This window comes from Streptomyces sp. NPDC029044 (assembly GCF_040637495.1).
GTDB lineage: Bacteria > Actinomycetota > Actinomycetes > Streptomycetales > Streptomycetaceae > Streptomyces.
Window position 1 is genome coordinate 1 of sequence record NZ_JBEZWN010000028.1, and the last position, 93,741, is coordinate 93,741.

88 protein-coding genes and 2 pseudogenes are annotated in these 93,741 nt (G+C 72.1%); 41 read left to right on the forward strand and 49 right to left on the reverse strand.

All coding sequences use genetic code 11. The annotated features are described in order from the left end of the window. A partial coding sequence (locus tag AB0E85_RS22190) for a cbb3-type cytochrome c oxidase subunit I (RefSeq protein ID WP_361929775.1) occupies nt 1–212 on the reverse strand: 212 nt, incomplete at its 3' end. Nucleotides 213–317: 105 nt separating this feature from the next. Between AB0E85_RS22190 and AB0E85_RS22195 the strand changes: the two genes are divergently transcribed. Continuing rightward, complete coding sequence (locus AB0E85_RS22195; protein ID WP_361929778.1) at nt 318–878, forward strand: sigma-70 family RNA polymerase sigma factor; 561 nt, start codon at nt 318–320, stop codon at nt 876–878. Continuing rightward, nucleotides 871–1,944, forward strand: a complete 1,074-nt coding sequence (locus AB0E85_RS22200) for a CU044_5270 family protein (RefSeq protein WP_361929780.1) — start codon at nt 871–873, stop codon at nt 1,942–1,944. The genes AB0E85_RS22195 and AB0E85_RS22200 overlap by 8 nt, the downstream gene beginning before the upstream one ends. Nucleotides 1,945–2,073: 129 nt before the next feature. Here AB0E85_RS22200 and AB0E85_RS22205 read toward each other — a convergent pair whose 3' ends face one another. Beyond that, the gene (locus tag AB0E85_RS22205) at nt 2,074–2,436 is read right to left on the reverse strand and encodes a nuclear transport factor 2 family protein (protein WP_361929783.1); all 363 of its coding nucleotides are present in this window, start codon (nt 2,434–2,436) and stop codon (nt 2,074–2,076) included. A 173-nt stretch (nt 2,437–2,609) separates the two neighbouring features. Here AB0E85_RS22205 and AB0E85_RS22210 point away from each other — a divergent pair, with 173 nt between their 5' ends. After that, nucleotides 2,610–2,897 carry a hypothetical protein gene (locus AB0E85_RS22210; RefSeq protein WP_361929786.1) on the forward strand — a complete coding sequence of 96 codons (288 nt, stop codon included), beginning with the start codon at nt 2,610–2,612 and terminating at the stop codon, nt 2,895–2,897. Between the two features lie 55 nt (nt 2,898–2,952). Here the strand turns inward: AB0E85_RS22210 and AB0E85_RS22215 are convergent, their stop codons facing one another. Continuing rightward, a complete protein-coding gene (locus tag AB0E85_RS22215) occupies nt 2,953–4,707 on the reverse strand; it encodes an ABC transporter ATP-binding protein (RefSeq protein ID WP_361929788.1) in 1,755 nt (584 codons plus the stop codon). 170 nt (nt 4,708–4,877) lie between these two features. On the opposite strand from AB0E85_RS22215, the gene AB0E85_RS22220 reads away from it, so the two are divergent. From AB0E85_RS22220 to AB0E85_RS22230, 3 genes are all read left to right on the forward strand, one after another. Then, the gene (locus tag AB0E85_RS22220; protein ID WP_361929791.1) at nt 4,878–5,966 is read left to right on the forward strand and encodes an S-(hydroxymethyl)mycothiol dehydrogenase; all 1,089 of its coding nucleotides are present in this window, start codon (nt 4,878–4,880) and stop codon (nt 5,964–5,966) included. Beyond that, a complete protein-coding gene (locus AB0E85_RS22225; protein WP_361929794.1) occupies nt 5,966–6,595 on the forward strand; it encodes an MBL fold metallo-hydrolase in 630 nt (209 codons plus the stop codon). Before AB0E85_RS22220 ends, AB0E85_RS22225 begins: the two co-directional genes overlap by 1 nt. Nucleotides 6,596–6,685: 90 nt before the next feature. Further along, a complete protein-coding gene (locus tag AB0E85_RS22230) occupies nt 6,686–7,600 on the forward strand; it encodes an SDR family oxidoreductase (protein ID WP_361929797.1) in 915 nt (304 codons plus the stop codon). 21 nt (nt 7,601–7,621) lie between these two features. Here the strand turns inward: AB0E85_RS22230 and AB0E85_RS22235 are convergent, their stop codons facing one another. Genes AB0E85_RS22235 through AB0E85_RS22250 form a run of 4 tightly spaced genes read right to left on the reverse strand, consistent with a single transcriptional unit; the run spans nt 7,622 to nt 10,387 of the window. After that, nucleotides 7,622–8,344 (reverse strand): TetR/AcrR family transcriptional regulator, encoded by a 723-nt coding sequence (locus AB0E85_RS22235; protein ID WP_361929799.1) that lies wholly within the window; start codon nt 8,342–8,344, stop codon nt 7,622–7,624. A 33-nt stretch (nt 8,345–8,377) separates the two neighbouring features. Next, the gene (locus AB0E85_RS22240; protein WP_361929802.1) at nt 8,378–9,001 is read right to left on the reverse strand and encodes a class E sortase; all 624 of its coding nucleotides are present in this window, start codon (nt 8,999–9,001) and stop codon (nt 8,378–8,380) included. A gap of 57 nt (nt 9,002–9,058) precedes the next feature. Next, on the reverse strand, nt 9,059–9,232 hold the full coding sequence (locus tag AB0E85_RS22245; RefSeq protein WP_234850104.1) for a hypothetical protein: 174 nt from the start codon (nt 9,230–9,232) through the stop codon (nt 9,059–9,061). A gap of 57 nt (nt 9,233–9,289) precedes the next feature. Beyond that, complete coding sequence (locus AB0E85_RS22250; protein ID WP_361929805.1) at nt 9,290–10,387, reverse strand: glycosyltransferase family 2 protein; 1,098 nt, start codon at nt 10,385–10,387, stop codon at nt 9,290–9,292. A 239-nt stretch (nt 10,388–10,626) separates the two neighbouring features. On the opposite strand from AB0E85_RS22250, the gene AB0E85_RS22255 reads away from it, so the two are divergent. Continuing rightward, nucleotides 10,627–11,322: a L,D-transpeptidase gene (locus AB0E85_RS22255; protein WP_361929808.1), complete on the forward strand. Its 696-nt coding sequence runs from the start codon at nt 10,627–10,629 to the stop codon at nt 11,320–11,322. A gap of 34 nt (nt 11,323–11,356) precedes the next feature. Here the strand turns inward: AB0E85_RS22255 and AB0E85_RS22260 are convergent, their stop codons facing one another. The 4 genes from AB0E85_RS22260 to AB0E85_RS22275 are packed head-to-tail and all read right to left on the reverse strand — an operon-like array spanning nt 11,357 to nt 15,832. After that, a complete protein-coding gene (locus AB0E85_RS22260; RefSeq protein ID WP_361929811.1) occupies nt 11,357–12,556 on the reverse strand; it encodes a Gfo/Idh/MocA family oxidoreductase in 1,200 nt (399 codons plus the stop codon). Between the two features lie 14 nt (nt 12,557–12,570). Then, on the reverse strand, nt 12,571–13,920 hold the full coding sequence (locus AB0E85_RS22265; protein ID WP_361929814.1) for a sugar ABC transporter substrate-binding protein: 1,350 nt from the start codon (nt 13,918–13,920) through the stop codon (nt 12,571–12,573). Between the two features lie 10 nt (nt 13,921–13,930). After that, complete coding sequence (locus AB0E85_RS22270) at nt 13,931–14,848, reverse strand: carbohydrate ABC transporter permease (protein WP_361929816.1); 918 nt, start codon at nt 14,846–14,848, stop codon at nt 13,931–13,933. 18 nt (nt 14,849–14,866) lie between these two features. Beyond that, complete coding sequence (locus AB0E85_RS22275; RefSeq protein WP_361929819.1) at nt 14,867–15,832, reverse strand: sugar ABC transporter permease; 966 nt, start codon at nt 15,830–15,832, stop codon at nt 14,867–14,869. A 170-nt stretch (nt 15,833–16,002) separates the two neighbouring features. Here AB0E85_RS22275 and AB0E85_RS22280 point away from each other — a divergent pair, with 170 nt between their 5' ends. The 3 genes from AB0E85_RS22280 to AB0E85_RS22290 all read left to right on the forward strand — a co-directional run bounded on the left by AB0E85_RS22280 (nt 16,003) and on the right by AB0E85_RS22290 (nt 18,381). Next, on the forward strand, nt 16,003–17,163 hold the full coding sequence (locus AB0E85_RS22280) for an ROK family transcriptional regulator (RefSeq protein ID WP_361929822.1): 1,161 nt from the start codon (nt 16,003–16,005) through the stop codon (nt 17,161–17,163). Between the two features lie 151 nt (nt 17,164–17,314). Then, complete coding sequence (locus AB0E85_RS22285) at nt 17,315–17,500, forward strand: hypothetical protein (protein WP_184563058.1); 186 nt, start codon at nt 17,315–17,317, stop codon at nt 17,498–17,500. A gap of 56 nt (nt 17,501–17,556) precedes the next feature. Continuing rightward, on the forward strand, nt 17,557–18,381 hold the full coding sequence (locus AB0E85_RS22290) for a DMT family transporter (RefSeq protein WP_361929825.1): 825 nt from the start codon (nt 17,557–17,559) through the stop codon (nt 18,379–18,381). A gap of 32 nt (nt 18,382–18,413) precedes the next feature. On the opposite strand, the gene AB0E85_RS22295 is transcribed toward AB0E85_RS22290, so the two are convergent. Together AB0E85_RS22295 and AB0E85_RS22300 are read right to left on the reverse strand one after the other, a co-directional pair. Continuing rightward, the gene (locus AB0E85_RS22295) at nt 18,414–19,760 is read right to left on the reverse strand and encodes a S1 family peptidase (RefSeq protein WP_361929828.1); all 1,347 of its coding nucleotides are present in this window, start codon (nt 19,758–19,760) and stop codon (nt 18,414–18,416) included. A gap of 122 nt (nt 19,761–19,882) precedes the next feature. Continuing rightward, the gene (locus AB0E85_RS22300; RefSeq protein WP_361929831.1) at nt 19,883–20,872 is read right to left on the reverse strand and encodes a hypothetical protein; all 990 of its coding nucleotides are present in this window, start codon (nt 20,870–20,872) and stop codon (nt 19,883–19,885) included. Between the two features lie 24 nt (nt 20,873–20,896). Here AB0E85_RS22300 and AB0E85_RS22305 point away from each other — a divergent pair, with 24 nt between their 5' ends. The 3 genes from AB0E85_RS22305 (at nt 20,897) to AB0E85_RS22315 (ending at nt 23,888) form a co-directional block, all read left to right on the forward strand. Beyond that, on the forward strand, nt 20,897–22,075 hold the full coding sequence (locus AB0E85_RS22305) for an aminotransferase class I/II-fold pyridoxal phosphate-dependent enzyme (protein ID WP_361929834.1): 1,179 nt from the start codon (nt 20,897–20,899) through the stop codon (nt 22,073–22,075). A gap of 30 nt (nt 22,076–22,105) precedes the next feature. Beyond that, a complete protein-coding gene (locus AB0E85_RS22310; protein ID WP_361929837.1) occupies nt 22,106–22,486 on the forward strand; it encodes a PPOX class F420-dependent oxidoreductase in 381 nt (126 codons plus the stop codon). 64 nt (nt 22,487–22,550) lie between these two features. After that, entirely contained in the window at nt 22,551–23,888 is a 1,338-nt protein-coding gene (locus tag AB0E85_RS22315) for a Gfo/Idh/MocA family oxidoreductase (RefSeq protein ID WP_361929839.1), read from the forward strand. Nucleotides 23,889–23,895: 7 nt separating this feature from the next. Here the strand turns inward: AB0E85_RS22315 and AB0E85_RS22320 are convergent, their stop codons facing one another. Together AB0E85_RS22320 and AB0E85_RS22325 are read right to left on the reverse strand one after the other, a co-directional pair. Continuing rightward, nucleotides 23,896–24,306 carry a zinc ribbon domain-containing protein gene (locus tag AB0E85_RS22320; protein WP_361929842.1) on the reverse strand — a complete coding sequence of 137 codons (411 nt, stop codon included), beginning with the start codon at nt 24,304–24,306 and terminating at the stop codon, nt 23,896–23,898. Between the two features lie 151 nt (nt 24,307–24,457). Further along, complete coding sequence (locus AB0E85_RS22325; protein ID WP_361929980.1) at nt 24,458–25,126, reverse strand: TetR family transcriptional regulator; 669 nt, start codon at nt 25,124–25,126, stop codon at nt 24,458–24,460. A gap of 221 nt (nt 25,127–25,347) precedes the next feature. Between AB0E85_RS22325 and AB0E85_RS22330 the strand changes: the two genes are divergently transcribed. Together AB0E85_RS22330 and AB0E85_RS22335 are read left to right on the forward strand one after the other, a co-directional pair. Then, nucleotides 25,348–26,070 (forward strand): peptidoglycan-binding domain-containing protein, encoded by a 723-nt coding sequence (locus tag AB0E85_RS22330; RefSeq protein WP_361929845.1) that lies wholly within the window; start codon nt 25,348–25,350, stop codon nt 26,068–26,070. A gap of 9 nt (nt 26,071–26,079) precedes the next feature. Further along, on the forward strand, nt 26,080–26,568 hold the full coding sequence (locus AB0E85_RS22335; RefSeq protein ID WP_361929848.1) for a flavin reductase family protein: 489 nt from the start codon (nt 26,080–26,082) through the stop codon (nt 26,566–26,568). Between the two features lie 239 nt (nt 26,569–26,807). Here the strand turns inward: AB0E85_RS22335 and AB0E85_RS22340 are convergent, their stop codons facing one another. The 4 genes from AB0E85_RS22340 to AB0E85_RS22355 all read right to left on the reverse strand — a co-directional run bounded on the left by AB0E85_RS22340 (nt 26,808) and on the right by AB0E85_RS22355 (nt 31,492). After that, the gene (locus AB0E85_RS22340; RefSeq protein ID WP_361929851.1) at nt 26,808–29,222 is read right to left on the reverse strand and encodes a SpoIIE family protein phosphatase; all 2,415 of its coding nucleotides are present in this window, start codon (nt 29,220–29,222) and stop codon (nt 26,808–26,810) included. An 89-nt stretch (nt 29,223–29,311) separates the two neighbouring features. Next, complete coding sequence (locus AB0E85_RS22345; protein ID WP_361929854.1) at nt 29,312–29,878, reverse strand: antibiotic biosynthesis monooxygenase; 567 nt, start codon at nt 29,876–29,878, stop codon at nt 29,312–29,314. A 43-nt stretch (nt 29,879–29,921) separates the two neighbouring features. Beyond that, nucleotides 29,922–30,302, reverse strand: coding sequence for a hypothetical protein (locus AB0E85_RS22350; RefSeq protein WP_174569490.1), 381 nt, complete (start codon nt 30,300–30,302; stop codon nt 29,922–29,924). 272 nt (nt 30,303–30,574) lie between these two features. Then, complete coding sequence (locus tag AB0E85_RS22355; protein WP_361929857.1) at nt 30,575–31,492, reverse strand: MurR/RpiR family transcriptional regulator; 918 nt, start codon at nt 31,490–31,492, stop codon at nt 30,575–30,577. Between the two features lie 154 nt (nt 31,493–31,646). On the opposite strand from AB0E85_RS22355, the gene AB0E85_RS22360 reads away from it, so the two are divergent. Further along, on the forward strand, nt 31,647–31,808 hold the full coding sequence (locus AB0E85_RS22360) for a hypothetical protein (RefSeq protein ID WP_361929860.1): 162 nt from the start codon (nt 31,647–31,649) through the stop codon (nt 31,806–31,808). Between the two features lie 68 nt (nt 31,809–31,876). Beyond that, complete coding sequence (locus AB0E85_RS22365; RefSeq protein ID WP_361929863.1) at nt 31,877–32,278, forward strand: DUF3662 domain-containing protein; 402 nt, start codon at nt 31,877–31,879, stop codon at nt 32,276–32,278. 86 nt (nt 32,279–32,364) lie between these two features. Here the strand turns inward: AB0E85_RS22365 and AB0E85_RS22370 are convergent, their stop codons facing one another. The 3 genes from AB0E85_RS22370 to AB0E85_RS22380 form a co-directional block, all read right to left on the reverse strand. Then, nucleotides 32,365–33,897 (reverse strand): phospholipid carrier-dependent glycosyltransferase, encoded by a 1,533-nt coding sequence (locus AB0E85_RS22370; protein ID WP_361929981.1) that lies wholly within the window; start codon nt 33,895–33,897, stop codon nt 32,365–32,367. A 169-nt stretch (nt 33,898–34,066) separates the two neighbouring features. Further along, on the reverse strand, nt 34,067–35,977 hold the full coding sequence (locus AB0E85_RS22375; protein ID WP_361929866.1) for a phosphatase PAP2 family protein: 1,911 nt from the start codon (nt 35,975–35,977) through the stop codon (nt 34,067–34,069). 139 nt (nt 35,978–36,116) lie between these two features. Then, a complete protein-coding gene (locus AB0E85_RS22380; RefSeq protein ID WP_361929869.1) occupies nt 36,117–37,016 on the reverse strand; it encodes a BadF/BadG/BcrA/BcrD ATPase family protein in 900 nt (299 codons plus the stop codon). Nucleotides 37,017–37,309: 293 nt separating this feature from the next. Between AB0E85_RS22380 and AB0E85_RS22385 the strand changes: the two genes are divergently transcribed. From AB0E85_RS22385 to AB0E85_RS22405, 5 genes are all read left to right on the forward strand, one after another. Further along, on the forward strand, nt 37,310–38,443 hold the full coding sequence (locus AB0E85_RS22385; protein ID WP_361929871.1) for an ROK family protein: 1,134 nt from the start codon (nt 37,310–37,312) through the stop codon (nt 38,441–38,443). Nucleotides 38,444–38,717: 274 nt separating this feature from the next. Then, on the forward strand, nt 38,718–40,040 hold the full coding sequence (locus AB0E85_RS22390; protein WP_361929874.1) for an extracellular solute-binding protein: 1,323 nt from the start codon (nt 38,718–38,720) through the stop codon (nt 40,038–40,040). Nucleotides 40,041–40,158: 118 nt separating this feature from the next. Continuing rightward, on the forward strand, nt 40,159–41,070 hold the full coding sequence (locus AB0E85_RS22395) for a sugar ABC transporter permease (RefSeq protein ID WP_361929877.1): 912 nt from the start codon (nt 40,159–40,161) through the stop codon (nt 41,068–41,070). Then, nucleotides 41,067–41,969 (forward strand): carbohydrate ABC transporter permease, encoded by a 903-nt coding sequence (locus AB0E85_RS22400; RefSeq protein WP_361929880.1) that lies wholly within the window; start codon nt 41,067–41,069, stop codon nt 41,967–41,969. The genes AB0E85_RS22395 and AB0E85_RS22400 overlap by 4 nt, the downstream gene beginning before the upstream one ends. A gap of 2 nt (nt 41,970–41,971) precedes the next feature. Beyond that, on the forward strand, nt 41,972–43,690 hold the full coding sequence (locus AB0E85_RS22405; RefSeq protein ID WP_361929883.1) for a hypothetical protein: 1,719 nt from the start codon (nt 41,972–41,974) through the stop codon (nt 43,688–43,690). Nucleotides 43,691–43,747: 57 nt separating this feature from the next. Here the strand turns inward: AB0E85_RS22405 and AB0E85_RS22410 are convergent, their stop codons facing one another. Beyond that, the gene (locus AB0E85_RS22410) at nt 43,748–44,257 is read right to left on the reverse strand and encodes a GNAT family N-acetyltransferase (protein ID WP_361929885.1); all 510 of its coding nucleotides are present in this window, start codon (nt 44,255–44,257) and stop codon (nt 43,748–43,750) included. Nucleotides 44,258–44,264: 7 nt separating this feature from the next. Continuing rightward, a complete protein-coding gene (locus AB0E85_RS22415) occupies nt 44,265–44,900 on the reverse strand; it encodes a nucleoside/nucleotide kinase family protein (protein WP_361929887.1) in 636 nt (211 codons plus the stop codon). Nucleotides 44,901–45,009: 109 nt separating this feature from the next. Between AB0E85_RS22415 and AB0E85_RS22420 the strand changes: the two genes are divergently transcribed. The 5 genes from AB0E85_RS22420 (at nt 45,010) to AB0E85_RS22440 (ending at nt 51,907) form a co-directional block, all read left to right on the forward strand. Further along, nucleotides 45,010–45,747 carry a beta-phosphoglucomutase family hydrolase gene (locus AB0E85_RS22420; protein ID WP_361929889.1) on the forward strand — a complete coding sequence of 246 codons (738 nt, stop codon included), beginning with the start codon at nt 45,010–45,012 and terminating at the stop codon, nt 45,745–45,747. Continuing rightward, nucleotides 45,744–48,098 carry a glycosyl hydrolase family 65 protein gene (locus AB0E85_RS22425; RefSeq protein WP_361929891.1) on the forward strand — a complete coding sequence of 785 codons (2,355 nt, stop codon included), beginning with the start codon at nt 45,744–45,746 and terminating at the stop codon, nt 48,096–48,098. The genes AB0E85_RS22420 and AB0E85_RS22425 overlap by 4 nt, the downstream gene beginning before the upstream one ends. 104 nt (nt 48,099–48,202) lie before the next feature. After that, the gene (locus AB0E85_RS22430; RefSeq protein ID WP_361929894.1) at nt 48,203–49,681 is read left to right on the forward strand and encodes a hypothetical protein; all 1,479 of its coding nucleotides are present in this window, start codon (nt 48,203–48,205) and stop codon (nt 49,679–49,681) included. A 75-nt stretch (nt 49,682–49,756) separates the two neighbouring features. After that, complete coding sequence (gene prcB / locus AB0E85_RS22435) at nt 49,757–50,605, forward strand: proteasome subunit beta (protein WP_361929897.1); 849 nt, start codon at nt 49,757–49,759, stop codon at nt 50,603–50,605. Nucleotides 50,606–50,755: 150 nt separating this feature from the next. Beyond that, the gene (locus AB0E85_RS22440) at nt 50,756–51,907 is read left to right on the forward strand and encodes a HoxN/HupN/NixA family nickel/cobalt transporter (protein ID WP_361929900.1); all 1,152 of its coding nucleotides are present in this window, start codon (nt 50,756–50,758) and stop codon (nt 51,905–51,907) included. Between the two features lie 7 nt (nt 51,908–51,914). Here AB0E85_RS22440 and AB0E85_RS22445 read toward each other — a convergent pair whose 3' ends face one another. Beyond that, a complete protein-coding gene (locus AB0E85_RS22445) occupies nt 51,915–52,886 on the reverse strand; it encodes a hypothetical protein (RefSeq protein WP_361929903.1) in 972 nt (323 codons plus the stop codon). An 11-nt stretch (nt 52,887–52,897) separates the two neighbouring features. After that, complete coding sequence (locus AB0E85_RS22450) at nt 52,898–54,367, reverse strand: APC family permease (protein ID WP_361929906.1); 1,470 nt, start codon at nt 54,365–54,367, stop codon at nt 52,898–52,900. Nucleotides 54,368–54,773: 406 nt separating this feature from the next. Between AB0E85_RS22450 and AB0E85_RS22455 the strand changes: the two genes are divergently transcribed. Next, a complete protein-coding gene (locus tag AB0E85_RS22455; protein WP_361929983.1) occupies nt 54,774–55,301 on the forward strand; it encodes a DUF5709 domain-containing protein in 528 nt (175 codons plus the stop codon). A 125-nt stretch (nt 55,302–55,426) separates the two neighbouring features. On the opposite strand, the gene AB0E85_RS22460 is transcribed toward AB0E85_RS22455, so the two are convergent. Then, complete coding sequence (locus tag AB0E85_RS22460; RefSeq protein WP_107457994.1) at nt 55,427–55,633, reverse strand: hypothetical protein; 207 nt, start codon at nt 55,631–55,633, stop codon at nt 55,427–55,429. A 286-nt stretch (nt 55,634–55,919) separates the two neighbouring features. Between AB0E85_RS22460 and AB0E85_RS22465 the strand changes: the two are divergent. Then, nucleotides 55,920–56,345, forward strand: a pseudogene (locus AB0E85_RS22465) (ABC transporter permease subunit); the annotation flags it as partial. A 105-nt stretch (nt 56,346–56,450) separates the two neighbouring features. Here AB0E85_RS22465 and AB0E85_RS22470 read toward each other — a convergent pair. From AB0E85_RS22470 to AB0E85_RS22480, 3 genes are all read right to left on the reverse strand, one after another. After that, a complete protein-coding gene (locus AB0E85_RS22470) occupies nt 56,451–57,740 on the reverse strand; it encodes a ribonuclease D (protein WP_361929910.1) in 1,290 nt (429 codons plus the stop codon). 186 nt (nt 57,741–57,926) lie between these two features. Then, a complete protein-coding gene (locus tag AB0E85_RS22475) occupies nt 57,927–58,589 on the reverse strand; it encodes a response regulator transcription factor (protein WP_003993737.1) in 663 nt (220 codons plus the stop codon). 345 nt (nt 58,590–58,934) lie between these two features. After that, a complete protein-coding gene (locus tag AB0E85_RS22480) occupies nt 58,935–59,609 on the reverse strand; it encodes a DUF3000 domain-containing protein (RefSeq protein ID WP_361929913.1) in 675 nt (224 codons plus the stop codon). Nucleotides 59,610–59,711: 102 nt separating this feature from the next. Between AB0E85_RS22480 and hemE the strand changes: the two genes are divergently transcribed. Beyond that, nucleotides 59,712–60,779: a uroporphyrinogen decarboxylase gene (hemE, locus tag AB0E85_RS22485; protein ID WP_361929916.1), complete on the forward strand. Its 1,068-nt coding sequence runs from the start codon at nt 59,712–59,714 to the stop codon at nt 60,777–60,779. Between the two features lie 33 nt (nt 60,780–60,812). On the opposite strand, the gene AB0E85_RS22490 is transcribed toward hemE, so the two are convergent. The 7 genes from AB0E85_RS22490 to AB0E85_RS22520 form a co-directional block, all read right to left on the reverse strand. Then, a complete protein-coding gene (locus AB0E85_RS22490) occupies nt 60,813–61,778 on the reverse strand; it encodes an ornithine carbamoyltransferase (RefSeq protein ID WP_361929918.1) in 966 nt (321 codons plus the stop codon). Between the two features lie 64 nt (nt 61,779–61,842). Then, nucleotides 61,843–62,850, reverse strand: coding sequence for a 2,3-diaminopropionate biosynthesis protein SbnB (gene sbnB, locus AB0E85_RS22495; protein ID WP_361929921.1), 1,008 nt, complete (start codon nt 62,848–62,850; stop codon nt 61,843–61,845). Between the two features lie 37 nt (nt 62,851–62,887). Then, nucleotides 62,888–63,850, reverse strand: coding sequence for a 2,3-diaminopropionate biosynthesis protein SbnA (gene sbnA, locus AB0E85_RS22500; RefSeq protein WP_361929924.1), 963 nt, complete (start codon nt 63,848–63,850; stop codon nt 62,888–62,890). A gap of 30 nt (nt 63,851–63,880) precedes the next feature. Beyond that, nucleotides 63,881–65,101 (reverse strand): MFS transporter, encoded by a 1,221-nt coding sequence (locus AB0E85_RS22505; protein ID WP_361929926.1) that lies wholly within the window; start codon nt 65,099–65,101, stop codon nt 63,881–63,883. A gap of 49 nt (nt 65,102–65,150) precedes the next feature. Continuing rightward, a complete protein-coding gene (locus tag AB0E85_RS22510; RefSeq protein ID WP_361929929.1) occupies nt 65,151–66,224 on the reverse strand; it encodes a Gfo/Idh/MocA family oxidoreductase in 1,074 nt (357 codons plus the stop codon). A gap of 60 nt (nt 66,225–66,284) precedes the next feature. Further along, entirely contained in the window at nt 66,285–67,169 is an 885-nt protein-coding gene (locus tag AB0E85_RS22515; protein ID WP_361929931.1) for an HAD-IIB family hydrolase, read from the reverse strand. Between the two features lie 4 nt (nt 67,170–67,173). After that, the gene (locus AB0E85_RS22520; protein ID WP_361929935.1) at nt 67,174–68,544 is read right to left on the reverse strand and encodes a DegT/DnrJ/EryC1/StrS family aminotransferase; all 1,371 of its coding nucleotides are present in this window, start codon (nt 68,542–68,544) and stop codon (nt 67,174–67,176) included. A gap of 598 nt (nt 68,545–69,142) precedes the next feature. On the opposite strand from AB0E85_RS22520, the gene AB0E85_RS22525 reads away from it, so the two are divergent. The 3 genes from AB0E85_RS22525 (at nt 69,143) to AB0E85_RS22535 (ending at nt 71,005) form a co-directional block, all read left to right on the forward strand. Continuing rightward, on the forward strand, nt 69,143–69,907 hold the full coding sequence (locus AB0E85_RS22525) for a helix-turn-helix transcriptional regulator (protein ID WP_361929987.1): 765 nt from the start codon (nt 69,143–69,145) through the stop codon (nt 69,905–69,907). Further along, complete coding sequence (locus AB0E85_RS22530; protein WP_361929937.1) at nt 69,897–70,535, forward strand: LysE family translocator; 639 nt, start codon at nt 69,897–69,899, stop codon at nt 70,533–70,535. Before AB0E85_RS22525 ends, AB0E85_RS22530 begins: the two co-directional genes overlap by 11 nt. A gap of 137 nt (nt 70,536–70,672) precedes the next feature. Continuing rightward, nucleotides 70,673–71,005 carry a hypothetical protein gene (locus tag AB0E85_RS22535; RefSeq protein WP_078625166.1) on the forward strand — a complete coding sequence of 111 codons (333 nt, stop codon included), beginning with the start codon at nt 70,673–70,675 and terminating at the stop codon, nt 71,003–71,005. Between the two features lie 122 nt (nt 71,006–71,127). Here the strand turns inward: AB0E85_RS22535 and AB0E85_RS22540 are convergent, their stop codons facing one another. Together AB0E85_RS22540 and AB0E85_RS22545 are read right to left on the reverse strand one after the other, a co-directional pair. Then, on the reverse strand, nt 71,128–72,516 hold the full coding sequence (locus tag AB0E85_RS22540) for an FAD-dependent oxidoreductase (protein WP_361929940.1): 1,389 nt from the start codon (nt 72,514–72,516) through the stop codon (nt 71,128–71,130). Nucleotides 72,517–72,581: 65 nt separating this feature from the next. Further along, a complete protein-coding gene (locus AB0E85_RS22545) occupies nt 72,582–73,568 on the reverse strand; it encodes a DUF4349 domain-containing protein (RefSeq protein WP_361929942.1) in 987 nt (328 codons plus the stop codon). Nucleotides 73,569–73,726: 158 nt separating this feature from the next. On the opposite strand from AB0E85_RS22545, the gene hemG reads away from it, so the two are divergent. Both hemG and hemQ read left to right on the forward strand, forming a co-directional pair. Further along, a complete protein-coding gene (gene hemG, locus AB0E85_RS22550; RefSeq protein WP_361929944.1) occupies nt 73,727–75,172 on the forward strand; it encodes a protoporphyrinogen oxidase in 1,446 nt (481 codons plus the stop codon). Nucleotides 75,173–75,176: 4 nt separating this feature from the next. Then, nucleotides 75,177–75,908, forward strand: a complete 732-nt coding sequence (hemQ, locus tag AB0E85_RS22555; protein ID WP_184851104.1) for a hydrogen peroxide-dependent heme synthase — start codon at nt 75,177–75,179, stop codon at nt 75,906–75,908. Here hemQ and AB0E85_RS22560 read toward each other — a convergent pair whose 3' ends face one another. Continuing rightward, nucleotides 75,909–77,513 carry an alpha/beta hydrolase gene (locus tag AB0E85_RS22560; protein ID WP_361929948.1) on the reverse strand — a complete coding sequence of 535 codons (1,605 nt, stop codon included), beginning with the start codon at nt 77,511–77,513 and terminating at the stop codon, nt 75,909–75,911. 114 nt (nt 77,514–77,627) lie between these two features. Then, nucleotides 77,628–78,398: a TIGR04222 domain-containing membrane protein gene (locus AB0E85_RS22565; protein WP_361929950.1), complete on the reverse strand. Its 771-nt coding sequence runs from the start codon at nt 78,396–78,398 to the stop codon at nt 77,628–77,630. Between the two features lie 278 nt (nt 78,399–78,676). Between AB0E85_RS22565 and AB0E85_RS22570 the strand changes: the two genes are divergently transcribed. The 3 genes from AB0E85_RS22570 to AB0E85_RS22580 are packed head-to-tail and all read left to right on the forward strand — an operon-like array spanning nt 78,677 to nt 83,216. Next, a complete protein-coding gene (locus AB0E85_RS22570) occupies nt 78,677–80,143 on the forward strand; it encodes an aldehyde dehydrogenase family protein (protein ID WP_361929952.1) in 1,467 nt (488 codons plus the stop codon). 35 nt (nt 80,144–80,178) lie between these two features. Then, the gene (locus tag AB0E85_RS22575; RefSeq protein WP_361929955.1) at nt 80,179–81,735 is read left to right on the forward strand and encodes a GMC oxidoreductase; all 1,557 of its coding nucleotides are present in this window, start codon (nt 80,179–80,181) and stop codon (nt 81,733–81,735) included. Beyond that, on the forward strand, nt 81,732–83,216 hold the full coding sequence (locus AB0E85_RS22580; protein ID WP_361929957.1) for an APC family permease: 1,485 nt from the start codon (nt 81,732–81,734) through the stop codon (nt 83,214–83,216). Before AB0E85_RS22575 ends, AB0E85_RS22580 begins: the two co-directional genes overlap by 4 nt. A gap of 22 nt (nt 83,217–83,238) precedes the next feature. Here the strand turns inward: AB0E85_RS22580 and AB0E85_RS22585 are convergent, their stop codons facing one another. Beyond that, a complete protein-coding gene (locus tag AB0E85_RS22585; RefSeq protein WP_361929959.1) occupies nt 83,239–84,744 on the reverse strand; it encodes a DUF692 domain-containing protein in 1,506 nt (501 codons plus the stop codon). Between the two features lie 180 nt (nt 84,745–84,924). On the opposite strand from AB0E85_RS22585, the gene AB0E85_RS22590 reads away from it, so the two are divergent. Continuing rightward, nucleotides 84,925–85,497, forward strand: coding sequence for a potassium channel family protein (locus tag AB0E85_RS22590; RefSeq protein WP_361929961.1), 573 nt, complete (start codon nt 84,925–84,927; stop codon nt 85,495–85,497). Between the two features lie 15 nt (nt 85,498–85,512). On the opposite strand, the gene AB0E85_RS22595 is transcribed toward AB0E85_RS22590, so the two are convergent. Continuing rightward, nucleotides 85,513–85,974 carry a hypothetical protein gene (locus AB0E85_RS22595; protein ID WP_361929963.1) on the reverse strand — a complete coding sequence of 154 codons (462 nt, stop codon included), beginning with the start codon at nt 85,972–85,974 and terminating at the stop codon, nt 85,513–85,515. Nucleotides 85,975–86,044: 70 nt separating this feature from the next. Next, a complete protein-coding gene (locus AB0E85_RS22600; RefSeq protein ID WP_361929965.1) occupies nt 86,045–86,806 on the reverse strand; it encodes a peptidyl-tRNA hydrolase in 762 nt (253 codons plus the stop codon). 42 nt (nt 86,807–86,848) lie between these two features. Between AB0E85_RS22600 and AB0E85_RS22605 the strand changes: the two genes are divergently transcribed. Next, nucleotides 86,849–87,718, forward strand: a complete 870-nt coding sequence (locus AB0E85_RS22605; RefSeq protein WP_361929967.1) for an ATP-binding cassette domain-containing protein — start codon at nt 86,849–86,851, stop codon at nt 87,716–87,718. Beyond that, nucleotides 87,715–88,386 carry an ABC transporter gene (locus tag AB0E85_RS22610; protein ID WP_361929969.1) on the forward strand — a complete coding sequence of 224 codons (672 nt, stop codon included), beginning with the start codon at nt 87,715–87,717 and terminating at the stop codon, nt 88,384–88,386. The genes AB0E85_RS22605 and AB0E85_RS22610 overlap by 4 nt, the downstream gene beginning before the upstream one ends. Here the strand turns inward: AB0E85_RS22610 and AB0E85_RS22615 are convergent. The 5 genes and pseudogenes from AB0E85_RS22615 to AB0E85_RS22635 all read right to left on the reverse strand — a co-directional run bounded on the left by AB0E85_RS22615 (nt 88,378) and on the right by AB0E85_RS22635 (nt 93,534). Further along, entirely contained in the window at nt 88,378–88,557 is a 180-nt protein-coding gene (locus AB0E85_RS22615; RefSeq protein WP_062929707.1) for a hypothetical protein, read from the reverse strand. The two genes, AB0E85_RS22610 and AB0E85_RS22615, sit on opposite strands and share 9 nt — an antisense overlap. A gap of 28 nt (nt 88,558–88,585) precedes the next feature. After that, nucleotides 88,586–90,103, reverse strand: coding sequence for an FAD-dependent oxidoreductase (locus tag AB0E85_RS22620; RefSeq protein ID WP_361929973.1), 1,518 nt, complete (start codon nt 90,101–90,103; stop codon nt 88,586–88,588). A 68-nt stretch (nt 90,104–90,171) separates the two neighbouring features. Beyond that, nucleotides 90,172–91,065, reverse strand: a pseudogene (locus tag AB0E85_RS22625) (PPK2 family polyphosphate kinase). Between the two features lie 87 nt (nt 91,066–91,152). Continuing rightward, nucleotides 91,153–92,559, reverse strand: a complete 1,407-nt coding sequence (locus AB0E85_RS22630) for an alkaline phosphatase PhoX (RefSeq protein ID WP_361929976.1) — start codon at nt 92,557–92,559, stop codon at nt 91,153–91,155. Between the two features lie 90 nt (nt 92,560–92,649). After that, entirely contained in the window at nt 92,650–93,534 is an 885-nt protein-coding gene (locus AB0E85_RS22635; RefSeq protein WP_361929978.1) for a slipin family protein, read from the reverse strand. Nucleotides 93,535–93,741 lie beyond the last annotated feature (207 nt).

Sequence of the window (93,741 nt, forward strand, 5' to 3'; positions counted from 1 at the left end):
GTCGCGAACATCAGCAGCATGATCGTGCCGTGCATCGTGAACGCCTGGTTGAACTGCTCGTTCGACATGATCTGAAGACCGGGCCGGGCGAGCTCGGCGCGCATGAGCAGCGCCATGACGCCGCCGATGACGAAGAACGCGAACGACGTCACCAGATACAGCGTGCCGATCGTCTTGTGGTCGGTGGTCGTCAGCCACTTGAGGTGCCTCATGCCCCGCCTGTGTCCGAGCCCCGCCCGGACGTCACACTTCACCGACGCGACGAGAATCACGACAACGGGTGTGACGATCGAGAAGGTGCCGGACACGAACGGGACATGAGCAACGACGAGATCTTCGCCGCTGCCTACCGCGAGCACTACTGGGCGGTCAGCCGCTATGTCGCCCGGCGACTGGACGGGCGGACCGGCGACGTGGAAGAAGTGGTGGCGGAGGTGTTCACGGTGGCCTGGCGGCGCCGGGCCGACCTGCCGGCCGCCGCGCTGCCCTGGCTGTACGGCGTGGCACGCAACTGCCTGGCCAACGCGGTGCGCGGCCACGGCCGCCGCCGCAGGCTCGTCGACCGGCTCGGCAACGACGACACCGCGCACGGACGGCACATCGCGGCGGGCCCCGAGGCCGACACGCCCGGCGGCTGGGTGCACGAGGCACTCGCCCGGCTCTCCGGGGCCGACCAGGAGGTGCTGCGCCTGACGGCCTGGGAGGAACTCGGCATCGACGAGGTCGCCGTCGCCCTCGGCTGCGGCAGCCGGGCCGCGTCCATGCGACTGCACCGGGCCCGGCGCCGCCTCAGAGCCGAGATCGACCGCATGCGTCCCGAGCCCCCGAACGCCGAGCACTCCTGCATGACCGCCCCGAAGGAACACGGCCATGGCTGACGAACTCGAACTGCTGCGCAGCGCCGATCCCGTACCGGCCGACGGCCCCCACTTCGCCGACGGCCCTCTGGACCACAACGCCGAACGCCGGCTCGAACACCTGCTGCGCGACCCGGCGAACGGGCTCCCCGGTGGTCGACGCGACCGACGAGGCCTGGTCCGCGACCGTCGCGACCCCGAGGGCGGGCGCCCGGGCCACGTGCGCGACCTGCTGCTCCCGGGGCGCCGCCGGCTCCGCCTGGCCTGGGGTGTGGTCGCCACCGCCGTGGTCGCCGCCCTGACCCTCACCCTCCTGCTGAGCGGACCGAGCACCCCGCCCGCGGTCGCCGCGCCCCGACCGCTGGTGGTCGAGAGCGGCTCCACACCCGTGCCCCTGCACCGCATGGCCGAGCTGGCGTCGGCCGTGGCCGGGTCCGACGACGCGCCCCGCCTGCGCAAGGGCACGCACGTGCGGTCCTGGAGTCTCGGCATGTCCGAGGGCAAGCCCCCGATCACCCTGCCCGAGGAGCGCATCGTGCGCTGGCGGGCCGACGACAGCCACACCGAACTCGTCGTGGCCACGGACCCCGGGCACCCGGGCCGCCCGGTCCTCTCGGACGAGGGCGGCGAACCGCACCTCGTCGACGACGGTCACGTCCTCCTCGACCGGACCTACCCGCCGAGCTGGAGTGACGCCCCGCCCAAGTCGCCCCCGCCCCGCGACCCGGCCCGGCTGCGCGCCTACCTGATGGAGGCTCAGTACACCGACACCCCGCTGACCACGCCCGAGCTGCTCGACGCCATGGCGACGCTGCTCGACAACTGGACCCTCGGCGCACGCGAGAGTGCGGCGCTCACCCGGCTCCTCGCCGGTGCCGGGGGACTGCGGCCGGTCGGCCGGGTCACCGACCGGCTGGGCCGGGACGGCCAGGCCTACGTGAACGACAGCCGCGGAGTCCGCCGCATGCTGATCATGGACCCGGCCACCGGCGCCGTCCTCGGGCTGGAGAGCACCCTCACCGCACCGGATCCCGTGTACGGAGTCGAGGAGGGCGACGTCATGTCGTACAGCGCCTGGATGCGCTGATCACTCCTCGGCGACACCGAGTTGCCGGCCGGCGGCCACCACGGTCCGTTCCGGCAGCGTGGCGATGGCGATGGTCATCGGACCGACGCCGCGCGGCTTGAGGTCCTGGCCGGGGATGAGGGGCTCCTGCTACTCGTCCCAGGCCTGGACCAGCGTCTGCTCGGCGATCTTGCCGTCGCGCAGCCCGATCATGGACTCGGACAGTACGCGCACCCCGTCCGCGTACTGGCAGCTCTCGCTGTAGGCGGCCTCGTCACCCTCGATCACGCACCGCTCCAGCTTGTGCGACATGTCGCGGCTGTAGACATCGTCCAGCATCCGGCCGATCTCCTCCCGGCCGTGCAGGACCTTGGGGTGACTGGGCTGGGTCGTGCGGTCCACGATGCGCAGCTCCGCATCGTCGGCGTACAGGGAGAGCAGGATGTCCGGATCCCCTTCCACGCCTTGGCGCAGGGTGTCCCGGTCGAAGGCGGGGTCTGCCGCGGTTCCCATGATGACCTCCTTCGAAGGGCCGCGGCCCGGCGGACGCGGGCCGCGAAAGGCCTCTCCTGTCGAGCGTCCTCCCGCCCGGCGGGCTCGGCAAGCGCAGCCGGAACACTGGGCCTGACGGGTGAGCGATGCCGCCCGCCCGTGTCCGCCGGGGACCCGTTCGCGTTGCGACAGGCATGATCTCAACACGACGTATCGTCGCCGCCGTTGGTCTCGCCGCTGGGGTCACCGGCCTCGCCGCGCCGATGGCGACCGCGGCCGACGCGGAAGCGAAGAGCCCGCTCAGCCCGATGGCCACGCTCGACTCGCTGACCGTGAGCGACATTCCCGCCGCGCACAAGGACGAGATCCCGCGGCCCTCCTCGCAGCTGGCCGGGCTCAACCGCCTCAACGACCTCGACCAGCTGAACCAGGTCGTCGGTCTGGTCTCCCCGGTCTTCGGTTTCGTGCCGAACGTCCGCTGACCCCGAGCACGCCGAGGGCCGCCCGGAACCGGGCGGCCCTCACGCATGCCCGGGCTCAGCCCGCGGTGGCCAGGAACTGCGTCGCCGCCAGCTCCGCGTAGAGCGGATCGGCCCTCACGAGCTCTCGGTGCGTGCCGACGGCCCGCACCCGGCCCGCGTCCATCACCACGATCCGGTCGGCCATCGTCACCGTCGACAGCCGGTGCGCCACCACGAGGACCGTGGTCGTACGGGCCACGTCCGCGACGGTGTCGCGCAAGGCCGCCTCGTTCACCGCGTCCAGCTGTGAGGTCGCCTCGTCGAGCAGCAGCAGCCGCGGCCGGCGCAGCAGCGCGCGGGCGATGGCGACGCGCTGGCGCTCGCCGCCGGACAGCTTGGTGCCGCGGTGCCCGACCAGCGTGTCGAGGCCGCCGGGCAGCCGGGACACCAGGCCGTCGAGCCGGGTCGTCTTGAGCACCCGCGCGACGGCGTCCTCGTCGGCGTCCGGATTGCCCAGCAGCAGGTTGTCCCGCAGGGAGCCCGACAGGATCGGCGCGTCCTGCTCCACGTAGCCGATGGCGGCACGCAGCCGGGGCAGCTCCCACTCGTTCAGGTCCCGCCCGTCCACGGTGATCACACCGGACTCGGGGTCGTAGAACCGCTCGATCAGCGAGAACACGGTGGTCTTCCCGGCGCCGGACGGGCCGACGAACGCCGTCATGCCCTGGGCGGGCACCGTGAACGTCACTCCGTGGTGGACGTAGGGCAGGTCGTCGGCGTAGCGGAAGCGGACGTCGTCGAAGGCGAGAGCGGCGGGCTGCGCGCCGGGGGAGGGCAGCGGCGCGGCGTCGGCGGCCGGCTCGGCCGGCATGCGCAGCGCCTCCTCGATGCGGGTCAGGGCGGCGGCGCCCGTCTGGTACTGGGTGATGGCGCCGACGACCTGCTGGATCGGTGACATCAGGTAGAAGACGAACAGCAGGAACGCCACCAGGGTGCCCACGTCGATCGCGCCGGTCGCGACCCGTGCGCCGCCCACCGCGAGCACCGTGATGAAGGCGACCTGCATGGACAGTCCCGCCGTGTTGCCCGCGGCCGCCGACCACTTGGCGGCCCGTACGCTCTGCCGCCACGACTCCTGCGCCGCCTCGTGCAGCGTCCGCTCCTCCCGGTGCTCCGCGCCGGACGCCTTCACGGTGCGCAGGGCGCCGAGGATCCGCTCCAGCGAGGCACCCATGACCCCCACCGCGTCCTGCGCCTGCCGGCTCGCCTTGTTGATGCGCGGCACGATCACCCCGAGGATCACGCCCGCGCCCAGGATCACGGCCAGGGTGACGCCCAGCAGCACGGCGTCCACCAGTCCCATCATCACCACCGTGGCCATGAGCGTGAGCCCGCCGGTGCCCAGGCCGACCAGGGAGTCGGTGGTGACCGCGCGCAGCAGGGTGGTGTCGGAGGTGATGCGGGCCATCAGGTCCCCGGGTTCGCTGCGGTCCACGGCCGTGATCCGCAGCCGCAGCAGATACGACGACAGGGCGCGCCGCGCGCCGAGCACCACCGACTCGGCGGTGCGGGTCAGCACGTACGAACCCAGGGCGCCGACCGCCGCGTTGGCCACCACCAGGGCCGACATCGCCAGCAGGGCGCCGGTGATGGCCCGGTCGTGCGACAGGTCGTCGATCAGCTCCCGCGCGACCAGCGGCAGCAGTAGTCCGGTCGCCCCGGTGACCAGGGACAGCAGCGCGCCGGCGAACAGGGACCAGCGGTGCGGCCGTACGTATCCGAGGAGCTGACGCCACGCGGGGGCGACGGTCTCGGTCTCTGCGATGCTCACGGGGCTCCCTCGGCCTCGGCGGAGCGTTCAGGCTACGTCGCCGCCGACCCGCGCGGCCTGCCCTTTCGCGCCTTTGCGCGCGGTGCGGGGTGGCCGATCCGCGTCCCTTACCGATCAGTCGCGCGTAGGGTCGGAAGGGAACGGACCCGGCCGACGAAGGAGTCAGCACCATGGCGCAGGAAGTACGCGGCGTGATCGCCCCCGGCAAGGACGAGCCGGTGCGGATCGAGACGGTCCTGGTGCCCGACCCCGGCCCGGGCGAGGCGGTGGTACGGGTCCAGGCCTGCGGGGTGTGCCACACCGACCTGCACTACAAGCAGGGCGGCATCAACGACGAGTTCCCGTTCCTGCTGGGTCACGAGGCCGCCGGCGTGGTCGAGACGGTCGGCGCCGGCGTCACCGACGTCGAGCCCGGTGATTTCGTGATCCTCAACTGGCGTGCGGTGTGCGGGAAGTGCCGGGCCTGTCTGCGCGGGCGGCCCTGGTACTGCTTCGACACCCACAACGCGCAGCAGAGGATGACCCTCGCGTCGACCGGCCAGGAGCTCTCCCCGGCCCTCGGCATCGGCGCCTTCGCCGAGAAGACGCTGGTCGCGGCCGGCCAGTGCACCAAGGTCGACCCGCGGGTGGCCCCGCAGGTGGCCGGGCTGCTGGGCTGCGGTGTGATGGCCGGCATCGGCGCCGCGATCAACACCGGGAACGTAGGCCGGGGCGACTCGGTCGCCGTGATCGGCTGCGGCGGAGTCGGCGACGCGGCGATCGCCGGATCGCACCTGGCCGGAGCGGCGACGATCATCGCCGTCGACATCGACGACCGCAAGCTGGAGACCGCCCGCTCCATGGGTGCCACCCACACCGTCAACTCGCGCGAGAGCGACCCGGTCGAGGCGATCCGCGAGCTCACCGGCGGCTTCGGCGCCGACGTCGTCATCGAGGCCGTCGGCCGCCCCGAGACGTACAAGCAGGCCTTCTACGCCCGTGACCTCGCCGGCACGGTCGTCCTCGTCGGTGTCCCCACCCCCGAGATGAAGCTCGACCTGCCGCTGCTCGACGTCTTCGGCCGCGGCGGCGTGCTGAAGTCGAGCTGGTACGGCGACTGCCTGCCCTCCCGTGACTTCCCCATGCTGATCGACCTGCATCTTCAGGGCCGTCTGGACCTCGGCGCGTTCGTCACGGAGACGATTCAACTCGACGAGGTGGAGAAGGCGTTCGAGCGGATGCACCACGGCGACGTGCTGCGCTCGGTGGTGGTGCTGTGATGACGACCCGCATCGAACACCTCGTCACCTCCGGGCAGTTCAGCCTCGACGGCGGCACCTGGGACGTCGACAACAACGTGTGGATCGTCGGCGACGACCACGAGGCGATCGTCATCGACGCCGCCCACGACGCCGACGCCATCGCCGAAGCCGTCGGGGACCGCAGGCTCACGGCCATCGTGTGCACCCACGCCCACAACGACCACATCGACGCCGCCCCCGCCCTCGCCGAGCGCACCGGCGCCACCATCTGGCTGCACCACGACGACCTGCCGCTGTGGAAGCAGACCCACCCGGACCGCGAGCCGGACGCCTGGCTCGTCGACGGCCAGACGATCGAGGCCGGCGGCGCCGACCTCAGGGTCCTGCACACCCCGGGGCACGCGCCCGGCGCGGTCTGCCTCTACGACCCGGGACTCGGCACCGTCTTCACCGGCGACACCCTCTTCCAGGGCGGCCCCGGCGCCACCGGCCGCTCCTTCTCGCACTTCCCGACGATCATCGACTCGATCCGCGACCGGCTGCTCACCCTGCCGCCCGGGACGACGGTCCGCACCGGCCACGGTGACTCCACGACCATCGGCGCGGAGGCCCCGCACCTGGCCGAATGGATCGCCCGGGGCCACTGATCGCGTGTCGCCCGTAAAAGGCGACAGAAGATGTCCGGCTTACCCGCCACCCTGGAGACGACAAGCAGCCACGGTCACAGGAGGTCGGACATGTCAGCTCCGTTGCAGGGCAAGGTCGCACTGGTCGCCGGTGCGACCCGGGGCGCCGGGCGGGGTATCGCCGTCGAACTCGGCGCGGCCGGCGCCACGGTCTACGTCACCGGCCGCACCACCCGCGCCCGCCGCTCCGAGTACGACCGGCCCGAGACCATCGAGGACACCGCCGACCTGGTCACCGCAGCCGGCGGCCGGGGCATCGCCGTTCCCACCGACCACCTCGACCCGGCGCAGGTTCGTGTGCTCGTGGACCGGATCGCGGACGAACAGGGCCGCCTCGACGTCCTCGTCAACGACATCTGGGGCGGCGAGAAGCTCTTCGAGTGGGAGTCACCTCTCTGGGAGCACGACCTCGGCAAGGGCCTGCACCTGCTCCGGCTCGCCGTCGAGACACACACCGTCACCAGCCACCACGCCCTGCCCCTGCTGCTGCGCAACCCCGGCGGCCTGGTCATCGAGGTCACCGACGGCACCGCCGACTACAACGGCGAGAACTACCGCGTGAACTTCTTCTACGACCTCGCCAAGGCCTCCGTGCTGCGCATGGCCTTCGCCCTCGGTCACGAACTCGGCCCGCGCGGCGCCACCGCCGTCGCCCTCACCCCGGGCTGGCTGCGCTCGGAGATCATGCTGGACGGCTACGGGGTGAGCGAGGAGAACTGGCGCGACGCACTGGAACGCGTCCCGCACTTCGCCATCTCGGAGACCCCGCACTACGTGGGCCGGGCCGTGGCGGCACTCGCCGCCGACGCGGACGTGGCGCGCTGGAACGGGCAGTCGTTGTCCAGCGGCGGCCTCGCTCAGGTGTACGGCTTCACCGACCTCGACGGCAGCCGCCCGGACGCCTGGCGTTACCTCGTGGAGGTGCAGGACGCGGGCAAGCCCGCGGACGTCACCGGATACCGGTGAGGCGGACGCGCCGCCGGACCGTCACAGGCCCCTCTCGACGAAGCGGTCCAGCAGCGCGTCCAGCCCGGCCGCCAGGCCCTCCGGGCCGCCCCGCTCGGCCAGGGCGGGTGCGGTGGCGCGCAGCCTCGGCAGCTCCTCCGCCGGCATGCGGTACAGACCGAGCCGGAACGCGGGGTCCGGCTCCCGGGGGTTGTCCACCACGGCCCGCAGTTCCACGGACACGTACCCGAGGACCCAGGCGGTGAAGGCGCGCAGGACCGGGGCGGAACGGTTCTCTTCCCAGCCGGCGTCCCAGAGCGCGCCGAGCACCCTTTCGTGATCCCTGAGGACCGCCGGCGCCCTGCGCGCCAGCGGCACCTCGGTGAAACGCGTGAAGATCAGGGATGCACCCTCCGGGTGGTCGAGGCAGACCTGATAGGTGGTCCGGGCGATGCGATGCAGTTCGGCCCGCCACCGGGGGCTCCCGGCCTCAGCGGCCGTCTCCGGGGCGGGCGTGCGGGCCAGCCGGTCCTCCAGTTGCAGGAACAGGGCCTCCACCACGCCGTCCAGCAGCGCGGTCTTGCCCGGCGCGTAGCGGTACAGGGACATGGCCTCCACACCGAGCTCGGCTCCCAGCCGGCGCATGGTCAGTGCCGGAAGGCCTTCGCGGTCGACGAGGTCCAGGGCCGCGGCGAGGACCCGCTCGCGGCTGAGCCTGCCGGGACGTCCGTCCTCGTCACCGCCCGGCCCCGCGCCGTCCACCATCACCTGCCTCCTTCGCGGAGATGCCGCGCGCTGTCACGGTGCTTCCCGTTCACCCCACACCACGAACCGGTGGACGTACGTGCCGTCCCAGCCGCGGTCCGTACACGTGATGAGGGTGATCCGGGCCTTGTCGGGCCGCGTCCCCGGCTTGCCGGGAACGGGCAGGAGGACACCGACGTCCGAGGGCTCCACGACCTTGCTGTGGGTGACCCGGTACGTGTAGGTCGCCCGCTTCCACTCGACGTCGATCGTGTCGCCCTTCCTCAGCTCCGGGAGCCGGTTGAAGGGCTGACCCCACCCCGTCCGATGACCCGCGACCGCGAAGTTGCCCGTCTCGCCCGGCAGTGCCGACTCCGGGAAGTGCCCTGGGCCCTTTTCGAGGGCCTGCCGGGAGACGCCCTCGACGATCACCGGGGCGAACTCCGCTCCGAACCGCGGAACGCGCAGTACGGCGAAGGCCTCGCCCGCGCGCGGACCGGGTACATCCTCACGGGCCTGCCGCGGTGCGGAGGCCGGCTGCCGGAGGTCTTCGCGCAGTACCTGCTGCGCACGGTCGTAGGCGTCGTCGGCCTGACGGTCGTGAAAGAGCCTGAGGCCGCCCAAGGCCAGTCCGGCGAGAATCAGGCCGATGCTCAGTAGGCGGATCGCCCTTCTCATTCCGGACCTCCCGCAGTGCGGTGGGGCCACTTCCGTGGCCCCACCTCGGCGACCTTGTCAGGCGTCGTCTCCGGCCTTGCGCGGGATCAGCCGCAGCGCGGCGCATCCCGCCGAGACCAGAACGAAGACGACGATCCAGAACCAGACACTTCCGGGACCTCCGGTGACCGGCAGCAGCCCGGCCCCGGTGGTTCCGCCGGCTGTGGTGCCGGCGCCAACATAGTTCGCCATGATCTTTTCCTTTCTGGGCGCGTATGTCGTTGTGCGAGGCTTCGTGTGGGTCGGGTGTCACCAGGTGCGGTCCCTGCGCAGGGCCGCGTCCGCGAGCGCGCGCAGGTGGACGCCCTGGAGGAAGAGGTCGTAGCACCATTCGGGCAGGACCAGCATCGAGGCGATCGACACCCGCCAGCCGCGTGATTTCACGGTGATCGCCCGCTCGATGGCGTAGAACGCCGTGAAGGCGATCCAGAACGGGGCGATCCTCAGCCCCGCGCCGACGGCGAGGTACCAGATGACGAAGCCGACGTAGGCGGCCGACACGGATGCTCCGAGGAAGGCCACGACCTGTCTGGCCCAGCCTTCGGCGGTGTACCGGGTGACGCCGTAGTCGATCAGGTTCTCCAGCGCGCCGCGCTTCCAGCGGAGCCGCTGTCGGGCGAGGGCTCTCCAGGTCTCCATGACTTCCGTGGTCATCGTGGCCCGCGTCGGGGCGACGATGCGGTGGTGGAGGTGCTTCAGGGCCAGCGTGAGTTCGTTGTCCTCGGTCAGCGCCTTCGTGTCGTAGACCCCTTCGGCCGGCGGGAGCCGCCCCGATGCCCGGGCGTCGAGGACGTCCCTGAGGGCTCCGGCCCGGAAGAGGCAGGCGGTGCCGGTCAGGCACAGCACCTTGCCCCTCTTCCGTGCCGTGTCCCGGGCGTACCGGGCGAACTCGTTGCGCTGGAAGGCGCCGCACAGTCTGCCCCCGGAGCGGCCGCGGAAGTTCCCGCCGACAGCGCCGTAGCCCTGGCCCATCTTCCGGCGGGTCACCTCGATGAAGTGCGGATCGAGATACGTGTCGGCGTCCTGGACGAGGATCCCGTCCTGGTCGGAGACGTCCGGCAGCAGTCTGTTCAGGGCCCCGTTCAGGTTGCCGGCCTTCTTGTGCCGGTTGCCGGCCGAGTGCCAGACCTCGGCCCCGGCTGCGCGGGCGATCCCTTCCAGCCGGGCCGTCCGGTCGCTCTCCCGGTGCGGATCGAGCGTCACGATGACGCGGTCCGCGGGATGCGTCTGCCTGCGCAGGGCCTCCAGCACCTGCGGGAGCGAATCCACTTCCTTGTAGGCGGGCACGAGCACGATCACCCGAGGGGAGCGCTGGTCAGCTGATGCGGGTGAGGACGTCTCGATCATCACGTGCTCCGTGCGGCGGGAGGAAGAACTGTCCCATGTCCGTAAGCTTACGCTGTATGCCTATATGTGCAACTTACGGCGTCGGTTTCGCCTGTATGCGGCTGCGCACCCGCCCGGGCCGCTCCATGAGGAATGTCACTGTTCCGTCGCAGCCCCGCCGACCGCACAACCGGAAGCGTCCTCGGGCCGTCTAGCTGGCAGACATCGCACACCGCTTTCGCGAAAGGGCATGACCAGCCATGGGGGACGTACGCAGACGGAGCGCCGTCGCACTGGGGATCACCGGTCTGGTGGCACCGCTCACGCTCGCACTCGGCGCCGCACCGGCGCAGGCCGCGAGCTGCACCACGCAGGCCGGCCCGTACCAGAAGAAGGTCGAGAAGTTCCTCGGCCGGCCGGTCGACGGCAAGCAGTCCGCCGCCGACTGCAAGGCCATCCAGGCCTTCCAGACCAAGCACGGCATTTCACCGAACATCGGCTACGCGGGATCCGTCACCTGGGGCGTGATGGACCTGATGCAGAAGCAGAAGGCCGTCGGGTCGAACCCCAACAAGGACGGCAAGTGCCCGGTGAACAAGGGCCGGATCGCCTGTGTGAACCTCACGCTCCAGCTGAGCTGGATCCAGGACGGCAAGAAGCTCGTCTACGGACCCGTGCCGGTCCGCACCGGCCGCAACGGCGACGAGACCCGCACCGGCCTGAAGAAGATCTACTGGCGCAACATCGACCACGTCTCGTCCATCTACGACGTGCCGATGCCCTACGCCCAGTTCTTCGACGGCGGCCAGGCCTTCCACCAGGCGAACGTCAGCATGTGGAACCCGCCCGGCTCGCGCGGCTGCGTCAACATGACCAAGACCGACGCCAAGAAGTACTGGTCGCTGCTGAAGAAGGGCGACGACGTCTTCGTCTACGGCCGCAAGCCGGGCACCTGATACCAGGCACCCGGCTCGCGTCCGGCGGTGTCCCCTACTGGGGCGCGTCCCCGAAGTCCGGGATCTCCAGCCTGACCCCGCCCTGCCGCGCCGACTCGTGCGCGATGATGCCCGGCAGGGTGTAGCGGGCGGCCACCCAGGCGTTGACCGACGGCAGCGTGCGGTCGTTGACGGCGGTCACGAAGTCGTCCACCAGGAAGTGGTGGCTGCCCTCGTGACCGTTGTGCAGGCTGTCGAACTCCCTGGGCAGCCGCGCCCGGTCGTGCACGGGCGCCGAACCGGAAGTGAAGGCGGCCCGCAGCTCCGGCGCGATGTGCTGGAGCGAGGGGTCGTCGGGCGCCATGGTGGGCTTGGGCTCCAGCAGTTCGCTGATGTCCTTCACCCCTTGCTTGTCCTGCCACAGGGCGACCGTGGCGAGCTGCTCCATGCTCGCCTCGGTACCGAAGAAGCGGAAGCGCGACTCCCGTATGTGCGAGGGGTAGCCGACTCGCCGGAACTCGTTCGTGCGGAACGAACCACCGCCCGCCACCTCGAACAGCGCGGTGGCGTTGGAGACGTCGTTGCCGAACTGGCTGACGTCCTTGTCGAAGACGCCGTCGCCCCGGTCGTCGACGACACCGATCGCGGACACGCTCACCGCGTGCGTCTTCCAGGCGCCCAGCACCCCGCCGACCGCGTGCGTCGGGTACAGCAGCGGGGGATAGCTGGCGGTCGCCTTCCAGTTCTCGCCGCCGCTGTACTGGTAGGCCTCGTAGAACCCGAGGTCCATGTCGTGGACGTAGTCGCCCTCGGCGTAGAAGAGCCGCCCGAAGGCGCCCTCGGCGATCTGGTTGCGGGCGTGGACCGTGGCCGGGTTGTACTCGCTGGTCTCGCCCATCATGTAGGTCAGCCCGGTGGCCTTGACCGCGTCGATGATCGCGGCGATCTCCTCCGCGCTGATCGCCATCGGGACGGCGGAGTACACGTGCTTGCCGGCGTTCAGGCCCTGGAGCACCAGCGGTCCGTGCGTCCAGCGCTGGGTGAAGATCGCGACGGCGTCGACGTCCTCCGACTCCAGCATGGCCTGGTAGGACGGGAAGGTGCCCGCCAGCCCCTGGGCGGAGGCGAGTTGTGCGGCCCGCTCGGGCAGCAGGTCGGTGACGTAGACGTCGCCGACGCCGGGGTGGGCCTGGAACAGGGTGGCGAACTGGCCCGAGAACTGTCCGGCGCCGACGATGCCGATGGAGAACGTCATGGAGCGCGTGCCCTTCACTGGGAGAGGATGAGGTTGATCTGGTCATTGGTCTGATCGAGGCTGCTCACGGGCTTGCCGTTGCCGTAGATGTCTTCCATCGCGGGCTGCATGAGCGCGGTCATGTCCGCCGAGTAGCTGGCGATCGGGTACGAGAAGGTCCGGGCATGCTTCTTGTCGGCCACGGGTTCGGTGAACGACGAGACGTCGATGCCCTTCTTCCGGTACGCGGCGACAGCGGCCTCGGTCCCGGCCGGCGTGGCGGGGAAGACGACGCCGTACCTGCCGACGACGGTCTGGCACTGGTCCGAGGCCAGGTACGCCACCCACTTCTTGGCGCCCGCCTTGTTCTTGGAGGCCTTCGTGACGGAATCGGCGAGACCGTTCATCATGGTGGCGCGCTTGCCGGTCGGGCCCACCGGGGTCGGGGCGGTCCTCATGTCCTTGCCCTTGAAGCCCGCGTAGGTGGAGATCATCCAGGCCCCGTCGAACGCGGTGGCCGCCTTGCCGGCCGCCACCTGGGTGTTCGCCTGGTTGGACTGGATGTTGTAGTCGGACAGCGGTGGCATGTAGCCCTTCTTCGCCAGGCCGAAGTACCACTGGATGACGGACTGGAAGGTCTTGCTGTCGTACTGGTACTTCGTGCCCCAGCGCGGCTTGTCCAGGTAGCTCCAGCCGGCGGAGGCGGCGAAGTTGCTCCACTGGGTCTGGCCGTCGCCGAAGCCGCCGCCGTTGCTGGCCATGCCGTAGACCTTGACGTTGTTCTTGTCGAAGCCCGGTTCGTCGCCCCGCTTGCCGTTCCTGTCGACGGTGAGGTGGGCGATGGCCTTCTCGAACGTGCCGCCGTCCTCCGGGTTCCAGGACAGGTCGTTCAGCTGCTCGGCGGTGAGGCCGGCGTCCTTCGTCATCCTGGAGTTGTAGAACAGCGCGACCGTGTCCCAGTCCTTCGGGGCGCCGTAGCGGTGGCCGTCCTTGCCGATCCAGTTGGCGGCGAGACCCGGCTGGTAGCGGGAGTCCTCGATGCCGAGGTCGTCGAGCGGTTCGAGGACCTTCAGGTCGGCGAACTGGCCGAAGTTCTGGATGTGGTCGGTGAACACGTCCGGCTGGGTGCCCGCGATGAACCCGGCGGTGAGCTTGGTCCAGTAGTCGCTCCACCCCAACTGGGTGATCTTCACCTTCAGTCCGGGGTTCTCCTTCTCGAACCCCTTGGCGCAGGCCTGGTAGGCGGGCAGCTGGTTGGCGTCCCACAGCCAGTACGTGACGGTGTTCGCGGACGATCCGGCGGCGCCTCCCTGAGCGCATCCGCTGACCAGGGACAGCGCCAGCGCTCCGGTCACCGCGACGAGCGGACGAAGTCGAATTCGCATCACAGTCCCCTTACTTGATCCCGGTGAAGCCGATGGAGCTGACGATGCGGCGGGCGAAGCAGGCGAACAGCACCAGCATCGGCAGCGCGGCGATCAGCGTCGCGGCCATGAGCCCGGACCAGTCGACACCGGTCGCCGGGGTCTGCGCCCGGAAGACCGCCAGTGCCACGGTCAGCACGCGCGAGCTGTCGCTGTAGGAGACCATCAGCGGCCAGAAGTAGTCGTTCCAGGAGGTGATGTACGTCAGCACGGCCAGCGTGATGATCGGCGTGGACGCCATCGGCAGGACCACCCGGAAGAAGATCTTGATCTTCCCGGCGCCGTCGAGCAGCGCGGCCTCCTCGACCTCCTTGGGGATGTTCATGAAGAACTGCCGCAGGAAGAACACCGCGAACGGCGTCATGAACATGGTGGGCAGCGCGATGCCGAGGAGCGTGTCGATCAGGTGCAGCTGCTTGATGAGCACGAAGTTCGGCAGCAGTGTGAAGATGGCCGGCACCATCATCCCGGCGAGGAACAGCCCGAACACCTTGTCCCGGCCCCGCCAGCGCAGCCGCGAGAAGGCGTACGCGGCCATCGCCGAGAAGAAGATCTGGCATCCGGTGATCAGGGTCGAGACCAGCACCGAGTTGAGCAGGTAGCGCCAGAAGTCCAGTCCGCCGCCCGCGCCGCCCTGCGCGACGGCCTCCTCGGCCGACTGGAGGCCCAGGGCCCGTTCGAAGCCGCTGGTGGTGAGGTCCACCGGCAGGGGATTGGTGGGGTCGGCGTTCAGGCCCGCGTTGGTGGACAGCGCGGTGCGCAGGATCCAGTAGAACGGCAGCAGGGTGATGAGGACGATCAGTCCCATCACGGTCCAGGCGGCGGCCCGCCCGAAGGGGAACCTGCGCTGTCGCAGGGTGGTCGGTGTCGTTGTCGTCACGGCAGCCATGGCGGTGTCTCCCTTCCGTCAGCCGAGGTCGGTCCGGCCGGCCCGGGTGAGCCGGTACTGGAGGACGGTGATCGCGCTCAGCACGACCAGCAGGGCGACGGACATGGCCGAGGCGTAGCCGAACTGGAAGCGGCCGAAGGCCGAGCCGTAGATGTAGTACTGAAGGACGTTGGTGGCGTTCGCCGGACCGCCCGCGGTGGTCACGGCGACGGTGTCGAACACCTGGAAGGACCCGATCACCGTCATGATCAGCACGACCGCGAGCACCGGACGCAGCAAGGGCATGGTGATCCGCCAGAACATCCGCCACTCGCTCGCCCCGTCCACCCGGGCCGCCTCGTACATGTCGTTCGGGATGGCCTGGAGGCCGGCGAACAGCAGCAGGGCGGTGTACCCCACGTGCCGCCACACGTTGATGAGCGCGATCGTCGGGATCGCCCAGGTCTCGTCGGCGAGGAAGGGGATGCGGTCCACCCCGAGGCCGCTGATGATCTCGTTGCCGATGCCGAGCTGGGTGTCGAGCATCCACAGCCAGACCAGACCGGCGACGACGTTCGACATCAGATACGGCGTCAGCACGATCCCGCGCAGCATCGCCGACTGTGTCAGCCGCTGGAGCAGGACGGCCATCGCCAGTGCCGCCACCGTCTGGACGCCGATGTTGATGACGACGTACTCGACGGTGACCCACAGGGAGTCCCAGAAGATGGGGTCGTTGACCATGCGGACGTAGTTGTCCAGGCCCACCCACTCCGCCGGCGTCAGCAGGTTGAAGCGGGTGAAGCTCAGGTAGATGCCCCGCAGGGTCGGCCAGAGCAGGAAGACCAGGAAGCCGAGCAGGGCCGGCGCGATGAAGAGCGCGGCCAGCCGGCCGTCCCCCCGGTCCTCGCCGGACACCCCCTGCCGCGTCCCGGTCGTGCTGCTGGCCTCCGCCGCGCCGCCCGTGGGCAGACGTGATGGAGGACTGCTGGAGGCGATGGTCATCGGAGACTCCCTCGCTGCGGCGGCTCGTCCTCTGGCGGGACTTACTTTTGGTGCGAAACAATTGCTGCGTCAAGGGGCCTGCAAACATCTTTTCCCAGGAACCGACATCGACATAGAGTGGTCGTGTTGGTTTCGGTGTGAAAAAAATGGGCGAGAGGAGTCGGACCTACATGACCGAAGGCACCGCCGGCTGGCTGCCGCTGAGCGCTGGGGAGCGCTCCGTGGCGATCGAAGTGCTCGTCCACGGCCCGCTCTCGCGCACGGAACTCGCCCGCAGGCTGGGTCTGTCGGCCGGCAGTCTCACCCGGCTGACCAAGCCGCTGACCGAGTCGGGTCTGCTCGTCGAGGTGCCCGAGGCCGACGCGCCTGCGGAGTCGCGCCAGGGCCGCCCCTCCCAGCCGCTGGATGTCGTCGCCGACTCGGGCTTCTTCCTCGGCTTCAAGATCACCGAGGACATGGTCTACGGCGTCGTGACCACGCTGCGCAGCCATATCGTCGCCCGCCTCGACCGCCCGCTCACCACCCACGACCCCGCCGAAGTGGCCGACGTGCTGGCCCGGATGACCGGCGAACTGGCCACGGATCACCCCCGCCTCGCCGGGATCGGCATCGGGGTCGGCGGGTTCGTCCAGGACCGCGCCGTGGTCGGCGAGTCCCCCTTCCTGCTGTGGCGGGACGTCCCGCTGGCCGACCTGGTCGAGCAGCGCACCGGGCTGCCGGTGGTCGTCGAGAACGACGTCGCCGCCCTGGTCGAGGCCGAGACCTGGTTCGGCGCCGGACGCGGCCTGGAGCGCTTCGTCGTCCTCACCATCGGCGCCGGCCTCGGCTACGGGCTCGTGCTGGGCGGCAGGCGGGTGCCCTTCGCGGAGGAGGACCGCGGCTTCGGCCGGCACTGGATCGTCGACTCCAGCGGTCCGCTCACCCCGGACGGCAGGCGCGGCAGCGCCGTTTCGCTGCTGACCATCCCCAGCATCCGCTACCAGATCCGGGCCGCGACCGGCGGCGACCACACCTACGACGAGATCCTCGCCCTGGCCGCCGCGGGGGACCCGATGCCCGCCCGGGTCGTCGACGAGGCCGCGCGCGCCCTGGGCACGCTCGTCGCGCAGATCTCCAACTTCGTGATGCCGCAGAAGATCCTGCTCGCGGGGGAGGGGGTCGGGCTGATGGACGTGGCCGGGAAGACGGTCGAGGAGACGATCCGTGAGCACCGTCACCCGCTGGCCGCCCCGGTCGGTCTGGAGACGAAGGTGTCCGACTTCCACGACTGGGCCCGCGGTGCGGCCGTGTTGGCCATCAAGGTGCTGGTGCTGGGATCGGCCGAAGCGTGAACGACGGCGAACTTCCCGGTGCCGAAAGGTACTCACAGGCGGCTGATGTGAACAGCCTCACGTTTACCGGGAGATGGACGTGATCAGCAACACTGTCCGAAATGCCCGTTTAGCTCGTGATTACTCACATTGCCTTCACGTCCGGCGACGTATGCTTCACAGCATGTCCACCACTGTTGAACCATCATCCGAGCGATCGGCTGACGAGGTCAACGAGGAGATCCGTGCGCTGTGGCGCCGGTCGGGCGGGACACTGAGCGTCGAGCAGCGCGAGGAGTACCAGCGGCTCGTCCTGGAGTGGGCCGCCGCGGCCCCGCAGCCGGCTCCCGCGGCCTGACCATCGTCCCGGCGCGCTGACGCATCGGACCCTCGTCGAAGGGCACCCCTGATCCAATGGGTGCCCTTCTCGCACTTTCCTCGGCCGTCGTCTACGGCATCGTCGACTTCACGGGCGGTCTGCTGTCCCGGCGGGTGCATCACACCGCCGTCACCTTCCTCGGCCAGCTGGGCGGGCTGCTGCTCGCCTGCGCCGCCGCGCTCCTCCTGCCCGCCGACGCCGTCCACCCCGCCGACCTGCTGTGGGGAGCGCTGTCCGGCGTCGGGAGCGGCGCGGCCATGTGGTTCCTCAACCGCGGGCTGAGCAGGGGGGACATGACCGTCGTGGTGCCGGTGAGTGCCGTCACCGGGGTCGCGCTGTCGGTGCTGTGCGGGGTGCTCGTCCTCGGAGACCGTCCGGGCGCCGTCGCCTGGCTGGGCATCGCCGTCACGGTGCCCGCGTTGTGGCTCGTGGCCGGAGGCAAGGGCGCCGTGGGCCAGGGCACGGCGGACGGACTCGTCGCCAGCGCGGGCGTCGCCGTGCAGTACCTCGCCCTCGCCCAGGCCGGTGCGGGAAGCGGGCTGTGGCCCGTCGCCGCGGGCCGGGTCGCCGCGGTACTCGTCCTGCTGCCGAACGCCGCACGGCACGCCCGACGCCTGAGGCTGCCGCCGGACCGCTGCGTCCAGGCCGCCCTCGTCGGGGCCGGTGCGGCCCTCGGCCTTGTGCTGTATCTGCTCGCCGCCCAGCGGCAGTTGCTGGCCGTCGCCGTGGTCCTGGCCTCCCTGTACCCGGCCCTCCCCGTGCTGCTGGGCCTCGCCCTGCTGCACGAGCGGATCAGCCGCCGTCAGGTGGTGGGGCTGCTGGGGTCGGGGCTCGCGACCGTCCTGCTCACCCTGGGCTGACGGGCCCGTCCCAGGGCGGCCGGCCACCCGCCTCATCCCCAAGTGGCCGAGTAGTACTGCCGGTACGCCTTGCGGTCCTGCTCCGCGCGGATCCACCGGGTCGCCACCAGCGCCACGAGGCTGCCCGCGATGACGAGCATGCCGGGGCCCACATTGCGCGGGTCGGTGAGGCGGGTCAGCAGCGTCGACACGTCCGTGCCCGTGATCGGCGCCGACGAACCGGGCGAGGCCGCACCCGGCGAGGCCGACGGAGCGGGTGCGGCGCCCGTGCCACCGGACGACTTCGCCACGATGAGCTTGACGCCGAGCTCGGTCAGCGCCTTCGTCACCGGCTGGAAGAACGTCGTGCCGCCCGCCTTGCAGTCCCCGCTGCCGCCCGAGGTCAGGCCGATCGCGATGCCGTCGGCGAACATCGGCCCTCCGCTGTCACCGGGTTCGGCGCACACGTTCGTCTCGATCAGGCCGGTGACCGTGCCCTCGGGGTAGTTGACCGTCGCGTTGAGCGCCGTCACCTCTCCCTCGCGCAGTCCGCTGGTGCTGCCGCTGCGGAAGATCTTCTGCCCGACCTCGGCATCGGCGACGCCCGTGATCCGCACGCCCTTGCCGTCACCGACCGCCACCACGTCCGCGCCCTTGCCCGCACGGCCGCCGTCGTACTTCACCAGGGAGTAGTCGTCGCCGGGGAAGCTCCCCCGGAGTGACGTGCCGACCTGCTGCCGGCCCCGGTCGTCGGCGAACCAGACGGAGCCGTCGGGCCCGCAGTGCCCCGCCGTGAGAATGAAGTCGCTCTTGCCGTCGGTCACGTTGAACCCCGCCGAACAACGTCCGGCGGTCGACAGGATGGGCTGCGCGCCGTTGAGCCGGGTCGTGAACGTGCCCTCGGTGCGCTCCATCCGCACGAAGGAGCCGATGCCCTCGGCGACCTCGGTCATCCGGGACCAGGCGGAGGCGGAGACGGTGCTGTCACCGCGCACCACCACCTGGTTGTTCTTGTAGTCCAGGGCCCACGAGGTCCCTGCCACCCGCGGAGCCGAACGCAAGGTCGCCGCAGCGGACTTGAGGTCGCTCATGCTGTGACGGACCATCTTGGCCTGCGCGCCGGCGCGCTTCACCTCGGCGGCCGCCTTCTCGTCCGTCACGGCGACGACCGGCCGCCCGGCGGAGTCGATCCAGCTGCCCGCCGTGCGCGCGTTCCCGAGCCGGGACACGAGGTCGGTGCCCTCGCCCGTCGCCGGCGGCGCCGTGAACGGGACGCCGATGACCGGGGCCGACGGCTCGCTCGCCACTGCGGTGGTGACCATCGCTCCTCCGAGGAGGAGTCCGCCGACTGCCGCCAGCCGTGTCACTCGCCGGACGACCCGTCGTCGTGCGTGCCTCATGCATGGCTCCCGAACCAGAACATCACGATGCGAACACCGCAGGGCACTCCTTGAGTTGAGTGCCCTTCATCCATACGGGGCGGAGCCGTGCCGTGTTCAGCGCACCGGTGATCTCTTCGGCGTCAGCCGGTGACCGGGGCCGCGAGCAGGGCTCCGCTGCGCGCGTCGCCCCACACCGAGTCCGGATCGACGTAGGGCCGCAGCAGCGCGGTGAGCGCCGGGTCCCCGCGGCCGTTCAGCTCGTCGGAGGCGATCTTGCGGGCGATCCCGGCGAGGAAATCCGCCACCTGCACCCGCTCGTCGTCCCGCGCCACGACGAGCCGCAGCCCGGCCAGGCCGACACCGGCCCGCCGGGCCGTGCCCTCGATCCATGCGATGCGATCCGGCGTCAGCATGTTCTGCCGGTCGTGCACGAGGTGGACCGGCCGCCCGCTCCCGCTCCAGAGCGCGGCCGTCCGCACGATCGCCGGGAGCAGCGGGTTGAGCAGCGGTATCAGGGGCGGCCCGGCCAGGAACCCGTCCCGGTACGCCCGCGCGCGGGGCCGGGTCACGGCGAGCCGCTCCAGGATCCGTGCCGCGTCCGTCCCCGGATGCGCCCGGAGCAGGGTGCCGACGGTGCCGTAGAAGGCGTCGACCGGGTCCCCGTCGTGTCGGACCCGCAGCAACTGGTTGGCCGCCGCCAGGAACGCCCGCCAGCCGTCCTCCCCGAAGACCGGGCGCCCCACGCGGAACAGGACGGCCGCCTCGGCCGCGTCGTCCAGCAGCAGGCCGAGGGTCCGGTCCACCACGAAGTACGTCTTCTCCATGAGGTGCACCCGCGCCCGCCCGTGGATCGGGCCGTCCGGCGCGAGGAGCCACTCCAGCACCGCGCGGTGCTTCTCCCGCAGCAGGTGGTTCGCCTTGTACTCCTCGGCCGGCGACCGGATCCGGTCCCGGATCTCCCCCACCGTCGCCGCGGCCGACGCCATGGACAGCGAGACCCCGGCGTGCGCGAACACGTCCGTGTTGCCGCCGGTGAGGTTCTCACCGTCCGACCCCGACTCGTCGCAGGCGATCTCCAGCGACGCGCCCACCGCCCCGCCGAACTCGCCGTTCGCACGATTCCCGCTCACCGCACAGCCCCCTATCGTGTGCCCATGACCAGGATCCCGCACGAGACGTCCGGTGAACCGAATCCCCTGCAAGTCCTCACTCTCGACCGCCTCCGGCAGCGCACCAGCATAAAGTGGCGCACCTACCCGGACGACGTGCTGCCGCTGTGGGTGGCCGAGATGGACGTGCCGCTCGCCGAGCCCGTGGTGCGCGCCGTCACCGAAGCGCTCCACCTCGGCGACACGGGCTACCCGGCAGGCACCGCCTACGCGGAGGCCCTGGCCGCCTTCGCCGCGAAGCGGTGGGACTGGGAGGGGCTTGCCGTGGAGCGCACCGCGATCGTGCCCGACGTCATGCTGGGTGTCGTCGAGATGCTCAAACTCGTCACCGGCCCCGGTGACACGGTGGTCGTGAACCCGCCCGTGTACCCGCCGTTCTACCTGTTCGTGGAGCACATGGACCGGCGGGTGGCCGAGGCCCCGCTCGGGGCGGACGGGCGCATCGACCTGGAGGTCCTGGAAGCGTCCTTCCGGCAGGCCGTGGCGGACGGGCGGCGAGCCGCCCATCTGCTGTGCAACCCCCACAACCCGACCGGCACCGTGCACACGGAAGAGGAACTGTCCGCCGTAGCGGGCCTCGCCGAGCGGTACGGCGTGCGCGTCGTCGCCGACGAGATCCACGCCCCGCTCGTGCTGGACGGCGCCGGCTTCGTGCCGTATCTGAGCGTGCCGGGCGCCGAGCGCGGCCTGTCCCTGATGTCGGCCTCCAAGGGCTGGAACCTGCCCGGGCTCAAGGCCGCCCTCGCGGTCGCCGGGCCCGGGGCCGCCGCCGACCTGGACCGCATGCCGTCGGAGGTGGGGCACGGCCCCAGCCACGTCGCCGTCATCGCCCACACCGCCGCCCTGCGCGACGGTGTCACCTGGCTGGACGCCCTGCTGACAGGCCTCGACGGCAACCGGCGGCTGCTCGCCGACCTGCTCGCCGAGCACCTGCCCGCGGTCCGTTACCGCCCGGGCGACGCCACCTACCTGGCCTGGCTCGACTGCCGTGCCCTCGGGCTCGGCGACGACCCGGCCGACGTCTTCCTGCACCGCGGCCGTGTCGCCCTCAGCTCCGGCCTTCCCTTCGGCACGGGCGGCACCGGCCACGTACGCCTCAACCTGGCGGCCTCCCAGGAGGTGCTCACCGAGGCGGTGCGCAGGATGGCGGCGGCACTGCTCTGAACCCGGGGACACGCTCGTAGACTTCCGGGCATGGACGACAGAACGCTGGACGAACTCGGCGCGGGCAAGTACCTGCTGGTCACCAGCTACCGCAGGAACGGCACGCCGGTCGCCACCCCGGTCTGGGTGGTCCGCGACGGGGAGGCGCTCGGCGTGTGGACGTCCGCCGACTCCTGGAAGGTGAAGCGGATCCGCAACCGCGCCGACGTGCTGGTCGGCCCGTGCGACCTGCGCGGCAACCCCACCGGCGACCAGGTGCCCGCGACGGCGGAGATCTGCGACGCGGCCACCAGCGGCCGCTACCGGCAGCTGATCGGCCGCAAGTACGGCCTCACGGGCCGGCTGACCCTGCTCGGCAGCCGGCTGCGCCGGGGCGTGGACGGCACGGTGGGCATCCGCATCACCCCCTGAGGTCCGGCAAGCGCTATCGGCCGGACGGGAGTGGGGACCCCGTCCGCGGGAAAGGGCACCTGCCATGAGCCGAACTCCCGTCCTGCGCGCAGCCGTCGTCGGCACCGGCCACCGGGCCCAGCTGTTCACCCGCGGCCTCGCCGAACGCCCCGGCCATGTCGTGGCCGCGCTGTGCGACCCCAGCCCGACCCGGATGGCCTTCCACAACCGGCTGCTGGCCGAGACCGGCGCACCGGCCGCCACCGCGTGGGAGCCCGACCGGTTCACCGACCTGCTCGCCGAGGAGGGCATCGACGAGGTCGTCGTCACCACGGTCGACTCCGAGCACGACCGCTACATCGTCCCGGCACTGAAGGCGGGCTGCCGGGTGGTCACCGAGAAGCCGATGACCGTCGACGCCGGGCGCTGCGCCCGCATCCTCGACGCCGTCCGCGAGACCGGCAACTCCCTGACGGTCGCCTTCAACTACCGCTTCAACCCCGTGCACGAGGCGGTCCGTGAACTGCTCGCCGACGGCGCGATCGGCGAGGTGCTGTCGGTCCACTTCGAGTGGCTGCTCGACGTACGGCACGGCGCCGACTACTTCCGCCGCTGGCACCGCGAGAAGCGGCACAGCGGTGGCCTGATGGTGCACAAGTCCTCGCACCACTTCGACCTGGTGAACTGGTGGCTCGCCGACGAGCCCCGGGAGGCCTTCGGCTACGGCCGGCTCGGCTTCTACGGCCGTGAGGCGGGGGAGCGGCACGGCCTGCGCCGGGACTACGACCGCGCCCACGGCGCCGAGCCGGCCGCCGACGACCCCTTCGCCCTGGATCTCGCGGCCGACGACACCCTGCGCGCCCTCTACCTGGACGCCGAACGCGACGACGGCTACCTGCGCGACCGCAACGTCTTCGACGGGCCGGTCACCATCGAGGACGACATGTCCGTCCTGGTGCGCTACGCGCGCGGCGCGACGATGACGTACCACCTGACCGCCTACTCCCCCTGGGAGGGCTACCGGGTGATGTTCAACGGCAGCGCGGGCCGGCTGGAACTGGAGGTGGAGGAGAGCCGCTGGCAGCCGCCGCTGCGCCGGATCACCTCGGCGGTGGGAGCGGTGCACGGCGACACGGCGGCCGAGCACGCGGGCGGCGCCCGTCTCACCCTGCGCCCGCTGTGGCGGCCCCCGGTGGAGGTGCCACTCGCGGTCGCCCACGAAGCCCACGGCGGCGGTGACCCCCGCATGCTCGACGCGCTGTTCGGGCCCGTCTGCCCCAGCCACCCGGCGGACCCCGGTGCCGCGGCCCGTACCACGGCCACCGAGCGCGACGGGGCGCTCGCCCTCGCGGTGGGACTGGCGGCGAACCGGAGCTTCGAGACGGGACGGCCCGTGCGCACCGACGAGCTGATCGCGGGCTGAGGGCGCGTCAGCTCCAGGCCCGGTACGGCTCGTCCAAGAGCTGGAAGACCGGCTCGCCCCGTACCGGGTCCTTGGCCGTGGACAGCCGCACCCGGTCCCCGCTGTGGATGCCGATCGGCGGGCCCATCACCCGGCCACGAACGACGAACCCCTCGGACATCTCCACCTGCGAGACGTTGCGCGCCGCGGGGGTGTTGCGGTGCACCACCGTGGAGTGGCGGACGGTGCCCGTGCCCTCGGCGCGCTCCGTGCGCAGCTCGCTGCCCCGGCAGACCGGACACAGCAGCCGGTGGTACATGGCGGTGCCGCACCAGGTGCAGCGCTGGAAGAGGATGGCCTCTTGGTTCTGGCCCCTCGGGTCGAGCAGACCCGTCGCGGAGCCGGCTGCCTGCTGAGCGACGCTCCCTGAGTGGTACACGCTGGTCAACTCCCTGCACTCGGCCGGAATCCGCGCACGCGATCACCCGCGCACACGTGTGCGCGGTTCGCCGTGCCACCGTGCACGCAGCACAGAGTATGGCACTCAGTGCCACTCGTAAAGGCACTCCGTACCCTCAATGTGAGGGCCTTCAGCCCCGCCCCAGCGTCGCCTCGATCTCCTGCACCACCCGCCACAGCGGCGCCCCGCGCCGCGCCACGACGACCACCACGTCCTCCGGCCGCTCCGCCACCGGCGGCACCGGCACGGCCCCGAAAGCCGACTGCACGTAGGCCAGCGCGTGGTCGACCGCGGTACTCGCCTCGCCGCGCCCGTCCGAACGCAGCCAGGACCGCAGCGCGTTGTTGTGCGCCGCCACCACAGCCGCCGCGATCACGTCGGCCTGAAGGAGGCCCTCCCGGCGGGCGGCGAAGCGCCGGCGCAGGTACGCGGCGAGGGCCCGCTCGTAGCGCCACACGACCGACAGCTCATAGGCGCGCAGCCCCGGCACCTGCCTGGTCAGGCGGTAGCGCTGCACCGAGAACGTCGGGTTCTCGGCGTACATGCGCAGCACGAGCCGTGCCGCGTCGCAGACCCGCTCCACGGGTTCGTCGTCGTCGGAGCCGCCCGCGAGGAAGGCCGTCATGTCGGCCAGGCACCGCTCGTGGTCCGGGAAGACCACGTCCTCCTTGGAAGGGAAGTACCGGAAGAACGAGCGCCGTCCGACACCGGCGAGCGCCACGATGTCGTCGACGGTGGTCTGCTCGTACCCCCGCTCCAGGAACAGCCGGAAGGCCGCCGCCACCAGGGCGTCCCGCATGGGTGGTTTTCCGGCGCCGGCCTCGTCCTTCTCGGAGCTCATGGGCGCGAACGTAGCACCCGGAAGATCAGAGGTGGCACTCAGTGCACATTACGGGAGGTACTGAGTGCTCTGCCGGCCGGGCCCGACCGGCCGGTGAACCCCGGACGCGCAGGCCGCGTATCTAGGCGCAGGACGATCCCCGAAGACGGGTGCCCCCGGCCCGGACGAAGGAGTACAGCGTGTCGACACCGTCCGAGCCCCGGCCGCCGCAGGACGGCCCGGCCCTCGAACCCATCCGCGTCCTGCGGCCGCGCCGCACCGACGCCCTCGCGGAACTGATGCGGGAGTTCCAGCGGGACACCGGCCGCGAGCCGGGCCGGCAGGATTCCGGCCGGGACCCCGGCGGTCACGAGTCCGTTGCACTGCCCGGGCCGCCGGCCGGCTCCGAGGCCCTGACGCAGGAGCTCCCTCCCGTCGCCCGCGCGACCACCCGCCGCTCCTCCCGCGCCGTCCTCCCCGGGGCCGGGCTGCGCCGCGCCGCCGTCGCGGTGGCCGTCCTGGCCGCCGCGGTGATCGGCTTCGGCGGTGCGCTCCTGCTGCGCGGCGAGCACAAGGACGACACCGCCGCGCCCGCGCCGGGCCCGCCCCGGGCCGCCCCCTCCACCCCCGACCCCACGCCCACCCCGTCCGGCCCGGCCGCCCCCGCACCCGTGGATCCCGACGGCGCCGGCACGCTGCGCGAGGGAGCCACCGGCCCCGAGGTGACCGAACTCCAGCAACGTCTCCTGCGCATCCCGGACGTCTACCGGGACGGCTCCACCAGCGGCCGGTACGACCCCACGCTCACTGCGGCGGTCGCCCGCTTCCAGCTCTGGTACGGCATCCGCGGCGACGAGACCGGCGTGTACGGCAACGACACCCGGGCCGCACTGGAGTCCCGCACACCGGCGGGGGCGAGCTGATGTGTGACGATGGCCGGCATGGACGAGTTCGTCGAGCGGCTGAACCCCGAGATGTACGTGGTCACGGCCGCCGCGGGCGGTGAACGGGCGGGATGCCTGGTCGGGTTCGCCTCGCAGTGCTCGCTGCGGCCCGTGCGGTTCGTGGTGTGGCTGTCCGAGCTCAACCACACCTTCCGGGTGGCCCGGAACGCGGACGTCCTCGCCGTCCACCTGCTCGGCCGCGAACAGTACGGCCTCGCCGAGCTGTTCGGCGGGCACACCGGTGACCGGGCGGACAAGTTCCAGGACGTACGTCTGCGAGAGGCGTACGGCGGTGCCCTCGTCCTGGAGGACGCGCCCGCCTGGTTCGTCGGCCGGATCCTGACCCGTGCGGGCGGCGGCGACCACATCGGCTTCGTGCTCGACCCGGTCGAGTGGGGCGGACACGAGGCGCACGACGGGCCGTTGCTGCGGCTGTCCGACGCGGTCGCCATCGACCCCGGCCACCCGGTCGACTGACGTCCCCCTCCATCGAACACCGGGCAACGGCTGGGGAAAGCGGCACAAAGGCGGGCCCACCCCGCGTCATCCTGGGCCGGGGCGACGCACGGGCCCCCGGACCACCGCGAACCGAAGGCCACGCCCATGAACGGCTCCCGCATCCCCGGCCTGGTGCTGCCCACGCTCTTCCTGCTGGCCCTGGTCGTGGGCCTGTGGTGGTACTGGCGTCACCGCGGCGACTCCTGAGGTGCGGTGCCCTACCCGTCCTGAGCCCCGGGAACCCGGACGTCCACCACGCACACGTCGTCCCGCCGCTCGTCCGGCAGCATCCGCGCGAGCAACGGCCCCAGCGACGCGGGCCCGTCGCCGTGCGGAGCCGCCACCGCCTCGGCGAGTTGCTCCAGACCCCGGTCGATGCTGTCCGGGGGGTGCTCCACCAGGCCGTCGGTGTACAGGATGAGCCGGTCACCCGGGTCGAGACGGCACTCCGCCTCCTCGTAGACCGGCGTGGCGGTCGCCCCGAGCAGCATGCCGCGGGGCCTGGGCAGATACGTTGCCGCGCCGTCCCGCAGCAGCAGCGGCGGCGGATGCCCCGCCTGGGCCCAGACCAGGCGCCGGCGGCGCGGCTCGTAGCGGGCCAGCACCATCGTGGCGGTCGCGTGCGAGTCGCGCGAGTGCAGCAGCAGGGTGTTCAGCCGGGCGAGCGCGCCGGTCAGCGACGAGCCCGTGATGACCATGCCCTTCGCGGTGAACCGGAGCTGGGCCATGGTGGCCACGGCGTCGACGCCGTGCCCGGCGACATCGCCGACCACCAGCAGCGCGTCCCCGTCGGGCAGTTCGATGGCACTGAACCAGTCACCGCCGACGTGCACACCCGACTGGGCCGGAAGGTAGGCGACCTCGACGCGCAGCCCGGCCAGGTGCACGGGCCGGTTGGACATCGGCAGCAGGGCGTGCTGGAGCCGGGTGGCCAGGGTCCGCTCGGCCTGGAGCACGTCGTGCTGGGTCAGGATCGCCCGCTCGCTCTCGACCAGGGCGAGCTCCGCCCGCCGCCGGGCGGTCATGTCCTGCACGAAGCCGTGCACCTCGACGGGCGTTCCGTGCCGGTCGGCCACCGCCTCGGCCACCAGCCGCAGATGCCGGATGCCGCCGCTCGTCCGGATCCGGAACGGCACGTCGAACGGCCGCCCGCCGTGGACGAGTTCATCGACGGCACGCGTCAGCGCGGGTGTGTCCTCGGGCAGCGCGAGCTCCGGCACCTCGGGCAGGCGCACCGGGCCGTGCGCCGGGTCCCGCCCGACGAGGGAGAACACCTGGGTCGACCAGGAGGCCTCCTGGGTGGTCAGGTTCCAGTTCGCCCAGCCGAGACTGCCCAGCCGTTGGAGGTCCGCCAGCCGCTGCTCCTGCCGGTCGGAGGAACCGTGCCTGATCCAGGAGACGACGAGGGCGTCGCCCAGCTGGGCCACCCGCGCCGTGTACACGGACAGTTCGGCGACGCCCGCCACGACCTCCTCGTGCGCGAACGGCTCGCCCTCGTAGGCCTTCCCGGTGGCCAGCACCCGCAGACAGCCCTGCCACAGCGGTTCGGCCGCCAGGGCCGGCCGCAGTTCCAGCAGCCGCCGCCCGGCCGGTTCCTCACCGGTGCGGCCCAGCAGATCACCCACCTGCGCGGTCGCGGCCTCCACCCGGAAGTCCTCGGTCTCGCCCGTCGCGGCCCGCAGTGGCGTGAGCAGCATCGCCGCGACCGGCAGCGCCTCGAACAACGCCTGCACCGCGTCCGTGGCGGCGTCGGCGTCGCGCTGGGGCGGGGTGTCGAAGGCGCGCAGCCGGCCGGCGCACAGCCCGGTGACGCCCAGCAGGTGGGCGCGGTCGCGGGGGGTGAAGACCCCCGCCCGGCCGCGCAGCACGCCGATGCAGACATCGGCCGGGCCCGCGGTGACCACGGGCAGCCAGGCACGCGAGCGCCACCGGTCGGGAGGGTCGCCGATGAGCAGGTACCGCCGTTCGTCCGCGGCGAAGTCCTCCAGCCAGCGCGGCTCACCCGCCCGCAGTGCGTCCAGCGCCGCCATGCCGCTCAGCGGCGGCACCTGGCACCACTGGGCGGCCAGCTGGTCGTCGATACCCGCGTGCCCGATCAGACCGAGCCCGCCGTCGGGCCTGCGTGCGTAGATCAGGACCGCGTCGGCCCCCATGTCGGGGCCGAGATGCTCCAGCAGGCACCGGGCGAGGTCGTGCGGCGTCATCACCCGAACGAGGGCCCGGCCGAGGCGGGCCAGGGCGGCGCTGACGTCGTCCGGCGCGTCCGACCGCTCCAGGGCCGCTGCCCCGGGGTCGCGTGCATCGACGCCGGGGGACCCGCTCGCCCCGCCCGGGGCGGGGGGCGTGGGCGGGAGGGCCCCCAGGGTGATCCAGCACTCCTCCAGCAGGGTGTGACGGGCGGCCTTGGCCCGCTGGAGCAGCAGTTCGCCCGCGGCGTCCGCGGGGCAGCCGGTCAGTGCCATGACCGCGCCCTTGGCCCGTTCCACGACAGCAGCCGTGGCCGCCTGGTCGCGCAGCCGGTCCAGCTCCGCACGCTGCCGGGCGACGATCTTGGTCAGTTCGACCAGGTCCGGTGCGGCACCGGGCTGCGCCGGCGTCGCGGGCTCGCTCGTCACGCGTTGAGCATTGCACATCCGGCCCGATTCGAAGACCGGCTGGTGGGCACGGATCGATCGCCCGGCCCCGGCGCCCCATCCGTCGCCCGGGCCCCGCCCGGCAGCGGTCAGCGGCCGTCGCGCGGATACAGCCACAACCGCAGGAGCCGGCTCAGTCGCGGCATCACCAGGTACGTCAGCACGGGCAGCAGCACCAGCGGGAAGACGGCCGCCCGCAGGGGCAGCGGCCAGCCGGTGGTGTGGGGCGTCACCAGCCACTGGACGAGCAGCGTGAAGGGGTAGGCGCCGAGGAAGGTCGTGAGGACCATCTTCCACCGGGGCGGGGCCTGCACCGTGGTGCCCGGGAGGCTGAACCAGGTCTCCATCCCCGTCGTCGACTGACGCTCGCTGCTGACCTCGGTGGCGATGTCCTCGATCCGCCGGTGCCAGTGCGCGCGCTCCTCGGACTCCAGCCAGGCGGCGAGCCGGTGCTGATCGGACCAGCGCAGCACCGCGTGGTAGCGGTGGCCGTCCTCGGGAGTCAGCCAGGAGACGCCCTCGTTGCCGGGGAACTGTCTGGCGCAGCGGGTGATGCCGTGCGTCCACTCCTCGAAGCGCTGCTCCCGGCCGGGGCGCACCTGCCAGGTCAGGACCGTGGTCACCGGCTCGCGGCGCCGGGCTGTGGTGGTGCTCATTCCCCCACGGGTGCCACGCGCGGCGCCGGTCATGCCAAGCGGCTCACGGCTGGCGGTTGGCCTCCACCAGGGCCTGGGTCACCGCCCGGACGCTGCGCGCGATGTGCTGGAGCTGCATGACCTCGGCCGCGTACAGCTTGATCGTGTGCTCGATGACCCCCTCGTGCAGGCCGAGTCCGGGCAGGTCGGCGCGGGCGGTCTGCAGGGCGGTGCGGGCGACCCGGATCTCGTTCTGGACCTGGATCTGAGCGTGCCGGGCCAGGAGGACGGGGTGGCGGATGAACACGGGGTATCCGGCGTAGCGCGTGGGCACCAGCTCGCGCAGCCACTTGGCCGCCGAGCGCTCCCAGTCGTAGCTCCCGGGGGTCTTGACCTGGCAGGGCCAGTCGGGGCTGATGCGCGTGGTGGTCAGGTGCATGATCATCGCTTCCGGGTGTGCGGCGTCGTGAGGGTGGACGACGGGTCGGGGCGGCCCCGGCCTAGGGGATGACCGGGGCCGCCACGAACACCCGGGACGCCGGAGTGGGTAGGACCCGGCTCCACGGGTGCGGAACGGATCCGGAACTGCCGGGTCGCGATCCGTGAGCAGTATTTATATATGCCATCCGGTTTGCAAGGAGCATGAAAACATTCATGCGCGCTTTGTTGTGGATGGTCCCCATGTGTGGGCCGCCGGCCGGGTGTGCCGCCCGTCGCTCAGTCCCTGAGGAAGAACTGGTGCTGGTCGGCGAGCTGCTCGTACTCGTCAAGCCGCGCCTGCGTCCGCTCCGGATCCGCGTCCGTCATCGCCTGAAGCAGGGCCGAGCACATCACGCCCGGGGCGGCGTAGGAGTCGAAGACCAGGCGCGAGCCGGTCCCGAGGGCGAAGACGACGTCCGCCTCGTCCGCGAGCGGCCCGAGGGCCAGGTCGGTGATCAGCGCGACCTTGAGCCCGGCGCCCCGCGCGACCCGCACGGCCGTCAGGGTCTCCTGGGCGTGCCGGGGCAGGGAGAACGCCAGCACCCAGGTGCCTCCCGCCTCACGCGACTGGAGCAGCGCGTCGTAGGCGACGCTGCCGCCCCGCGTCACGAGCCGTACGTCCGGATGGATCCGGCGGGCGGCGTAGGCGAAGTACTCGGCGAGGGAGACGGAGATGCGCAGCCCGAGGACGGTCAGGGGGGTGGACGAGGAGAGCTTGCGGCCGACGTCGATGACCACGTCCGGGTCGGCCAGGTCGCGCCGCAGGTTCTCCAGGTTCTCGATCTCGGCGTCGACCGCCGCCTGTAGTTCGTTGCCGCGCATCTCCTCGGCCGGGCCGACGGCGAGGGTGCCCAGCGCGATCGACTGGAGCTTCTCCCGCAGCGCCGGGTAGCCGCTGAAGCCGACCGCCGAGGCGAACCGCGTCACCGAGGGCTGACTGACACCGGCCCGGTCCGCCAGATCGGTGATCGACAGGAAGGCCGCCTCGGTGATGTGCTCGATCAGGTACTGCGCGATGCGCCGCTGCCCGGGGGACAGCCGGGGCCGGTCGAAGAGCGCCCTGAGCTGGGCGGACGGGGAGACCTCCGCTTCGGGGGCGGCCTTCCCCGAGGTGATCGCGGATGCCTGTGCGCGTGCCTGCTGCGGCGATGGCACCGGTGCGCCTCCTTCGTCTCCCACGGAGGTTCAACATAGCTCACGCACATGGTGACCAGGGCTTCTCCGGACAGCATGAGCTGCCCGGCCGGGGGTTACCCGTACGCCGGGCGGGAACCCGCCGCCGCACACGACCCCGAGAGGAGCCGCCGACATGACCGTCCCCGAGGAGAACCGTCCCAAGACGGAGACCACGGACGAACTGCTGGAGCACCGGGACGACAACCGCTCCCGGCCGCCGGGCGCGACCGGGCGCACGATGCGCGAGGCCCTGGAAGAGGCCGAGGTGCGCCCCGACGACTACGACGACCGCTAGACGATGCCCTCGCGGGGCATCCCCGGCATCCCGATCGAATCGACCACGCTTCCGGCAGGTGAGACGGCATGGGCGCGCTGAGTGCGCTGGAACAGACTCTGGAGAACCGCCTGGACGCGCTGTGGGCGCGGCTCCTCGACAAGGAACCCGTCGAGGTCGTCGACGCCCTGCGGCGCGCATGCGACGACAACGCCGTCGTGTGCCGTGAGGGGCGCGTCATGGTCCCCAACGCCTACGACGTGGAACTGCCCGACGACGTGCACGACCATCTGACCCGCACCGGCACCGATGTGGGCCAGGCCCTCACCGACAGCCTGTGCCGCCACGCGGAACGCCGCGGCTACGAGTTCGCCGGCCCGCTGGCGGTCCATGTGGCGAGGTGCCCCGACGTGCCCAACGGCCGTTACCGGGTGGCCGGCCGGGTCATGGAGCACGTGAGCGCGGACGGGTTCTTCTACGCGACCCACTGATACGCGACCCACTCACGCGACGCACTCACGCGACGCACTCACGCGACGCACTCACGCGACGCACTCACGTACGCGCGCGACCGCCCTCAACGGCGGTACAGCGTGATCGAGTGCCCGACGTCGTCCACGGGGCGGCTGTCGCCGATCAGTTCGGCAAGCCGCCCCGTGGCCTTCGCGGCCGCCGAGTCCGACACGGCCAGCAGCCCCCGCACCGAACGGACCGGCACCCGCCGCGGATCGGAGGCCTCGATGCCGTAGAAGGACGGCACACCGCTGCCCTTGTACACGAGCCACACCCGCTCGCCCGGATAGCGCTCACGGAGCCGGTCCGCGAGCCGCCCGAGGTCCTGCCCCCAGTCGACGTTCGAGTCGTGCAGCGACTCCCGGGTCCTGCCCGGCCCCCCGAACGCCTCGTTGGAGTACGGGAGGTAGTAGGGATACGCTCGCACCGAACTGACGGCGGCGAACGCCACCAGCACGGCCAGCCCCACGCAGACCCACCGCCGCCGCACCATGAGGACGCACCCTGCCGCCACCGCGAGGAACAGCGGCAGGAACACGGCGTACCGCGTCCCGAAATCCCGGGCACCCTGCATGGCCGCCGCGAGCAGCACCAGGGGAACGGCCAGCACACAGGGCGCGGCCGGCCGCAGCCGCCGGACCGCGACGAGGGCCGTGGCACCCGCGGCCCACAGCACGAGCATCCCCAGCGGCGTCTTCACCAGCAGCGCGGCCGGCAGGTAGTACCAGAGCGAGCCGTCGTACAGCCGCCCGAACAGAAACCCCTGCCACGGCCGGTTCTCCAGCCCGAACTGCACCCGCATCCCGTCCCGGTAGGCCTCCGGGAACGGCATCGATCCCACCAGCAGCCCCCGCAGCCCGCGCACTACAGGCACCTGGTGCTCCGGAGCCCAGCGCAGCCGCGGATCGACCGTCAGATACGTGACCCACACGACGGCGATGGCGACCAGGGCCACCGCGCCGGCCGCCGCAACGGCCCGGCGCCGACGGGCGCCGGACGACCGCCACACGGACACCGCGGTCAGCACCACCAGCACCGGCACAGCGGGCAGCATGCTCATCTTCGTGGCCAGCGCGGCGCCCAGCGCCACTCCCGCGAGCGGCGCGTACAGCCGCGGTGTCCGGCGCGCCCGCCACACCAGCCACGCCGAGGTCAGCACGAACCCGGCGGCCGGTACGTCGAGCGTGGCGAGCGAGCCGTGGGCGATGACGTCGGGGGAGAAGCAGTACAGCGCGAGGGCGGCCAACCCCGCGACCGCCCCGGCCAGTTCACGGGCGAACGCGAACACCACCAGCCCGAACGACAGGGTCAGCGCGATCACCGGCAGGCGGGCCAGGAGCATCAGCCGCCAGGGATCGTTGCCCGACTCGTACAGCAGATGCCGGCCCGACCGCCCCTGGTCCCCGTCGAAGGCAGGGTCGATGTGCGGATCCGCGAGGGCGACCCCCACGCCGATGAGCAGCTTGCCGAGCGGCGGATGCTCGGGGTTGTGCCGCAGCCGGTGCTCGTGCACGTACTGGGCGGCCGCGCCCACGTACACCGGTTCGTCGATCGTCGGGGTCTGGCGTACGGCGGTCGTGACCATCGCGAAGGCCATCTGCGCGAGCAGCACGGCCACGAGGAGCGGCACCGGCCACCGCCTGCCGGGCCGGTGCGCGCCGTCCGCCGGTGCCGGGGGCGGGAGCGGCACCGGCCGGGGAACGGCGGGAGCGATCCGGAGGGCCCTCATGGACCCAACTGTGCATCAGCCCCCGCCGTGGAAAGCGCTACCTCCGCACGAGTCGCACCGACAGACCGTCAGCCGTGTGGAGGGGGACGGCCAGCAGCGTCTCGGAGTCCAGCTCGACCCGGTCGAACCGGCCGCGCAGCTGTGCGGTGGACAGGACGGGGAGGGTCGTCCCCGCGACCGGCGGCCGCTCGGGGTCGAGCCGCAGCGACAGCGCGCTGCCCCGGCCCAGCAGGACCCGCCGGCTCACCGTGAGGGCGGGGCCGTGGTTCCTGCGGAGCAGCAGCTCCAGCGTCGACTCGCCGTCCTGGACGTACGAGCCGCGCACCCGCAGCACATTGTCCGCGCGCAGCGTGCCGCCGGTGACCCGGACGTCGCCCTCGCCGAGAGCGTTCGGCGACCCGGCGACCAGCGCGCCGTCTTCGACGACGGTCCCGCCGTGGTAGCGGTTGTGGCCCGTCAGGGTCAGCGTGCCCGAGCCGCGCTTGGACAGACCGCCGTCGCCCTCGATGTCGTTGCGCCAGCTGTCGGCCGCGTGGAAGCCGCCGGCCGCCGCGTCCAGCGTCACGCTGACGTCCCGGTCGAACGCGCCGTAACCGTCCGCCGCGGCGAACAGGTTCAGCCGGCCCCACTGCTCGAAGCCGTCCAGCAGGACGTAGCCGGCAGGCAGCGCGGTCGTCCGCAGCACCTCGCGCCGCTGGGCCGCGCTCAGGTACGGAAGGCGCGTCTCCAGCAGTACCTCCGCGCCCTTCGGCACGGTGAGCGGGTCCTTGCGGCCCCGGCGCGGCAGGACGTACGTCAACCGGTGGCCGACCGATCGGGCGTTGGCGGCACGGTCGGCGTAGGCGTCCCCGGCGCCCGGGTGGACGTAGTCGTACAGCGTGTCCGCCGTGGTGCCGGTGCGCTGCGTGAAGTAGGCGAGGGCCTGGGCGCGGGCCGCCGCCTTGAGCTCCGCGTTCGCCGGGTCGGCCAGGGTCGCCGCGGCCAGCGCGGTGGCCATGATCCGTCCGCCGATCACGTCGACAGGGGAGTGCATGCCGGCCACGATGCGGGTGTGGGCCAGCTCCAGGGCACGCGTCACCAGCTCCTGGAAGCGCTCGGGAACCGCGTACGCGTAGGCCAGCGACGCCAGGTGCAGGGCGTTGGTGTGGCCACTGGGGAAACCGCCGTCCTCGGCGGGCTTGTCACCGCGCTGGCGCAGCAGCTGCGGGGCGACGACGACCTTCGACTCGTACACCGGGAAGCCGAACTCGTCCGTCGCGCCGGTGTCGACGACCTCGCTCTCCTCGTTCATCCGCCACGGGCGCGGGTACTGGTAGGCGAACTTGGCCGGGTTGCTGGAGGCCCAGTTGCCGCGCAGGGTGTCCACCAGCCGGGCCACGAGGCCGAGTTCGGAGTCGTACGAGCCCGCGCCCAGTGCGGAGCCGGCCGGGGCGTCGGCGGGCACGGCATCGCTGATCTTGGCCGGTGGGGTGCCGTCCGGGGCGCTGGTGATCGAAGTGACCGCCTTGGCGCCCGTCTTGTAGAGCGCGGCGAGCGGGCCGAGGCCCTCGATCATGGAGTAGCTCTGGTGCTGGCGGTCGATGACGAAGGCCTCCTTGGCCTCCGCATCGGTGCGGTCGGCGGTGATCCGCTCGCAGTAACGCACGTTGGCGCGCAGCACGTCCGCCATGAGCGGGGTGCCGGTGTTCCAGGTGCCGGTCTTCCACATCCGGGCGAAGCCCCCCAGAGCCCGGACGACCGCGTTGGTCTCGGGCGTGAGGTTCGTCAGGACGTTGGTCTTGTAGTCGTCGACGAACGCGGCGGGAGCCGTGGCGGCCTTGGCGTCCGCGGCGCCCAGCCACCCGACGAGGGTCGGCGCGGCGACCAGTGCGGCCGAGCCGCCCAGGGACGTTCTGAGGAAACCCCTCCGGTTCAGGGTGGGGGAGTGGTGCCCGGCGGATGACGGCATGGGTGTGCCTCTCTTCAGTTCTGCGGCCGTGCGGCCGGGTGAAGTCGTGCGATCCTGCCTGATTCGATGGGCGGGCGGTGTCCCGCCGACGAGGGTCCGGCGGCCGGGACGTGGCCCGCGGGTGAACGCGCGGCCCGGCTCACCGGAGCGACCGCGCCAGCGCCACCGCGCCCTCGACCGGTGGTACTCGAAGGGGCCTGGCGCGTGCCGTGGGCAGCGTCTCGGCCAGGGCGACGGTGAACGCGTCCAACAGATCCGGCTGGGACAGCACCGTGCCGCCCGCCACGACCACGTCGTCGACCTCCACCCCGCGGTCGGCGAGCCGGGTGACCAGAGCGGCAAGCGCCCAGCCCGCCTCGTCGATCACGGTCCGGGCGAGCGCCGAGCCGTCGGCGGCAGCCGCGAAGACGGCGGGAGCGTGCCGGCCCCACTCGGCGGAGACGTCCGTGGCCCTCTCCAGAGCCGCGCCGAGCGCGGGAACTTCGGGCACGTCGAGTGCGGCGATGAGCCCGAGCGCGAGCGCGTCGGGCCGCTCCCCGCGGTCGTGCGCCGCCCACACGGCCCGTGCCGCCTCCCGGACGAGCCCGGCGGCACCGCCCTCGTCGCCGAGGACCGCGCCCCAGCCACCCACCTGGACGGCGGTGCCGTCGGGCAGCCGGCCCACGGCCACCGAGCCGGTGCCGGCGACCAGGCCGACACCCTTGTCCAGTCCGGCTGCGGGGACGAGGAGCTGAGCGTCGCCCACCACCAGCGCGGGCGCGTCGAAGTGCAGCTGGAGCGCGGCACGGATCTGGGCGCACTGGCGGGCGGTCTCGCAGGCATGTCCGCCGACGGCCACGGCGGACGGGCGGGCGCCTGCCGGAAGCGCGTCGGCGACCAGCGCGGTCAGCCAACCGGCGGCCGCCACGGGGTCGTGCGGCCGCCAGCCGCCGCTCGCACGGACGTGGTCGGCCACGAGGGCGTCGCCGGCGAGCGCGCGAAGATGCGTCTTGGTGCCGCCCACGTCGATACCGACCACGAGGGGCGCGATGTCCTGCACGGAACCTCTTTCGTCGTTGCGCTGGGCTGCGACGGCGGGCGAACCGTGCCTGAGGGACGGGCAGTTGAAGAACTAGGGAAGCCCCGGGACGGGCTTCTGGCGGAGCACGGCAGGCGAGTACCGTGAACTTCGTTAGGAAGTTAACTAACGAAGTACAGTGCGTCAAGAGGAATCCCTTCGCCGCGTCCCGTGGAGACGACCCGAGACCTTCCGAGACGACCCGAGACGATCCAGGACGATCGAACCCGGGAGCGCGGCCCTTTACCCGTGTGGGGGAACTGTTGGAACCTGACGTGGCAAGAGCCTCCCGCCTGACCGAGAGCGCGGGCGCGGTGTTCGCCGTACTGGCCGGGGCAGGCCGGGCCACCCGGCCCCAGCTCGCGAGTCTCGCGGGTCTGTCGAAGCCGACGGTGTCCGCCGCCGTCGCGGAACTGGAGGGCGTCGGGCTCGCCGCCCACTCCGGTACGGCCTCCAGCGGCACGGGACGCAACGCCGCCGTCTACCGTCTCGGGCCGGCCGCGGGGGCCGTGCTCGCCGTCGACCTCGGCCCCGCCCTCACCCGGGTCCGCGGCTGCGCCCTGGACGGCACGCTGCTCGCCGAGTCCACCGGCTCCCGTGCGGGCGCCGCCGACGTCGTGCGCGAGGCGCTCGACGCGCTGCCCGCCGACGCCCCGCTGCGGACCATCGTCGTCGCCGTCGGTGACGTCACCGCGCCCCGCAAGGAGGGCGCCGGTATGCGTCCGGCGACCGCCAAGGCCGGTCCCGTCTTCGACGCCGTGACCGTCGCGCTGCCACCGGGCGTCCCCGTCCACCTGGAGAACAACGTCAACTGCGCCGCCCTCGCCGAGCTGCACGAAGGCGCCGCCCGGGGCCGGAACATCTTCGGCTACCTGCGGATCGGGGTCGGCATCGGCCTCGGCATCGTCGTCGGTGGTCAGGTGCTGCGCGGAGCGAACGGTGCCGCCGGTGAGCTGGCCCGGATCCCCTACCCGTGGGACGACGGACGTGAGCCGCGCCACGAGGCCCTGGAGGAGTACATCGGGTCCCACGCCCTGCTGCGGCGCGCGGCCGAGGCCTGGCCGGGCGCCGACGGGCCGTGCCCCGGCACCGTCGAGGAGCTCTTCGCCCTCGCCGGACAGGGCCGTGCCGCCGCCCGGGCCGTCGTCGACCGCCATGCCGTGGACGTGGGCCGGCTGGCCGCCGCCGTGACCGCGGTACTGGACCCGGGGCTGGTCGTGCTGGGGGGCAGTACCGGCGCGTACCCGCAGCTCCTCCAGGGTGTGCGGGCCGAGCTAGCGCGGCTGAGCTGGCCCACCGAAGTCGTGAGCAGCACGGTCGGTGATCTCGGCACCGTCGTCGGCGCCGCCCGGCTCGCGGTCTCCCGAGGAGTCCAAACCGTGACCGAGTCCGTGAGGGCGAAGGATTGACGGCCTCCGACTCGATCTGCCAATGTCCGGACAAGCGCTTTCTAAGTCGGCCGGGACGCCGACTCCGGGTGAGCCTCCCGCCCGTACGCGAAGTACGGCAGCCGCACGAGGGCGAGCTTGTGCGACGCCGGCCGTCATGGCCGGGGACGCCACCCGTCAAGGCGACGCGGCCGGGCGAGGCCGTGCCCCCGGAAAGCGAAATTTCCTGCAAAATGCACCCGTGCCGCCTCGGCTGGCGCCGTGCTTCTTCCGCTCCGAAGAAAAGGGATCGAACATGATCAGTGTGGGTGTGCGGCGCTCCCGCCGACTCGGCGGCATACGCCGCGTGGTTCCCCTCGCTGCCGTGGCCACGGCAGGTGCCCTTCTGCTCTCCGCCTGTGGGTCGGGCGGCGACTCGGGCGGCACGTCCAAGTCGCTGACGTTCTGGATCTCCACGGTCCCGGGGCAGGACGCGGGCTGGAAGAAGATGGTGTCGCAGTACAAGAAGGACACCGGCGTCACGGTCAAGCTCGTCAACATCCCCTACGACGGATACCCGACGAAGCTGCACAACGCCGCGCAGGCGAACTCCCTGCCCGACGTGGCGGCCGTGCCGGCCCTGGACCCGATCTGGTCGAGCAAGCTGATCGACCTCAGCTCCATCGCCGGCAAGAAGAGCAACAAGATCAACGCCAACTTCCTCGCCAAGGACTCGTCCGGGAAGGTGCTGGCCATCCCCTCGGACGTCACCGCGTCCGGCATGTTCATCAACAAGTCGCTGTTCAAGAAGGCCGGCGTCTCCTTCCCGACCTCGCCCCAGAAGACCTGGACCTGGACCGAGTTCATCAAGGCGGCGAACAAGGTCCGTGAGAAGACCGGCGCCAAGTACTCCCTCACCTTCGACCAGTCGCCGTCCCGGCTGCGCGCCATGGTCTACGAGATGGGCGGGAAGTACGTCCACGCGGACTCCTCCGGCAAGTTCTCGGCGGACGCGGCGACCAAGAAGGCGGTGAACACCTTCGTCGGTTGGAACGACAACAAGACCATGCCGAAGTCGGTGTGGACCAGCGGCGCCGACCCGTCCGCCATGTTCCAGAGCGGCGACGTGGTCGCCTACTGGTCCGGTGTGTGGCAGGTCGCCGCCTTCTCCGAGAGCATCAAGAAGTTCGACTGGGCCAGCGTCCCGACCCCCGCCCAGCCGGTGCAGGCCAGCGACGTCAACAGCGGCGGCCTGATGGTCGGCTTCAACAACAACGGTGACGCCGCCACCGCCACGAAGAAGTTCCTGTCCTGGGTCTACGAGCCGGACAACTACCGCGTGCTGTGCGAGGCCTCCGGCTTCCTGCCGGTCGAGAGCGGCCTGAACCCGAAGTACCCCTTCAAGTCCGAGGCGGCGCAGGCGGCGTTCAAGCTGTACAACGAGTCGATCCCGCTCTACGCCCCCATCTCCGGCTACTTCAACGGCGCGCAGACGCAGTGGGTGCTGAAGGGCAAGAGCCTCACCGAGGACCCGACCAAGACGGAGCTCGGCAAGGCGATCAACGGCCAGCAGTCGCCCGACAAGGCCCTGGAGAACATCGTGGCCGGCTACAACCAGCAGGTCGGCGGCGGCTCGTAGGCCGACGGGTCCGGGCGGCGGTGTCTCGATCCCGCCGCCCGGACCCGGGAGCCCACGCGATGCCGGGTTCACGGCGTGAGCCCACAGCAATCCCTTCCACCAGCACGGAGTCAGGAAGATGACAAAACGCGCCTCGGACGTGACCGTGAGCCCGCCCAGGAGACGCAGTAAGTACACCCTTGCGCCGCTCGTCCTCATCGCGGCCAATGTCGTGCTCTTCGCGCTGTTCTTCGTCTGGCCTGCGGTGATCGGGCTTCTCTACTCCTTCACGAACTACACGGGCGTGGGGGTGTTCCAGTGGGTCGGACTGGACAACTACGACAACCTGTTCGGGGACTCCACGTTCTACGACGCGCTGAGCCGGACGCTGCTGTACACCGTCCTCTTCGTCCCGCTGAACTTCGGGCTCTCGCTGCTCGCCGCCAACCTGGTGGTGAACAAACACGCCAAGGGCTCGTCGGTCGCCCGCGTCATCTTCTTCATCCCGTGGCTGCTGTCGCCCATCGTCGTGGGCGTCCTGTGGCGGTGGATGTTCGGTGAGAACTTCGGACTGGTCAACTACGTCATCGAGAAGTTCGGCGGAGACGCCGTTCCGTGGCAGTCGAACGCGGACCTGTCGATGCTGGTGGTGGTGATGGCTGCGGCCTGGGCCTGGACGGGCTTCACGATGCTGCTGTTCATCGCGGCGATCAAGAACGTCCCGGTGTCGTACTACGAGGCGGCCGAGCTCGACGGCGCCGGTCCGTGGCGCAAGTTCATCAGCATCACGCTGCCGAGCATCGCGCCCACCTCGTTCATCGTCATCCTGCTCAACACGATCAACGCGATGAAGGAATACCCGGTGTTCGTCGCCCTCAACAACGGCGGCCCCGGAACCTCGAACAACCTGCTCGTCCAGTACATCTACGAGACCGGCTTCAAACGGGGCCAGATCGGCTACGCGAGCGCCGCGTCATTCGTGCTCATGCTCATCCTGATGGCCGTCGCGATCATCCAGCTGATCGTCAACCGGCGGGTGGAGAACCGATGACAACCACAGACATGCCCCGTCCGCTCGACGCCGACGCCAAACGGCCCGTGTCCAAGAAGCGGCCCGGCAAGGCGGCCGGCGGCGGTCTCCGGCGGGCGGTGTCCGCGACGACGCTGCTGTGGATCCTGGCGGCCCTCTACGGTGTGCCCGTGCTGTGGTTCATCCTCAGCTCCTTCAAGCCGGCCAGCGACCTGTTCTCCTACCCGCTGACCCTGGTCCCGCACGACCCCACCCTGACGGGTTTCAAGGCGGCGTGGGACAGCGCCAACTTCTCCCAGTACTTCATCAACACGGCCATCGTCTGCGTGATCACGACGATCCTCACGGTGGGCGTCAGCTGCTGCACCGGGTACGCGCTGGCCAAGTACGACAACAGGTGGCTCAAGGCCTTCTTCCTCTGCATCCTGGCCACCACGATGCTGCCGGGCGAGGTCATGCTGGCCCCGTCGTTCCTCGTGGTCCGCGACCTCGGCCTCTACAACTCGTTCGCCGGCATCATCCTCCCGGCCGTGCTCACGGCGACCGGATGCTTCATGTTCCGCCAGTTCTTCCTGACGGTCCCCGACGAGCTCGTGGAGGCCGCGCGCATCGACGGCGCCCGTGAACTGTCGATCTTCGTGCGGATCATGGTGCCGCTGTCCCGGCCCATCATGCTGACCCTCGCCATCCTGTCCTTCCAGTGGCGGTGGAACGACTACATCTGGCCGCTCCTGATGCTCAACGACCCCAACAAGTTCACCGTGCAGATCGGTATCCAGAGCATCGTCGGCGCCCAGAACATCAACTGGTCGGTCCTGCTCGGCGCATCGGTCATCTCGATGATCCCCCTGATCGCCATCTTCCTGGTCTTCCAGCGCTACGTCATGGGCGCCGACATCAACGCCGGACTGAAGGACTGATCTTGCCCACCCCGCTCGACCACGAGTTCGTCCGCGCGGCGGCGGCCGCCGCCGACCGGACGGCCGCCCCGCTGGCGGCCGCCCCCGACGAGGAACCGGCCGGTGTGCCCCACCGCGCTCTGGCACGCCGGGTGAAGACCCTGGTCGCCGCGTACCGCTCCCCGGACTCGGCCCTGCACGGCAGCGGGCAGGCCGTCGCCGCCATGACGACCCACCTGCGAGCCCTTCAGGCCGCCCAGACGGCCTCCGGCCTCTTCGCCGGCGGCGACAACGTGCAGTCACCGCCGGACTCCGGCTTCACCGTCAACGACGTGTGCGACGCGCACATCCTCGCCGCCGGCGCGGGGCCTGAACTGCGCGACGTCACGGCCGCCCTCGCCGAGATCGCCGGCGCCGCCTCCCGCAGCCTCGTCACCGGTGGGGTGCACACCCCGAACCACCGCTGGGAGCTGTGTGCCGCGCTGGCCCGGCTGCACCGGTCGTTCCCCGACGGCCGGCTCCTCGGCCGTATCGAGGACTGGCTCGCCGAGGGCGTCGACATCGACGCGGAGGGCCTGTACTCGGAACGCAGCGCCAACTACGCGGCCCACGTGTCCAACCCTTCGCTGCTGCTGCTGGCCGAGGTGCTCGGCCGCGCCGACCTGCTGGACGCCGTCGAACGCAACCTCGCCACGACCCTCGACCTGATCAGGCCGGACGGCACGGTGGAGACCGTCCTCTCGCGCCGGCAGGACCAGAACCACCCCTTCCCGCTGGCGCCCTACCTGCCGCACTACCGGCTGCTCGCGATCCGCACCGGCCGGGGCGACTTCGCCCGGGCGGCACGGCTGGCGGCCGCCGGCGGCATCGACGACCCCGACCTGCTTGCCGAGACCCTCCTCACGCCCGACCTGACGCGCGTCCTGCCGGCACCGGCCGCGGAGACGCTTCCGCGTGACCGGTACCTCACCACCGCGCGCCTCGCCGCCCGCGCCTCGGCCACCGCGCACACCGTGGTGTACGGCGGCTCCGACGTGCCCGAGCACCGGCGCATCCGCTCGGGCCTCGCCTGCAACCCCACCTTCCTGCGCCTGTTCGCCGGCGACGCGGTTCTCGACGCGGTGCGCCTCTCCCGGGGATTCTTCGACCTGGGCCCGTTCCGTGCGGCCGGGATGCAGCAGACTGCCGGCAACCGGTACCGGCTCACCGAAACCCTCACGGCTGCCTACTACCAGCCGCTGCCGCCGGACCGGCGCCGGGACGACGGCGCCTACCGCATGACGGACGAGGGACGGTTCTCGGCCGCGATGGCCTTCCCGGACCGGCCCCGGGACGAGGTCTCCCTCACGACCCGCGTCGAGGTGGACCTGCGGGAGGACGGTGCCGACCTGCGCATCGACATCAGCGGACCCCGCGTGCCCTGGGCCCTCGAACTGACCTTCCGGCCGGGCGGCGTGCTGGAGGGCGCCGTACCGATCGGCGAGGAGCGCTGGTGTCTGACGACCGGGCCGATGACCTACCGGGTCGGTGACGACGAGATCCGCGTCGAGGCCGCCGTCGAGGCGGGCGAACCGCCGGCCGGTCCCGACCGGAGCGACGTGCTGCGGTACGACCCGGGGCAGGACTACACCGTGGTGGGCGGCACCGACGCGACGACCGGGAACCGCGTCTACCTCGGGGGACACGGCCCGCAGACACTCACCGTCGCACTGCGCGCACGCCGGTCCGCACCTGTCGTGTGACTCCCTCCGGCGCCCCGGCCAGGGGCGCCCCCGGTGTGAACCGCACGTCCTCGCGGCTCACCCGTCGCAGGCCGGCTCCCCGGCCCGCGGTGCCTGAGCGGCGAGTTCCGCCAGGGGCTCGCCGCTCAGCCGGCACACCTTCCACTCGTCCAGGAGCTCGACCCCCAGCGACGTGTAGAAGTCGATCGTGGGGGTGTTCCAGGCGAGGACCCACCACTCGAAGCGGTCGTAGCCGCTGCGCCGGCAGGTCGCGGCGAGGGCCGCGAGGAGGGCCTTGCCGTGGCCCGAGCCGCGCGCCTGCGGCCGTACGTAGAGGTCCTCCAGGTGCATGCCCCGCGTGCCCGTCCAGGTCGAGAAGCGCGGGAACCACAGGGCGTAGCCCACGGTCCCACCGGTGTCGTCGTCCTCGGCGATCAGGGCGAAGGCGGCCGGGTGCTCGCCGAACAGCGCCTCACGCAGTTGCTCAGCGGTGGCCCGGGCCTGCTCCTCGGCCCGTTCGTACGCGGCGAGTTCACGGATCATCGTCCGGATCTCGGGGACATCGTCCAGGGTGGCGGATCGGATCATGAGCAGATCATGCCCCGCCCGGCACCACCAGGTCCGCCCGCCCCCGGGTCGCCGCGACCAGCTCGGCGTTGCGCTCGTCCGAGCGGGCGACCCATGCCACCGCCTCTTCGTGGGTCTTGCCGAACTGCTCGTGACGGGTGATCAGTCGGCGCACGCGCTCCCGCTCGGGCAGGTCGCAGAACCACACCTCGTCGAGGAGGGGGCGGACGCGGGGCCAGACTCCGGTGTTCAGGAGCAGGTAGTTGCCCTCGGTGACGACCAGACGGGCCGTCGGAGGCACCGGGATCGCGCCCGCGACGGGCTGCTCCAGCACGCGCTCGAAGCCAGGGGCGTACACGACGTCGCCGCTCTCGTCGCGCAGCCGTCGCAGCAGGGCCGCGTACCCGGCCGCGTCGAACGTGTCGGGCGCGCCTTTGCGGTCCCGTAGTCCGAGGCGCTCCAGTTCGGCGTCGGCGAGGTGGAAGCCGTCCATGGGGACGTGCGCGACCCAGGGGTCACCGCTGCCGTTCAACTCCCGCACCAGGTGCTCGGCGAGTGTCGACTTGCCCGCACCGGGACTGCCCGTGATGCCGAGGATCGCCCGCCCGCCGCTGTGCGTCAGCGCCCGGGCGCGGTGGAGGAGGTCGTCGAAGGTGAGGGGCACGGGGAGAGTCTGTCACCCGGTCAGGGCCGGGGCGCCGGGAGCCCCGCACCCCGTTGCGTGTGGCGTGCGCCACTCACTGGAACATCGCCGGGCGGGGAACCGGTCCCTTATGACGCAGCTCGGTCTTCCCGCAGACATCCACGCCTGTCTCTTCGACCTCGACGGCGTCGTCACCAAGACGGCCGTCGTGCACGCGGCCGCCTGGAAGGAGATGTTCGACGCCTTCCTGCGCGAGCGCGACGGCGCGGACTTCCGGCCGTTCGAGGCGGCGGACTACGACGAGTACGTCGACGGGCGACCGCGGGCCGACGGGGTGCGCACCTTCCTCGCCTCCCGTGGCATCGACCTGCCGGACGGCGACCCGGACGACCCACCGGGCGCCGAGACCGTGCACGGACTGGGCAACCGCAAGAACGAACTGGTCCTGGAGAAGATCCGCACCGACGGCGTCGAGGCCTACGACGGCACCCTGCGCTATCTGGAGGCCGTCCGGGCTCACGGCCTCAGCACCGCGATCGTCTCCTCCAGCGCCAACTGCCGTGACGTGCTCCGCTCGATCGGCGCCGAGCACTTCTTCGACGTGCGCATCGACGGCGTGGTCGCCGCCGAGCGCGAGCTGCCCGGCAAGCCGCGCCCCGACACGTTCCTCGCCGCTGCCGAGGACCTCGGTGTCGAGCCGTCCGCAGCGGCCGTCTTCGAGGACGCCCTGGCCGGTATGGACGCGGGCCGCGCGGGCCGTTTCGGCTATGTCGTGGGGGTCGACCGGGTCGGGCAGAGCGACGCGCTGTACCGGCACGGCGCCGACATCGTGGTGCAGGACCTCGCCGAACTGGGGGACACGCAGTGATCGCACAGCGGGCGTACAACGTCGAGCCCTGGACCGTACGCGAGACGGCACTCAACCTCGACGTCCTGGCACAGAGCGAGTCCGTCTTCGCCCTGTCCAACGGGCACATCGGCTGGCGTGGCAACCTCGACGAGGGCGAACCGCACGGCCTGCCCGGCTCCTACCTCAACGGCGTCCACGAACTGCACCCGCTGCCGTACGCCGAGGCCGGTTACGGCTACCCGGAGTCCGGTCAGACCTCCATCAACGTCACCAACGGCAAAGTGCTGCGGCTGCTGGTCGACGACGAGCCGTTCGACCTGCGCTACGGGCGGCTCGTCACCCACGAGCGGACCCTCGACCTGCGGCGGGGCGTCCTGGAACGGGTCTGCGAATGGACCTCACCGGCCGGCTCCACCGTCCGGGTGCGCTCCACACGGCTGGTGTCCCTCACCCAGCGCGCGATAGCCGCCGTGGCGTACGAGGTGGAGCCCGTCGACAGCCGCACCCGTGTGGTCGTCCAGTCGGAACTCGTCGCCAACGAGAGCCTGCCCGAACCGGACGGCGACCCGCGCGCCGCCAAGGCGCTCAAGTCGCCGCTGGAGCCGGAGGAGGACCTCGCCGAGGGCAGCAGGCTGCGGCTGGTCCACCGCACCCGCCGCAGCGGCCTGCGGGTCGCCGTGGCCGCCGACCACACCGTCAGCGGTCCCGAACGGACCACCACGAGCAGCGAGTCCAACGTGGACGTGTCCCGCCTGACCATCACCTCCGTGCTGGAACCCGGCGAGCGGCTGCGCGTGGAGAAACTGGTCGCGCACGGCTGGTCCGGCGTCCGCTCCCGGCCCGCCATGAGCGACCAGGTCGAGGCGGCCCTCGCCGCGGCCGGGCACAGCGGCTGGCAGGGGCTCCTGGACGACCAGCGGGCCTGCCTCGACGACTTCTGGGCCCGGGCCGACGTCGAGATCGACGGCGACGAGGAGATCCAGCAGGCCGTCCGCTTCGCCCTCTTCCACGTGCTCCAGGCCGGTGCCCGCGCCGAACAGCGTGCCATCCCCGCCAAGGGCCTCACCGGCTCCGGCTACGACGGCCACGCCTTCTGGGACACCGAGGCGTTCGTGCTGCCGCTGCTGACCTACACCGCACCGAAGTCCGCCGCCGAGGCCCTGCGCTGGCGCCTCGACACCCTGCCCGCCGCCCGGGAACGCGCCGCCCAGCTCGGCCTGCGCGGCGCCGCGTTCCCCTGGCGCACCATCGAGGGCTCGGAGGGCTCCGCCTACTGGCCGGCCGGCACGGCGGCCTTCCACGTGGGCGCGGACATCGCCGACGCGGTCGTGCGGTACGTGGCCGTCACCGGCGACGAGACCTTCGAACGCGAGGTCGGCGTGGAGCTGCTGGTGGAGACGGCCCGTCTGTGGCGCTCCCTCGGCCACCACGACGACCGCGGCACCTTCCACATCGACGGTGTCACCGGACCGGACGAGTACAGCGCCATCGCGGACGACAACACGTACACCAACCTGATGGCCCGGGCGAACCTGCTGGCCGCCGCGGACGCCTGCAAACGCCACCCCGACGAGGCCGCGCGGCTCGGTGCCGACGAGGAGGAGATGGCCGCCTGGCGGGACGCGGCCGAGGCCATGAACGTCCCCTACAACGACGAACTCGGCGTGCACGAGCAGCACGCCGGCTTCACCCGCTACCAGCGCTGGGACTTCGCGGGCACCGGCCCGGACCGGTACCCGCTCATGCTCCACTTCCCCTACTTCGACCTGTACCGCAAGCAGGTGATCAAGCAGGCGGACCTGGTGCTGGCGATGTACACCTGCGGCGCGTTCTTCGAGGAGTTCTTCGACGAGGAGCAGATCGCCCGCAACTTCGCCTACTACGAACCGCTGACGGTTCGCGACTCCTCCCTGTCCGCCTGCGTGCAGGCCGTCATGGCCGCCCGGTCCGGCCACCTCGACCTGGCCGCGGACTACACGGCCGAGGCGGCGCTGATGGACCTCGGGGACCTGGAGCACAACACCCGTGACGGACTGCACATCGCCTCGCTGGCCGGTACCTGGATGGCGCTGGTCGCCGGGTTCGGCGGCATGCGGTGCAGCGACGGCGCCCTGCGGTTCGCGCCCCGCCTGCCCGAGCGCTACAGCCGGCTCGCCTTCACGGTGGGCTTCCTCGGCCGGTGCCTGCGGGTGGAACTGACCGCCGACCGCGCCACGTACACCCTGGTCTCGGGCACGCCCCTGACCGTCCGGCACCACGGCACCGAACTGACGGTCGGCGAGGACGCCCCCGTCTCCCGGCCCATCCCCGAGCTGGCCCACCGCCCCGCCCCGAGCCAGCCCCCGCACCGCGCCCCCAACGCCCGCTGACCCCCACTTCCGGGTCAGGCGGTTGGCCGAGTTCCGCCCTGCACACCCCCGCCCCGCGGGTTAGCTTGATCGTGTTTTCCGATCATCAGGGTTAGGGGCGGAACATGCCTGAGGGCGCCAACGCCATCCTCACCGGGAGGCGGGGACGCGAACCGTCCGCCGGGCCGCGCGCCACTGCGGGGGCGCGCGGCAGCCGGCCGCTCGCCGCGCTCGCCGTCGTCTTCACCCTCGCCCAGCTCGCCCTCGTGCGGCCTGTCCTGGGCCTCGGCTGGGACGAGATCGTCTACGTCAGCCAGGTCACCTCGCACCACCCCGCGGCCTTCTTCAGCGCACCCCGCTCCCGCGGCGTCTCGCTGCTGGTCGCACCCGTCGCGTCCTGGTCGTCGTCCGTCCCGCTGCTGCGCGTCTACCTGGCCGTGCTGTCCGGCATCGCCCTCTATCTGGCCCTGCGCTGCTGGCGGGGCCTGTTCCCGACCCGCGTCCTGGTCGTCGGCGGGGCCCTTTTCGCGTCCCTGTGGATGACCCTCTTCTACGGTCCGCAGGCCATGCCCAACTACTGGGTGGCGATCGGAGCCCTGATCGGCGTCGGCTGCTTCCTGCGGGCCCGGGCGGAACGGTCCTCCCCAGGCGTCCTGTGGGGACTCGCCGCCGGCGCCGCGCTCATGGCGTGGATGCGTCCGACCGACGCGGCCTACGTGGCCGTGCCGCTGCTCGTCCTGGCCCTGGTGCGCCGCCACTGGCACCTCCTGCTCGTGCTGGTGGCAGGCCTGGCGGCCGGTGCCGTGCCGTGGGTGATCGAGGCCTACGCCGGCTTCGGCGGGCTGGGGGAGCGGCTGGCGGAGGCCTCCCGGATCCAGGGCGGACTGGGCTGGCAGATCGCCGTCGACGACCAGTTGCGCAGCCTGGGCGGACGCGCCCTGTGCCGGCCGTGCACCGGGCCGATGCCCACCCCCCTGGTCACCCTCTGGTGGTTCGCCCTGCCCGTCCTGGCCGGCCTCGGGCTGGCTGTCGCGGTGCGGGCCGGGCGTGCGGGACGGACCCTGGTCCCGCTGGTCTGTGCCACCACGGCCGCGCTGCCGTACCTCTTCATGATCGGCTACGCGGCGCCGCGCTTCCTCCAGCCGGCCTACGCGCTGCTCGCGATCCCGGTCGCCGACGCCCTGTGGCACCTGGCCAGAACACCGCGCGGCAGCTGGCGCCCGGTGGCCGCCACACTCGTCGCGCTCTGCCTCGCCGGGCACCTCGCGGCCCAACTGGCCGTTCTGCACGGCGCGGTGTCCCGCAACATCGACAGCCGCCGTGACTGGGACCGCACCGCCGGCGCCCTGCACCGGCTCGGCGTCCGCCCGCCCTGTCTGCTCACCGGTCACGAGGCCATCCCCATCGGCTACTACACCGGTTGCTCCTCGGGGGCGACGTCCGGGAACAACGAGAACATCACCGTGTCCGGCATCCTGCGCACCGCGGACCGCCTCCCGGTCGCCCACCTCGCGCCGGCCGGCGGCACCCCGCCCCGCTACGCCCGCTCCTGGCCCGTCCACCGGATCTCGGACCTGGACGTCCGTGTCGCGCCGGGCCCCTGACACCTCGAGTGGCGTTTCCCGACCGTCCGGCTCAGGTAGGAGTCGGTTGACGGTCACGATCGAGGGGGGAACGGCATGACGGCGAGCGACCACGAGGGCAGGCTGGGGGAGGAGTTCTTCACTGCGGGCTCCTCGTCGTTCACGGACTTCCTGGCGGCCCACCGCCCCGAGCTGCTGAGCACCCGGCGCGTCCTGCCGGACGGCGTCCGGGCCGAGGGCGTCCCGCACGGCACGACCGTGCTGGCCCTCACCTACCGGGACGGCGTGCTGATCGCCGGCGACCGGCGGGCGACGATGGGCAACCTCATCGCCCAGCGCGACCTGGAGAAGGTGCACCCCGCCGACGACCACTGCGCGGTCGCCTTCGCGGGCACCGTCGGGCTCGCGGTGGACATGGTGAAGCTGTACCAGGTCGAGCTGGCGCACTTCGAGAAGATCGAGGGCATCCCCATGACCCTCGCCGCGAAGGCCACCCGGCTGGCCACCATGATCCGGAACAACCTGGGCCAGGCCATGCAGGGCCTCGCCGTCGTCCCGCTGCTGGTCGGCTACGACCCCGCGGCTCCCGAGGGCACACGGGGCCGCATCTTCTCCTTCGACGTCGTCGGCGGCCGCTACGAGAAGTTCGGCTTCCATGCCGAGGGCTCCGGATCGCCCTTTGCCCGGGGCGCGTTGAAGAAGCTGTACCGACCGGGCATGTCGCGCCGCGAGGCGGCCCTGGCAGCGCTCCAGGCGCTGTACGACGCGGCCGACGACGATTCCGCTACGGGCGGCCCCGACCTCACCCGCCGCATCTATCCGATCGTCTCCGTCATCACCGAGGACGGCTTCGAGCGGCTGACCGAGGAGGAGACGGAGGAGCTCAGCCGCGAGATGGTCGAGCAGCGGCACACCCGGCCGGACGGACCGAACGCCGGGGTGTGACACCCGGTCGCGAGGACGGCCCGCCGGCGGAGTTTCCGGTTCCATGGACAAGACCTGTCGCGGGCTTTACTGCACATGACTTGCAGGTACTGGAGGATGGCGCAAGGCTGTCCGACGCAGCCGTTCATCCGACAGAGAGACCTTCCCCCGATGACGGCCGCCCCTGAGTCCACTCCGCCCCTCCCCGCCCCGGCCCCCGCCCAGCGCACGGCCTGGCACCGCGTCCGCAACTCCATGACGCGGCGGGAGTGGACCAGGGTCGGGGGGATGGCGGCCTTCGTCCTGGCCCTGCACGTGATCGGCTGGTTCACCCTCGTCGCGATCGTCGCCCCGGAGCACCACGCCATCGGCGCGCAGACCTTCGGCGTCGGCATCGGAGTCACCGCGTACACGCTCGGCATGCGGCACGCCTTCGACGCCGACCACATCGCCGCCATCGACAACACCACCCGCAAGCTGATGGGGCAGGGACAGCGGCCGCTGTCGGTCGGCTTCTGGTTCTCCCTCGGCCACTCCAGTGTCGTCTTCGCCCTGGCCTTCCTGCTCACCCTCGGTGTGAAGACCCTGGCCGGGCCCGTCCGTGACGACGGCTCCGCGCTGCACGACGTCACCGGCCTGATCGGCACGGCCGTCTCGGGGACGTTCCTCTACCTCATCGCGGGCGTCAACCTCGTCATCCTGGCCGGCATCTGGAAGGTGTTCCGCGCCATGCGCTCGGGCCGCTACGACGAGGCCGCCCTGGAGAAGCAGCTGGACAACCGCGGCTTCATGAACCGCCTGCTGGGCCGGGTCACGAAGTCCGTCTCCAAGCCCTGGCACATGTACCCGCTGGGCCTGCTGTTCGGCCTCGGCTTCGACACCGCCACCGAGATCGCCCTGCTCGTCCTGGCCGGCTCCGGCGCCGCCTCCGGACTGCCCTGGTACGCGATCCTGTGCCTGCCCGTCCTGTTCGCCGCGGGGATGTGCCTCCTCGACACCGTCGACGGCTCGTTCATGAACTTCGCCTACGGCTGGGCCTTCTCCAAGCCGGTCCGCAAGGTCTACTACAACCTCACCATCACCGGCCTGTCCGTCGCCGTGGCCCTCCTCATCGGTACGGTCGAGCTCCTCGGCCTCCTCGCCGAACAGCTCGGCCTGCACGGCCCCTTCTGGGACCGGGTCTCCGGCCTCGACCTCAACATCCTCGGCTACGTCGTCGTCGCCCTGTTCTTCGCCACCTGGGCTGTGGCGCTCGTGGTGTGGAGGGCCGGGCGCATCGAGGAGAAGTGGTCGGGGGACCTGGCCCCTCCTCAGCACTCGTAGCAGGCGCTCACGCCCCCGGCCGCAGCTCCTTGCGCCACTTGACGATCTGCCGCTCCGCATCGCCCGTGTACGACCACGGGGTCCGGGTCGCGCGGGGCCCCAGCATGCCGAGCAGGACACCCGCGATGTCCTTGGCGCCGGCGGAACAGGCCGCGTGGGCCAGGTAGCTGAAGTCGCGGAGCTCGGCGGGCGCGATCCCGCTCTCCGTCCGGCTCATGACCCAGCGCTGCCAGGTCCGCCGCACGTCGCTCGCCGCACCGTCATGGCTCCAGTGCTGCGAGAGCCCCACAGCGGAGTGCCTGCCCTGTGCCGCGTCCAGGGCGAAGCGGTACTCCTCGACCCGGGCGTACTGCACCAGCACCGGCAGCGGACAGCCGGGTGGCGCCACCCCGGCCGCGTCCCGGGCGAAGTCGTACATCAGACCGTGCGTGCCGTGCCAGCGCGCCGAGTAGTAGTGCAGGACCTGGAGGTGCCCCTCGACGCTGTAGGGGTCACGCCCGTGCAACTCGTCCCACCAGCGCCCCAGTTCCTGCCGGCGCACCCCCGACGGGTACAGGCGCGCCACCGAGATCAGCGACACCCACGGCGTCGGGTCCTCCGGGTACGCCTGCGCCGCCGTCAGACAGGCCAGCACCGCCGCGTCGACGCGGTGCTGGTCGATCGGCACGCCCCGCCCCGCCGCGATGGCCACGTTGAAGGTGCGGGCGGTCTCCGTCGCCGCCCGCAGCACCAGCGCGTCGGCGCTGTGGGCGTCGGCCGAGAGCCAGGACTCCACCGTCGAACTGCCCGCGCACACCTGCGCGAGCTGCCGGATCCGGTGCCCCCGGGCAGTCCAGTCGCGGCCGGTGGCGGCCAGCAGGTCCCGCAGCCCCTGCCAGCGGCCGATCACCACGTCCTGGCGGGCGGAGGTGAGGTCGGTGTCCCCGCAGTCGGGGTCGAAGTCGGGAGTGAAACCACGTCTGAGACTGCCTCGCGCCATCGGGGTCCTCCTCAGAAGTCGGTGGACAGACCCTCGTGGACCCGGGCGTGTGCGTCCTGTTCGTCGGGGACGTAGTCCGTCTCGACCGCCCGGGAGGCGTCCAGCTTCGCGGGCCGGTAGTAGTCGCTGCCCTGCCTCCAGTACCAGAGCATCGGGACCAGCCCGACCGCGAGGCCGCCGATGCCGATCGTGATCGCGGCGCTGGACAGCTCGCCCAGCGACTCCACGAACACCCAGAACATGAACAGGGCGCCGCACAGCGGCCACAGGCCGCCGAAGAGGAAGTTGGCCGGGGACTTCAGCAGCATCTTCCGGTACGCGACGACCACCGCGAGGCCGGCGAGCCCGTAGTAGACCGCGATCTGCAGGCCGATCGCCGAGATGGCGTCGGAGAGGATGTCACCCACCGAGCCCAGGGCGTTGGAGGCGATGAACATCGCCAGCGCCATCGCCCCGACCACCACGATCGCCACCCAGGGGGTGTTCCACCGGCGGTGCACCCGGCCCAGCGCCGCCGGCATGGTACGGTCCCGGCCCATCGCGAACAGCGAACGCGTGACCTGGATCAGCGTCGTCTCCAGCGTGGCGATGGTGGACAGCATCACGGCCACGATCAGCAGCTTGCCGCCCCAGCCCGGCCAGATCTCCTCGCCGAGCACCGCCAGCACGTTCGCGTCGTTCTCCTCGATCTGCTTCGAGGACAGGATCACGTTCACCGCGATGGTGAACACCTCGAACAGCAGGAAGACGATGCCCACTCCGATCAGGCCCGCGAGCCCCGTCGTACGGCGGCTGTTGCGGGTCTCCTCACTGAGGTTGCTGGTGACGTCCCAGCCCCAGTAGTAGAACGCGGCGATGAGCGCGCCCGACGCGAAGCCGGCCATGCCGTCGAAGTGGGAGAAGCCGAGCCAGGACCAGTCGAAGGCGCGGGCGTTGCCGGTGTGGAAGAAGGCGAGCACCGCGAACAGCGCCAGAATGGCCAGCTCGACACCCGACATGACCAGCTGCGCTCGGACGGTGAGCCGGGCGCCGCCCAGCACCACGAACAGCATGATCAGGAACCAGGCCGCGCCGACCACCGTGGACAGCGCGGTGTTCTCGGCCAGCTTCTCGTCGAAGAGCGCGAGCGTCATCGACCCGGCGGGCAGCGAACCGGCCACCATGAAGATCGTCGCCGAGATCACCAGTGCCCAGCCGCTGATGAATCCCAGGAAGGGGTGGAGCGTGCGCCCCACCCACGAGTAGCTGGCACCCGCGTTGACGTCGATCCGGCCGAGGTAGCTGAACGCCAGCGCGATGCCCAGCATGGGTATCGCGCAGTACAGCAGGGCCGCCGGGCTGGCCAGTCCCACCGCGCCGACCAGGACGGCCGTGGTCGCGGCCAGCGAATACGCCGGTGCGCTGCCGGCGACCGCCATCACCACGGTGTCGAACGTGCTGAGGACGTTGGCCTGCAGCCCTCTGCCCCTGCTGTAGCTCATGGATGCGCTGCTTTCACTTGTGCACGACCGGAGGCGGGCAGGCCGTCCCGGGGCGTTGGGGGGTGGGGTGGAGCCCGCCGCCGGACGGAGGAGGATGACCTCGGGCCCGGGAGCGGTGAACAAGGGGTCGTGGATACCGTGCTGCCGCCGCGTCCGCAGCCGGTCACAGCGTGTGTGCGAGTGATGATAGTCCCACTCCTTGATCTTTCAAGATTGACCGGTGGGTAATGTCCGGGGCAGACCAGGGTTTTAGCTCCTGTTGGCCTGCGGGATGTTCGCTCTCCCCGCCCGGCGGGGGCCCATCCGCCGAGGTTGAAGCCCGCGTAACGGGAAACGCGGAACGGACAGGAGAGACGAACGAGTCGAGCAGCGCGACAGGAAGGCAGGAGTGATGGGCACGGAACCGATGCGCTCCGAACCGATGGCGGACGATGCGTACCAGCCCACCGGGACCAACGAGGAGCAGGAGGACGCCGCGCCGCTGGACCTTCAGGACGCCGTCGACGAGCGGACGTACGACGACACCCTCGACGAGGGCTACTCCCCGCCGGAGAAGCCCCTCGGCGTCACCAAGCGCGGCACCACCGCCGCCGAGCAGCACGAGGGCGAGACCCTCGACGAACGGCTGGCCCAGGAGGTCCCCGACGTGGCCGCCGAGTCCGCCGGGGACGGGGTCGGCGACGCCCCGGACGGCGACGGTGAACCGGTCGACCCCGAGGCGGGCACCGCCCGCGCCGGCCGGCTGCTGGCCCCGGACGAGGGCGCGCACGCCGACACCACGAAGGAGACCGTCGCGACGGACGTCGGCATCGACGGCGGAGCGGCCGGTGCCGAGGAGGCCGCCGTGCACGTGGTGGAGGACGACGACGCCCTTCCCGAGGACGACGCCCTTTCCGAGGACGGTGTCTTTCCCGAGGGCGACGGCAGGTTGTGACCAGGGGCGACGGCAGGGTGTGACCCACCTGCCGGCGTGAGCCCACACCGGCACGCACGAGGCCACCGGACCCGAGCGCATCCGCGCCGGGCCGGTGGCTTTCCGCGTGCCGGGGAAGGCCGCGGCTAGGGCAGGAGCTTCTCCAGGGCGGCCGGGCCCTCGGCCGCCAGCTTGCGCTTGGCCCACTCGATGTTGCGCGGGGTGATGTCCTTGCCCGAGGCGAGGACGAGGTCCTCCGGTGACACGTCGGTGCCGGTACGGGCGTGGAGCAGGCGGTCCGGGGTGGCGCGGTCCTCGGACGGCCGGGATGCGGCGGGCTCTGAGGTCGACATGTTCTCTGCTCCTAGGGTCCGGATCGCCGGGGCGGCCCCGGTGCTGAAAAACGGGTCCGATATCACCATTCCCCCCGGGAGCGCGGCCTGCATCCGGAGAGCGCGGTCCCGGCCCCGGCACCCCGTTCGGACGCCCATGGATGTCGCGCCGTCCTGCTCCGGGTGACGGTGGAGTCACGTGTCCCTGCGAATGACAGGAGCTTTTCCATGCGCACACGTGTGACCGCCGCGGCCGGCCTGGCCTGCGCCGCCCTGCTGGCCTTCGCCGGTACGGCGAGCGCCGACGATGTTCGACAGCCTCTGGGCGCCGATCGCCCTCTACATGGGCACCGACATCGTCTCGATCTACATCTTTCTGCAGTTCGTCCGCTCGATCCCGGTCTCCCTGGACGAGTCGGCCCGCATCGACGGCGCCAACGCCTTCACCGTCTACCGCAAGATCATCTTCCCGCTGCTGAAACCGGCGACAGCGACGGTCGTGATCGTGAAGGGGATCACCGTCTACAACGACTTCTACATCCCCTTCCTCTACATGCCCTCCGAAGATCTTGGCGTGATCTCGACGTCGCTGTTCCGCTTCAAGGGCCCGTTCGGCGCCCATTGGGAGACGATCTCGGCGGGAGCGATCCTCGTCATCGTCCCCACGCTGGTCGTCTTCCTGTTCCTCCAGCGGTTCATCTACAACGGTTTCACCCGAGGTGCCACGAAGTAGACGCCCTTCCGGCGGTTGGGGCCTGTCGTTTGGATCAGGTCGCAGGGAATCGGCAGCGGCTCGTCATCGCCGCGTCCGCGGCGTGATCCAAACGACAGGCCCTAGCTAGGCCTCCTTGACGGACAGCGCCTCCACCAGCACCGGTGTCACCTGCTCGACCTGCCACTGACGCGCGCCGTGAGCTGTCAGCGCAGCCGCCACGGACTCGGCGTCGACAACCGCCGGCGGCTCCCAGCACACCCGCCGGACCGTGTCCGGGGTGATCAGGTTCTCCTGCGGCATGCCGACCTGCTCGGCCAGCGCCGACACCCCGGCCCGGGCGGCGGACAGCCGCGCTGCGGCCGCGGGGTCCTTGTCGGCCCAGGCGCGCGGCGGCGGAGGCCCGGTCACCGGCTGCCCCGGCTGCGGCAGCTGCGCCTCGCTCAGCGCCTTCGCCCGGTCCACCGCCGCCTGCCACTGCTCCAGCTGCCGCTTGCCCACGCGGTGTCCGAAACCGTTCAGCGCGGCCAGTGCATGCACATTGGCCGGAAGAGCCAGCGCCGCCTCCACGATCGCCGTGTCCCCGAGCACCTTGCCCGGCGACACGTCCCGCCGCTGGGCGATCCGGTCCCGGGCCTGCCACAGCTCCCGGACGACGGCCAGCTGCCGCCGGCGGCGCACCTTGTGCATGCCGGACGTACGCCGCCACGGGTCCTTGCGGGGCTCCGGCGGGGGAGCCGAGGCGATCGCGTCGAACTCCTGGCGGGCCCACTCCAGCTTGCCCTGCCGGTCCAGCTCCTTCTCCAGCGCGTCGCGCAGGTCGACGAGCAGCTCGACGTCCAGCGCCGCGTAGCGCAGCCAGGGCTCGGGCAGGGGCCGGGTCGACCAGTCGACGGCGGAGTGCCCCTTCTCCAGGACGAAGCCCAGCACGCTCTCGACCATCGCGCCGAGGCCGACCCGGGGGAACCCGGCGAGCCGCCCGGCCAGCTCCGTGTCGAACAGCCGCGTCGGCACCATGCCTATCTCGCGCAGGCAGGGCAGGTCCTGGGTTGCGGCGTGCAGCACCCACTCGACGCCGGACAGGGCGTCACCGAGGGCGGACAGGTCGGGGCAGGCCACGGGGTCGATCAGAGCCGTTCCGGCGCCCTGGCGGCGCAGCTGCACGAGGTAGGCGCGCTGCCCGTAGCGGTAGCCGGAGGCGCGCTCGGCGTCGACGGCGACGGGCCCCGATCCCGCCTCGAAGGCGGCGATCACCCGGGCCAGGGCCGCCTCGTCCGCGATGACGGGCGGAATGCCCTCACGCGGCTCCAACAAAGGGATCGGCGCCTCCGTAACAGAAGATCCGCCGTCGTCCGGAGGGGCGCCTCCGGTGGTTCGCAGTGAGCTGTCTGCTGCGGTGTCGTGGGCGTCGGTCACCTGTCAAGGGTATCCATGTATGGACAGCGCCCGTCGACGGAACGTTCCGTCGACGGGCGCCAGAGGGTCGCAAACCAGTCATGTCGGGGAAGCGGCGGGTTCGCGAACCGTGCGTGACATGAAGGGGGCCGGCGGGCGGTCCCGCTCACGTGCGGGAAGGATCACGAAGGGTCACGGCGGAGCGGGTCAGTGGATGATCCCGGTCCGCAGCGCCACCGCGACCATGCCCGCCCGGTCGCCCGTGCCGAGCTTGCGGGCGATACGGGCGAGGTGGCTCTTGACGGTCAGGGCGGACAGGCCCATCGAGACGCCGATCGCCTTGTTCGACTGGCCTTCCGCGACCAGCCGCAGCACCTCGACCTCGCGGCCGGACAGTTCGCGGTAGCCGCCCGGGTGGCTCGGGGCACCCGGGGGGCGGCGGTGCAGTCGTGCGGCGGCGGCGCCGATGGGGGCGGCGCCCGGCCGGGTGGGGAGCCCGACGTTGGTACGGGTGCCGGTGACGACGTATCCCTTCACTCCGCCGGCGAGTGCGTTGCGCACCGCGCCGATGTCGTCGGCGGCGGAGAGGGCGAGCCCGTTGGGCCAGCCCGCGGCGCGGGTCTCCGACAGCAGGGTGAGGCCGGAACCGTCCGGCAGGTGGACGTCGGCGACACAGATGTCGCGGGGGTTGCCGATGCGGGGACGAGCCTCCGCGATGGACGAGGCCTCGATGACGTCGCGCACACCGAGCGCCCACAGGTGGCGGGTGACGGTGGAGCGGACGCGCGGGTCGGCCACGACCACCATGGCGGTCGGCTTGTTCGGGCGGTAGGCGACCAGGCTTGCGGGCTGCTCGAGGAGAACGGACACCAGGCCTCCTGGGGTGCGGGACGGGGCCGGCTCGTGGGGGTGAAGCCGGGACGAACCGTGCTTTCAAGGTCACAGTCGTCTTCGGCACCGAACCCGTCCGCCTTTAGAGAATGATCACGATTCAGTGATAACAATCCGTGCAATTCGGACACGCGGTCGATCATTCGAAGGTGGAACGGTTTCGGTCTGCGTCGGTACGCGGTCGAAAGTGGCCGTATCGACAAAGTGATTCGGCCAAGAGGGGTACTCAGGTGTGATCGTCGGCAGGACATGGTTGACCGCCCCGCACAAGGTCGATCAGTGCGAGGCGGTCAGGGGTCGATCAAGGGGTGTTCCGGGAATCGGTCAGCGGGACTGCGGCCCTCGCCGCTGGGGCAGAGTCACCACGGACGCGTCGCCCGGACCGGCCGGGGGCAGCCCCGCGATCTGGGCGAGCAGATCGCACCAGGACGCCAGGTGCGCGGCCGTGTCCGGGACACCGCCCAGGCCCTCGCGCGGCGTCCACGACGCGCGGATCTCGATCTGCGAGGCGGCCGGACGCGCGGACAGACCGCCGAAGTAGTGGGAGCTCGCGCGCGTGACGGTGCCGCTCGGCTCCCCGTACGTCAGCCCGCGCGTCTGCAACGCACCGGTCAGCCAGGACCAGCACACCTCCGGCAGCAGCGGATCCGCCGCCATCTCCGGCTCCAGCTCCGCGCGCACCAGCGTCACCAGCCGGAACGTCCCGCGCCACGCGTCGTGCCCGGCCGGGTCGTGCAGCAGCACCAGCCGGCCGTCGGCCAGGTCCTGGTCGCCGTCGACGACAGCCGCCTCCAGCGCGTAGGAGTAGGGGGCGAGCCGCTTCGGCGCGGGCGTCGGCTCGACCTCGATCTGGGGCCGCAGCCGCGCCGCCCGCAGCGCGTCGACGGCGGCCCGGAAGGGCAGCGGGGCGGAGTCCGCCTCCCGCCGGTCGTTCTCGGTGTCCTTCGCTTCGTCCATACCGCCAGCGCCGTCCGACAGTCGTCCCTGAGCCGCAGCCATGCGGGAAGATTACGGGGACCGGAGCCCGGGTGCGGGGCTAGACACCCCGCGCCTGTCCAGGGGCTGAATAGTGCTGTCCGGCGGCGTGCGAAACTTGGCCCCGTGAGTGCCAACGACGCCCCCAGGGCCCAGCAGCCGTCCGCCGCATACGACTCCGCCTTCCTCAAGGCCTGCCGGCGCGAGCCCGTACCGCACACGCCGGTGTGGTTCATGCGGCAGGCCGGGCGCTCACTGCCGGAGTACCGCAAGGTGCGCGAGGGCATCCCGATGCTCGAATCCTGCATGCGGCCCGAACTGGTCACCGAGATCACCCTCCAGCCGGTGCGCCGGCACGGCGTGGACGCGGCGATCTACTTCAGCGACATCGTCGTCCCGCTCAAGGCCATCGGCATCGACCTCGACATCAAGCCCGGCGTCGGCCCGGTCGTCGAGCACCCGATCCGCACCCGCGCCGACCTCGCGCAGCTGCGCGACCTGACCCCCGAGGACGTCTCCTACGTCACGGAGGCCATCGGTCTGCTCACCCGCGAGCTCGGCGCCACGCCCCTCATCGGCTTCGCCGGCGCCCCCTTCACCCTCGCCAGCTACCTCGTCGAGGGCGGCCCGTCCCGCACCTACGAGAACGCCAAGGCGATGATGTACGGCGACCCGGAGCTGTGGGCCGACCTGCTCGACCGCCTCGCGGACATCACCGCCGCGTTCCTGAAGGTGCAGATCGAGGCGGGCGCCTCGGCGGTGCAGCTGTTCGACTCCTGGGCCGGTGCGCTGGCCCCCGTCGACTACCGCCGCTCGGTGCTGCCGGCGTCGGCCAAGGTCTTCGACGCCGTGGCCGGCTACGGCGTCCCGCGCATCCACTTCGGGGTCGGCACCGGCGAGCTGCTCCCGCTCATGAGCGAGGCCGGCGCGGACGTCGTCGGCGTCGACTGGCGCGTCCCGATGGACGAGGCCGCCCGCCGCATCGGCCCCGGCAAGGCGCTCCAGGGCAACCTCGACCCGACCGTGCTGTTCGCCCCGACGGAGGCCGTCGAGGCCAAGACCCGTGAGGTCCTGGAGTCGGCGAAGGACCTGGAGGGCCACGTCTTCAACCTCGGTCACGGCGTCATGCCGTCCACCGACCCGGACGCGCTGACCCGGCTGGTGGAGCACGTGCACACGCAGACCGCGCGCTGAGGCGGCCCGGGCCCCCGCCGGCACCGCCGGGGCTCAGGTCGTCCCGACCGCCCATTCGAGTGCCGCCATGGCGCTGGTGAGCTTCATCCGGGCCTGGAGCCAGGCCACGGACCGCTCCCCGTCCAGCACGCCGGCCGCGACCTCGTCACCGCGGTGCGCCGGCAGGTCGTGCAGGAACCAGGCGTCCGGCCAGCGGTTCATGAGGGCGTCGTCGACGTGGAAGGGCCGGAACGCCTCCCGCCAGTGCGCGTCGCCCTTGCTGGTGCCGGTCGTCTGCCAGCGGGTGGTGTAGACGAAGTCGACCCGGTCGGGCAGCTCGTCCAGAGAGTGGGTCTCGACCACCTCCGCGCCGTGCTCGGCGGCACGTGCCGCGGTCTCCTCCAGCACCTGTGCGGGGAGCCCGTAACCGCGCGGGGTGGCGAAGACGACCCGGCAGCCGGGCACGTGCGACAGCCCCTGGGCCAGGGCCGTCGCCGTGTTGTTGCCCTCCCCGAGGTACAGCACGTTCACGCCTTCGAGGCCGCCCCTGACCAGGGAGATGGTGGCCAGGTCACAGATGCCCTGGGTGGGGTGCTCCTCGGTCGCCATGGCGTTGACCACCGGGATGCCGCCGGAGCCGGAGAGCGTGCGCAGCTCGGCCAGTGGGCCCGCGGTCCGGGCCACCAGCAGGTCCAGCATGGAACCGAGCACGCGACCGGTGTCCGTGAGTGATTCGCCCGTGTTCGTCTGGAGGTCGTCCGGACCGAACGTCACAGGTGCGCCCCCGAGTTTGATGGCACCCGCCGTGAACGCGGTGCGGGTCCGGGTGGAGGTCCGGGTGAACAGGACCCCGACCGTCCGGCCGTGCAGCGGGCGTCCGCCGGCGTCCGGGTCGTCGTAGAAGTCGCAGGCGCGGCGCGCCAGTCGGTGCACGGTCTCGGACGTCAGTTCACCGAGGGAGAAGATCCCGCGCTCCGGCTGGAGAACGGGCGGGCCGGGAACGAAGCGGGCGGGCTGCATGGCTGGTCCTCTTTCTGAAGGGGGGAGAGGCGCGAACGGACGGCGGACGCTGCGGTCCGGCGGCTCACCAGCGCCGGGTCTCCCCGAAGAAGTCCTCGATGACGGTGTGGGAGCCGGCCTCCACGGCCTTCTGGTAGACGAAGGCGCCGACCGCGAGATCCAGGACGCCGAGTCCGAACGGCGAGAAGACCAGGGGCCTGTCGCGGCCCACCACGGCGTCGCCCCGCATGACGTCGGCGAGCGTCCCGCTGATGAAGTCGCGGTGGCCGTACTTCTGCTCGGCCAGGTGCACGGAGGTGTCGGCCTTGAGGCAGTGCTCGACGTCGTCGACCACGTTGTACGACTCCGCGATGATCTCCGGCGCGATGTCCCGCAGCGAGATGTTCAGCACCAGCTGCCCCGGGGCGAAGGAGTCCGGGTCGACGATGTGCGGCACGGCGGCCGTGGTGGCGAGGACGACGACGTCGGCCTTCTCCAGCTCGGCCGGCAGGTCGGACACCGCCTCCGCGGCGTACCCGAGCCGGGTGGAGGTGTGGTCGGCCAGCGCCGCGGCGTACTCCGGGCTGCGGTCGTGGACCGCGAGACTGTCGAAGGTCCAGCCCCGGGCGGCGAAGAACTCCGTGATGTTGCGGGCGATGATGCCGCCGCCCACCAGCAGGACCCGCCGTGCGGCGGTGCCGCCCGTGAGCACCTCGGCGGCCAGGACCGCGGAGGCCGCGGTGCGGGCGGCGCTGATCTGGGACGCCTCCAGCAGGGCGAAGGGGTAGCCGGTCGTGTAGTCGTTGAGCAGCAGGGCCGCCGAGGCGCGGGGCACGCCCTGGTCGATGTTGTGCGGGAAGCTGGAGATCCACTTGATCCCCGCCAGGCCGTGTTTGCCGCCGAGATAGGCGGGCAGGGCGATGATCCGGCTGTCCGGCTTCTCCGGGAAGCGGAGGAAGTGGCTGTCCGGGTTCACCGTGTCCCCGGCCCGGTGGGTGAGGTAGGTCTCCCTGACCTCGCTCACGATGCCGGGACGGTGGTCGGCGATGATCTGCCGGGCCGTCCGGCCGCCTATGACGCTGAATTCGAACATGTGCTGTTCCTGTTCTCCGAGTCGGTGTTCGCGGGGTTTATCCGGCTGTTTCCAGGGCGGTGGGGGAGTAGTGGTCGAGGACCCATTCGTCGCTGTAGACGGTCTGGAGGTAGCGGTCGCCGTTGTCCGGGGAGATCGCCACCACCCGGGCCCCGGAGGGAATGTCCGCGCGCAGACGCTGCACGCCCGCGAGCACCGCGCCGGTCGACCCGCCGAGGAGCAGACCGCGTTCGGCCGCGAGCCGGCGGCACATGCGGATCGCGTCCGCCTCCGGCACCAGGACGGTCTCGTCGGCCTGACCGGGACGGAAGATCTCGGGCCGGCGGCTGGTGCCGAGTCCGGGGATGCGCCGGGGGCCCGGGGGGAAGCCGAAGGTGATCGACCCTTCCGTGTCCACGGCGACGATCCGGGTGTGCGGCGAGTAGTGCCGGAAGTACCGGGCCACACCCATCAGCGTCCCGGTGGTGCCCGCCCCGACGAACAGGTGGTCGACCGTGGGGAACTGCTTGATGATCGAGGGTGCGGTCATGTCGTGGTGCGCCTGGGGATTGGCCTGGTTCGCGTACTGGTTCGGCCACACCAGCCACGGGTGCTCGCGCAGCCGTGCCGCGATGTAGTCGATGCGGGACTGTAGATAGCCACCGCACGCGTCGCGTTCGCCGACCAGGACCACCTCGGCTCCCAGGGCTCGCATCAACGCCTTGCTCTGCTGCGAGGTGTTCGGGTCCACCACGCAGGTGAAGGCGTATCCCCGGGACGCGCAGACCGAGCTGAGCGCGATGCCCAGGTTGCCCGACGAGGACTCGATGACATGGCCGCCGGGGACGAGGGCGCCGCTGTTCTCGGCGGCCTCCACGAGTCCCACGGCCGCTTTCAGTTTGATCGACCCGGCCGGGTTCAACCCCTCCAGCTTCAGGGCGAGTTCCACTCCGGGGATGAACCCGGCGAGACCGAGGAAGACATCGTCGAGTATGACGTCGTCGGCGTTCTCGTACAGCATGACAGCCTCTCACGTGAGCGCGTTCGCGGTTCAGGACGGCGGACGGTCCCCGGTGGCCCGGATCAGCCACCAGGTGGCCGCGAGACAACCGGCCGCGGGCAGGGCCAGCAGCACCGGTACGGCGTCGACACCGGCCAGTTCGATGCCCTTGCCGAGCACCGGCCCGGCTGCCACCCCGCCGATCATCGAGGCGGCGATCACATAGGCTCCGGCCCGGCGCGCCCGCGGTACCGCCCGGGACAGCCACGGCAGCCCCGTGGGGAAGATCGGCGCGTGGAAGAGGCCGACACCGGCGTACGCGTACGGCGCGGCAGCCGGGATCAGGGCGAGCAGGAGGCAGGCCACCATGCCGACGGAGCTGACGACCATGATCGTCTGCACGGACCAGCGCAGCGTCAGCGGTGCGACCAGCAGCCGGCCCACGGTCACCATCAGCCAGAAGGCCGAGGTCGCCGTGGCCGCGGTCGCCGCGTCGTGCCCGACGGACTCCAGATGCGTCGGCTCCCATCCGCCGACCCCGGTCTCCACCGCCACCATCAGGACGTACAGCACGATGAAGACCGTGACGACCAGGGCCACCGAGCCCCGCAGTCCGGGAGAGCCCTCCTTGCCCTCCTCGTCTTGCCCGTCGGACGGCGCCGGGGCGGGGGTCTCCCCTCCCTCGCGGACGCCGCGCTGCGCCAGCACCAGTACGGCGGACAGCGCGGCGAACCCGGCGAAGACGGCCGGGTACTCGCCCGGGCCCAGCAGCCCGAGGAGCGCGGGGCCGCCCACGGCACCGAGGCCGTAGGCCGCGCCGATGATGTTGAGCATGGCCGGGCTGCGGCGGCCGAAGCCCACCGAGAACAGCTGGTTGAGGCCGTAGTCGATGCCGCCGAAGCCCACCCCGGTCACCAGCGCGCAGACCAGCGCCCACGGCCAGGTGGGGGCCAGCGCGAAACCGGCCCCGCCGAGAGCCATCAGCGCGTAGGAGGCGGACAGCAGGGTTCTGTTGCCCAGCCGGCCGTGCACCCGGTTGAGCAGCAGCACACCGGCCACGCCGCCGACGAAGTGAGCGCTCAGGCTCAGCCCGGCGCCGGCCGGCGACAGGCCGAACTCCGCGCGGAACGCGGGGATCGCCGGGCCGTACAGCGCCTGAAGGGCCCCGATCAGGGCGAAGCCCACACACGACGCGACGACGGCGAACGGGCTGAACAGGGGCCGCGTCACGGTGGAGCCGGGTGGCGCGGCCCGCGTCGAGGTCCCGGTCACCGGACGTTCCTCTTCCGTGCGGCGCCCCCGCCGGGTACGTCGTGCGGGGTCACGAGGACACCGGGGCGGCGAGCGCGTGGCTCTGGTCGCCCGCCAGCAGGCGCTCCAGCACCCGCTGGCTGCGCAGTCCGTCGCCGAAGCGGGCCAGGGCACTGTCGGAGCTGCGTGCGCCGCCGGTGTCCCGCGCGGCGACCGCGTCGCGCCATTCCCGCAGCTGGTGCCGGAAGGTGTCGCTCCAGCCGGGCACCTCACCGGGCGGCGAGGCGAGCGTCTCCTCGCGGGTGAACGTGCCCTGCTCCCAGGTGACACGGGACTTCAGGAAGTACGTCGTGTCGTCCTTGGAGTGGTAGTACAGCTCCTTGCGGTCGCCGATGATCTTCAGCGAGAAGCCGAGTTCCTCCGGCAGCGAGGACTTGGAGGTGACCAGGTTGAAGAAGGTGCCGTTCTCCAGCCGGCCGCTGACGAAGGCGTAGTCGTCGACCTGGACGTCCTGGCCCTCCTTCTGCGGCACGTTGACCTGGAGCTTGGTGCGGCAGCTCGTGCTGTCGACCGGGCTGTCGAAGAGGCGGTCGAGCATGTCGACCAGATGCACGCCCAGGTCGCCGAGGGAACCGCTGGTGGAACGGCCCAGAGCGCTGTCCCGCCAGGTGAAACGGGAACGGGTCAGCGCGCTGCCGCGGCGGAAGCCGGCCTCCGCGAAGAGGATGGAACCCAGCTCCCCGCTCCGTACCAGGTTCCTGATCTCGCCGATGGCCTCCAGATAGCGGTAGTTGAAACCCATGGCGCACACCAGGCCGCTCTCCTCGGCCAGTGCCGTGATGCGCTCGGCCTCCGCCACCGTCGTCGTCATCGGCTTCTCGCAGAGCACGTGCCTGCCGTGCCGGACGGCCTCCACGGCGTAGTCGGCGTGCGTGTGGTTGGGCGAGGCGATGACGACGGCGTCGACATGCCGGTACAGCTCGGTCGTCGAGGAGAAGACGGGGCAGCCGAAGCGCTCGGCCAGTTCCGCCGCCTTGTCGGGCAGCACGTCGTACACCCCTGCCGGTACGACGCCGGGGACGGTCTCGGCGGCGCGCAGGTGGGCGAGAGCGATGCCGCCGGCGCCGATGATTCCTATCTGCATGGTCTGCCTCTTCTTCAGGGACGGCCCGCCGGCCCGGACCTGCCGGGCCGGGGGAGCGGGTCAGCGGCCGAGGTGGTGACGGAAGGCGGTGAGGAGAGCCCGCGTGTGCGGGTGGGGCGACACCTGCGGGAAGCGGCTCCTGGCTTCGGGCGTGCAGTTGGCGACGAGGTAGCCGTGGCGCACGGCGCCCAGCATCTCCAGGTCGTTGCCGCTGTCGCCGAAGGCGAGGGTCCGCTCCGGCGCGACGCCGAAACGGGCACACAGGTGCCGGACGACGTTGCGCTTCCCGCACACCTGAGGCAGGAAGTCGACGTCGTAGCAGTCGGCGGGATCCCCGGTGGCGGGGTTGCAGCGGCTCACGTTGATCCCGAGGCCGTACTCGTCGGCGAGGTCCCGCACGAGGGCGAGGCTCTGCTCGTCGCGCTGCGGGTCGCCGAGGGAGCGGAAGTAGTGGCTGACCAGGAACTCGGTCGGGTTCCCGGTGTGCGGGGCGTTCTGCGGGAACAGCCCGACTCCGAGCCGGGCGAGGCGGTCCACGGCCTCGGCGACCCGGGCCCGGTCGAATCCGCTGTCCAGCAGCAGTTGCCGCCACTCGGGGTCCGGGCGGGCGATGCCGTCGGGGAAGAACGTCAGCTCGGTGCCCAGCGCGCCGGCCACGAAGTGCGGCAGGACGCGGGCGCCGCAGCGCGCCATCTTCTCCCGCACGGAGGCCAGCGAGCTGCCCGTGACCCAGCCGAACAGCAGGCCGTGCTCCACGGCCTCCGTCAGCAGGAACTCCTCCAGCGCGGCCAGGTGGGCCCGTTGCCCGGGGGTCGCGGCATGGGCCAGGTAGGTCTCGTCGAAGTCGGAGAACGCGGCCCAGCCGGCCGGCTCCGGAAGACGCAGGTGGGGCGGCGGATCCGGGGCCGGGACGCCGGCGGCATCGGAGGACAGGGTGTCGGTCATGCCGTCACCGGGCCCGGCGCATCGCGGCGTACAGCGCTTCGACCACGCGGTCCTGCTCGCCGAGGGACAGGCCCGCGTGCAGCGGCAGGTGCAGTACGCGGTGGTGCAGCCACTCGGTCCGGGGCAGGTGTGCCTGTCCGAAGAGCCGCTCGCGCACGGGTGTCCCCTGCTCGTGCGTCAGGACCGGGTAGTAGACGTCCGCCTCCACCCGGCTCGTCCGCGCCAGGTCCTCCAGCACGGCGTCGCGGACCGCCCCGCCGCCGGTCGGCAGCACGGGGAACAGGTGCCAGGAGTGGTCGGGGGCGAAGGCGGGCGCTTCAAGCACGCCCTCCTCGACGAGGGGGCGCAGCGCGTCGACGTAGCGCCGGGCGAGGCAAGTGCGCCGCAGCCCGCGCAGGCTGGTCCAGGGCAGCAGGGCCAGGCCGATCGCGGCCATGGTGTTGTCGATGCGGGCGTTGAGCCCGAACGCCTCGCACTTGACGTTCTTCCGGCCCGGCTCGAAGCCGTGGTAGCCGATCACCCGGCAGCGCTCGGCGATCTCGGCCGAGCCGGTGACGACGGCACCGGCCTTCCCGCACAGCCCGACGTTCTTGTACGGGTTGAAGCTGAGGGCGGCCGCGTCGGAGTACTGCCCCACACCGGTCACGCCGAGCGCCTGGCAGGCGTCCTCGACGATCCGCAGCCCGTGCCGGTCGGCGACGGCCCGCAGCCCTGCCATGTCGGCGAGCTTGCCGTACAGATGGACGGGGAGCACCGCCACGGTGCGCGGGGTGATCCGCTCCGCCACCGACTCGGGGTCCAGGTTGCCGTCCGGCGTGGTCACATCGGCGAGCACGGGCACGGCGCCACAGGCGAAGACCGCGTTCTCGGTGGCGGCGAAGCTGTTGGCCGGCATGATCACCTCGTCGCCCGGCCCGACTCCCACGGCACGCAGGGCGATGATGAGCGCGTCGGTCCCGCTGCCGGTCGCGACGGCGCAGGACAGGGCCAGGTAGTCGGCCACGGCGTCCTCGAAGGCGGTGACCGCGGGGCCGCTCGTGAACTCGCAGGTCTCCAGCACCCGAGCGAAGGCGTCGGCGGCGGCGCTCTTCTCCTCCGGCGACAGGAGCCGCTCCTTCGGCAGGAAGGGGACACCCGCCGCGGGCGGCGGCTCGGGGAAGAGGGGTGCGACGAGCGCGTCGGGGTGCACGGGAGCGGGGGAGGAGTCCCAGGACGAGAGGACCTTCGCCAGCTCCCGGTTGGCGAGGGTCTCCCGCACGGGGCGGGCGGTCCTCACGCCCCGGGCGAGGTCCTGGGCCACCCGGTGCAGACTGCTGCTGTCCCCGGGAAGGGGAGAGCCGGTGATCGTGCCGGGCTCGGCGGCGAAGACGGTCATACGCACTCCTGGGGTGTGAGGTGTTCGAAGCGCTGGACAGCGGAAAAACCTGCGGGATCGCCTGGCCGTAGGCCGGAGAAATGCGGCGGACAAGGGGCCGCAGAATGCCCTGATGGCGGGCTGGATTGACGAATCGAAGCGAATTGAGTGGTGCACTGAATGCGGTCGGAAATCCGCCCCTCATGCTGGTGAGGATCGTATGCAACCGTTCCGCAATGGATGGGTGAGCGGCACACGGCGGTGATGCTGCCAGCGGTCGGCGACGCCCGTCAACCGGCAGCCTTTTGCCGTTCCTTTGCAGAGGTGGAATTCCGGGAAGGGGTCCTCGGAACAGGGCGGACGACCGGTCGGCAACCGGCAATTTTCTGCCGGTTCTCCGGTTGTGGCGCGACCAGCAGGGCGTATGCCCCCAGGGGCCTCCGTGGGCCGCCGTAGGCCGGTGTGACGGCCTTCACTTCTCGCCGACCTGCTTTCGCGAGTCACTTCCGCCCTTGTTACGGTGTGTTCTCCCGGCAATACGCAGAGGGAGTGTTTCCGAGCAGTGTCACGTCACGTCCAGTCTGTTTCTTCCGTGTCGGACGGAAAATGCGGCACCGGTGTGCTGCCCGATCTGCTACGCGTTTGGCGGGCGGAAGCGGGCAGCAAAATGAACAGAGGGAGACCGTTACCCCAAAAGGAAGTGGCCGACCGGATGTGTGTGAGCGAACGCTGGTATCGGAATCTCGAGACCGGCCTGCGTGTACCGCTCTCCACCGAGGTGCTCGAACGCCTTTCCCGGGCTTTGCTGCTCGGTCCCGACGAACGCATGGCGCTGTACGGGTATGCGCTCGGCGATGCGGGCGGACAGTCGGACGAGGGCGAGAGCCCGTCGGACGTCGTGGACGAGTTGGCGGAACTCGCCTCGGCGCAGACCGACTTCCCCAGCTACCTCACCGACCGCGCGTGGAACGTCCTCGACCACAACGCGGCCATGGCCCACTGGTTCCCCTGGGTCCGTGAACCGGCCGCCAACCTCATGCGCTGGGCGCTGACCACCGCCACCGCCCGCGAGCAGATCGTGGACTGGTCACGGCACGCCGGGCAGTACCTCGCCCTGCTGCGTTTCGCACTGGTGACCCGCCCCGACGACGAGGACCTCGCCGCGCTGCGCGACACCGTTCTGGACGACCCCGTGTGCCGCGGACTGTGGGACCGGAGTCCGAAGGTCCTCGCGTACCGGCACGGGCATCGCTACGAACTGCGCCTGCCCCACGTCTCCTCCGAGACGATCACCGTCACCTCGCAGGTCCTCCTGCCGGCCTACCGGCAGGAGCTCCGGTACGTCCTGCTGCTGCCCACGGAAGGTTCCCCGCATGGCCCCTGACTCCGCACTGTGGTCCTTCGTCCTGGTCGTCGGGCTGCTCACCCTCACCCCGGGCATCGACACCGCGCTCATCCTGCGGACCGCCGCGCTCGGCCGCCACCGCAGGGCCTGGGGTGTGGTGCTGGGGGTCCAGACCGGCGTCCTGATGTGGGGAGTCCTCACGTCCCTCGGGCTCGCGGCAGTGCTCACCGCCTCCCCTGCGGCCTACGAGATCCTGCGCTGGGCGGGCGTCGTGTACCTGCTGTGGCTCGGCGGGCGCATGCTGGTGGACACGCTGCGCCCGCGGGGTGCGACGCCGGGGGACGCCCCCGGCGGGGTGACCGTCCGCAACAGCCTGGGAGAGGGATGGCGGCAGGGCGCGTTCACCAACCTGCTCAACCCCAAGGTGGGCGTCTTCTACGTCGCCGTGCTTCCGCAGTTCATCCCCGCGAGCGCACCGCACTTCACCACCGGTGTACTGCTCACCTGTGTGCACATGGCCCTGGGTGTGGTCTGGTCGGCGGCCCTCATCGGCTGCGCCCGCGCCCTGCGCGTCCGGCTCCAGAGCCCCGCGGCACGCCGCGTGCTGGACCGGATCACGGGGACGGTCATCGTCGGGCTGGGACTGCGGCTGGCCATGACCGGCTGAGGGGTGCCGACCGCACCGGACGAGTCGCCGGTGAAAAGGGCGCGGGGCTGAACGCAGCCGCCGGGGTGTGCGTATGTCTCGGCAACCGCCCGCGGCGCGGGGAAGGCGGGTCGCGGGGCCGACGTGAGGAACAGGCGATGAACGACCGAGTTACTCCCGCGATGCACGCACTGCCCGACGGCGAGGCGGAGCTGACGCTGGTGGTGCGGCTGCCCTGGGAGGACGTGGCACGCCTCGGCCAGGAGGCGGGGCGGCTGGCCACCCAGATGCGGCGGCCCGTGACGCTGGAGGAGGCGGTGAGTCACCGGCTGCGGTCGACCCGGGTGGCCTCGCACGCGAAGCCGGCGGGGGAGCAGCCGCCGGCGGTGACGGCTGCGCCGGCTTCCGTGTCCTCGTTGCCGTCACGGCCGCCGGCGGAGCAGGCGCGGCAGGCGATCGACCGGATCACCGGTACGGCCGGGACGGCGTAGGGCCTCGCCTGGGGGTGCGGGGTTCGTTGCCGGGCGCGGGTTCGCTGCGGCCTGTCGCGCCCACGCGGCGGAGCCGCACATTGATACAGCCCCGCGCCCCTGAGGTCACGGACCCGCCCGTCTCACAGGGAACTGCGCACTTTCGCCGCCGCCTTGCGGGCCGCCACCAGGACCGGGTCCCAGACCGGGGAGAAGGGCGGGGCGTAGCCGAGGTCCAGGGCCGTCATCTGTTCCGCCGTCATGCCCGCGGTGAGGGCGACCGCCGCGATGTCGACCCTCTTGCCCGCGCCCTCCCGGCCGACGATCTGGACGCCGAGCAGGCGGCCCGTGCGGTGCTCGGCGAGCATCTTGACCGTCATGGGGGAGGCGTTCGGGTAGTAGCCCGCGCGGCTGGTCGACTCGATGGTGACCGACTCGAAACGCAGGCCCACCCGGTGGGCGTCCTTCTCGCGCAGACCCGTGCGGGCGATCTCCAGGTCGCAGACCTTGCTGACCGCCGTGCCGACCACGCCCGGGAAGGTGGCGTAGCCGCCGCCGATGTTGGTGCCGATGACCTGGCCGTGCTTGTTGGCGTGGGTGCCCAGCGGGATGTGCCGGCCCTGGCCGGAGACCAGGTCGAGGACTTCGACGCAGTCGCCGCCCGCCCAGATGTTCTCGTGGCCGCGCACCCGCATCGAGCGGTCCGTGAGGAGACCGTCGTGCGGGCCCAGGGGGAGCCCGGCGGCCTTCGCCAGGGCCGTCTCGGGGCGGACACCGATGCCGAGCACGACGACGTCCGCCGGGAACTCGCGGTCCTCGGTGACCACCGCCCGCACCCGTCCGTCACCCCCGGTGAGGATCTTCGTGACCTCGGCGTCGTTGACCATCCTGATGCCCAGGCCCTCCATGGCCTCGTGCACCAGGCGGCCCATGTCGGGGTCGAGAGTGGACATGGGTTCGCTGCCGCGGTTGACGACCGTCACCTCGTAGCCGCGGTTGATGAGGGCCTCGGCCATCTCCACACCGATGTAACCGGCCCCGACGACCACGGCGCGGCGGCCCCGCGTGCCCTCCAGCGTGTCGAGGAGGGCCTGGCCGTCGTCCAGCGTCTGCACGCCGTGCACCCCGGCCGCCCCGGCCCCGGGCATGTCGGGCCGGATCGGCCGGGCGCCGGTCGCGATCACGAGGTCGTCGTACGACGTCCAGGACTCCTCGCCCGAGTCGACGTCACGGGCGCGTACCCGCTGCCCGTCGAGGTCCAGTTCCGTCACCTCGGTGCGCAGCCGCAGATCGATGTCCCGGGCGCGGTGCTCCTCGGGCGTGCGGGCGATGAGCCGGTCCCGGTCGGTGACGTCGCCGCCGACCCAGTAGGGGATGCCGCACGCCGAGTACGACGTGAAGTGGCCGCGTTCGAACGCCACGATCTCCAGCTCGTCGGGGCCCTTCAGACGGCGGGCCTGCGACGCCGCCGACATGCCCGCGGCGTCGCCGCCGATGACGACCACTCGCTCCCGTGCACGGCTCATGTTCATGCGAACACGCTACGGGAGCCCGGCATTTCAGTCCTGTCCGCCTCAGTCCCGCGCGCCGGTGCGCCTCAGTCCTGCTCGTCCGGGGTCCGGGGCCGCGTGGCCTCCGGAGCCGGGCGGGCCATGGGCAGCGGGCCCAGGGCGGTCGTCGCGGGCGCGGGACGCCGCGGCAGGCGGGGGCGTACGACCCGCACCCAGAGCAGGACGATCAACGCGGCCACCGCCGCGAACGGCAGCACGGCGCCGAAGGCCACCGCGAGCCAGCGCAGCATCGTCACGAACGCGTTCCAGCCCCCCGCGAGCGCGTCGACGAAGCCCGGGTCGTCGTCCTTGGCCTCCTCCTTCACCGGGGTCTCGGACAGCGACAGGGTGATGGTGGCCAGGCTGGTGCGGTCCTCCAGGGACTTCTGCCGGGCGAGCAGCGCCTCCAGGTCGGCCTGGCGGGTGCTCAGCTCGCCCTCCAGGGTCACCACGTCACTGAGCTTGCCGGCCTGGTCCATCAGCTCGCGGATCCGGGCCACGCTGGCGCGCTGCGTCTTGATCCGGCTCTCCACGTCCACGACCTGGTCGGTGACGTCCTCGGCCTTCGCGCTGCGGTCGAGCAGCTTGCCGGTGCCCTCCAGTTCGGCGAGGACCTCTTCGTACTTCTCGACGGGCACCCGCAGCACGACCCGGGTGCGCTCATGGCCCTCGGCGTCCCGGGTGGTGGTCTCGTTGCCGACGTAGCCGCCCGCGTTCTCGATGCCGGTGCGGGCCTGCTCCAGGGCTTTCGGGACGTCCTCGACCTGAACGGTCAGGGAAGCCGTGCGGATGATGTGGCTCGCGGTGACCTTCGGCGGCGCCGTGGCCCTGGCGCCGCTCCCGGCTCCCTCGGGGGCGGCCTCCCTCGCCCCGGCCTTGCCGTCCGCCTGGGGCGCGGCCACCCCGCGGTCCGCGGCGGAACCGCTGCCGCCGCTGTCATCCCCGGCGCTGCACCCGGTGACCGCGAGGGCGGCGGCCAGCAGGAGCGCCGCGAGGGCCGGTGCGGGGCGTCGTACGGATCGTCGTGTGCGCATACGGGCATCCCCCGGAGGTCGATTGTGCTGACGCTTCTTCGACGCCCGGACGGGGCCGGACGTTTGGCCCGGGACGGTTCCGATGCGGTCACGGTCGGGACTCGTGAAGGACACCGGGGCGCGGCGGCGCTGTCGGTGGGGTCTGAGAGGCTGGGGCCATGCGCGAAGTTCAAGGGCAGGTCGTCGTCATCGGGGCGGGCATCGCGGGGCTGGCCGCCGCGCACCGGCTGCTGGAGGGCGGGGCGCGGGTGACCGTGCTGGAGGCCTCCGGCCGGGTCGGCGGGAAGCTGCTGCCCGGGGAGGTCGCGGGCGCGCGCGTCGACCTCGGCGCCGAGTCGATGCTGGCCCGCCGCCCCGAGGCGGTGGCGCTCGCGCGTGAGGTGGGCCTCGCCGACCGCCTCCAGCCCCCGGCCACGGCGACCGCCTCGCTCTGGACCCGCGGCGCCCTGCGCCCCTTCCCCAAGGGGCATGTGATGGGCGTGCCCGGCACCGCGTCCGCCCTGGCCGGCGTGGTCTCCGAGGAGGGCCTCGCCCGCATCGAGCGGGACGCCCAGCTGCCCCGCACCGAGGTCGGCGACGACGTGGCGGTGGGGGAGTACGTGGCGGAGCGCCTCGGCCGCGAGGTCGTCGACCGCCTGCTGGAGCCCATGCTGGGCGGGGTGTACGCGGGTGACGCGTACCGCATCTCCATGCGCTCGGCCGTCCCGCAGCTCTTCCAGGTGGCCCGGACCCACACCTCCCTGACGGAAGGGGTCCGCGAGCTCCAGGCCAAGGCCGCCGCGGCCCGGCAGACCGGCCCGGTCTTCATGGGCATCCGGGGCGGCATCGGCACCCTGCCCCTCGCGGTGGCCGACTCGGTCCGGGCGCGCGGGGGCGAGATCCTGACCGGGACGCCGGTGACGGAGCTGCGCCGTACCCCCGAGGGCGGCTGGCGGGTCCGCTCCGGGGAGCGGGAGTGGCTCGCGGACGCCGTGGTCCTCGCCGCCCCGGCCCCCGCCGCCGCCCGGCTGCTGCGCACCGAGAACCCGGCGGCCGCCGCCGAGCTCGACGGCGTCGAGTACGCCTCCATGGCCCTGATCACCCTCGCCTACCGCCGCTCCGGGACGGCCCTGCCCGACGGCAGCGGCTTCCTCGTGCCGCCGGTCGAGGGGCGCACCATCAAGGCGTCCACCTTCGCCTCGCAGAAGTGGGGCTGGATCGCCGACGAGAACCCGGACCTCGTCGTCCTGCGCACCTCCGTCGGACGGTACGGCGAGACGGAGATCCTCCAGCGCGACGACACCGAGCTGGTCGACGTCTCCCGGCAGGACCTGAAAGCGGCGACCGGCCTCGACGCCACACCCGTCGCGACCCTCGTCACCCGCTGGGACGACGGCCTGCCCCAGTACCCCGTCGGCCACCACGCGCGCGTGGCCCGCGTCCGTGAGCACATCGCCCGGCTCCCCGGCCTCGCGGTCTGCGGCGCCCCCTACGACGGCGTCGGCGTCCCGGCCTGCATCGCGAGCGCGTACGCGGCCGTGGACCAGATCCGGGGCGACCTGCGCGGTGTGCAGGAGCTCACCGCCCACCCGGTGCAGAGTCTGCACGGCGGAGCAGGAGAATAAGGCCATGAGCAACGACGCCCCTACCCCCGAGTCCGGCAGGATCCCGAACAAGGGCAAGCTGGCCAAGGACCTCAACGAGGTCATCCGCTACACGCTCTGGTCCGTCTTCAAGCTGAAGGACGTCCTCCCCGAGGACCGCGCCGGGTACGCCGGCGAGGTCCAGGAGCTGTTCGACCAGCTCGCCGCCAAGGACGTGACGATCCGCGGCACGTACGACGTCTCGGGCCTGCGCGCCGACGCCGACCTCATGATCTGGTGGCACGCGGAGACCAGCGACGCGCTTCAGGAGGCGTACAACCTCTTCCGCCGGACGAAGCTGGGCCGCGCCCTGGAGCCCGTCTGGTCGAACATGGCGCTGCACCGCCCCGCCGAGTTCAACCGCGCGCACATCCCGGCGTTCCTCGCCGACGAGACGCCCCGCGACTACGTGAGCGTCTACCCCTTCGTGCGCTCCTACGACTGGTACCTGCTGCCCGACGAGGACCGCCGCCGCATGCTCGCCGACCACGGCAAGATGGCCCGCGGCTACCCGGACGTGCGCGCCAACACCGTCGCCTCGTTCTCCCTGGGCGACTACGAGTGGATCCTCGCCTTCGAGGCCGACGAGCTGTACCGCATCGTCGACCTCATGCGTCACCTGCGCGCCTCGGAGGCCCGTATGCACGTCCGTGAGGAGGTGCCGTTCTACACGGGCCGCCGCAAGGACATCGCGGAGCTGGTGGCCGGTCTGGCCTGATCAGCGGGTGCGTTCGACGGCCCCGGCGCGGTCCGGGGCCGTCGGCTTCGGCTCGGCGTGCGGGGCGCACTGCGCGTGCCGTCCCGGCAGCCGGCCCTCCAGCAGATACGCCTCCATGTGGCCGTTGACGCAGGCGTTCGGTCCGCCCGCAAGACCGTGGGACCCGGCGTCCCGCTCCGTCACCAGCACCGAGCCGGCCAGGCGGTCGCGCAGTTCGAGGGCACCGTCGTACGGCGTGGCGGCGTCCCGCTCGGCGGCCAGGATCAGGGTCGGCGGCAGCTCGCCCGGCCCGGCACCGACGTCGAGCGGCCGCTGCCGGGGCGCCCTCCAGAAGGCGCACGGCAGGTTCGTCCACACGTTGTCCCAGGTCTCGAAGGGCGCCACCCGCGCGAGCCGGGTGTTGTCCCGGTCCCACACCCGCCAGTCCGTGGGCCAGGGGGCGTCGTTGCACTCGACGGCCAGGTACACCGCGCGTGAGTTCTCCGCCTCGGCCGCCGCCTCCGGGTGCTGCTCCGCCTGCTCGACCAGGGGCTTCGGGTCGCCCTTGAGATACGCCGACAGCGCGTGCGCGCGGTGCGGCCACTGGTCGTCGTAGTACCCGGCCTGGAGGAACGCCCCCTGCAACTGCCCCGGCCCGACCTTCCCGCCCGCCGGCTCGGCGGCCAGCCTCGCGCTCGCCCGCTCGTAGCTGCGCAGCACCTCCCGGGCGGTCCTGCCCAGCCCGTAGACGTCGTCGTGCCGGGCGATCCAGGCCCGGAAGTCCGCCCAGCGGCCCTCGAACGCCGCCGACTGCGCGAGGTTGTTGCGGTACCAGATCCGCTCGGAGCCGGGGTGGACCACCGAGTCGAACACCATCCGCCGTACGTGCGCGGGGAACAGCGTCGCGTACAGGGCTCCGAAGTAGGTGCCGTACGACGAGCCCATGAAGGTCAGCCGCTCCTCGCCGAGCGCGGCGCGCAGCACGTCGAGGTCACGGGCGTTGTTCAGCGAGTGGTAGTGCCGCAGCGCGTCGCCGGTCCGCTCGGCGCAGCCGCGCGCGTACGCCCGCGCCTGCGCGACGCGTTCCCGCTTGTACGACTCCGAGGGGCGCGACGGCGCCGGTGCGGGCCCGTCGAAGAACTGCTGGGGGTCCTTGCACGACAGCGGCGCCGAACGGCCCACTCCGCGCGGGGCGTAGCCGACGAGGTCGTAGGCGGCCGCGATCCGCTTCCACTCGGGGAGCAGGCCGATGAGCGGGAAGTACAGGCCGGTGGCGCCGGGACCGCCCGGGTTGTGCACGAGGGCGCCCTGCCGGGGGACCTGGTGCTTGCTGTTGTGGGGGTCCTTCCGCGTGGCCCGGGCCCTGCTGACGGACAGTTCGATCTGCCGGCCGTCGGGGCGGGCGTAGTCCAGCGGGACGCTCACCGTGCCGCACTGCATGCTGCCGGGCAGGTCCTGCGCGTCGGGGCACGGGCCGAAGGCGACACCGGCCGCCTTCGCGCGCGCGGCGGCCACGGCGGTGCCGCGTCGCTCGGCCGCGCCCGTGCGGTCCCCGGTGTCCGGGGCCGCGGTGAGGGTGCTCAGCAGCAAGGTCCCGGCGGCCGAGTAGAGGAGGGCGGCTCTCATCGCGTATCCCTTCGGTGCACGGTGGCGACGAGAGGGATGTTTCGTTCGGCGCAGGGGGAAGGCAAGCACCGACCGCCGGTGTCGGGCCCGATGCCCCTGTGCGCCCCCGCTCCGTCAGTCGTGCGGCTCGCGGTGCGCGAACGCGGCCCGCAGATCCGGTTCGCCGATCGCGCCGACGCCCCGCACGGCCACCGACGTGAGGTACGTGCGGTCGTCGGCGGCGCCGTCAGCGGTCCGGGTCAGCCCGCCGAGCAGCCGCTGTCCGGCCGGGGAGGCCCAGCGCGAGTACGGGTGGATCTCGACCCGCGCGACGGCCAGGCAGCTCAGGGTCAGGGCCAGGGGCAGCGCGAACCACAGGGCGACCAGGTGCGGGGGCATGTCCGGCGGAGCGGGCGTCAGCAACGCGGCCACACCCAGCCCGAGGACGGCGACGGCCGCGACCCGCACCTGCCGTACGGCCGCCGTGACCGTCGTACGGGCGCTGTCCGGGACCGCGAGCCCCGCGCGCACCAGCCCCTCGGCGATCCCGCGCACCGCCTCCGCCGTCGCGGCGGTGGCCCGCACCGGCGCGATGCGGGACTGCCCTTCGGGGCCGATGGCGCCTATCACCGACCGCTCCATCTCGTCCCGCCCGCGCGGGTCGACGACCGTCGCCCAGCCGGTGTGGGCCAGCAGCAGCCGGCGCTGGCGCGCCATGGCGACCAGCGTCACGTCGGCGACCCGCCGGGGGCCGCCGGAGAGGAACGCGGCCTCGTACAGCGTGAGTTCACGACCCCGGCCGGTGTCCGCGTCCACGGCCGCGGCCCGAACGGCGGCCAGACACAGGCGCGTACACGCGGTGCCGGCCACGGCCCAGGCCGCCAGGAGGAAAAGAACCCAGAGCATATGTTGTTTGTATGTGACACGGTCCCGAAAACACCATGCCTCGTTCACAATCCGGACGGAGTGTTGTCGGTATGTGACGTTCCGTTTCCTTCCGGTGGCGTTCCGTGGACGGGCGACGGTGGCGGGCCCTGTGGGCCGGGCGACTAGCCCAGCCGGGTCCTCTGGGCCGTCCGGACATCGTCGCGGCGGTGTGCCCCGTGGCTGCCGCCCGTCCGATGGGCCATGTTGCTGATCGTCGAGCCGATCGGGCTCCGGACGGACGCGAAGGAGGCCCCGCGGTGGGTGAGCTGTACATCGACGGCGAGTGGACACAGGCGGCGGCCGGCGGGCGCCGGGACGTGATCAACCCCTATGACGCCTCGGTCGTCACCACCGTCGACGAGGCCGGCGCCACCGACGTCGACCGCGCCGTGCGCGCCGCCCGGCGCGCCTTCGCCGAGGAGAACTGGGCGAACGCCCCCTCCCGCCACCGGGCCGACCTCCTGCTGCGCGTCCACGACCTGCTGCTGCGCGACCGCGAGGACATCGCCCGCACCGAGACGCTCGACACCGGCAAGACCCTCACCGAGGCCCGCATCGACGTGGAGGACGTGGCGAACGCCTTCCGCTACTACGCCGAACTCGCGGGCAAGGACGGCGGCCGGGTCGTCGACGTCGGCCCCGACGTCCTCAGCCGCGTCGTCTACCAGCCCGTCGGCGTGTGCGCGCTCATCGCCCCCTGGAACTACCCGCTGTTGCAGGCCTCCTGGAAGGTCGCTCCGGCCCTGGCCGCCGGCAACACCTTCGTCCTCAAGCCCAGCGAGACCACCCCGCTCACCACGATCGCCATGATCCGGCTCATCGAGGAGGCCGGCGCCCCGCCCGGCGTCGCCAACCTGGTGCTCGGCTCCGGGGCGACCGTCGGTGCGGCCCTGACCGGCCACCCCGACGTCGACCTGGTCTCCTTCACCGGCGGCCTGCACACCGGACGGGCCATCATGGCCAGCGCCGCCGACGGGCCGCGGAACATCGCCCTGGAACTGGGCGGCAAGAACCCCAACATCGTCTTCGCCGACGCCGACTTCGAGGCCGCCGTCGACTACGCCCTCGACGCCGCCTTCCTGCACTCCGGGCAGGTCTGCTCGGCCGGTTCACGCCTGCTCGTCGAGGACTCCCTGCACGACCGGTTCGTCGAGGCCTACGCCGAGCGCGCCCGGGCGATCCGGCTCGGCAACGGCCTGGACGAGGGCACCGAGAGCGGACCCCTCAGCTCAGCCGAGCACCGCGAGAAGGTCGAGGCCTACATCGCCGTCGCCAAGGAGGAGGGCGCCCGGCTCGTCACCGGAGGCACCCGCCCCGACGACCCGGCCCTCGGCCGCGGCTTCTTCCTGCTGCCGACGATCTTCGCCGACTGCGACCGGTCCATGCGCATCGTCCAGGAGGAGGTGTTCGGACCGGTCGTCACCGTCGAGCGTTTCCGCACCGAGGACGAGGCGGTGGAACTGGCCAACGACACCCGCTACGGCCTGGCCGGCGGCGTGTGGACGTCCGACGCGAGCCGCGCCCAGCGCGTCGCCCAGCGGCTGCGCCACGGCACCGTGTGGATCAACGACTTCCACCCCTACGTACCGCAGGCCGAGTGGGGCGGCTTCGGCCGCTCCGGCGTCGGACGCGAACTCGGCCCGACCGGGCTGCGCGAGTACCAGGAGGCCAAGCACATCTACCAGAACCTCGCCCCCGCCCCCTCCGGCTGGTTCAAGGGCTGACCCACGCCGCACCGCACCACCACGAAAGGCACGGCATGGCCACCACTCCCGCGCACGGCGCCGAGTCCGCCTACGACTACGTCATCGTCGGCGGCGGCACCGCCGGCTGCGTACTCGCCGCCCGGCTGAGCGAGGACCCCGACTGCCGCGTCTGCGTCATCGAGGGCGGTCCCAGCGACGTGGGCGACGAGCGCATCCTGCGCCTGCGCAACTGGATCAACCTGCTCGGCTCGGAGTTCGACTACGGCTACACCACCGTCGAGCAGCCGCGCGGCAACTCGCACATCCTGCACTCACGGGCCCGCGTGCTCGGCGGCTGCTCCTCGCACAACACCCTGATCAGCTTCCTGCCGCTGCCGCAGGACCTCGACGACTGGGTGCGCCACGGCTGCGCCGGCTGGGACCCGGCGACGATCCTGCCCTACCGCGACCGGCTGCTCACGCGGATCGTCCCGGTGGCCGAGGCCGACCGCAATCCCATCGCCAAGGACTTCGTCACCGCCGCCTCCCGCGCCCTGGGCGTCCCCGTCGTCGACGACTTCAACGCCGAACCCTTCGCCGACGGCACCGGGTTCTTCTCCCTGGCCTACCAGCCGGAGGGCAACCTGCGCTCCTCCGCGTCCGTCGCCTACCTCCACCCGGTGCTGGACCGGCCCAACCTCACGCTGAAGCTGGAGACCTGGGCCCACCGGCTGGTCCCCGACGAGTCGGGCCGGCTGACGCGGGTCGCCGTCCGGGGCGCCGACGGGGAACCCGCGACCGTGCGCGCCGAGCGTGAACTCCTGCTGTGCGCCGGGGCCATCGACACCCCACGCCTGCTGATGCTCTCCGGCATCGGACCGGCCGACGACCTGCGCGCCCTGGGCATCAAGGTGCGGGCCGACCTGCCCGGCGTCGGGGAGAACCTGCTGGACCACCCCGAGTCCGTGATCGTCTGGGAGACCGCCGGGCCGCTGCCGCCCAACTCCGCGATGGACTCCGACGCCGGCCTGTTCCTGCGCCGCGACAAGGGCCAGCCGCGCCCCGACCTGATGTTCCACTTCTACCAAGTGCCGTTCACCGTCAACACCGAACGCCTGGGCTACCCCGTACCGCGGCACGGGGTGTGCATGACGCCGAACGTGCCGCGGGCCCGCTCCACCGGCCGCATGTGGCTGCGCAGCAACAACCCCGCCGAGCATCCCGCCCTGGACTTCCGGTACTTCACCGATCCCGAGGGCCATGACGAGCGCACCCTCGTGGACGGGCTGAAGGTCGCCCGCGAGGTCGCCGCGACCGACCCGCTGCGCGACTGGCTCGTCCGCGAGGTCGCACCCGGACCGGACGTCGTCTCCGACGCCGACCTGTCGGAATACGGACGCCGCGCGGCCCACACCGTCTACCACCCGGCCGGCACCTGCCGCATGGGCGCCGCGGACGACCCGGCGGCCGTCTGCGACCCCGAGCTGAGACTGCGGGGCTTCGAGGGCGTGCGGATCGTCGACGCGTCGGTGTTCCCCACGATGCCCACCATCAACCCCATGGTGACGGTCCTGCTCGCCGCCGAACGCGCGGCCGACCTGATCACCGCGGGACGGAAGGCGCAGCGGTGACCGGTACGCAGCCTCCCGCACCCGCGTCCGGCGTCCCCGGCAGCGAGCCGGGCTCCGAGTTCCGCAAGGACATGGGCCCTTGGGCCAACTTCGCCCTCGGCTTCACCTACCTCTCCCCGGTGGTCAGCACCTACACGCTCTTCGGCACCGCGCTCGCCGAGGGCGGACCACCCATGATCTGGGCGTTCGTACTCGCCGGCTGCGGCCAGTTCCTGGTCGCGCTGGTCTTCGGCGAGGTCGTCGCGCAGTACCCCATCGCCGGCGGCGTCTACCCGTGGGCGCGGCGGCTGTGGGGCAAGCGCTGGGCATGGATGACCGGCTGGGTGTACATGTGGGCGCTGCTGGTGACCATCACCTCGGTCGCCTACGGCGCCGGGCCCTACATCGCCATCCTCTTCGGCTTCGACCCGACCGTGCACACCACCGTGCTGTGCACCGCCGTGCTCATCGTCGTCGCCATCCTCATCAACTACCTGGGCACCAAGGCCCTGTCGGCGGCCGCCATCATCGGCTTCGCGGGCGAGCTCATCGGCGCCCTCGTCGTCGGCATCTACCTGCTGGCCACCCACCGTCACCACAACATCGGCGTCATCTTCGACACCTACGGCACCGAGGGAGACGGCTCCTACCTGCCCGTGTTCCTCGCCGCGGCCATCATCGGCTTCTACCAGTACTACGGCTTCGAGGCGTGCGGCGACACCGCCGAGGAGGTCGAGCACCCGGGCCGGGTCATCCCCAAGGCGATGCGCCGCACCATCTACATCGGCGGCGCGGCGGCCACGTTCACCTGTATGTCGCTGCTGCTGTCGGTCACCGACTACAACGCCGTCATCTCGGGCGAGCAGGCCGACCCGGTGGTGGACGTGCTGTACGACGCCATGGGCGAGACCGGGGCGCGGCTGGTGATGGCCGTGGTGCTGATCTCCTTCCTGTCCTGCACGATCAGCCTCCAGGCCGCGGCCGGGCGGCTCATCTACTCCTACGCCCGCGACGAGATGATCGCCGGGCACCGGCTGCTGCGGCGGTTCGTCCACGCCCGTGCGGTGCCCAGCTGGGCCCTGTTCGTCTCCGCGGCCGTGCCGCTGCTCATCGCCTTCGCCTCACTGGCCTCCGAGGACGCCCTCACCAACATCGTCTCGTTCGCGATCCTCGGCATCTACGGCTCGTTCCAGATGGTCGTCCTGGCCGCGCTGCGCGCCCGGCTCAAGGGCTGGCGTCCGGCGGGGGAGTTCACCCTGGGCCGCTGGGGCCTCGCGGTGAACATCGGGGCCCTGGCGTACGGCATCTTCGCCATCGTCAACATCTGCTGGGCCCGCACCCCGGAGAAGCCCTGGTGGGAGAACTGGATCGTGCTGCTGTGCGGTGCGATCGTGCTGGGCACCGGCCTGCTCTACATGTTCACCACCCACCACTACGGCCGCGGTGACGCCCCGGCGGGTGACGCCGTGCCGGAGAAGGCCGGCCCTCCGGGGCGGGGGTGAGGGGCTCCGGGCCCCTCGTGCGTCAGCGCCGCGACAGCACCCGGCGCGTGGCGCGGGCGAGCCGGTGGGCAGGCCGCGAGGAGCGCGGCGCCGGACCCGACCGGTCCAGCCACCACTCCCGCAGCTCCCGCCGCGCCCCCGTGTCCCCGGGGCGCCCGGTGGACAGCAGGTGCTCGGCGAAGGCCAGGGCGTCACGCCGGTACCCGGAGGTCATGGGGTGCGTCTGGGCGTAGCCGAGGAACGCCGTGCGGTACCCGTCGCCGAGGATCACCGGCAGCTCGGGCGCGACCTTCGCCACGACGTCCGCCCGCTTCGCCGCGAGCGCCCTCGCCTGTACGCCGATCCGCACCCGGTCGAACCCCTCGGGCACGGGCGTGCCCGCGACCAGCGCCGACAGCAGCGCCGCCTGTGCCAGCGCGAGCCGCTGCCGGGCGCCGTCGACCTCCTCCTGGTGGGGCCGGCCGAAGGCGCCCCGTGTCGCCCCGGCCGCCCCGGTCTCATCGCCCCGCCGTACCGCCCCGGTCCCGCCGGTGACGCGTCGGGCCCCCTCCTGCCGCGCGGCCCTCTTCCCCACGGGCAGCCCGCCGCCGACGCCCCCGGCCGCTTCCCGCCGTCCGGCTCCGGCGGCCGCGAACAGCTCGTCGCCGCGGGCCCCGGCGCCTGCCGCGGCCGCCGCACGGAGTTCCGCCTTCACCCGTTCGACAGCACCCGTCTCCAGCGCCCGGCGGATCGTGCTCAGCTCGTGCTCCAGCTCCGCCGGTGCCGGGAAGTTCTCGTCCCGTTCCAGCAGGACGCCCGGCGGGCTGACGCGGGAGGCGAGGTCGGTGAGGATGTCCAGGACCGGCCCGGGGACCGGGTGGGCGTGGCTGTCGTGCCAGACGCCGTCGCGCTCGAAGCCGCCGGCGACGTGGACGTAGGCGATGGCCTCCAGGGGCAGCTCGGCCAGGGCCTTGGCGGGGTCCTCGCCGCGGTTGACGTGGTTGGTGTGCAGGTTGGCCACGTCGATGAGGAGACGGACGCCCGTGCGGTCGGCGAGGTCGTACAGGAACTGGCCCTCCGTCATCTCCTCGCCCGGCCAGCCGATCAGCGCGGCGATGTTCTCGACGGCCAGCGGCACCGGCAGTGCGTCCTGCGCGATGCGTACGTTCTCGCACAGGACGTCCAGGGCGTCCCGGGTCCGGGGGACGGGCAGCAGGTGGCCGGCCTCCAGGTGCGGGGACGCCGTCAGAGGCCCGCCCGCCCGGACGAACGCGATGTGCTCGGTGACCAGCGGGGAGCCCAGCGCCTCGGCGCGCTCGGCCAGTGCGGTCAGCCGGCCCGCGTCGGGGCGGTCCGCGCACCCCAGGCCGAGCGAGACGCCGTGCGGCACCACGGTGACGCCGCGCTCGCGCAGCCGCCGCAGCGAGTCGGGCAGGTGCCCGGGGCAGATGTTCTCGGCCACCGCCTCGACCCAGTCGATCCCCGGCATCCGCTCCACGGCGTCCGCGATCTCCGGCCGCCACCCGATGCCCGTCCCCAGTCGCTCCATCGTCCCCTCCTCCACCCGGCCCGTTCCTCGAACGTGAGGGGGGTATGGCCCAGCCGCCGGCTCCCGAACCGCGCCCCGCCCTCCTTCAGAGCAACATTTGAGGTTCGCGCCCCGCCCCCCTTCCCCACCGATGGAGGCGCAGGGGTCGCGTCCCGCCCCGGTACGCCGTAGACCGGACCTATGTCCGGAGGCAGCGAGCAGCCCGACCGCGTCGCGCGGAAGCGGGAACCGGAATCCCGGGCGGCCGCCGTCCGCCGGCTGCGGATCGTGGCCGGAGCCCTGCTCGTGGCAGGCGTGACGGCCTACTTCCTGTTGCCGCTGGAGGGTCTCGGCGCCGACCGCCCGTGGCTGGGCTGGCCGCTGTTCGTGCTGTTCCTGGCGCTCGTGGCCGCGCTGCTGCTGCGTCATGTACGCGACATCGTGCTGGAGAAGCCGCAGGCCCGGTCGGGCATCATGATCTCGCTGCTGATGAGCCTGGCCGTGCTGGTCTTCTCGTCCGGGTACTACGCCCTCGCGCAGCAGCCGGGACAGTTCACCGGCCTGCGCACCCGGGTCGACGCGCTGTACTTCACGGTCGTCACCCTGGCGACGGTCGGCTACGGCGACATCACCCCGCGCGGGCAGGAGGCCCGGCTGGTGGCCGTCGCCCAGATCCTGTACACGTTCGTCTTCCTCACGGCGGCGGCCACCGCGCTGTCCCGGCGGATGCACGCGGTGGTCGCTGAGCGCGAGAGGCGCCCGCCGCCGTCCTGACGGAGGGGGAGTGCTCTACATCGTGTCAGTCGGGCGGTAGTTGAACACCGACCAGAGGACGAACAGACCGGTCACGATCATGATGATCGACCAGAACGGCTGGTACGGCAGCCAGAGGAAGTTCGCGATCAGCGCCAGGCCGACCACGACCGCGCTCACGACCCGCGCCCAGGCGGCCCCGGTGAACAGGCCGAGCCCGGCCACCACCACGAGCGCGCCCACGATCACGTGGATCCAGCCCCACGCGGTCAGGTCGAACTCGAACGAATACTGCCCGAAGCTCGTGTACACCTCGTCGCCGGCGATCGCCGCGATGCCCTGGAGCACCGCGAACAGCCCGTAGACGACCATCAGGATGCCGCCGAGAGCGAGACCCCCGGCTGCCAGCGGGTCGCCGGAACCGCCCGGGCCGGAGCCGCCGGGCGTCCGGTCGTCGGGGGCGGGCGGGGCGGGGGGAGGGGGCGCGGCACTGGTCATGGCTGCCTCCGGGGGTCGGTTCGGCTGGTAACCCCACTGGAGCATTCGTCCGGGACCGGCGCGCCTGCGGCTACTCCGAACGGGTGGACGCCGCGCGGCCGGGCCCGTGCGGTTCCCGGCGCAGCGCCGGGTGGTCCGCGACCACCGTGCACGAACCGGGCGCGATCTCCGTGAAGCCCGCGTCGCGCACCAACGGCAGGCCGCTACCGGTGAGTTCGGACCAGCGGGCCGGGTCGGCCGTCCGGGCGGCGAGCGGGAACCCCGCGTCGTGCCAGGCGGTCCGCTCCTCGTCGGACAGCTCCCACCAGGCCAGTTGGGCGGCGTGGCCGGCCTGGGCCATCGCCTTGCCGGCCGACATGCCGAGGTCCGGGTTCAGCCACAGCACGGGGGCGGCCGGGTCGGCGTCCACCGGCGGCTCCGGGTCGTCCAGATCGGTGCCGGACACCTGGAGCCTGGCCAGGTCCTTGGGCCAGCCGTCCAGCGGAACGGGCGGGAAGACCCGCACCTCGGCCGACTTGCCGGTGACCGTGATACCGGGCAGCGCCCCGGCCCGCCGCCACTCGGCGCCGCGCGCCCGCCGCACCACCTTGCGGATCCGGGCGTCCTGCCAGTCCCGCATCACCACGGCCCACTCGCCCTCACCGGCCGACCGCTCGTCGGCCAGGATCGTCAGCACGGCCCGCGCGGCCGTCTCCAGCGCGTCCGTGCGGGCCGGCGGCTCCCCCTTCTCGATCCGCACGACGAGCGGCAGCACGAACTGCGGTGCCTCGTCGCGCGCCGAGGGTTCGGACCGGAAGGGACTGTCGCTCACGGGCGTCGGGTCTTCGCTCACGAATCCCAGTGTGCCAGCCGGAAGATCGTGCAGGATGGCCGCATGCGACCCGACCTGTGCCTGCGCAACGCGGGCCGCCGTTACGGTCTGCGGGGCCCGTGGGTGCTGCGCGGTGTCGACCTGGCGGTGGCTCCGGGCCGGCTCGTCCGCATCGAGGGCGCCAACGGCAGCGGCAAGTCCACGCTGCTGCGGCTGCTCGCCGGCATCGACGCCCCCAGTGAAGGCCGCGTCACCGGCCGGCCGCGCACGGCGTACGTCCCCGAGCGGTTCCCGCCGGCCCTGCCCTTCACGGCAGCCGGCTACCTCACCCACCTCGGCACCGTGCACGGCCTGGCCCGGGCGGCGGCCGCCCGGGCCGCCGGGGAGTGGCTGGAGCGCCTCGGTGCCGCCGGGTACGCCGAGACGCCGATGGCCCGGCTGTCGAAGGGCAGCAGCCAGAAGGTCGCGGTCGCCCAGGCCCTGCTGGCGGAGCCGGAACTGCTGGTGCTGGACGAGGCGTGGACCGGTCTGGACACCGCCGCCCGCGCCGAGCTGGAGCGCGCGGTCGCCGAACGCACGGCGGCCGGCGGGTCCGTGGTCTTCGTCGACCACGGCCCCCGCCGCCTCGCGGGCCTGCCCGACGCGACGTACGCCGTGCGCGACGCGGACGTCGTCCGGCAGGAGCCCTCGCCCGCTCCGGACGCATCAGGTCCGCACGTGCTCGTCGAGGTGCAGGGCCCGCCGGACGGACGGCTGCCCGAGGACGCGCGCCGGACGGCCACCACGGCCGAGGAGACCGGGCCGGGCCGCTACCGCCTCTCCGTGCCCGCCCCGCACTCCGACGTCCTGCTCCGCACCCTGCTGACGGCCCGCCCGCCCTGGCACGTGATGAGCGTGACCCCGCGGGCGACAGCACAGGAGAGGCAGCGATGACCGCTCTGATGCGCTACCACGCCGCCCTGCTGGTGCGGTCGCAGCGCTGGCTGCCTCCGTTCCTGCTGTACGCGGCCTTCCTCGCGATCAGCATCCAGGCCGGGCAGCCGGTGCTCGACTCGCTCGGCTACACGGCCGCCGCCCTGCTCCCCGTCGCCGCCTGGCTGGCGCGGATCTGCGTCACGGGCGAACCCGACGCCGCACGCGGCTGTGTGGCGGCGGCCGCCGGTCCCGGGCGGGCTCATGTGGCCTGTCTGCTCGTGGCCCTGGCCGGTGCGGCGGCACTCGGCACGCTCGCGACCCTCGCCGTGACACTGCTCAGCGACCCGGTCGCCTCCGACCACCGCACCCGGGTGCCGCTCCCCGCCGCCGGCGGGGCCGGGCTGCTCGCCGCCCTGGCCTGCGCCCTGCTCGGCACGGCCGTCGGCGCCCTCACCAGCAGGCCCCTGCTGCGCTCGCCCGGCCGCGCCGTCCTCGCCCTGCTGCTCACGGCGCTGCTGTCCCTGGTCGCCACCGGCTCACCCGCCCAGGCGGCCGTGCAGGGCCTGGTGACCGGCTCGCGGCAGGGCGAGGTCCCGCTGCCGCTGCTGCCCCTGGCCGGGGCGGCTCTGGTCACGGCCGCGGCGCTGGCCCTGGCCGGAGCGCTGGCTTCGCGCAGATCACCCTGAGCAGGCGGTGCGCTGCGCCTCCTGCCACTCGCAGGCGGGGCAGAGCGTGATGCCCTTGTACGACTCGGGGTACTCCGTCGGCTCCCGGCACAGCACGCACTCCGCGTACGGCGGACCGTCCGCCCGGGGCGGCCTGGTCGCGTCGATCAGGCAGTAGTCGTCCTCGCTCATACGTCCAGCGTAGGCCCGGGACGATCCCTCAGAGGTCCCGCTGTTCCAGGGGCTTGGTCGCGGGGCCCTGGATCACCTTGCCGTCCGTGTCGAAACGGGAGCCGTGGCAGGGGCACTCCCAGGCGCGTTCGGCGGCGTTGAAGTCGACCAGGCAGCCCAGGTGGGTGCAGCGGGCGGAGACGGCGTGCAGCCCGCCGTCGTCGTCCCGGTACACCGCGACCCGGTGACCGCCGGCCCGGACGACCGCGCCCTCGCCGGGCGGCAGGGACTCCACGGGCGGGGAGGGCCGCAGCCGGTCGCCCACGAAGTGCCCGGCGACCTTGGCCTGCGTCTTGAGGAACGTCGGCGCCTCCCGCAGTGCGGGCTTCACGCGGCGGGGGTCGTACAGCCCGCTCCACTCGCACTCCTCGCCCGTGATCTGCGCGCTCAGCAGCCGGCCCGCCATGATGCCGCCGGTCATGCCCCAGCCGCCGAAGCCGGTGGCCACGTAGGCGTGCCGGGTGCCCGGGTGCAGCGGGCCGACCATCGGCACCGTGTCCGTGGGCTCCGTGTCCTGGGTGGCCCACCGGTGGGTGACCTCCAGGTCCGGGAAGCGGCCGGTGGCCCAGGCGGTGAGGCGCTCGAAACGGGCCCGCGGGTCGCTCGTGCCCGGAGTGAAGTGCTCACCGGTGACGATGAGCAGCCGCCGGTCGCCCTCGTGGGGCGCGGTGCGCACCGAGCGGGTGTCCTCGTCGGGCGTGATGAACATGCCGTCCGGGTCCTGGTCCGCGGGGATCGTGCCGGCGACGACCAGTTCGCGGCGCGTGGAGAGGCGGGCGAAGAGCAGGGCCCGGTCGAAGATCGGGTAGTGCGTCGCGACGACGACGTCCCGGGCCCGGACCGTCGCCCCGGTCGTGGTCGACAGCCGGCACGGCTCGCCCTCGTCCAAACCGAGGACGGTGGTGTCCTCGTAGATGTGCCCGCCGCGTTCGACCAGGTCGGCGGCGAGGGCCAGCAGGTACTTGCGGGGGTGGAACTGGGCCTGTCCGGTGACCTCGACGGCGCCCGCCACCTCGAAGGGCAGCCCGGTCTCCGTGACGAACGAGGCGGGCAGCCCGGCCTCGGCCGCGGCCCGTGCCTCGGCGCGCAGCTCCTCCACCCGGCTCGCGTCGACGGCGTAGGTGTAGGCGCTCCTGGTCTCCCACTCGCAGTCGACGCCCAGCTCCCGGGCGATCCGGGCCGCGTGCCCGATCGCCTCCGACTGCGACCGCGCGTAGAGCCGCGCGCCCTCGGGGCCGCGGGTGCGCCGCAGCTTGTCGTAGACGAGCGTGTGCAGGGCGGTGACCTTGGCGGTGGTGTGCCCGGTGACGCCGGCCGCGACCCGCCCGGCCTCCAGCACGGCCACGCTCCGCCCGGCCCGCGCCAGCTCCCAGGCCGTGGACAGTCCGGCGATTCCCGCGCCGATCACCGCCACGTCGACCTCCACGTCCTCCGTGAGGGCCGGGTGGCGGCCGTCCGGCGCCGTCTCGAGCCAGTACGAGCTGCTGACCTGCTGCTTCTCGCTCATGGCCGCCGAGTACCCCCGTCCGCCGGCTTCAGTGTCGGACAGGGCGCTCCACAGACCGGGCGGGTCGATCAGGGCCGCTCCAGCAGCCGCTTCCGGCACTCGGCCACGTCGAAGTCGGCCTTCGGGTACCGCGGATCCAATTCCTCGAAGTGCTCTAGGAGCAGTGTGCTGACCGCCCAGTTGCGGTACCACTTGTGGTCGGCCGGGATCAGGTACCAGGGGGCGTACGAGGTGCCGCAGCGCTCCAGGGCGATCTCGTAGGCCTCCTGGAACGCGGGCCACAGGGCGCGGTCGTCGATGTCGGACGCGGCGAACTTCCAGCGCTTCTCCGGCTTGTCGAGGCGCTTGAGCAGCCGGCGGCGCTGCTCCTCGGAGGACAGGTGCAGGAAGCACTTGACCAGGGTCGTGCCGTCGTCGGCGAGGGAGCGCTCGAAGCGGTTGATCTGCTCGTAGCGCCGGGCGATCTCGGGGGCGGGCGTGAGCTCCCGGACGCGGGCGATCAGCACGTCCTCGATGGGGGCACCGCCCGCTCGAGCGAAGTCGAGAGTTGGGGAGGGAGCGGTCGAAGATGCCCAGTTCGCCGCGGATCGGGAGCGCGTGCTCGACCCGCCACAGGAAGGGGTGGGCGCGTTCCTCGGCGGTGGGTGCCTTGAACGCCGTGATCCGGCAGCCGCAGGGATTGAGCAGGCCGATGACGTGCTTGACCGTGCCCCCTTGCCGCTGGTGTCCATGCCCTGCAACACCAGCAGCACGCGGCGCCGGTCGCCCTTGGTGCTGGCCGCCCACAGCCGTTCCTGGAGGACGGCGAGGCGCTCACCGGTCCGGGCCGTGGCGGCCTTGCCCGCCGCCTTGCAGTCCGGGCCGGCGGGGGTGCCGGCGGCGTCGTACCGCGTGAGGTCGACCGGCTGACCGGGGGGCAGGCGCAGCCGGTCCCGCAGCGAGGTGCTGTCCTTGTGGGTCACCGGGGCCCCCTTCGCGGGTGAGTGCCTCGACGGTCCGGGCGGGGCGCCGGGCTTCGCACCCGCCGCCCCGGCCGGGCGGAGCGCCGGCTAGCGGCGCCAGGGGCCCGTCACCGCGAACGTGGTGCCGGGCCGGTAGCAGTTGACATACATCGTGTCGCCGTCGGGGGAGAAGGTCACCCCGGCGAACTCGCCCCACTCGGGCTGCTGCTCGGTGCCGCCCGCCGCGTCAGCGGCTGATGTGATCGCCTGCCGGTTGCGTGCCATCGGGTAGACCTCGCCGCGCCGGGTGACCCCGTAGACGTGCTGGGCGCCGTCGCCGTCCTCGCAGACCATGAGGCCGCCGCCGGCCGCCAGGCAGATGTTGTCCGGCGACTCGCCCGGCAGCTGCACATCGGTGTCCGGGCCGAAGACGATCACCAGGGTGAGCCGGCGGCGCTCCGGGTCGTAGCGCCAGACCTGCCCGAAGTGGTCGGCGGCCGAACCGTCCGACCGGCGCGCGAAGGACGACACGAAGTACACCGAACGGCCGCCCCAGTAGCAGCCCTCCAGCTTCTGCGCGTGCGTGATGCCCTTGCGCCCGAAGTCCTGGAACCGGATCGGCGTCTGCGCGGCCTGCGGGTCCGGCACGTCCACCCACTCGACGCGGTCGAACTCCGCGCCGACGTCCTGGATGCAGGACAGGTCCGGCACATCGGGCACGCGCATGGCCTGGAGCCGGCCGCCCGCGCGCAGCGAACCCCTGCCGCCCAGCGGCCGGTCCGGGAGGAAGCGGTAGAAGAGGCCGAAGGGCTTCTCAAAGGCGTCCTCGGTCTCGTAGACCACGCCCCGCCGGGGATCGACGGCGATGGCCTCGTGCGCGAAGCGACCCATCGCGGTCAGCGGCACGGCACCGGTGCGGTGCGGGTCGGCCGGGTCGACCTCGAAGATGAAGCCGTGGTCCTTGGTGTAGCCGTTGGTCCCGGCCTTGTCCTCGGTCTCCTCGCAGGTCAGCCAGGTGTCCCAAGGGGTGGGGCCGCCCGCGCAGTTCACCGCCGTACCGGCGATCGCGACGCGTTCCGACCGGACCCGGTTGTGGGAGTCCAGCGTCAGGGCCGTACAGCCGCCCTTGCCGGCCGGGTCGTAGGTGAGGCCCTCGACGGTGGGGACCGGGGCTTTGGCGTCGGCGCGGTTCTCGTGGTTGCGGACCAGGTGGACCCGGCCGCCTCTGCCTCCGAAGGCCGCCATGCCGTCGTGGTTGGACGGCACGCGCCCTTCTCCGGAGCGGAGTTCGTCGCCCTCGCGGGAGAGGATCCGGTAGCTGAAACCTTCCGGCAGGTCGAGAACGCCCTTCGGGTCGGGGACGAGCGGGCCGTAGCCGGTACGGCCGAGACCCTGCGCGGAGGCGGTGCCCGCGAAGAGTTCGGACAGGGCACCGGAGAACGCGATCCCGACGCCCAGGGCGCCCGTTCCGGCGAGCATCTGACGTCGTGTCGCGGAGTGACCGGATGCGGTCATGGGGAAACCTTCCTGCTGGCGGACAGGAACTGTGATCCCGCTGTGTCTATCACCTGGTGCGGGCGGCGGGAACCACGCGCGTAGCACGGGTCACTGCTCTACGGCGCGCCGCAGCTGCTCCATGGCCTCTTCGGCCTGTTCCGTGCGGTCGACGGCACCCTCCGCGATCTCCGCCTGCTCCTCCGCCCCGGCGTGTCCCGCGGTCTGTGCGGAGGGCTGCTGGCCCCGTTCCAGGAACCGCAGGAGTTCCACCGGTATGGGCAGGACCAGCGTGGAGTTCTTCTCCGCCGCCACCGCCATGACGGTCTGAAGCAGCCGGAGCTGGAGGGCCGAGGGCGTGTCGGCCATCTGGTGGGCGGCCTGGGCCAGTTTCTTGGAGGCCTGGTACTCGGCGTCGGCGTTGATCAGCCGGGCCCGCCGCTCCCGGTCGGCCTCGGCCTGGCGGGCCATGGAGCGCTTCATGGTGTCCGGCAGGGAGACGTCCTTGATCTCCACGCGGTCGATGGTCACGCCCCACTCCACGGCCGGGCTGTCGATCATCAGCTCCAGGCCCTGGTTGAGCTTCTCCCGGTTGGACAGCAGATCGTCCAGCTCGCTCTTGCCGATGATCGAGCGCAGCGAGGTCTGGGCCATCTGCGAGACGGCGAAGCGGTAGTCCTCGACGTTGACGATCGCGGCCGCCGGGTCGACGACCTTGAAGTACACCACCGCGTCGACCCGCACGGTCACGTTGTCGCGGGTGATGCCCTCCTGGGCGGGGATCGGCATGGTCACGATCTGCAGGTTGACCTTGCGCATCCGGTCCACCGCGGGAACCACGAGGGTGAACCCGGGCCGCCGCACGTCCCCGTGCAGACGCCCGAGCCGGAAGACGACCCCGCGCTCGTACTGCTTGACGACCCGTGCCGCGGCGGCCACGTACACCAGCGCGCCGGCCCCGACGGCGGCCACCACGCCGACCAGCTCTTCGACCATGCCGACCTCCCGGTTCAGAGGTCCGAATCCGTCCGCTCATGTAACGATATGCCCGGAATGGCGCGCGGGGCCATGCCCCCGCGCCCGGGCCGGGACGGGGGGCGGACGCACGTGGTCCGGGGGGGGGGGGGGGGGGGGCCCCGGCCCCGGGCCCCGGGGGTGGGGGGTCGCGGGGGGGCGGTGTGCCTCTCCCCCCGGGGCCGCCCG

What these genes read in the sequence shown, in the direction of transcription:
- AB0E85_RS22195 (WP_361929778.1), top strand. Translation starts at nt 318, where the DNA reads ATGAGCAACGACGAGATCTTCGCCGCTGCCTACCGCGAGCACTACTGG.
- AB0E85_RS22200 (WP_361929780.1), top strand. Translation starts at nt 871, where the DNA reads ATGGCTGACGAACTCGAACTGCTGCGCAGCGCCGATCCCGTACCGGCC.
- AB0E85_RS22205 (WP_361929783.1), bottom strand. Translation starts at nt 2,436, where the DNA reads ATGGGAACCGCGGCAGACCCCGCCTTCGACCGGGACACCCTGCGCCAA.
- AB0E85_RS22210 (WP_361929786.1), top strand. Translation starts at nt 2,610, where the DNA reads ATGATCTCAACACGACGTATCGTCGCCGCCGTTGGTCTCGCCGCTGGG.
- AB0E85_RS22220 (WP_361929791.1), top strand. Translation starts at nt 4,878, where the DNA reads ATGGCGCAGGAAGTACGCGGCGTGATCGCCCCCGGCAAGGACGAGCCG.
- AB0E85_RS22225 (WP_361929794.1), top strand. Translation starts at nt 5,966, where the DNA reads ATGACGACCCGCATCGAACACCTCGTCACCTCCGGGCAGTTCAGCCTC.
- AB0E85_RS22230 (WP_361929797.1), top strand. Translation starts at nt 6,686, where the DNA reads ATGTCAGCTCCGTTGCAGGGCAAGGTCGCACTGGTCGCCGGTGCGACC.
- AB0E85_RS22235 (WP_361929799.1), bottom strand. Translation starts at nt 8,344, where the DNA reads ATGGTGGACGGCGCGGGGCCGGGCGGTGACGAGGACGGACGTCCCGGC.
- AB0E85_RS22240 (WP_361929802.1), bottom strand. Translation starts at nt 9,001, where the DNA reads ATGAGAAGGGCGATCCGCCTACTGAGCATCGGCCTGATTCTCGCCGGA.
- AB0E85_RS22245 (WP_234850104.1), bottom strand. Translation starts at nt 9,232, where the DNA reads ATGGCGAACTATGTTGGCGCCGGCACCACAGCCGGCGGAACCACCGGG.
- AB0E85_RS22250 (WP_361929805.1), bottom strand. Translation starts at nt 10,387, where the DNA reads ATGATCGAGACGTCCTCACCCGCATCAGCTGACCAGCGCTCCCCTCGG.
- AB0E85_RS22255 (WP_361929808.1), top strand. Translation starts at nt 10,627, where the DNA reads ATGGGGGACGTACGCAGACGGAGCGCCGTCGCACTGGGGATCACCGGT.
- AB0E85_RS22260 (WP_361929811.1), bottom strand. Translation starts at nt 12,556, where the DNA reads ATGACGTTCTCCATCGGCATCGTCGGCGCCGGACAGTTCTCGGGCCAG.
- AB0E85_RS22265 (WP_361929814.1), bottom strand. Translation starts at nt 13,920, where the DNA reads ATGCGAATTCGACTTCGTCCGCTCGTCGCGGTGACCGGAGCGCTGGCG.
- AB0E85_RS22270 (WP_361929816.1), bottom strand. Translation starts at nt 14,848, where the DNA reads ATGGCTGCCGTGACGACAACGACACCGACCACCCTGCGACAGCGCAGG.
- AB0E85_RS22275 (WP_361929819.1), bottom strand. Translation starts at nt 15,832, where the DNA reads ATGACCATCGCCTCCAGCAGTCCTCCATCACGTCTGCCCACGGGCGGC.
- AB0E85_RS22280 (WP_361929822.1), top strand. Translation starts at nt 16,003, where the DNA reads ATGACCGAAGGCACCGCCGGCTGGCTGCCGCTGAGCGCTGGGGAGCGC.
- AB0E85_RS22285 (WP_184563058.1), top strand. Translation starts at nt 17,315, where the DNA reads ATGCTTCACAGCATGTCCACCACTGTTGAACCATCATCCGAGCGATCG.
- AB0E85_RS22290 (WP_361929825.1), top strand. Translation starts at nt 17,557, where the DNA reads ATGGGTGCCCTTCTCGCACTTTCCTCGGCCGTCGTCTACGGCATCGTC.
- AB0E85_RS22295 (WP_361929828.1), bottom strand. Translation starts at nt 19,760, where the DNA reads ATGAGGCACGCACGACGACGGGTCGTCCGGCGAGTGACACGGCTGGCG.
- AB0E85_RS22305 (WP_361929834.1), top strand. Translation starts at nt 20,897, where the DNA reads ATGACCAGGATCCCGCACGAGACGTCCGGTGAACCGAATCCCCTGCAA.
- AB0E85_RS22310 (WP_361929837.1), top strand. Translation starts at nt 22,106, where the DNA reads ATGGACGACAGAACGCTGGACGAACTCGGCGCGGGCAAGTACCTGCTG.
- AB0E85_RS22315 (WP_361929839.1), top strand. Translation starts at nt 22,551, where the DNA reads ATGAGCCGAACTCCCGTCCTGCGCGCAGCCGTCGTCGGCACCGGCCAC.
- AB0E85_RS22325 (WP_361929980.1), bottom strand. Translation starts at nt 25,126, where the DNA reads ATGCGGGACGCCCTGGTGGCGGCGGCCTTCCGGCTGTTCCTGGAGCGG.
- AB0E85_RS22335 (WP_361929848.1), top strand. Translation starts at nt 26,080, where the DNA reads ATGGCCGGCATGGACGAGTTCGTCGAGCGGCTGAACCCCGAGATGTAC.
- AB0E85_RS22340 (WP_361929851.1), bottom strand. Translation starts at nt 29,222, where the DNA reads ATGTGCAATGCTCAACGCGTGACGAGCGAGCCCGCGACGCCGGCGCAG.
- AB0E85_RS22345 (WP_361929854.1), bottom strand. Translation starts at nt 29,878, where the DNA reads ATGAGCACCACCACAGCCCGGCGCCGCGAGCCGGTGACCACGGTCCTG.
- AB0E85_RS22350 (WP_174569490.1), bottom strand. Translation starts at nt 30,302, where the DNA reads ATGATCATGCACCTGACCACCACGCGCATCAGCCCCGACTGGCCCTGC.
- AB0E85_RS22360 (WP_361929860.1), top strand. Translation starts at nt 31,647, where the DNA reads ATGACCGTCCCCGAGGAGAACCGTCCCAAGACGGAGACCACGGACGAA.
- AB0E85_RS22365 (WP_361929863.1), top strand. Translation starts at nt 31,877, where the DNA reads ATGGGCGCGCTGAGTGCGCTGGAACAGACTCTGGAGAACCGCCTGGAC.
- AB0E85_RS22370 (WP_361929981.1), bottom strand. Translation starts at nt 33,897, where the DNA reads ATGGCCTTCGCGATGGTCACGACCGCCGTACGCCAGACCCCGACGATC.
- AB0E85_RS22375 (WP_361929866.1), bottom strand. Translation starts at nt 35,977, where the DNA reads ATGCCGTCATCCGCCGGGCACCACTCCCCCACCCTGAACCGGAGGGGT.
- AB0E85_RS22390 (WP_361929874.1), top strand. Translation starts at nt 38,718, where the DNA reads ATGATCAGTGTGGGTGTGCGGCGCTCCCGCCGACTCGGCGGCATACGC.
- AB0E85_RS22395 (WP_361929877.1), top strand. Translation starts at nt 40,159, where the DNA reads ATGACAAAACGCGCCTCGGACGTGACCGTGAGCCCGCCCAGGAGACGC.
- AB0E85_RS22400 (WP_361929880.1), top strand. Translation starts at nt 41,067, where the DNA reads ATGACAACCACAGACATGCCCCGTCCGCTCGACGCCGACGCCAAACGG.
- AB0E85_RS22410 (WP_361929885.1), bottom strand. Translation starts at nt 44,257, where the DNA reads ATGATCCGATCCGCCACCCTGGACGATGTCCCCGAGATCCGGACGATG.
- AB0E85_RS22420 (WP_361929889.1), top strand. Translation starts at nt 45,010, where the DNA reads ATGACGCAGCTCGGTCTTCCCGCAGACATCCACGCCTGTCTCTTCGAC.
- AB0E85_RS22430 (WP_361929894.1), top strand. Translation starts at nt 48,203, where the DNA reads ATGCCTGAGGGCGCCAACGCCATCCTCACCGGGAGGCGGGGACGCGAA.
- prcB (WP_361929897.1), top strand. Translation starts at nt 49,757, where the DNA reads ATGACGGCGAGCGACCACGAGGGCAGGCTGGGGGAGGAGTTCTTCACT.
- AB0E85_RS22440 (WP_361929900.1), top strand. Translation starts at nt 50,756, where the DNA reads ATGACGGCCGCCCCTGAGTCCACTCCGCCCCTCCCCGCCCCGGCCCCC.
- AB0E85_RS22445 (WP_361929903.1), bottom strand. Translation starts at nt 52,886, where the DNA reads ATGGCGCGAGGCAGTCTCAGACGTGGTTTCACTCCCGACTTCGACCCC.
- AB0E85_RS22450 (WP_361929906.1), bottom strand. Translation starts at nt 54,367, where the DNA reads ATGAGCTACAGCAGGGGCAGAGGGCTGCAGGCCAACGTCCTCAGCACG.
- AB0E85_RS22455 (WP_361929983.1), top strand. Translation starts at nt 54,774, where the DNA reads ATGCGCTCCGAACCGATGGCGGACGATGCGTACCAGCCCACCGGGACC.
- AB0E85_RS22460 (WP_107457994.1), bottom strand. Translation starts at nt 55,633, where the DNA reads ATGTCGACCTCAGAGCCCGCCGCATCCCGGCCGTCCGAGGACCGCGCC.
- AB0E85_RS22480 (WP_361929913.1), bottom strand. Translation starts at nt 59,609, where the DNA reads ATGGCTGCGGCTCAGGGACGACTGTCGGACGGCGCTGGCGGTATGGAC.
- AB0E85_RS22490 (WP_361929918.1), bottom strand. Translation starts at nt 61,778, where the DNA reads ATGCAGCCCGCCCGCTTCGTTCCCGGCCCGCCCGTTCTCCAGCCGGAG.
- sbnB (WP_361929921.1), bottom strand. Translation starts at nt 62,850, where the DNA reads ATGTTCGAATTCAGCGTCATAGGCGGCCGGACGGCCCGGCAGATCATC.
- sbnA (WP_361929924.1), bottom strand. Translation starts at nt 63,850, where the DNA reads ATGCTGTACGAGAACGCCGACGACGTCATACTCGACGATGTCTTCCTC.
- AB0E85_RS22510 (WP_361929929.1), bottom strand. Translation starts at nt 66,224, where the DNA reads ATGCAGATAGGAATCATCGGCGCCGGCGGCATCGCTCTCGCCCACCTG.
- AB0E85_RS22515 (WP_361929931.1), bottom strand. Translation starts at nt 67,169, where the DNA reads ATGACCGACACCCTGTCCTCCGATGCCGCCGGCGTCCCGGCCCCGGAT.
- AB0E85_RS22520 (WP_361929935.1), bottom strand. Translation starts at nt 68,544, where the DNA reads ATGACCGTCTTCGCCGCCGAGCCCGGCACGATCACCGGCTCTCCCCTT.
- AB0E85_RS22530 (WP_361929937.1), top strand. Translation starts at nt 69,897, where the DNA reads ATGGCCCCTGACTCCGCACTGTGGTCCTTCGTCCTGGTCGTCGGGCTG.
- AB0E85_RS22535 (WP_078625166.1), top strand. Translation starts at nt 70,673, where the DNA reads ATGAACGACCGAGTTACTCCCGCGATGCACGCACTGCCCGACGGCGAG.
- AB0E85_RS22540 (WP_361929940.1), bottom strand. Translation starts at nt 72,516, where the DNA reads ATGAACATGAGCCGTGCACGGGAGCGAGTGGTCGTCATCGGCGGCGAC.
- AB0E85_RS22545 (WP_361929942.1), bottom strand. Translation starts at nt 73,568, where the DNA reads ATGCGCACACGACGATCCGTACGACGCCCCGCACCGGCCCTCGCGGCG.
- hemG (WP_361929944.1), top strand. Translation starts at nt 73,727, where the DNA reads ATGCGCGAAGTTCAAGGGCAGGTCGTCGTCATCGGGGCGGGCATCGCG.
- hemQ (WP_184851104.1), top strand. Translation starts at nt 75,177, where the DNA reads ATGAGCAACGACGCCCCTACCCCCGAGTCCGGCAGGATCCCGAACAAG.
- AB0E85_RS22560 (WP_361929948.1), bottom strand. Translation starts at nt 77,513, where the DNA reads ATGAGAGCCGCCCTCCTCTACTCGGCCGCCGGGACCTTGCTGCTGAGC.
- AB0E85_RS22565 (WP_361929950.1), bottom strand. Translation starts at nt 78,398, where the DNA reads ATGCTCTGGGTTCTTTTCCTCCTGGCGGCCTGGGCCGTGGCCGGCACC.
- AB0E85_RS22575 (WP_361929955.1), top strand. Translation starts at nt 80,179, where the DNA reads ATGGCCACCACTCCCGCGCACGGCGCCGAGTCCGCCTACGACTACGTC.
- AB0E85_RS22585 (WP_361929959.1), bottom strand. Translation starts at nt 84,744, where the DNA reads ATGGAGCGACTGGGGACGGGCATCGGGTGGCGGCCGGAGATCGCGGAC.
- AB0E85_RS22590 (WP_361929961.1), top strand. Translation starts at nt 84,925, where the DNA reads ATGTCCGGAGGCAGCGAGCAGCCCGACCGCGTCGCGCGGAAGCGGGAA.
- AB0E85_RS22595 (WP_361929963.1), bottom strand. Translation starts at nt 85,974, where the DNA reads ATGACCAGTGCCGCGCCCCCTCCCCCCGCCCCGCCCGCCCCCGACGAC.
- AB0E85_RS22605 (WP_361929967.1), top strand. Translation starts at nt 86,849, where the DNA reads ATGCGACCCGACCTGTGCCTGCGCAACGCGGGCCGCCGTTACGGTCTG.
- AB0E85_RS22610 (WP_361929969.1), top strand. Translation starts at nt 87,715, where the DNA reads ATGACCGCTCTGATGCGCTACCACGCCGCCCTGCTGGTGCGGTCGCAG.
- AB0E85_RS22615 (WP_062929707.1), bottom strand. Translation starts at nt 88,557, where the DNA reads ATGAGCGAGGACGACTACTGCCTGATCGACGCGACCAGGCCGCCCCGG.
- AB0E85_RS22620 (WP_361929973.1), bottom strand. Translation starts at nt 90,103, where the DNA reads ATGAGCGAGAAGCAGCAGGTCAGCAGCTCGTACTGGCTCGAGACGGCG.
- AB0E85_RS22630 (WP_361929976.1), bottom strand. Translation starts at nt 92,559, where the DNA reads ATGACCGCATCCGGTCACTCCGCGACACGACGTCAGATGCTCGCCGGA.
- AB0E85_RS22635 (WP_361929978.1), bottom strand. Translation starts at nt 93,534, where the DNA reads ATGGTCGAAGAGCTGGTCGGCGTGGTGGCCGCCGTCGGGGCCGGCGCG.